At 39.1% G+C, this 115,343-nt stretch carries 122 protein-coding genes and 1 tRNA gene (2 of these 123 cut by a window edge); 112 read left to right on the top strand and 11 right to left on the bottom strand.

Annotated features, from left to right (window positions below):
• From fliY to BLP54_RS04540, 3 genes are all read left to right on the top strand, one after another.
• Positions 1–224: the 3' end of a flagellar motor switch phosphatase FliY gene (gene fliY / locus BLP54_RS04530; RefSeq protein WP_090167225.1), read on the top strand. The gene continues 388 nt to the left of window position 1, outside the view; 224 of the gene's 612 nt are visible here — the last part of the coding sequence; its start codon lies beyond the left edge, outside the window; its stop codon occupies positions 222–224.
• A gap of 9 nt (positions 225–233) precedes the next feature.
• Entirely contained in the window at positions 234–1,691 is a 1,458-nt protein-coding gene (locus BLP54_RS04535; RefSeq protein WP_090167227.1) for a hypothetical protein, read from the top strand.
• A 216-nt stretch (positions 1,692–1,907) separates the two neighbouring features.
• Positions 1,908–1,980 (top strand) — tRNA-Lys (locus tag BLP54_RS04540).
• 153 nt (positions 1,981–2,133) lie between these two features.
• Here BLP54_RS04540 and trmB read toward each other — a convergent pair.
• Positions 2,134–2,778 carry a tRNA (guanosine(46)-N7)-methyltransferase TrmB gene (gene trmB / locus BLP54_RS04545; protein ID WP_090167229.1) on the bottom strand — a complete coding sequence of 215 codons (645 nt, stop codon included), beginning with the start codon at positions 2,776–2,778 and terminating at the stop codon, positions 2,134–2,136.
• A 155-nt stretch (positions 2,779–2,933) separates the two neighbouring features.
• Here trmB and BLP54_RS04550 point away from each other — a divergent pair, with 155 nt between their 5' ends.
• Positions 2,934–4,325, top strand: coding sequence for a D-alanyl-D-alanine carboxypeptidase family protein (locus BLP54_RS04550; protein ID WP_090167231.1), 1,392 nt, complete (start codon positions 2,934–2,936; stop codon positions 4,323–4,325).
• A gap of 128 nt (positions 4,326–4,453) precedes the next feature.
• Here BLP54_RS04550 and BLP54_RS04555 read toward each other — a convergent pair whose 3' ends face one another.
• Entirely contained in the window at positions 4,454–4,966 is a 513-nt protein-coding gene (locus BLP54_RS04555; protein WP_090167233.1) for a hypothetical protein, read from the bottom strand.
• A 194-nt stretch (positions 4,967–5,160) separates the two neighbouring features.
• On the opposite strand from BLP54_RS04555, the gene BLP54_RS04560 reads away from it, so the two are divergent.
• Positions 5,161–5,793 (top strand): type IV toxin-antitoxin system AbiEi family antitoxin domain-containing protein, encoded by a 633-nt coding sequence (locus BLP54_RS04560; RefSeq protein ID WP_090167235.1) that lies wholly within the window; start codon positions 5,161–5,163, stop codon positions 5,791–5,793.
• Positions 5,793–6,647: a hypothetical protein gene (locus BLP54_RS04565; protein ID WP_090167237.1), complete on the top strand. Its 855-nt coding sequence runs from the start codon at positions 5,793–5,795 to the stop codon at positions 6,645–6,647. Before BLP54_RS04560 ends, BLP54_RS04565 begins: the two co-directional genes overlap by 1 nt.
• 17 nt (positions 6,648–6,664) lie before the next feature.
• On the opposite strand, the gene mobA is transcribed toward BLP54_RS04565, so the two are convergent.
• On the bottom strand, positions 6,665–7,282 hold the full coding sequence (gene mobA / locus BLP54_RS04570; RefSeq protein WP_090167239.1) for a molybdenum cofactor guanylyltransferase: 618 nt from the start codon (positions 7,280–7,282) through the stop codon (positions 6,665–6,667).
• Between the two features lie 99 nt (positions 7,283–7,381).
• On the opposite strand from mobA, the gene BLP54_RS04575 reads away from it, so the two are divergent.
• The 20 genes from BLP54_RS04575 (at position 7,382) to sfsA (ending at position 21,175) form a co-directional block, all read left to right on the top strand.
• Positions 7,382–8,749: an aminotransferase class I/II-fold pyridoxal phosphate-dependent enzyme gene (locus BLP54_RS04575; protein ID WP_090167241.1), complete on the top strand. Its 1,368-nt coding sequence runs from the start codon at positions 7,382–7,384 to the stop codon at positions 8,747–8,749.
• Between the two features lie 45 nt (positions 8,750–8,794).
• Positions 8,795–9,379 carry a nucleoside/nucleotide kinase family protein gene (locus BLP54_RS04580; protein WP_090167243.1) on the top strand — a complete coding sequence of 195 codons (585 nt, stop codon included), beginning with the start codon at positions 8,795–8,797 and terminating at the stop codon, positions 9,377–9,379.
• 8 nt (positions 9,380–9,387) lie between these two features.
• The gene (locus BLP54_RS04585; protein ID WP_090167245.1) at positions 9,388–9,828 is read left to right on the top strand and encodes a YaaR family protein; all 441 of its coding nucleotides are present in this window, start codon (positions 9,388–9,390) and stop codon (positions 9,826–9,828) included.
• Between the two features lie 32 nt (positions 9,829–9,860).
• Positions 9,861–10,898, top strand: a complete 1,038-nt coding sequence (locus BLP54_RS04590; protein WP_090167247.1) for a DNA polymerase III subunit — start codon at positions 9,861–9,863, stop codon at positions 10,896–10,898.
• Positions 10,895–11,773 carry a PSP1 domain-containing protein gene (locus tag BLP54_RS04595; protein ID WP_028247178.1) on the top strand — a complete coding sequence of 293 codons (879 nt, stop codon included), beginning with the start codon at positions 10,895–10,897 and terminating at the stop codon, positions 11,771–11,773. Before BLP54_RS04590 ends, BLP54_RS04595 begins: the two co-directional genes overlap by 4 nt.
• A complete protein-coding gene (locus BLP54_RS04600; protein ID WP_090167249.1) occupies positions 11,773–12,522 on the top strand; it encodes a tRNA1(Val) (adenine(37)-N6)-methyltransferase in 750 nt (249 codons plus the stop codon). The genes BLP54_RS04595 and BLP54_RS04600 overlap by 1 nt, the downstream gene beginning before the upstream one ends.
• Positions 12,523–13,365, top strand: a complete 843-nt coding sequence (rsmI, locus tag BLP54_RS04605) for a 16S rRNA (cytidine(1402)-2'-O)-methyltransferase (RefSeq protein WP_090167251.1) — start codon at positions 12,523–12,525, stop codon at positions 13,363–13,365.
• A gap of 14 nt (positions 13,366–13,379) precedes the next feature.
• Positions 13,380–13,838 carry a divergent PAP2 family protein gene (locus BLP54_RS04610; protein ID WP_090167252.1) on the top strand — a complete coding sequence of 153 codons (459 nt, stop codon included), beginning with the start codon at positions 13,380–13,382 and terminating at the stop codon, positions 13,836–13,838.
• A 45-nt stretch (positions 13,839–13,883) separates the two neighbouring features.
• On the top strand, positions 13,884–14,642 hold the full coding sequence (locus tag BLP54_RS04615; RefSeq protein ID WP_090167488.1) for an NAD-dependent protein deacylase: 759 nt from the start codon (positions 13,884–13,886) through the stop codon (positions 14,640–14,642).
• Positions 14,643–14,788: 146 nt separating this feature from the next.
• Positions 14,789–15,079 (top strand): 30S ribosomal protein S6, encoded by a 291-nt coding sequence (gene rpsF / locus BLP54_RS04620; RefSeq protein ID WP_028247183.1) that lies wholly within the window; start codon positions 14,789–14,791, stop codon positions 15,077–15,079.
• 24 nt (positions 15,080–15,103) lie between these two features.
• Complete coding sequence (locus BLP54_RS04625) at positions 15,104–15,541, top strand: single-stranded DNA-binding protein (RefSeq protein WP_090167254.1); 438 nt, start codon at positions 15,104–15,106, stop codon at positions 15,539–15,541.
• Between the two features lie 46 nt (positions 15,542–15,587).
• Positions 15,588–15,842, top strand: coding sequence for a 30S ribosomal protein S18 (gene rpsR, locus BLP54_RS04630; protein ID WP_015550621.1), 255 nt, complete (start codon positions 15,588–15,590; stop codon positions 15,840–15,842).
• A 240-nt stretch (positions 15,843–16,082) separates the two neighbouring features.
• Positions 16,083–16,628 carry a replication initiator protein A gene (locus BLP54_RS16270; RefSeq protein WP_330386129.1) on the top strand — a complete coding sequence of 182 codons (546 nt, stop codon included), beginning with the start codon at positions 16,083–16,085 and terminating at the stop codon, positions 16,626–16,628.
• Positions 16,629–16,643: 15 nt separating this feature from the next.
• Positions 16,644–16,952 (top strand): DUF6017 domain-containing protein, encoded by a 309-nt coding sequence (locus BLP54_RS16275; protein WP_330386130.1) that lies wholly within the window; start codon positions 16,644–16,646, stop codon positions 16,950–16,952.
• A gap of 18 nt (positions 16,953–16,970) precedes the next feature.
• Positions 16,971–18,137 (top strand): relaxase/mobilization nuclease domain-containing protein, encoded by a 1,167-nt coding sequence (locus BLP54_RS04640; RefSeq protein WP_090167256.1) that lies wholly within the window; start codon positions 16,971–16,973, stop codon positions 18,135–18,137.
• 5 nt (positions 18,138–18,142) lie between these two features.
• Positions 18,143–19,174 (top strand): PDDEXK nuclease domain-containing protein, encoded by a 1,032-nt coding sequence (locus tag BLP54_RS04645; RefSeq protein WP_090167258.1) that lies wholly within the window; start codon positions 18,143–18,145, stop codon positions 19,172–19,174.
• 215 nt (positions 19,175–19,389) lie between these two features.
• Positions 19,390–19,554 carry a hypothetical protein gene (locus BLP54_RS15780; RefSeq protein ID WP_176754469.1) on the top strand — a complete coding sequence of 55 codons (165 nt, stop codon included), beginning with the start codon at positions 19,390–19,392 and terminating at the stop codon, positions 19,552–19,554.
• A gap of 143 nt (positions 19,555–19,697) precedes the next feature.
• The gene (locus BLP54_RS04650; RefSeq protein WP_242870627.1) at positions 19,698–19,967 is read left to right on the top strand and encodes a DUF1294 domain-containing protein; all 270 of its coding nucleotides are present in this window, start codon (positions 19,698–19,700) and stop codon (positions 19,965–19,967) included.
• A gap of 71 nt (positions 19,968–20,038) precedes the next feature.
• Positions 20,039–20,524, top strand: a complete 486-nt coding sequence (locus BLP54_RS04655; protein ID WP_090167262.1) for a hypothetical protein — start codon at positions 20,039–20,041, stop codon at positions 20,522–20,524.
• Positions 20,525–21,175 (top strand): DNA/RNA nuclease SfsA, encoded by a 651-nt coding sequence (sfsA, locus tag BLP54_RS04660; protein ID WP_330386131.1) that lies wholly within the window; start codon positions 20,525–20,527, stop codon positions 21,173–21,175.
• 119 nt (positions 21,176–21,294) lie between these two features.
• Here the strand turns inward: sfsA and BLP54_RS04665 are convergent, their stop codons facing one another.
• Positions 21,295–21,804: a helix-turn-helix domain-containing protein gene (locus BLP54_RS04665; protein WP_090167264.1), complete on the bottom strand. Its 510-nt coding sequence runs from the start codon at positions 21,802–21,804 to the stop codon at positions 21,295–21,297.
• Between the two features lie 190 nt (positions 21,805–21,994).
• On the opposite strand from BLP54_RS04665, the gene BLP54_RS04670 reads away from it, so the two are divergent.
• The 23 genes from BLP54_RS04670 to BLP54_RS04780 all read left to right on the top strand — a co-directional run bounded on the left by BLP54_RS04670 (position 21,995) and on the right by BLP54_RS04780 (position 47,535).
• Positions 21,995–22,207 (top strand): hypothetical protein, encoded by a 213-nt coding sequence (locus BLP54_RS04670; protein ID WP_090167266.1) that lies wholly within the window; start codon positions 21,995–21,997, stop codon positions 22,205–22,207.
• A 23-nt stretch (positions 22,208–22,230) separates the two neighbouring features.
• A complete protein-coding gene (locus tag BLP54_RS04675) occupies positions 22,231–23,610 on the top strand; it encodes an aldehyde dehydrogenase (protein ID WP_090167268.1) in 1,380 nt (459 codons plus the stop codon).
• Positions 23,611–23,707: 97 nt separating this feature from the next.
• The gene (locus BLP54_RS04680) at positions 23,708–24,211 is read left to right on the top strand and encodes a 5' nucleotidase, NT5C type (protein ID WP_090167270.1); all 504 of its coding nucleotides are present in this window, start codon (positions 23,708–23,710) and stop codon (positions 24,209–24,211) included.
• Between the two features lie 80 nt (positions 24,212–24,291).
• Positions 24,292–24,834, top strand: a complete 543-nt coding sequence (rbr, locus tag BLP54_RS04685) for a rubrerythrin (RefSeq protein WP_090167272.1) — start codon at positions 24,292–24,294, stop codon at positions 24,832–24,834.
• Between the two features lie 168 nt (positions 24,835–25,002).
• On the top strand, positions 25,003–26,457 hold the full coding sequence (locus BLP54_RS04690) for an aminotransferase class I/II-fold pyridoxal phosphate-dependent enzyme (protein WP_090167274.1): 1,455 nt from the start codon (positions 25,003–25,005) through the stop codon (positions 26,455–26,457).
• A complete protein-coding gene (gene speE, locus BLP54_RS04695) occupies positions 26,457–27,344 on the top strand; it encodes a polyamine aminopropyltransferase (protein WP_090167276.1) in 888 nt (295 codons plus the stop codon). Before BLP54_RS04690 ends, speE begins: the two co-directional genes overlap by 1 nt.
• Before the next feature lie 16 nt (positions 27,345–27,360).
• Positions 27,361–28,620 (top strand): saccharopine dehydrogenase family protein, encoded by a 1,260-nt coding sequence (locus tag BLP54_RS04700; protein WP_090167278.1) that lies wholly within the window; start codon positions 27,361–27,363, stop codon positions 28,618–28,620.
• Between the two features lie 18 nt (positions 28,621–28,638).
• Positions 28,639–29,784, top strand: a complete 1,146-nt coding sequence (gene nspC / locus BLP54_RS04705; RefSeq protein WP_090167280.1) for a carboxynorspermidine decarboxylase — start codon at positions 28,639–28,641, stop codon at positions 29,782–29,784.
• A 9-nt stretch (positions 29,785–29,793) separates the two neighbouring features.
• The gene (gene aguA / locus BLP54_RS04710) at positions 29,794–30,888 is read left to right on the top strand and encodes an agmatine deiminase (protein ID WP_090167282.1); all 1,095 of its coding nucleotides are present in this window, start codon (positions 29,794–29,796) and stop codon (positions 30,886–30,888) included.
• 2 nt (positions 30,889–30,890) lie between these two features.
• Positions 30,891–31,766 (top strand): N-carbamoylputrescine amidase, encoded by an 876-nt coding sequence (aguB, locus tag BLP54_RS04715; protein WP_090167284.1) that lies wholly within the window; start codon positions 30,891–30,893, stop codon positions 31,764–31,766.
• A gap of 15 nt (positions 31,767–31,781) precedes the next feature.
• The gene (locus BLP54_RS04720) at positions 31,782–32,714 is read left to right on the top strand and encodes a D-2-hydroxyacid dehydrogenase (RefSeq protein WP_090167286.1); all 933 of its coding nucleotides are present in this window, start codon (positions 31,782–31,784) and stop codon (positions 32,712–32,714) included.
• Between the two features lie 76 nt (positions 32,715–32,790).
• Positions 32,791–32,973, top strand: a complete 183-nt coding sequence (locus BLP54_RS04725) for a hypothetical protein (protein WP_090167288.1) — start codon at positions 32,791–32,793, stop codon at positions 32,971–32,973.
• A 156-nt stretch (positions 32,974–33,129) separates the two neighbouring features.
• Positions 33,130–34,830, top strand: coding sequence for a methyl-accepting chemotaxis protein (locus BLP54_RS04730; RefSeq protein WP_090167290.1), 1,701 nt, complete (start codon positions 33,130–33,132; stop codon positions 34,828–34,830).
• Positions 34,831–34,838: 8 nt separating this feature from the next.
• Positions 34,839–35,657: a nickel pincer cofactor biosynthesis protein LarC gene (locus tag BLP54_RS04735; protein WP_090167292.1), complete on the top strand. Its 819-nt coding sequence runs from the start codon at positions 34,839–34,841 to the stop codon at positions 35,655–35,657.
• 84 nt (positions 35,658–35,741) lie between these two features.
• Positions 35,742–37,127, top strand: coding sequence for a sensor domain-containing diguanylate cyclase (locus BLP54_RS04740; RefSeq protein ID WP_090167294.1), 1,386 nt, complete (start codon positions 35,742–35,744; stop codon positions 37,125–37,127).
• A gap of 98 nt (positions 37,128–37,225) precedes the next feature.
• Positions 37,226–38,431 (top strand): pyridoxal phosphate-dependent aminotransferase, encoded by a 1,206-nt coding sequence (locus tag BLP54_RS04745; protein WP_090167296.1) that lies wholly within the window; start codon positions 37,226–37,228, stop codon positions 38,429–38,431.
• A complete protein-coding gene (locus BLP54_RS04750; protein WP_090167298.1) occupies positions 38,406–39,341 on the top strand; it encodes a helix-turn-helix domain-containing protein in 936 nt (311 codons plus the stop codon). Before BLP54_RS04745 ends, BLP54_RS04750 begins: the two co-directional genes overlap by 26 nt.
• A gap of 234 nt (positions 39,342–39,575) precedes the next feature.
• Positions 39,576–40,934 carry an ABC transporter substrate-binding protein gene (locus tag BLP54_RS04755; protein WP_090167300.1) on the top strand — a complete coding sequence of 453 codons (1,359 nt, stop codon included), beginning with the start codon at positions 39,576–39,578 and terminating at the stop codon, positions 40,932–40,934.
• 90 nt (positions 40,935–41,024) lie between these two features.
• On the top strand, positions 41,025–41,906 hold the full coding sequence (locus BLP54_RS04760; protein WP_176754478.1) for a carbohydrate ABC transporter permease: 882 nt from the start codon (positions 41,025–41,027) through the stop codon (positions 41,904–41,906).
• A gap of 16 nt (positions 41,907–41,922) precedes the next feature.
• Positions 41,923–42,735, top strand: a complete 813-nt coding sequence (locus BLP54_RS04765; protein ID WP_090167492.1) for a carbohydrate ABC transporter permease — start codon at positions 41,923–41,925, stop codon at positions 42,733–42,735.
• An 11-nt stretch (positions 42,736–42,746) separates the two neighbouring features.
• On the top strand, positions 42,747–45,764 hold the full coding sequence (locus BLP54_RS04770) for a beta-galactosidase, LacZ type (protein WP_090167304.1): 3,018 nt from the start codon (positions 42,747–42,749) through the stop codon (positions 45,762–45,764).
• A 68-nt stretch (positions 45,765–45,832) separates the two neighbouring features.
• Positions 45,833–46,363, top strand: a complete 531-nt coding sequence (locus BLP54_RS04775; protein ID WP_090167306.1) for a DUF6106 family protein — start codon at positions 45,833–45,835, stop codon at positions 46,361–46,363.
• A 2-nt stretch (positions 46,364–46,365) separates the two neighbouring features.
• A complete protein-coding gene (locus BLP54_RS04780) occupies positions 46,366–47,535 on the top strand; it encodes a galactokinase (protein ID WP_090167308.1) in 1,170 nt (389 codons plus the stop codon).
• A gap of 30 nt (positions 47,536–47,565) precedes the next feature.
• Here BLP54_RS04780 and BLP54_RS04785 read toward each other — a convergent pair whose 3' ends face one another.
• Positions 47,566–48,459 carry a PucR family transcriptional regulator gene (locus BLP54_RS04785; RefSeq protein ID WP_143001992.1) on the bottom strand — a complete coding sequence of 298 codons (894 nt, stop codon included), beginning with the start codon at positions 48,457–48,459 and terminating at the stop codon, positions 47,566–47,568.
• Positions 48,460–48,526: 67 nt separating this feature from the next.
• Positions 48,527–49,633 carry an ABC transporter ATP-binding protein gene (locus tag BLP54_RS04790; protein ID WP_090167312.1) on the bottom strand — a complete coding sequence of 369 codons (1,107 nt, stop codon included), beginning with the start codon at positions 49,631–49,633 and terminating at the stop codon, positions 48,527–48,529.
• Positions 49,634–49,941: 308 nt separating this feature from the next.
• Here BLP54_RS04790 and BLP54_RS04795 point away from each other — a divergent pair, with 308 nt between their 5' ends.
• Genes BLP54_RS04795 through dnaB form a run of 3 tightly spaced genes read left to right on the top strand, consistent with a single transcriptional unit; the run spans position 49,942 to position 53,815 of the window.
• Positions 49,942–51,999: a GGDEF domain-containing protein gene (locus BLP54_RS04795; RefSeq protein ID WP_090167314.1), complete on the top strand. Its 2,058-nt coding sequence runs from the start codon at positions 49,942–49,944 to the stop codon at positions 51,997–51,999.
• A complete protein-coding gene (rplI, locus tag BLP54_RS04800) occupies positions 51,996–52,445 on the top strand; it encodes a 50S ribosomal protein L9 (protein ID WP_090167316.1) in 450 nt (149 codons plus the stop codon). The genes BLP54_RS04795 and rplI overlap by 4 nt, the downstream gene beginning before the upstream one ends.
• A 20-nt stretch (positions 52,446–52,465) precedes the next feature.
• Positions 52,466–53,815 (top strand): replicative DNA helicase, encoded by a 1,350-nt coding sequence (gene dnaB / locus BLP54_RS04805; RefSeq protein WP_090167318.1) that lies wholly within the window; start codon positions 52,466–52,468, stop codon positions 53,813–53,815.
• 59 nt (positions 53,816–53,874) lie between these two features.
• Here the strand turns inward: dnaB and BLP54_RS04810 are convergent, their stop codons facing one another.
• On the bottom strand, positions 53,875–54,081 hold the full coding sequence (locus tag BLP54_RS04810; RefSeq protein ID WP_015550586.1) for a DUF1858 domain-containing protein: 207 nt from the start codon (positions 54,079–54,081) through the stop codon (positions 53,875–53,877).
• 280 nt (positions 54,082–54,361) lie between these two features.
• Here BLP54_RS04810 and BLP54_RS04815 point away from each other — a divergent pair, with 280 nt between their 5' ends.
• Positions 54,362–54,532, top strand: coding sequence for a DUF362 domain-containing protein (locus BLP54_RS04815; RefSeq protein WP_072917003.1), 171 nt, complete (start codon positions 54,362–54,364; stop codon positions 54,530–54,532).
• Between the two features lie 153 nt (positions 54,533–54,685).
• Here BLP54_RS04815 and BLP54_RS04820 read toward each other — a convergent pair whose 3' ends face one another.
• Entirely contained in the window at positions 54,686–55,435 is a 750-nt protein-coding gene (locus BLP54_RS04820) for an adaptor protein MecA (protein WP_090167320.1), read from the bottom strand.
• 238 nt (positions 55,436–55,673) lie between these two features.
• Between BLP54_RS04820 and BLP54_RS04825 the strand changes: the two genes are divergently transcribed.
• From BLP54_RS04825 to BLP54_RS04910, 18 genes are all read left to right on the top strand, one after another.
• The gene (locus BLP54_RS04825) at positions 55,674–56,978 is read left to right on the top strand and encodes a serine/threonine protein kinase (RefSeq protein ID WP_090167322.1); all 1,305 of its coding nucleotides are present in this window, start codon (positions 55,674–55,676) and stop codon (positions 56,976–56,978) included.
• Positions 56,947–57,579 carry a hypothetical protein gene (locus tag BLP54_RS04830; RefSeq protein WP_143001993.1) on the top strand — a complete coding sequence of 211 codons (633 nt, stop codon included), beginning with the start codon at positions 56,947–56,949 and terminating at the stop codon, positions 57,577–57,579. The genes BLP54_RS04825 and BLP54_RS04830 overlap by 32 nt, the downstream gene beginning before the upstream one ends.
• 289 nt (positions 57,580–57,868) lie before the next feature.
• Positions 57,869–59,599: a glycosyl hydrolase family 18 protein gene (locus BLP54_RS04835; protein ID WP_090167326.1), complete on the top strand. Its 1,731-nt coding sequence runs from the start codon at positions 57,869–57,871 to the stop codon at positions 59,597–59,599.
• A 105-nt stretch (positions 59,600–59,704) separates the two neighbouring features.
• Positions 59,705–60,766 (top strand): L-threonylcarbamoyladenylate synthase, encoded by a 1,062-nt coding sequence (locus tag BLP54_RS04840; RefSeq protein WP_090167328.1) that lies wholly within the window; start codon positions 59,705–59,707, stop codon positions 60,764–60,766.
• A 27-nt stretch (positions 60,767–60,793) separates the two neighbouring features.
• Positions 60,794–61,246 carry an arsenate reductase/protein-tyrosine-phosphatase family protein gene (locus tag BLP54_RS04845; RefSeq protein ID WP_028247231.1) on the top strand — a complete coding sequence of 151 codons (453 nt, stop codon included), beginning with the start codon at positions 60,794–60,796 and terminating at the stop codon, positions 61,244–61,246.
• A gap of 26 nt (positions 61,247–61,272) precedes the next feature.
• Complete coding sequence (locus BLP54_RS04850; protein ID WP_072916977.1) at positions 61,273–61,758, top strand: deoxycytidylate deaminase; 486 nt, start codon at positions 61,273–61,275, stop codon at positions 61,756–61,758.
• Between the two features lie 20 nt (positions 61,759–61,778).
• Positions 61,779–62,081 (top strand): AtpZ/AtpI family protein, encoded by a 303-nt coding sequence (locus tag BLP54_RS04855; RefSeq protein WP_090167330.1) that lies wholly within the window; start codon positions 61,779–61,781, stop codon positions 62,079–62,081.
• 17 nt (positions 62,082–62,098) lie between these two features.
• Positions 62,099–62,497, top strand: a complete 399-nt coding sequence (locus BLP54_RS04860) for a hypothetical protein (protein ID WP_090167332.1) — start codon at positions 62,099–62,101, stop codon at positions 62,495–62,497.
• A gap of 38 nt (positions 62,498–62,535) precedes the next feature.
• The gene (atpB, locus tag BLP54_RS04865) at positions 62,536–63,264 is read left to right on the top strand and encodes a F0F1 ATP synthase subunit A (RefSeq protein ID WP_176754470.1); all 729 of its coding nucleotides are present in this window, start codon (positions 62,536–62,538) and stop codon (positions 63,262–63,264) included.
• Between the two features lie 34 nt (positions 63,265–63,298).
• Positions 63,299–63,556 carry an ATP synthase F0 subunit C gene (gene atpE / locus BLP54_RS04870; RefSeq protein WP_090167334.1) on the top strand — a complete coding sequence of 86 codons (258 nt, stop codon included), beginning with the start codon at positions 63,299–63,301 and terminating at the stop codon, positions 63,554–63,556.
• Between the two features lie 43 nt (positions 63,557–63,599).
• A complete protein-coding gene (atpF, locus tag BLP54_RS04875; RefSeq protein WP_090167336.1) occupies positions 63,600–64,115 on the top strand; it encodes a F0F1 ATP synthase subunit B in 516 nt (171 codons plus the stop codon).
• Positions 64,103–64,669 carry an ATP synthase F1 subunit delta gene (gene atpH / locus BLP54_RS04880; protein ID WP_090167337.1) on the top strand — a complete coding sequence of 189 codons (567 nt, stop codon included), beginning with the start codon at positions 64,103–64,105 and terminating at the stop codon, positions 64,667–64,669. Before atpF ends, atpH begins: the two co-directional genes overlap by 13 nt.
• Complete coding sequence (gene atpA / locus BLP54_RS04885; RefSeq protein WP_072916959.1) at positions 64,666–66,171, top strand: F0F1 ATP synthase subunit alpha; 1,506 nt, start codon at positions 64,666–64,668, stop codon at positions 66,169–66,171. Before atpH ends, atpA begins: the two co-directional genes overlap by 4 nt.
• 15 nt (positions 66,172–66,186) lie before the next feature.
• Positions 66,187–67,053 (top strand): ATP synthase F1 subunit gamma, encoded by an 867-nt coding sequence (atpG, locus tag BLP54_RS04890; RefSeq protein WP_090167339.1) that lies wholly within the window; start codon positions 66,187–66,189, stop codon positions 67,051–67,053.
• A gap of 19 nt (positions 67,054–67,072) precedes the next feature.
• Positions 67,073–68,467, top strand: a complete 1,395-nt coding sequence (gene atpD / locus BLP54_RS04895) for a F0F1 ATP synthase subunit beta (protein ID WP_090167341.1) — start codon at positions 67,073–67,075, stop codon at positions 68,465–68,467.
• 10 nt (positions 68,468–68,477) lie between these two features.
• Positions 68,478–68,879, top strand: coding sequence for an ATP synthase F1 subunit epsilon (atpC, locus tag BLP54_RS04900; RefSeq protein ID WP_090167343.1), 402 nt, complete (start codon positions 68,478–68,480; stop codon positions 68,877–68,879).
• 37 nt (positions 68,880–68,916) lie between these two features.
• Entirely contained in the window at positions 68,917–69,147 is a 231-nt protein-coding gene (locus tag BLP54_RS04905; protein WP_090167345.1) for a hypothetical protein, read from the top strand.
• Positions 69,148–69,392: 245 nt separating this feature from the next.
• Entirely contained in the window at positions 69,393–70,151 is a 759-nt protein-coding gene (locus BLP54_RS04910; protein WP_176754471.1) for a CPBP family intramembrane glutamic endopeptidase, read from the top strand.
• A 56-nt stretch (positions 70,152–70,207) separates the two neighbouring features.
• On the opposite strand, the gene BLP54_RS04915 is transcribed toward BLP54_RS04910, so the two are convergent.
• On the bottom strand, positions 70,208–70,711 hold the full coding sequence (locus BLP54_RS04915) for a GreA/GreB family elongation factor (RefSeq protein WP_090167350.1): 504 nt from the start codon (positions 70,709–70,711) through the stop codon (positions 70,208–70,210).
• 147 nt (positions 70,712–70,858) lie between these two features.
• On the opposite strand from BLP54_RS04915, the gene BLP54_RS04920 reads away from it, so the two are divergent.
• From BLP54_RS04920 to BLP54_RS05080, 33 genes are all read left to right on the top strand, one after another.
• Entirely contained in the window at positions 70,859–71,890 is a 1,032-nt protein-coding gene (locus BLP54_RS04920) for a lysylphosphatidylglycerol synthase transmembrane domain-containing protein (protein ID WP_090167353.1), read from the top strand.
• Complete coding sequence (locus tag BLP54_RS04925) at positions 71,890–72,582, top strand: CDP-alcohol phosphatidyltransferase family protein (RefSeq protein WP_090167355.1); 693 nt, start codon at positions 71,890–71,892, stop codon at positions 72,580–72,582. The genes BLP54_RS04920 and BLP54_RS04925 overlap by 1 nt, the downstream gene beginning before the upstream one ends.
• Positions 72,583–72,585: 3 nt before the next feature.
• Positions 72,586–73,398 (top strand): phosphatidylserine decarboxylase, encoded by an 813-nt coding sequence (locus tag BLP54_RS04930; protein WP_090167357.1) that lies wholly within the window; start codon positions 72,586–72,588, stop codon positions 73,396–73,398.
• 63 nt (positions 73,399–73,461) lie between these two features.
• Entirely contained in the window at positions 73,462–74,724 is a 1,263-nt protein-coding gene (locus tag BLP54_RS04935) for a hypothetical protein (protein ID WP_176754472.1), read from the top strand.
• Between the two features lie 23 nt (positions 74,725–74,747).
• Positions 74,748–76,184, top strand: a complete 1,437-nt coding sequence (locus BLP54_RS04940; RefSeq protein ID WP_090167359.1) for an aminoacyl-histidine dipeptidase — start codon at positions 74,748–74,750, stop codon at positions 76,182–76,184.
• A 48-nt stretch (positions 76,185–76,232) separates the two neighbouring features.
• Positions 76,233–77,306 (top strand): 6-phosphofructokinase, encoded by a 1,074-nt coding sequence (locus tag BLP54_RS04945; protein ID WP_072916915.1) that lies wholly within the window; start codon positions 76,233–76,235, stop codon positions 77,304–77,306.
• Between the two features lie 25 nt (positions 77,307–77,331).
• On the top strand, positions 77,332–78,933 hold the full coding sequence (gene dnaX, locus BLP54_RS04950; RefSeq protein ID WP_090167361.1) for a DNA polymerase III subunit gamma/tau: 1,602 nt from the start codon (positions 77,332–77,334) through the stop codon (positions 78,931–78,933).
• A gap of 14 nt (positions 78,934–78,947) precedes the next feature.
• Entirely contained in the window at positions 78,948–79,286 is a 339-nt protein-coding gene (locus BLP54_RS04955; protein ID WP_072916907.1) for a YbaB/EbfC family nucleoid-associated protein, read from the top strand.
• 3 nt (positions 79,287–79,289) lie between these two features.
• The gene (recR, locus tag BLP54_RS04960) at positions 79,290–79,889 is read left to right on the top strand and encodes a recombination mediator RecR (protein WP_090167363.1); all 600 of its coding nucleotides are present in this window, start codon (positions 79,290–79,292) and stop codon (positions 79,887–79,889) included.
• Between the two features lie 85 nt (positions 79,890–79,974).
• On the top strand, positions 79,975–82,899 hold the full coding sequence (locus BLP54_RS04965; RefSeq protein WP_090167365.1) for a DUF6240 domain-containing protein: 2,925 nt from the start codon (positions 79,975–79,977) through the stop codon (positions 82,897–82,899).
• A gap of 125 nt (positions 82,900–83,024) precedes the next feature.
• Positions 83,025–84,707, top strand: coding sequence for a flagellin N-terminal helical domain-containing protein (locus BLP54_RS04970; protein ID WP_090167367.1), 1,683 nt, complete (start codon positions 83,025–83,027; stop codon positions 84,705–84,707).
• A 72-nt stretch (positions 84,708–84,779) separates the two neighbouring features.
• A complete protein-coding gene (locus BLP54_RS04975; RefSeq protein WP_090167369.1) occupies positions 84,780–85,256 on the top strand; it encodes a flagellar protein FliS in 477 nt (158 codons plus the stop codon).
• Positions 85,257–85,507: 251 nt separating this feature from the next.
• The gene (locus BLP54_RS04980) at positions 85,508–85,918 is read left to right on the top strand and encodes a prepilin peptidase (RefSeq protein WP_176754473.1); all 411 of its coding nucleotides are present in this window, start codon (positions 85,508–85,510) and stop codon (positions 85,916–85,918) included.
• A 20-nt stretch (positions 85,919–85,938) separates the two neighbouring features.
• Positions 85,939–86,940, top strand: a complete 1,002-nt coding sequence (locus BLP54_RS04985; RefSeq protein ID WP_090167373.1) for a hypothetical protein — start codon at positions 85,939–85,941, stop codon at positions 86,938–86,940.
• Complete coding sequence (locus BLP54_RS04990; RefSeq protein WP_242870628.1) at positions 86,933–88,141, top strand: CpaF family protein; 1,209 nt, start codon at positions 86,933–86,935, stop codon at positions 88,139–88,141. Before BLP54_RS04985 ends, BLP54_RS04990 begins: the two co-directional genes overlap by 8 nt.
• Positions 88,138–88,836, top strand: a complete 699-nt coding sequence (locus tag BLP54_RS04995) for a type II secretion system F family protein (RefSeq protein ID WP_090167375.1) — start codon at positions 88,138–88,140, stop codon at positions 88,834–88,836. Before BLP54_RS04990 ends, BLP54_RS04995 begins: the two co-directional genes overlap by 4 nt.
• A gap of 28 nt (positions 88,837–88,864) precedes the next feature.
• Positions 88,865–90,091: a type II secretion system F family protein gene (locus BLP54_RS05000; protein WP_090167377.1), complete on the top strand. Its 1,227-nt coding sequence runs from the start codon at positions 88,865–88,867 to the stop codon at positions 90,089–90,091.
• Positions 90,092–90,112: 21 nt separating this feature from the next.
• Positions 90,113–90,304, top strand: coding sequence for a Flp1 family type IVb pilin (locus BLP54_RS05005; protein WP_090167379.1), 192 nt, complete (start codon positions 90,113–90,115; stop codon positions 90,302–90,304).
• A 68-nt stretch (positions 90,305–90,372) separates the two neighbouring features.
• Positions 90,373–91,803 (top strand): DUF5702 domain-containing protein, encoded by a 1,431-nt coding sequence (locus tag BLP54_RS05010; RefSeq protein WP_143001994.1) that lies wholly within the window; start codon positions 90,373–90,375, stop codon positions 91,801–91,803.
• A 110-nt stretch (positions 91,804–91,913) separates the two neighbouring features.
• Positions 91,914–92,768 (top strand): TadE/TadG family type IV pilus assembly protein, encoded by an 855-nt coding sequence (locus BLP54_RS05015; protein ID WP_090167383.1) that lies wholly within the window; start codon positions 91,914–91,916, stop codon positions 92,766–92,768.
• A 7-nt stretch (positions 92,769–92,775) separates the two neighbouring features.
• On the top strand, positions 92,776–93,222 hold the full coding sequence (locus tag BLP54_RS05020; protein WP_090167385.1) for a prepilin peptidase: 447 nt from the start codon (positions 92,776–92,778) through the stop codon (positions 93,220–93,222).
• Positions 93,213–93,425: a hypothetical protein gene (locus tag BLP54_RS05025; protein ID WP_090167387.1), complete on the top strand. Its 213-nt coding sequence runs from the start codon at positions 93,213–93,215 to the stop codon at positions 93,423–93,425. The genes BLP54_RS05020 and BLP54_RS05025 overlap by 10 nt, the downstream gene beginning before the upstream one ends.
• A gap of 21 nt (positions 93,426–93,446) precedes the next feature.
• Complete coding sequence (locus BLP54_RS05030; protein ID WP_176754474.1) at positions 93,447–94,556, top strand: DUF6382 domain-containing protein; 1,110 nt, start codon at positions 93,447–93,449, stop codon at positions 94,554–94,556.
• A gap of 106 nt (positions 94,557–94,662) precedes the next feature.
• A complete protein-coding gene (gene secA / locus BLP54_RS05035; protein WP_090167391.1) occupies positions 94,663–97,230 on the top strand; it encodes a preprotein translocase subunit SecA in 2,568 nt (855 codons plus the stop codon).
• A 159-nt stretch (positions 97,231–97,389) separates the two neighbouring features.
• The gene (locus tag BLP54_RS05040) at positions 97,390–98,184 is read left to right on the top strand and encodes a class I SAM-dependent methyltransferase (protein ID WP_090167392.1); all 795 of its coding nucleotides are present in this window, start codon (positions 97,390–97,392) and stop codon (positions 98,182–98,184) included.
• 497 nt (positions 98,185–98,681) lie between these two features.
• Positions 98,682–99,491, top strand: coding sequence for a hypothetical protein (locus BLP54_RS05045; RefSeq protein WP_090167394.1), 810 nt, complete (start codon positions 98,682–98,684; stop codon positions 99,489–99,491).
• Positions 99,492–100,050: 559 nt separating this feature from the next.
• A complete protein-coding gene (locus tag BLP54_RS05050; protein ID WP_176754475.1) occupies positions 100,051–101,328 on the top strand; it encodes an MFS transporter in 1,278 nt (425 codons plus the stop codon).
• Between the two features lie 27 nt (positions 101,329–101,355).
• On the top strand, positions 101,356–103,155 hold the full coding sequence (gene pepF, locus BLP54_RS05055) for an oligoendopeptidase F (protein ID WP_090167398.1): 1,800 nt from the start codon (positions 101,356–101,358) through the stop codon (positions 103,153–103,155).
• A gap of 4 nt (positions 103,156–103,159) precedes the next feature.
• On the top strand, positions 103,160–103,672 hold the full coding sequence (locus BLP54_RS05060) for a QueT transporter family protein (RefSeq protein ID WP_255405305.1): 513 nt from the start codon (positions 103,160–103,162) through the stop codon (positions 103,670–103,672).
• A gap of 132 nt (positions 103,673–103,804) precedes the next feature.
• Positions 103,805–104,296: an RNA polymerase sigma factor gene (locus BLP54_RS05065; protein WP_090167400.1), complete on the top strand. Its 492-nt coding sequence runs from the start codon at positions 103,805–103,807 to the stop codon at positions 104,294–104,296.
• On the top strand, positions 104,289–104,585 hold the full coding sequence (locus BLP54_RS05070) for a zf-HC2 domain-containing protein (protein WP_090167402.1): 297 nt from the start codon (positions 104,289–104,291) through the stop codon (positions 104,583–104,585). The genes BLP54_RS05065 and BLP54_RS05070 overlap by 8 nt, the downstream gene beginning before the upstream one ends.
• Positions 104,585–104,902 carry a zf-HC2 domain-containing protein gene (locus tag BLP54_RS05075; protein ID WP_090167405.1) on the top strand — a complete coding sequence of 106 codons (318 nt, stop codon included), beginning with the start codon at positions 104,585–104,587 and terminating at the stop codon, positions 104,900–104,902. Before BLP54_RS05070 ends, BLP54_RS05075 begins: the two co-directional genes overlap by 1 nt.
• A 12-nt stretch (positions 104,903–104,914) precedes the next feature.
• Positions 104,915–106,054, top strand: coding sequence for a hypothetical protein (locus BLP54_RS05080; RefSeq protein WP_090167406.1), 1,140 nt, complete (start codon positions 104,915–104,917; stop codon positions 106,052–106,054).
• Here the strand turns inward: BLP54_RS05080 and BLP54_RS05085 are convergent.
• Positions 106,051–106,854 carry an AraC family transcriptional regulator gene (locus BLP54_RS05085; RefSeq protein WP_242870629.1) on the bottom strand — a complete coding sequence of 268 codons (804 nt, stop codon included), beginning with the start codon at positions 106,852–106,854 and terminating at the stop codon, positions 106,051–106,053. The two genes, BLP54_RS05080 and BLP54_RS05085, sit on opposite strands and share 4 nt — an antisense overlap.
• A gap of 223 nt (positions 106,855–107,077) precedes the next feature.
• Between BLP54_RS05085 and dapF the strand changes: the two genes are divergently transcribed.
• Genes dapF through BLP54_RS05115 form a run of 6 tightly spaced genes read left to right on the top strand, consistent with a single transcriptional unit; the run spans position 107,078 to position 112,389 of the window.
• Positions 107,078–107,911, top strand: a complete 834-nt coding sequence (dapF, locus tag BLP54_RS05090) for a diaminopimelate epimerase (RefSeq protein ID WP_090167410.1) — start codon at positions 107,078–107,080, stop codon at positions 107,909–107,911.
• Between the two features lie 2 nt (positions 107,912–107,913).
• Positions 107,914–109,386 carry a UDP-N-acetylmuramoyl-L-alanyl-D-glutamate--2,6-diaminopimelate ligase gene (locus BLP54_RS05095; RefSeq protein ID WP_090167412.1) on the top strand — a complete coding sequence of 491 codons (1,473 nt, stop codon included), beginning with the start codon at positions 107,914–107,916 and terminating at the stop codon, positions 109,384–109,386.
• The gene (gene dapA, locus BLP54_RS05100) at positions 109,373–110,266 is read left to right on the top strand and encodes a 4-hydroxy-tetrahydrodipicolinate synthase (protein ID WP_090167415.1); all 894 of its coding nucleotides are present in this window, start codon (positions 109,373–109,375) and stop codon (positions 110,264–110,266) included. Before BLP54_RS05095 ends, dapA begins: the two co-directional genes overlap by 14 nt.
• Before the next feature lies 1 nt (position 110,267).
• Positions 110,268–110,933: a rhomboid family intramembrane serine protease gene (locus tag BLP54_RS05105; protein ID WP_242870630.1), complete on the top strand. Its 666-nt coding sequence runs from the start codon at positions 110,268–110,270 to the stop codon at positions 110,931–110,933.
• Positions 110,934–110,966: 33 nt separating this feature from the next.
• Positions 110,967–111,959 carry an SCP-2 sterol transfer family protein gene (locus BLP54_RS05110; RefSeq protein WP_090167417.1) on the top strand — a complete coding sequence of 331 codons (993 nt, stop codon included), beginning with the start codon at positions 110,967–110,969 and terminating at the stop codon, positions 111,957–111,959.
• A 19-nt stretch (positions 111,960–111,978) separates the two neighbouring features.
• Positions 111,979–112,389, top strand: a complete 411-nt coding sequence (locus BLP54_RS05115; RefSeq protein ID WP_072919117.1) for an HIT family protein — start codon at positions 111,979–111,981, stop codon at positions 112,387–112,389.
• On the opposite strand, the gene BLP54_RS05120 is transcribed toward BLP54_RS05115, so the two are convergent.
• Positions 112,370–113,434 (bottom strand): undecaprenyldiphospho-muramoylpentapeptide beta-N-acetylglucosaminyltransferase, encoded by a 1,065-nt coding sequence (locus BLP54_RS05120; RefSeq protein WP_090167419.1) that lies wholly within the window; start codon positions 113,432–113,434, stop codon positions 112,370–112,372. The two genes, BLP54_RS05115 and BLP54_RS05120, sit on opposite strands and share 20 nt — an antisense overlap.
• 194 nt (positions 113,435–113,628) lie before the next feature.
• On the opposite strand from BLP54_RS05120, the gene BLP54_RS05125 reads away from it, so the two are divergent.
• Positions 113,629–114,855 (top strand): cell wall hydrolase, encoded by a 1,227-nt coding sequence (locus BLP54_RS05125; protein ID WP_090167421.1) that lies wholly within the window; start codon positions 113,629–113,631, stop codon positions 114,853–114,855.
• 118 nt (positions 114,856–114,973) lie between these two features.
• A protein-coding gene (gene argF / locus BLP54_RS05130; RefSeq protein ID WP_090167423.1) for an ornithine carbamoyltransferase crosses the window boundary here: on the top strand, positions 114,974–115,343 show its 5' portion. The gene runs 626 nt beyond the window's last position; only the first 370 of its 996 coding nucleotides appear in the window; the start codon lies at positions 114,974–114,976; its stop codon lies off the right edge, out of view.

The following is a 115,343-nucleotide window of genomic DNA, read 5'->3' on the forward strand; positions in this document are numbered from 1 at the left end:
TTCTGAATAGAATGGTAGATATTTCGCCACCAAAGACAGATAACATCGATGTAGAAAGTGTAAAGATATTTGAAAGGTTATTTGAGTCACCAGAAATAGATTTTGTAAAGATAACATTTAATTTGAAAATCGGCACAATAATAGATTCAGTTATGGTACAGCTGTATCCTATTTCTTTTGCATTGGACATGGTACATCTATTTGATAAAAAAGATGAGGCCTAGGGAGGAGCAATGGACGAGAATACTAAGAAAATTCAGAGAGAAATAGCTAAGGACAAAATTCAAGTTATTCTTTCCGGAATAGCGGTGGCAGTACTGATAGTCATGGAGCTGTACATCATGATTAATTTTGCCAGTAACTTTATGTTGATGGCCGTTGGTGTACTGCTGATGATTGTTGCGCTTTTTTTCCTGATAAGTGCAATTTTGGACATGTCTTTAAAATCAAAAGACATGGAAGCACAGAAATATGATGAAATCTATAATGCACAAAAAGCTTCGTATCTCGTAATAAAGAAAAGCTTCGATGAAATGGAGCAGCGTCTTAGAAATATTGAAGAGAGTAGCTCGTTACCAGCAGAAGATATTATTAATGCTCAAAAAGCCGTTGCAAAGGTTACAATTTCAAGAAATAAAGAGAATACAGATGCATTGATGAATTCAAATGATGAACTTATTAATCAGCTGTTTTCTATTAAAGAAAAGATTGAAGCAAATAATAGCCAGATTCTTGAGAAGCAACAAGCCTTGCTGAAGGAAAGTAATTTTGATATTCAGCAGAAAATAAATGATTTAAATTCAAAGATTTCTAGCATAGAAGGTAAAATCCAAAATGGAATTCCAGTAATGGCTCAGCCAGTACAGATGGCAGCACCAGTTATGCCGGCAATGCCTGCTATGGAAACACCTATAGCAGAAGCTCCTGCAATGGAGACACCAGCTATGGAAATTCCAATACCAGAAGCAATGCCAGAGGAATCAGTAATGGAAGAACCTCCATTAGAGGAACCTGTATTAGAAGAACCAATTGCAGAGGAGCCTGTAGAAGATTTAGGACTGGATTTAGATATGCCAGTCGAAGAGGAGCCATTACCAGAGGAAGCTCCAGCCGAAGAGGCAGTGGAGGATCTTGGAATAGATTTGGATATGCCAGTTGAGGAGGAACCATTACCAGAGGAGGCTCCAGCTGAAGAGGTAGTGGAAGATTTAGGACTGGATTTAGATATGCCAGTTGAGGAAGAACCATTACCAGAAGAGGCACCAGTAGAAGATGAGATTTCATTGGAGCCACCTGTTGAAGAAGCTCCAACCGAGGAAGTTCCAACTGAAGAGATAAGCTTAGAAGAGCCAGTAGCAGAGGAAGCTCCAGTTGAAGAAGAAATACCTGCAGAGCCTGAGCCAGTGGCAGAAGAACCATCAGAAGAACCAGCAGAAGAAATTGTTCTTGAAGCCACACCGGCTGAAGAGATTATTCTTACAGAGGAACCAGCAGCAGGTGTTGATTTGGATGCATTACTTGAAGAGGTTGGAGGGGCAGTAGAAGAAGAACCAGCTCCAGAACCTGAACCAGAGCCACCTGCTGAGGAGAAAACAGATGAAGTAGTAATACCTGATGTAGGAGTAGATCTAACTGATCCTAACAGAGTAATGAGTGCTGAAGAAATCGAAAAGCTTTTCGCAAATATATAAAGAATAAAAATGGTACCTGTCTCAAAATGAGGCAGGTATCTTTATATTAACTAAGAAAATATAAGAGAGTGATTAATGTTATAGTAAATTCAGATTTCTTTGTAAAAAGTCGAAACGGAAAAAGAAAAAAAATCGAAAAAAATTATAAAAAGGACTTGCAAAAAAGAAGAAAAGGCTATATACTTATCTTCGTTGCTGAGACAATGAACAAAATATGCGCGACTAGCTCAGCTGGCAGAGCACCTGACTCTTAATCAGGGTGTCCAGGGTTCGAACCCCTGGTCGCGCACTTTAAACGACATCGATTTTCGATGTCGTTTTTTTAATCATTATAATGAATGAAAAAGAACCAGTAGCTAACAATCTCTAAATGTTTCTCAAGGAGAGCTTTCTTCAGCTCGACGGAGAAATATTTAGGATTGTAAGCGTAACTGGTTCTTTCTTATCGGCTAGCCACTAATTTGAAGATTGGGTTGCCCTGACTAGAAAATTTTTCTTCATATTCAGTCATTACATTTCCCTGATTCATTGTGGCATCATTATGCAAATCATAAGTAATCTCAGTTATCTTCCATAGAGGATGATTCTCAATTTCTTCAACGGAGAAATCAAATAATCCTCTATTATCAGTTTTAAATTCAATACGTCCATCCTTGGCAAGAATAGTATTGTATCTATTTAAAAAATTAGAAGAAGTGAGGCGACGCTTGCTATGTCTGTCCTTTGGCCATGGATCGCTGAAATTCAAGTATATTCTATCTACTTCGTAGCAGCTGAAGATATCGAGTATTTCGGTTGCATCAAAGCATATAAAACGAAGATTTGGAATATCCTCTTCTTCAACCTTCTGAATAGCTCTGAGAAGAACACTGGTGTAACGTTCGATGCCTATATAATTAATATCAGGATTTTCCTTGGCAAGAGTAGTAATAAACTGTCCTTTGCCCATTCCAATCTCGATATGAATAGGATTATCATTTTTGAATATTTCTTTTTTATATAAACCCTTAAATTGAGCAGGATTGTTAATGCAATATGGACTGTTAGTAACAACCTCATCTGCTCCAGGAATATTTCTTAATCTCATATTTACCTCCGAATTCATAAAATCTAAAAAATTATATCATAAAAAAGCTAGATAAATGCCACAAGTTTGAGATAAAAAAGTAGCTAAAGCAAGGTAATTTAATTATAATCTATGTTATGAATATAAAAGAATAAGAGGCATTGAAATCATAAGTTATGAGATTTAAAAGAATTTTTAGCAAAGTATTAGCATGCGTATTATTAACAAACGCATTTGCAATAGGCAATTATAAAGAAGTAAAAGCAGCTGATTATTGGCCTAGCAGTGTTGATGTTACCGCTGAATCAGCAATTATCATGGAGCAGGAAACAGGAACCATTCTTTATTCAAAGAACATTGATGAGGTTCATTTTCCAGCTAGTATTACCAAGATTATGACAGCTCTTATAGTCCTAGAAAATTGTGATTTGGACGAGACAGTTAAGTTTTCTGCTGATGCGGTATATGGAACAGAGCTTGGATCATCAAGCATCGCAAGAGATGTTGATGAGGAAATGACCGTAGAACAGACACTATATGGAATGATGATAGAATCTGCAAATGAGTGTGCATATGCTTTGGGAGAGCATGTTGCAGGAGATATTCCATCATTTGTTAAGATGATGAATGCAAAGGCTAAAGAGCTTGGATGTACAAATACTCATTTCAATAATACAAACGGTCTTCCAGATGATGAGCATTATACTTCAGCTCACGATATGGCCCTTATTTCAAGAGCAGCATATTCAATACCAAAGTTTGTGGAGATTGTTGGAACAAAAAATTACACTATACCACCTACTAATAAGCATCCAGATCCTACACCTCTTAACAATCATCATCAGATGCTTCATTTTTACAAGTCGAATAAGTACCTTTATGAGTATTGTCTTGGTGGTAAGACAGGATATACAGCAGTAGCGGGAGCAACACTTGTTACATACGCAAAGAAGGATGGAATGACATTAATTTGCGTAGTAATGAGGGATAGTGTTACAGATCAGTACACTGATACTACAAACCTTTTTGAATATTGTTTTGATAATTTTAGCACATACAATGTAGCTGATTTTGCCTCTATTTCAGAGGATGATGTTAATATTACAGGTCGCCTAAGTGAAAACAGCGAGCTAATTAAAATCGATAAGAATGGATTAATCGTGATACCAAAGACAGCTAGTGTGCTGGATGTAACATCAGAGGTGGTTCCTTATAGTGATAAAAATGATAAATCCATTGTAGGACAGCTTAAATACACATATGCAGATAGAAGCGTGGGTCAGGCTAATCTGATATTCACAAATGCAGAGGTAGAAAGTTATCCTTTTGACAACATTCCAGTAGAAAAAGGCGGAAGTGGAAAAGAATATATTCAGATTGATTATCCTAAAATTGGTCTGATGATTCTTGGGGTTATTGCTTTAATTGCTTTAGCAGCATACATAAAGAGTAAATCTAGCGACATACTATTATTTAGACACAGATATAAAAGCAGACATACAAAGCGCAAGAAAACAAATATGACTATAATCAGAGATAACAGTAAGAATCGCAGAAAACGAAGATAAACGACATAACTTGTCTTAATAGAATACAATAACGACAATAATAAAATAAAACGACAGTCAAAAATCGTATGACTGTCGTTTTTCTATTTTATAGACTTAAATAAAATTTTTTATATTAGACAAACAATCTATCTATTTATCAGACTATTTATCAAGATTTCTAGTTGATGTGCATTTGTAGTATACAATAATATGCCGTTTGAAGAGTTTATCATAGTGACAACTTTATCTTCAAAAGTGGCAGACTCTGAAAGAAGCTGGTACAGATAATCTTTATATTTACCGTCAGCTTTAAGGAATAAAGTCTCATATTCAGGAAGAGGAACAAGCTCAGCTTTTGTTTTCTTTAGGAGAAAAGCAATCTCTTTATCCTGATTAAGCTGATCCTCTGTTTTATTAATAATAAAGTAGCCGCGCTCATCCTTTGGCATACCAAGAGATTTTACCGCACGCTGCACCTGTTTGGTAAGACTTGCACTGGCAGGATAGAGGGATTGGAAATAGCTCATAAAATCAGCAGCAGTTTTAAAGTGCTCATTTGTACCACGCTCTAAAACCTCAGTCATAAGTATCTTTTTAATTACCTTCTCGCATTCTTTACGGGAAGGATTTTTTCTTAAAGTAATTGTTTCCTCAGACATATTAACCCCCTAAACGACAACTATATTAGTACTAACTCTATTATAGGACTAATAATAATGAAATATACGACAATAATTGACCTTATGTATTGTTAAATACGCTGAATCCCTTGAAGTTAAAGGGTTTGACAGGATTTTTTAAGAATGGGATAATTATAAATAATTACCTCGCAAAGAAGAGAGGAGTGGAAAAAATGGAAATGCTGTTATCACGTGATGAAAAGAGACAATACCAGCTTGAACAGATTAATGATCTAGTAGAAGAAAATGGCGGCCTTGTTAAAACCAGCGATATAGAAGCGCTTGGAGTGGATTATCGCAGAGTACTTGCTTTTGTTGAGGAAGGGTATCTCATAAGAGTAAAAAATGGCTACTACACCACCAAGTATTTTGAATGCACTGAAGATCAGTGGATTTACAAGCTCTTTGGCGAGGACGGAATACTTACAATGGAATCTGCTCTGTATGTATATGGCTATCTTCAGGACAGACCATATAAATGGAGCATTGCCATAAATAAAAATACCAGCAAGTCACGTTTTAACATCGATTATCCAATAATAGAACCATATTACACTGAGCCAGAAGTTATGGAGCTTGGTGTTACTGAGGCAGATTTTGCGGGAGCAAAAATGAAAATCTATACAAAGGAACGTCTTATTTGTGATTTCCTTAAGTATCAGGAAAAGGTAGACAGAGAAGATTTTAAAAATGGCGTATGGGCTTACATTATGGATGAAGATAAGGATGTAGCAAAGCTTATGGAATACGCCAAGGAACGTAAAGTGCTGAAGAAGGTTCAGTCCATGATAGGTGTGTGGCTCTAATGATTAAAAGATTACAGATAAAAGAAAAATCAGAGCAACTGAATATTCCTTTTAAAAATCTCCTGAGTGCAGCTGTAGCAGAGATTATTATCGAGCTTTTATCAGAAGGGCAGTATTGTAATGAGCTATATCTCTGCAACGGTAACGAGTTTAGTCCGGAGGTATACAAGGATTTTTGTATTTCCAACATTTACTATGAGTATGTGAAGGACATAGACGATAAGATGGCTGTTCTATACATGAGGGATATATTAAAGGAGATTATGGCCAAGGCAGCGCTAGAGGCATTTATTGTAAATGGAGCTGTCGATGAAACCGGTATTAAATTAAAGATAACAGTGGATGAGATGTACATTCCACTGAACATATATTTTAGAAAACATAGAGCAGCTAATGAACCAGAAATAATTAAGCTTAAGCTGACAGCTTATGAAAATAGAGTGGTAGATGTTTTGACTAACCCAAAGGAAGAAGAGTTGGTAAAGCATATGGCTGAGATTATTGAGAAGCTCGAGCTGATTAATGATATGGATCATTATTATATAGCGTATGAAATCCTGACAACCTGTCCAGTGAATGGACGAAAGGTTAAGGATAGTCTTGTTAAGCTTTTAGATGAAAAGAAGATCGTCATAGATCATAGCAGGATAGATATGTTAAAAAGCTATGGTGATTATACGTATATGAAAAAAAAGTGGAAAGTGGAATTACGACAAAAAAAGAAGTCCGAACCTCAATGGTCGGACGTAAATATTTGTCTTATGAACTTTTTAGTACCTATTTGGGAAGCTATGGAAGCTAATCTTGTTTTCCTTGGAGACTGGATGCCACAGCTTAAACGCTTCTTAGATTAGTGATATTTATATGGTTTTTAACAGACAAAGTTATGCTTCAAAATTGAGAAAACAGCATAGTAATATGACTGTCTGTCGTTAACCTTGAAAAACTGTTGCTCAGTTGAAACAGGAGAAAGATTAGCTATCTCCTCAAGGTTAATAAGATTAGTATAGCATCGATCCTGAATATAGCTCATTGTAGACTTATTAAAGTAAAAGCTTTTAAAAAGAGTACCAATGCAGCGTTTATTAAATACACCACAAATAGTATCAAGATTATTATCGGAAAACTTAAAAGTAGTTATATCGTAGTTGTAAGACTGTTCATAAAGATAAACAGCAATACGAGGATCCATGAAAGGTGTATCAACAGACATGAAAAATGCCCTGTCACCTGAAAGCATGGTAAGGCATGAAAGGATAGCACCATAAGGGCCAGCATTTCTTGAAATATCAGGAATCTCCTGAGCATCAAGACCTAGATGAGACAGGTCGCCTCTTTCATTTACAGAAAGATAAACTTTATCGAAAAAAGGGCTGAATTTATCGTAGATATATTCAACCATAGTCTTATCCTCAAATGGTAAAAGAGCTTTTTTTGTACCCATGCGGGAGCTATCGCCACCACAAAGAATAACTAAAGTTCTGTTCATGTTGTCCTCCGCTGTCATACTAATTATGTAAAAGTAGGATATAACTTTAATATATATAATATAGATTTTCAAAGGAAAATTAAAGTTACAAAGAGAATTATGAGTTTAAATAAAACATTAGAAGCCTATTCAAAATCAAATATGTATCCGTTTCACATGCCAGGTCATAAAAGACAGCTGGAGGGTGTCAGTAAAATTGACATGACAGAGGTTGAAGGTGTTGATGATTTGCATGATGCAAGTGGTGTAATTGCCGAAGAACAAGGACGAATGGCAAAGCTTTTTGGAGCAGATGAGAGCAGAATTCTTGTAGGTGGTTCAACGGTAGGAAACCTGTCCAGTGTTTATGCATGCTGTAATGAAGGAGATAGTATCATAATTCAGAGGAATTCCCACAAAAGCGTATATAACGCAGTAATGCTTAGACATTTAAAATGTAGTTATGTAGAGCCAGATATTACTGATGACGGAATATTCAACGCAGTTACATTAGAACAGATTAAAACAGCCGTAGAGAAGAATAAGGATTGTCCTAAGGCCGTTGTAATTACTAGTCCAACCTACGAAGGATTTCATGCTCCAATAAAAGAGATAGCAAAGTATTGTCATGATAAAGGAATAATCTTGATTGTGGATCAGGCTCATGGAGCACATTTAGGATTTCATCCTGAGTTTAAAGGTTCGTCAGTAGAAGACGCTGATATCACGATTCAGAGTCTGCATAAAACTTTACCAGCTCTTACTCAGACAGCAGCTATGCATATTTCTGGAAGTCGAGTTGATTTAAACAGGGTTTCAGAGGCATTGGATATATTTGAAACAAGTTCACCCTCATATGTGCTTATGAATTCAATAAGTCAGTGTCTGGATATATTGGAAAACAGTGGGGATTTGTTCAGGGATTATGTGGATAACCTTCATGATTTTTACAGCATCAGTGGAGAACTAAAGCATCTTCAGTTAATATGCGGTGAGACTGACAAAAAAGACCCAGGAAAGCTTATTATATCAACAAAAAATACAAATATAACTGGTGTGGAGCTTGCTAAGATTCTTAGAGAAAAGTATGAGCTGGAGACGGAGCTTTCAAGTTTTTCATATGTACTTGCAATGACAAGTATTATGGACACAAAAGAAGGCTTTGAAAGATTGAAAAATGCTTTAAAGGAAATTGATGCGACTTTAACCGATGGACACATCGAAGTCCCAGATCTTAATATAAAATATAAGAAAGTAATGGAGACTTATCAGGCAAAAGCCGGACGTGAAGACATAATATCCTTGAGCAAAGCTTTGGGAAAAATTTCGGCTGCAATGGTTTGTCTTTATCCACCTGGTGCACCAGTTATAGTGCCAGGAGAAGAAATTAGCGAAGAAGCTATAAAGGTAATAGTCGAGGCAAAGGTAAAAGGACTTCATGTAACAGGCATGGATATTGAAAGAGAAGCTATCGCCGTTGTCAATTAGATTGGGTTAAATTATACTTTATATATAAAAAGACAAGAGGACAGTATGGGTAAGATATTTTGCATAATGGGCAAGAGCTCAACAGGAAAAGACACAATATTTAAAATTTTGCTCCAGAGAAAAGATATAAATGTAAGACGAATTGTTTCGTATACAACAAGACCTCAGCGAAGCCATGAAAAGCCAGGGGAGGAATATAACTTTGTTACCCTTGAAGAAAAGGACAAGCTTGTAGCAGACGGCAAAGTCATCGAAATTCGAAAATACGATACAGTTCATGGTCCATGGTTTTATTTTACGGTAGATGATGGAAATGTAGATTTGGATAATGAAGATTATCTTATGATTGGCACAGTGGAAAGCTTTATGAAAATCCGTGATTACTACGGAGAAGACAAGGTATTGCCGATATATATAGAAGTAGATGATGGAGTAAGACTTAGCCGAGCCCTTGAGCGCGAGCGCATTCAGGAGCATCCAAAGTATGAGGAGATGTGCAGACGTTTCCTTGCTGACCAGCAGGATTTTTCAGAAGAAAATCTTTCAAAGGCTGGCATCACAAATAGATTTAATAATAACGAGGACAGCGCAATTACCAGCGATAACATAGCAGCATTCATAAACAGGTAGGTGTTTTTATGGATATTAGAGTAAGCGATGTAAGTCAGGTGCAACAAACAGAATCAGCCAAATCAACAGCCCCAGTGGATGACACATTTAAGTTCACTCTAGCTTCAGCCATTGATGATGCTGAGCTTCAGGAGAAGCTGACAAATCTCATGAATGATATATCCACTCAGGGAAAACTATTGTCTGAGCATATGGATATCAGAGATATGAAGCGTTACAGGGGATTGGTAAAGGATTTTCTTAACGAGGTTGTAAATCGCTCTCATAAGTTTTCCAGAGAAAATTTCCTTGATCGCCGCGGTCGTCACAGAGTTTATGGAATGATAAAGCTGGTGGATGAAAAGATGGATGAGCTAGCGACAGCCCTTGTTCAGGATGAAAAAGATCACCTAGATATTTTAAACAGAGTAGATGAAATCAGAGGACTTCTTCTAGATATCATCACCTAAGAATTAGCGATAAATTGGGAGAATAACTATTAATGAGTTTCAGTGAAATTATAGGTCAGGAGGATGCTAAGAGCCTCCTTAAAAATGCAGTTAAAACAGGAAATCATAGCCACGCCTATATTTTCAGTGGAGAAAAGGGCTCAGGCAAGATGATGCTTGCAGAAGCATTTGCGACAATGCTTCAATGTGAGAATCCTGCAGATGATGCCTGTGGAGAGTGTCATTCCTGCAAACAGGCCATCAGCCATAACAATCCAGATATTATCTATGTCCACAGAGAAGAGGGCAAAGCAAATATAAGCGTAGATACGGTAAGAGAGCAGATTGTTAATGATGTAGACATCAAGCCTTACAGTAACAAATATAAAATCTATATTGTTGAAGAAGCAGAGAGAATGAATCCTCAGGCGCAAAATGCGATTCTTAAAACAATCGAGGAGCCACCTGAGTATGCAATTATTATTCTGCTGACAGCAAATCACAATGCATTTCTTCAGACCATTCTATCAAGATGCGTGCTGATTCAGATGAAATCCATTGATACAGAAAGTATAAAAAGGATATTACAATCAAAATATGAGATTGTAGATTACCAGTCTGAAATGGTGGCTACCTTTGCTCAGGGAAATGTTGGAAAGGCTATAGCCCTGGCAACAGACTCCAGCTTTAACGAGGTTAAAGACCAGGTAGTTTCCCTCTGTAAAAGAGCAGCAAGAATGGAAGAAAACCAGATATCAGATGAGGTAAAAGCCATCAAAGAAGCCAATGACAGCGATAAAAAAGCTGGTGATGATGAGAAAAAATATCAGGGCTTTGTAGAACAAATGCTAGATTTAATCACCCTTTGGTATAGAGATGTGCTATTATATAAAGCGACATTGAATGATAATCTCCTGCTTTTTAAGGAGAATTCATATGATATACAGGAGCAGGCACAGCGCTGCTCATACTATGGCTTAAACAATATTGTTGATGCGATAGCAGAAGCAAGAGCCAGACTAAATGCTAATGTCAATTTCGAATTGACCATTACGCTTCTTATAGAATCAATCAAGGAGAACAGTAAATGATAAAGGTTATCGGCGTACGCTTTAGAGGCGGCGGAAAAGTATATTACTTTGATCCAGACGGAGTAGAGCTCAAGAGAGAGGATCAGGTTATTGTAGAGACAGTTCGTGGCGTTGAAATCGGAACAGTCCTTTTAGTAGACAAGGAGATTTCAGATGACGAGGTTCCAGGCCCAATCAAGAAAATAATGAGAAAGGCCACAGAGGAAGACAAGAAAAAAGCAGTTAAGAATATCGAGAAGGAAAAGGAAGCACTTAAGATTTGCGAGGAGAAAATCGCAAAGCGTGAGCTTGAGATGAAGCTTGTTGGTGCTGAGTATACCTTCGACAATAATAAGCTTATTTTCTATTTCACAGCTGATGGACGTATTGATTTCCGTGAGCTTGTAAAGGATCTTGCTGCAGTATTCCACACACGCATCGAGCTCAGACAGATTGGTGTCAGAGATGAGACAAAGCTTATGGGTGGAATTGGTATCTGCGGAAGAGAGCTTTGCTGTAAGAGCTATCTTGCAGATTTCGTACCAGTTTCAATTAAGATGGCAAAGGAGCAGAATCTTTCTCTTAATCCTACAAAGATTTCAGGACTTTGCGGAAGACTTATGTGCTGCCTTAAGAATGAGCAGGAGACTTATGAGTACCTTAACAGTCGTCTTCCTGGCATTAATGATACAGTCACAACACCTGATGGTTTCAAGGGTACAGTTCAGTCAGTAAACGTTCTTCGCCAGACAGTCCGTGTACTTTTCGAGGATGGAGATCTTAAGGAGGTAAAGGATTATCCTACAGACCAGCTTAAGTTCAAGCCTAGAAAGCGCAAGGTACAGGTATCTAAGGAAGAGGCCAAGGAGCTTGCCGACTTGGAGGATAAGAATTAATGGAAAATCTTGTTCGCGACGATGAGCGAGTAGATGATCTTCAAATAAACGGATATAAAATCATTCAGCATCCTGACAAATTCTGTTTTGGCATGGATGCTGTCTTGCTATCATCGTTTGCAAAAGTTAAAGAAGGCGAAAAAGCTTTGGACCTTGGTACAGGCACTGGAATTCTTCCTATTCTTTTAGAGGCAAAGACCGATGGAGAGCATTTCACTGGTCTGGAAATCCAGCCAGAAAGTGCCGAAATGGCAAATCGTTCCGTTTTATTGAACGGATTAAGTGATAAAATAGATATAATTGAGGGTGACATTAAGGAGACTTCTAACATTTTTGGAAAGAGCACTATGAACGTTGTGACAAGCAATCCTCCTTATATGACAAATCACCATGGCTTAAAAAATCCAAATGACGCCAAAGCTATTGCAAGACACGAACTATTATGCTCACTGGAGGACGTAATCAGCCAGACCTCAGCAGTTCTTAAGCAAATGGGAAGATGTTATTTTGTTCATCGACCATTTAGACTTGTGGAAATCATCACGTTGATGCGTCAGTACAAGCTGGAGCCAAAGAGGATGAGACTCGTATATCCGTTTGTAGATAAGGAACCCAATATGGTTCTCATCGAAGGCGTTAAAGGAGGCGGTCCACAGCTTACAGTGGAGTCACCACTTATTGTGTACGATGCACCAGGCCAGTACACTAAAGAAATATATGATATTTATGGAATGATAATGGAGAAATAAATGAGCGGAATACTTTACCTTGTTGCAACCCCAATCGGAAATCTTGAGGATATGACATTTCGCGCAGTGCGAATCCTAAAGGAAGCAGATTTAATTGCAGCAGAGGATACCAGAAATTCAATAAAGTTGTTAAACCATTTTGAGATAGATACTCCAATGACAAGCTATCACGAGTTCAACAAGGTGGAAAAAGCCCACACATTGATAGCAAAGTTGAAGGAGGGGCAGAATATTGCAGTTGTAACAGACGCTGGAACACCTGGTATTTCAGATCCAGGCGAGGAGCTTGTAGCAATGTGTTACGAGGAAGGCATCGAAGTTACATCAGTACCAGGTCCTGCCGCATGTATCACAGCTGTGACAATGTCAGGGCAGGCGTGCAGAAGATTTGCATTTGAGGCATTCCTTCCAAAAGATAAGAAGGAGCGCCGTAGAATATTAGAAGAATTAAAAAGTGAAACAAGAACTATAATCATATATGAGGCACCACATCATCTGATAGCCACTTTAAAGGAGCTGACAGAAACACTTGGTGAAGACAGAGGCATTACTCTTTGCCGAGAGCTCACAAAAAAGCACGAGGAAAAGGAAAAGACCACACTTGGAGGAGCGCTTAAGTCTTACGAGACTAAGGATCCAAGAGGTGAGTATGTATTAGTAATTGCTGGAAAGTCTAAGACAGAAGTGATTGAAGAGGCAAGAGCTGCATTCGAGGAGATGACTATTCAGGAACATATGGATATGTATCTGAACCAGGGAATGGATAAGAAAGAAGCCATGAAGGCCGTTGCCAAAGATAGAGGAGTTAGTAAACGAGACATTTACAATGCATTGCTTGATTAGCAAGGGAGATTGAAATGTATATTTTGACTGATTTATTCTTAAATAAAATCTTTATCGCACCAGCAGCAGCCTGGCTTATTGCACAGGCACTGAAAATCATCATTGACTGCTATATTTGCGGTTTCAATAGGGAACGCCTTGTTGAAAGTGGTGGAATGCCAAGTTCACATGCAGCAACAGTAGTTGCATTAGTAGGAATTACAGGTGCATGTATAGGCACAGGTTCTTTTGAATTTGCGTTAGCTTTCTTCTTTGGATTTATAACCTTATATGATGCCAGAGGAGTTCGCTTTGAGACACAGAGACAGGGAAAGGCCTTAAACAACCTCAATGATGAGCGCGAAGAAGAAGGAAAGCAGCCACTTGATATCAAGAGGTTTAAAGAAAAAATGGGTCATACCATGCCAGAATTATTAGCTGGCGGAGTTATAGGAATAATTTGTGCTGTAATAGTTTATTATCTGCCATTCTAGGGCAGTTGAATATTAATATGGAGAGGGGGAATTGTATTGGTAAACATGGATAATATCCAAAGACTCAAAGAAATGATTGATGATAGTTCAAGAATCGTTTTCTTTGGAGGCGCAGGGGTTAGTACAGAAAGCGGTATTCCAGATTTCCGTAGTAAAGACGGTCTGTATAATCAGCACGATGTAAGATTTGATAAGTATCAGCCGGAATATCTTTTGAGTCATAGCTGTCTGATTCATGAGCCAAAGGTATATTTTGAGTTCCATAGACAGAAGATGGACACAAGAAATATCGAGCCAAACAATGCACACAAATATCTTGCAAAGCTGGAGCAGATGGGCAAGCTTAACGGTATTGTTACACAGAACATTGATGGACTTCATCAGAAAGCCGGAAGCAAAGCTGTTTATGAGATTCATGGCAGCGCACTGAGAAATTATTGTATGAAGTGTGGAACCACTTATCCAGTGGATTATATTTTTGATTCTGAAGAGCCTATACCAACCTGTGATTACTGTGGAGGTGTAGTACGTGCAGACATTACATTATATGAAGAAGGACTTCCAGAGGATCAGGTAAATGGGGCAGTGAGAGCCATTGGCTCTGCAGATATGATGATTATTGGAGGAACATCATTAACGGTTTATCCGGCAGCATCCTTTGTAAACTACTTCAATGGAAAGTACATTGTAATAATCAACCAGAGTGAGCTGGCATTTAGAGAGTCAGAAAACACCCTGATTATAAAGGACAGAATAGGCGAGGTTTTCACAGAACTTGCCAAGTTACAAGGGATTACCTTATAAATACGTAAAAATACAAATAAAAATGTGAAAAGCCTTGAAAAATACCTTCTTACATGTTAAAATCTCATTTCGTGGTATAAGATATTATATCCTTGCTAAGCTATGCATTGTAGCTTGGCCTATAGACCAAAAGGAGGTAGAAAAGCATGAACAAGTATGAATTAGCACTCGTTGTTAATGCGAAGATCGAAGACGATGCAAGAACTGCCACAGTTGAAAAGGCAAAGGAGTACATCACTCGCTTTGGTGGACAGATCTCAGACGTCGATGATTGGGGCAAGAAGAGACTTGCTTACGAAATTCAGAAGATGAATGAAGGTTACTATTACTTCATCCACTTTGATGCTGAGGCAGGCGTACCTGCACAGATCGAAGAGAATATTCGCATCATGGACAACGTACTTCGATTCTTATGCGTTAGAGCTGACGAGGCTTAATAGTATAAGACAAGGAGATTAATTATGAATAAAGTTATTCTTATGGGACGTCTCACAAGAGACCCAGAAGTTCGTTACGGTGGAGCAAACAACAGCGCTGTTGCAAGATTCTCTCTTGCAGTTGATCGTAGATTTAAGAGAGACGGCGATGAGCAGACAGCAGATTTTATTAACTGCGTTGCTTTCGGAAAGACAGCAGAGTTCCTTGAGAAGTATGCTCGTAAGGGCACAAAGTTTGTTGTAGAAGGTCGTATTCAGACTGGTTCTTACACAAACAAGGAAGGACAGAAGGTTTACACTACCGATGTAGTTTGCGAGAATGTTGAGTTCGCAGAGAGCAAAAACTCTCAGGGTGGCGGAAGCAGCTTCGACGGTGGCAGCAATTTCGCACCAAGCTCAGACGCAGGCGACGGCTTCATGAATATCCCTGATGGAATTGACGAGGAATTACCGTTCAACTAAGTCAAGGTAACGAAAGCCTTGGCTAACATCAATAGGAGGTTAAATCATGGCTTTTAATAAGACAGGCGATGGTCAGCAGAGAAGAAGACCAATGCATAGAAGAAAGAAAGTCTGTGTTTTCTGTGGTAAGGATAACGTTATCGACTACAAGGATACAGCAAAGCTTAAGAAGTATATTTCTGAGCGTGGAAAGATTCTTCCACGTCGTATCACAGGCACATGTGCAAAGCACCAGAGAGCTCTTACAGTAGCTATCAAGCGTGCTCGTCACGTTGCACTTATGCCATACGTAGCTGAGTAAATCTTGATACTATGAGTATTAGAACGATTTTGATTCAGTTTTGACACCAAATTGACTCCAAAATCATTTGGTAAAATACAGAATGATACGTAATAATACTTAGGTCAGGAGAAATACTTGAACAAATAAGACACTATTTGGATTCAAATCCGAATGGTGTCTTTTTTATTTGTCATTTAAAGATTCTACTAAACCTTTGTCGCAGTTATACCAGCAGACTACAGGAGGGAGATAGCGGATATGAGCGATATTCAGTTCAAGTATTTTTATGGAAATGAATCAGAGTTATTTACATTTTATAGAATTCCAAAGGAATTAATAACGAATCCACGTTTTAAGAATCTGAGTAATGATGCAAAGTTACTTTATGGATTAATGCTAGATAGAATGGCATTATCAGCGAAAAACCACTGGTTTGATAAAAATAATCGTGTTTATATTTATTTTTCAGTAGTGGATGTAATGGAACAATTAAATATTGGGAGAAATAAGGCAATCAAGCTCTTTAAGGAATTAGATAATGAATCTGGAATTGGGTTGATTGAGAAGAAACAGCAAGGTCAAGGTAAGCCAGCGATGATTCATGTAAAGAGCTTTGTAATTGAGGAAGATAAAGAATTTTCCAAGGAGTTTGAAAAACAAACTTCTAAAAGTTTAGAACACAAACCTCAAGAAGTATCGGAAGCAAACCCTAATAATACTAAAGAGAATAATACTAATGGAGTTATTAAATCTAATCATATCGATGTAGATACGATGGATATGGAAAATACAATACGCAATTAGTTAGGAATAGACACATTGATAAATGATGATTCTGAGGATAGTGAGTTGTATGAGGGAATCTATGAATTGGTGGTTGAAACTATGTCTAGGAATGACAAAACCATCGTTATAGCAAGTTGCAGATATCCAATTGAATTAGTAAAAAGAAAACTGCAAAAGCTAAATATGTTTCATGTTCAGTATGTTGTTGAATGCATGTCAAAAAACAGCACAAAAGTAAGGAATATTAAAAAATATATGTTGGCTAGTTTGTTTAATGCTCCAACAACAATAAAAAGCTATTATCAGTCGCAAGTGAATCATGATATGGTTGCAGGAATATAAGGAAAAGAGGGGGAGACTATGGCAACTACTAGATTAATTCCATTGCATTTGAATAAGGGCAAAACAATGGCCCAATGTCTGGAAGATAGATTAGCGTATGCCTTAAATGGGGAGAAAAATGAACAGGGTAAGTATGTGTCTTGTTATGAATGTGATGAGAAAAATGCGGATGTTGAATTTTTACTTCAAAAGAAGATGTATCACAATCAGGTGGCTGAGATACGAGGAAATGAAGTAATTGCATATCAAATCCGACAGTCATTCAAGCCAGGAGAGATTACTCCAGAAAAAGCAAATGAATTAGGTTATGAACTAGCAATGAACTTCACGAAGGGAAACTATTCTTTTGTTGTTTCAACCCATACAGACAAAGCGCATATCCATAACCATATCATATTTAATTCCGTTTCAATTGATGGAAAGAGAAAATTTAAGAATTTTTATTTGTCATCAATGGTGTTACGAAAAATCTCAGATTGCCTTTGTCTGGAAAATGGTCTGTCTGTTATAAAAAAGCCAATGACCCATTCTGAACGAAAGGCAAAAGGAGCATATCCTAGAAAGACTAATTTTAAAGATAAACGCATTGAGTTTCTTAAAGATATTCAAAATAAAACTTTTAAAGGAAAAGGTAAAGGTTACATTACTTGGGCTAAGCGATTTAATGCAAAACAAATGGCAAAGACCATTTTATTTCTTCAAGAAAGAGAAATTTCATCTTATGAAGAACTTTGTAAAATAACAGATGAACGAACAGAACAGATTGATAAATTAAGAAATTCAATGAAGGAGCATGAAGCTCGGCTTGAGAAAAATAAAAAGATGCAGAATGCAATTATCAATTACTCCAAGAATAAGAATTGCTTTGATGCTTACAAGGCAAGTGGCTACAGTAAAAAGTACTATTCAGAACATGAAGCAGAGATTATTAGATTTGAAGCTGCGAGAGAAATATACAAAGAAGTGGGTAACAAAGATTTATTTAATCTAAAGAATCTGCGTGAAGAATATGGAACCATTCTTGAAATAAAGAAATCTGAGTATCGTGAATATAAGAAACTGAGAAAAGACATATATGATTATTACGTAGCACGAAAAAATCTGGAAATGCTCTATATGGATGAAAAGAGAAGAACTGAGAACGAGCGAAAGCGAGAAAACTCACATTTGGAAAATGTGTTGTAGGGCCGATGGCAGAGATAATTCCAAATGAAGATAAAGAATATAGCGTGCTATTAGATAAAATTGGTCAAAGAATTGATCAAGGTAAACAAGAAGTGGCAAGAGCTTTAATAAAAAGTATGCTGGGAACATATTGGGATATGGGTCAGTATATTGTTGAATATGAGCAAGATGGAAAGCCACATGCTATATATGGGCAACAACTATTTAAGCGATTATCAAAAGACCTTACACTTAGATATGGTAAAGGCTATAGTGTACCGAACTTATATAACATGAGACAATTTTATCAGGTTTATAAAGATGGTTATGAAGAATTATTATCTTTGACTTGGTCACATGTTTGTATATTGATGAGAATCGAGAATCCCGTTGAGAGAGAATTTTATCAGCGTCAATGCATTGATGAAAAGTGGGATGTTACATCATTAAATAGACAAAAGAAGAGTGCTTTATTTTTAAGACTAGCCGATAATAAAGATAAAAATGAAATTATAAAGCTTGCCAGGGAAGGAATAGTTATAGAAAAACCTGAGGATGTCGTAAAGGATGTTTATACATTAGACTTTATGAACTTGCCATCAAATATAGTAATAGATGAAACGGAATTAGAAGGAAGGCTGATGAAGCAGCTGGGATTTTTCTTCTTGGAATTGGGCAAAGGTTTTACTTTTGTAGGTGAACAATATCCAATGAGAATTAATAATAAAACATTTAAATGTGATTTGGTTTTTTATCACAGAATATTAAAATGCTTTTTCTTGGTAGATTTGAAGATTGATGAAGTTGAGCATAAAGATATTGGTCAAATGAACATGTATATGGGATATTTTGCTGAAGAAGTAAACGAGCCGGATGATAAACCTCCAGTTGGATTAATATTAGCGCGAGAAAAAGATGAATTGATGGTTAAATATGCTACTTATGGTATGGATACAAATTTGTTCGTATCGAAGTATGAATTGTATTTACCAGATGAAAATGAGTTGAGGAAACTAGTAGAAAAAGCCTTAAACGATGATACAGAAATAGAAAATTAGAAATCAATTCTAGAGTTTCTAAAGATGTTCTAGAAAGTCATTCTAGAATTTTAAATGGGAAAAAGCCCTTGAAATAGGGATTTTTAGCATGGAAATATAATATCATTCTAGAATTTTTAAAACATAAAGATGAGATATTTCTAGAATATTGATTAAGAAAACATTTAAATAGAATGACAGATAAAAAAAGAAATATGAAGAAATAACAGGAACTAATGAGAGCAGAAAAAAATGTAACAGCGGAAGTAAATGATGAGGCTGCAACAGAAGCAATACTTAATACAATAGGTGTTGCTGATAAACAGCTACGTGATGCGGAAAAGAAGCAAGTTAGAATCAGTGTTTTGATTATTGCACTTATGCCATACGTAGCTGAGTAATCAGTTGATATGACATTTCAGAGTCAGGTTCGAAAGAGCCTGGCTCTTTTTTGTATTTATAGAAAATCTGAGTTAGATTGATAGGATTTAATACCCAAAAATGATATATTTTAGATAGTATTTTTTATGGGAGAATAATGAACATGATTATCAATTATTTAGTTATTATGAATGCCTTGGGACTGGCAGCTATGGGGCTCGATAAGAAGAAGGCTATTAGAAATGAGTGGAGGATTCCAGAGAAGACACTTTTCTTAATTAGTGCTATTGGAGGAAGCATAGGAACATTTTTAGGAATGCACCTTTTCCGTCATAAAACAAAGCACTGGTATTTTGTAGTGGGAATGCCTGCTATTTTAATGGTTCATGTAGTAATAGGATGGATTATTTACAGTAAAATGTATCTGGGATAGGAAGTGTTGTACGACACTCAAATATAAGACAGAAAAACTGTTGAACAATACTTACAAAGGGGGAGTTTACAATGCCAAGAGTTAATCTATCTATTAATCAGGAGATGTATGACAAGATAAAGCATCAGGCTGAGATACAGGGGATTTCGGTCAACAACATGATTTATAGTCAGCTGCAGAAGCAGTATGGGGATGACGAGTTTGATTACATTGTTGCACTTGATTGTTTAAAACAGGAGGCCTCAGAACAGAGTGGATATTTTAGCTTATGGGAGCTTCCAACATTTCAAGAGATAAGCAACCAGGGAAAGAAAGAATCACCTGAGCAAATCAGAGCTCGACTTGGTAAAATGTTCCACGATTCAGTTAAGAATGGACAGGTGTGGGACGTAATGATTCATAAAGGAAAGATTGACGTGCCACAACATAAGTCAAAAAGACCAGGAAGAGCCGTGATATACGCAAAAAAGAGCGAACAGAGAGAACTGTTGTACAACACCCCAGATGGCATGTTTAATATTGTTGAACAACACTTACAAGAGGCTATAAATCAATAAATGATGAAGTACTCAAATATAGTAAAAGCAAAGTTCATATCCAGACCAAACAGGTTCATAGCACAGGTAGATTTGGAAGGAAAAGAGATTACAGTACATGTAAAGAATACCGGTAGATGTAAGGAATTATTGCTACCAGGAAGAACGGTGTATCTTGAGAAGGCAAGTAATCCAGATCGTAAGACACCCTATGACTTGGTGGCAGTGGACACGCCAATAGGTATAATCAATATCGATTCGCAGGCGCCAAATGCTGTTGTAAAAGAGTGGCTTTTAAAACAGGACTATACAGTAGTGCAGCCTGAGTATAAGTACGGAGATTCCAGAATAGATTTCTATATGGAAAAAGGAGAGGAAAAATATCTTCTTGAAGTTAAGGGATGCACTCTTATAAAAGATGGCATAGGATATTTTCCAGATGCACCTACCGAAAGAGGAGTAAAGCATCTGCGAGAACTTGCAAAAGCGATTGATAAGGGTTTCAAAGCAATGGTGGCTTTTGTAATTCAGGTAGAGGAAGTGACAGAAGTAAGACCTAATATTGATACCCACCCAGAATTTGCGGTAGCTTTACAGGAAGCAAAAGAAGCAGGCGTAGAAGTATTATGTTTGCCTTGTAATGTATGGGAGGATGGATTAGAGATTATATGATACAGGAAAAACGAAAGTGTTGTACAACAGTATTGATATGGCTGTTGTAAATATAGAACAAGACTTACAAAGCTAGAAAAGAGGAGCATTTCTGCTCCTCTTTAAATATATGCAAGCCATTATTTTTCAGAATACTCTTTTAATCTATCAGCATTGATGTTTCCGGAATTAATGGTGTTCGCTACCCACAGTTTAAGTGCCTCAACAGTATGGTCGATTTGGTCAAGCTGTTTTTGGATATGAACGAAATCTGGAATTTCATCATCTGAGACAATACCGTCGGCGGTAATCTCAATGAGTCGATCCTTTTGCTTATCCAGTGAGTTAAGAGCTGAAAGCATTCCAAGAACAATCTCAGAAAGAGAGGAAACCTTTACTTCAGGAACAGACTCTTTTCCAATGCGACATTCATGTGTGCAATAGTAATTGCAAAGTTCAGGTTTCTTATATGCACTAGCCATATCAACAACATCTTCAGGATATATGGCCGCTTTACCAGTCTCTAATTTTTCCAGACGGCTTTCACTGATTGTGCCAATGAGCTCACTGGCTTGTGCACGTGTAAGACCAGCTGCCTCTCTACTTTCAAAAAATATATTCTTATCGTCTCTAATTGACTTTCTGCCCATTTAAACCTCCGTGAGTACATTAAAAATTTAGGTATATTATATCTATTTTTTCTATTCAGCGAAATAGAATATGAGTATTTACTGTAATAAAGATATAATATTATTACATATGGGATTAGAATATAATCAATAAAAGAAAAACCTGAACAGGTAGAAATGATGAACGGTTTTAAGATAAGGAGTGAAAGATATGTTTACATTTTTATTCTTTGTATTATTTTTTATGGTATTTGGAAAGATGATTGGAGTTGCTTTTAGAGCAACATGGGGATTGATGAAAGTTTTGCTTTACATTGTATTCCTTCCATTAATTCTTGTGGGTTTAGTTTTTGGTGGTTTACTTTACATTGCTTTTCCTGTATTACTTGTAGTAGGAGTAGTAAGTTTAATTGCAAATGCGTAATTTAATCAGAGGGGTTTTTGCAGATGAAGGAGCGAAGCATAAAAGAAATAGTCCAGTTACAGACTAAGTTCTTTAGAAGTGGAAGCACCAGAGATATTGAATATCGTAAGCAGATGTTGACTAAACTTGAAGAAGGGATTCGTGCTCACGAGGATGATTTATATGAAGCTTTTCAGGAAGATTTAGGAAAATCCAAAGCGGAAAGCTATATGGCAGAAATTGCTCAGGTTTTAGGCGAGCTTGGTTACATAAGAAAACATCTGGGAAAATGGTCAAAGCCAAAGAAAGCAAAAACAACCTCTGGCACATTTCCGGGAAAGAGCAGGATATATATGGAGCCATACGGAGTAGTTCTCGTATTGGCGCCATGGAATTATCCTGTCTTTCTTGCGTTTTCCCCAGTAATAGGAGCAATAGCAGCAGGAAACACAGTTGTCCTAAAGTGCTCAAAGAGTAGTCCAAACTGTGCAAGAGTGATACGTGAGATTATAAACGAGTCTTTACCAGAAGAGCTTTGTTATTCCGCTAAGGCTGAAATCGATTATGACGAAGTATTAGATCAGGATTATCAATATATCTTTTTCACGGGAAGTCCACGTGTAGGAAAACAGATAATGGAAACTGCATCGAAAAGATTGATACCTGTCTCGTTGGAGCTGGGTGGAAAGAGTCCATGTATAGTGACTGATTCAGCAAATATAAAACTTGCAGCTAAAAGAATAATTTGGGGAAAGCTTTTGAATGCTGGACAGACATGTATTTCTATTGACTATATTTTAGTTGATAGAAAAGTGAAGGAAGCCCTGGTGTCTGAGCTTAAGGATGAAGTAGATAGAACTTATGGAAAGCCATTGTTAAATAAAGACTATCCAAAGATTGTATCTAATCATCATTTCAACAGGCTTATGAAGCTTATTGAGGAAGAGCGTAAGCTTGGAAAGGTAATTGATGGTGAGGGAGATGCCCAGTCTCGAAAAATATCACCAGCTATTATAACTGACGCGGATTTCACCCATCCAACAATGGAAGAAGAGATATTTGGACCAATCCTACCTGTGATAAACTACGATAATATTGATGAGGCAGTGGAACAAATAAATGATAGACCACATCCTCTTGCAACGTATATATTTACCGAAGATGCAGCGTTGGCGAAAAGCCTGATAAACAAATTACCATTTGGAGGAGGCTGCATAAACGATACAATCCTTCATATTGCAAACCATCACATGCCTTTTGGCGGAGTTGGAAACAGTGGTATGGGAAATTATCATGGATTTTATAGCTTCAGGACATTTACCCATGAAAAGAGTGTTTACTGGGGCTCTACAAAAATCGATATACCTATACGTTATGGTCCGTTAGATGATAAAAAATGGCAGCTTTTAAAGAAATTCATATGATTTTTTGAACAGGCCAGGAGGGTGCCCATATTTATGGGCACCCAATTTTTTTAAAATTATAGCTGAATAAAACAGAGGGCGAAGAAAGGAGACTTTTATGGATAAAAATATAAAGCTATATATAGATATGGATGGTTGCATTGCTAAATGGAATGTTGATGCATCAATTGAAGAGACTTTTGAGCCGGGATATTTTGCGAGTCTGGAACCAGAAGAAAATCTGATTACGGCAGTTAAGCTATTATCAGAGGAATATGATGTTTCTATTCTTTCAGCGGTTTATCAGGATAATCATTCTATTGGGGATAAGCTGACGTGGCTCAAAAATAATGGTTTGGGTTATTTGGAAATCATATTTGTGCCATATGGAGAGTCCAAGCAGAAATACATAGATCATGAATATACTTCTATTCTTATCGATGATTACTCTAAGAATTTGGAAGAGTGGGTTATGTCAAAAAACTGCTTTGGTATTAAATACCTTAACGGTATTAATGCTACTAAGGGACAATGGACTGGATTTATGGTTTCTGGAAAGATGAATTCACAGGCATTATTTAAAACTATCAATGGAATTGTAAAAGAGATTGCCGCAGCATAATATTGACATTACACAATTAAATTAAGTAAGATAGGACTTGAAAGGTCATAATTATTTGACAGTAAAAGGAGGATTTTAAAATGGCAGAGAATAAGTACACAGGCACAAAAACAGAAAAGAATCTTTGGGAGGCTTTTGCTGGAGAGTCAATGGCTAGAAATAAGTATACATACTTCGCTTCAGTAGCTAAGAAAGCAGGTTATGAGCAGATTGCAGCTTTATTCTTAAAGACAGCTGACAACGAGAAGGAGCATGCTAAGCTTTGGTTCAAGGCATTAGGTGGGGTTGGTACTACACCTGAGAATCTTCTTCATGCAGCTGAGGGTGAGAATGCTGAGTGGACAGATATGTACGACAGAATGGCTAAGGAAGCAGAAGAGGAAGGCTTTCCTGAGCTCGCAGCCCAGTTCAGAGGTGTAGCAGCTATCGAGAAAGAGCATGAGGATCGTTATCGTAAGCTTTTCCATAATGTTGATGCCATGGAAGTATTCAAGAAGAGCGGTGTTACAATGTGGGAGTGCCGTAACTGTGGCCATATCGTTGTTGGAACAGAGGCTCCAGAGGTATGTCCGGTATGTAAGCATCCAAAGGCTTACTTCGAGGTTAGAGAGCAGAACTATTAAGATAGATTTTTAAAGTCAAAATTGCTTTAAAAAACTGTCGAAAACAGTAACACTTAGAGACAAAGTAATATATAATGGGCGAGTGGTGACTTTTTCATCCCTCGCCTTATTTTTAGCGGGGATGCGAGGATGAAGAGCATCAACAGCTTAAGGGAAAAGGTAATGTAAATGAAGAAATACGAGCAGAAATCAGCTCCTATTTGTGAGGCATTGGAGCGATTTAGACGAAGGAGAGTAGTTCCCTTCGATGTTCCCGGACACAAGCGTGGAAGAGGTAATCCCGAGCTTGTAGATTTGTTGGGAAAGCAGTGTGTTGGATTGGATGTAAATTCCATGAAGCCGCTGGATAATTTGGGACATCCCATTTCTGTTATTAAAGAGGCGGAGGAGCTTACAGCGGATGCTTTTGGGGCGGCTCATGCCTTTCTTATGGTTAATGGTACTACCAGCTCAGTTCAGACTATGATTTTATCAGTTTGTAAAGCTGGAGATAAAATTCTTATTCCGAGAAATGTCCATAAGAGTGTTATTAATGCCATGGTGCTTTGTGGCGCCGTGCCTGTTTACGTGGAAGTAAAGGTCAATCCAGAGATAGGTATTGCCCTTGGTGTTGAGGTAGAAGAAGTTAGACGTGCAATGGATGCAAATCCAGATGCAAAAGCTATCCTTATAAATAATCCTACCTACTATGGCATTTGTTCAAATTTGAAAGAAATAGTAAAGATTGCCCATGAGCATGGAATGAAAGTCCTTGCAGACGAGGCTCACGGAACACATCTTTATTTTAATGATAATTTACCAATATCGGGAATGGCTGCAGGAGCGGATATGGCAGCTGTTTCTATGCATAAATCTGGCGGAAGCCTTACTCAAAGTTCTATTCTTCTTTGCGGAGAAAATATGGATGCAGAGTATGTGCGTCAGATTATAAATCTTACACAGACTACCAGTGCATCTTATTTGCTGCTGTCCAGTCTGGATTTATCTAGAAGAAATCTCGCTTTAAGAGGTGAGGAATCTTTTGAAAAAGTAGCTCGCATGGCAGAGTATGCCCGTAGCGAGATTAATGAAATCGGTGGCTTCTACGCTTATGGCAAGGAGCTCATTGATGGAGACAGTGTTTACGATTTCGATGTTACTAAGCTTTCTATATATACTCAGGGAATTGGTCTTACAGGAATTGAGGTATATGACCTTTTAAGAGATGAGTATGATATTCAGATTGAGTTTGGTGATATCGGAAATATTTTGGCGTACATTTCCATTGGAGATAGAATTCAGGATATTGAGCGATTAGTTGGAGCTTTAGAGGATATTAAGCGTCTCTATGAAAAGGACTCCAGCGACCTTTACTGCGGAGAGTTCATTCAGCCTGAAAACGTTATGACTCCACAGCAGGCTTTTTACGCTGACAAGGTGCAGTTGCCATTACACGACACAGATGGCAAGATTTGCGCCGAGCTTGTAATGTGTTATCCACCTGGTATTCCTATTTTGACACCTGGAGAGAGGATTACAAAAGAAATCATTGAGTATATCGATTTCGCCAAGGAAAAAGGTTGTAGTCTTCAGGGTACTAAGGACCCAGAGGTTGAGCTTATTAGCGTAATTAAGGAGAAATAATGGATTTTTGGTTTTCACAGATGGAAACGGAGCACGTTAAGACGAGCATCCGTGTAAATAAACAGTTGTACAGCGGTCAGAGCGAGTACCAGCGAATCGATGTTTTCGAGACACAGGAGCTGGGAAAGATGATTGTATTAGATGGTGAGATTATCTTCTCAGAGGCAGATGAATTCATCTACAACGAGATGGTAGTTCACGTGCCGATGGCAGTGCATCCTTGCGTAAAGCAGGTGCTTATCATTGGTGGAGGAGATGGCGGCGTAGCCCGCGTACTCACACAGTATCCTGAAATCGAGCACATTGATGTGGTTGAGCAAGATGAAAAGTTCGTAGAAATCAGCAAGGAGTTTTTCCCTGAGACAGCAAAGGGATTTGATGATGAGCGAGTTACAGTCACAAATATGGACGGACTTAGATTCCTTCGCCGTTGCAGAGATAAATATGATTTGATTATTAATGATACAACAGACCCATTCGGATATGCAGAAGGTCTTTTCACAAGAGAGTTTTATGGCAGTTGCTATAGAGCACTTAAGGAAGATGGAATCATGGTTTATCAGCATGGTAGTCCTTTCTACGATGAAGATGAGGAAGCCTTTAGAGCCATGCATCGAAAGGCCTACAAGAGCTTCCTTATCAACAGGGTTTATCAGGCAAACATTCCTACATGTCCGTCAGGATATTGGATGTTTGGATTTGCTTCAAAGAAATATCATCCACTGAAGGATTTGGATACCAAGCGCTGGAAGGCAAGAAACATACAGACCTGGTATTACACAACAAATCTTCACAAGGGAGCCTTCATGTTACCTAGATATGTAGAGGATTTATTGGTCGAAGAAGAGAAGGCTGCTAAAAAAGAATCAAAGGAAAATATTGAATAAATAGGAGAGTAATAAAATGGCAAGATTATTAATTATTGGATGTGGTGGAGTAGCACAGGTTGCAATTTCAAAGTGCTGCCAGAATAGTGATGTTTTCGAGGAGATTATGATTGCAAGCCGCACAGTTTCAAAGTGCGAGGCAATGAAAGAAAAGCTTCAGGACAAGACAAAGACAGTTATCAAGACTGCTCAGATAGATGCAGATGATGTAGAGGCACTTACAAAGCTTATTAAGGACTATGCTCCAGATGCAGTTCTTAACGTAGCACTTCCTTATCAGGATCTTACAATTATGGATGCATGTCTTGCAGCAGGTGTAGATTATATTGATACAGCAAATTATGAGCCAGAGGATACAGATGATCCTAAGTGGAGAGCAATCTACGAGAAGAGATGCAAGGAGCTTGGTTTCTCAGCATACTTTGATTACAGCTGGCAGTGGGCTTACGAAGATAAGTTTAAGAATGCTGGTCTTACAGCACTTCTTGGAACAGGATTTGATCCAGGTGTAACAAGCGTATTTGCAGCTTATGCAAAGAAGCATTACTTTGATGAGATTCATACAATCGATATCCTTGATTGCAATGGTGGAGATCATGGCTATCCATTTGCAACAAACTTCAATCCAGAGATTAACCTTCGTGAGGTTTCAGCACCAGGTTCATATATGGAAAACGGAAAGTGGATTGAGATTCCAGCTATGAGCATCAAGAGAGAGTACGACTTTGATGGTGTTGGTGTGAAGGACATGTACCTTCTTCACCATGAGGAAATTGAGGCTCTTGGAAGAAATATGCCAGAGGTTAAGCGAATTCGTTTCTTCATGACATTTGGTCAGAGCTACCTTACACACATGAACTGCCTTGAAAATGTAGGAATGCTTAGCACTACACCTATTAACTTCAATGGACAGGAAATTGTTCCAATTCAGTTCCTTAAGGCTCTTCTTCCAGACCCAGCATCACTTGGTCCAAGAACAGTTGGTAAGACAAATATCGGATGTATCTTTACAGGTATCAAGGATGGTAAGGAGCGCTCTATCTATATTTATAATGTATGTGACCATCAGGAGTGCTACAAGGAGGTTGGTTCACAGGCAATTTCATACACAACTGGTGTACCAGCAATGATTGGTGCTATGATGGTTGTAACAGGACAGTGGAAGAACCCAGGTGTATTCACAACAGATGAGTTCGATCCAGATCCATACATGGAAGCTCTTAATAAGTGGGGCTTACCTTGGCAGGTAGTAGAGAATCCAGTTCTCGTAGATTAATCGATAGCGGGGGAATAAATGATATTATCGCAGGTGGAAACACCCTCATACGTAATCGATGAGGGTAAATTGATAGAGAATCTTAAGGTTTTAGAAAGGGTGCAGCAGGAGGCAGGTTGTAAAATTCTGCTGGCCCAGAAGGCCTTTTCAAACTTTTGTGTTTATCCATTAATAGGTAAGTATCTTGCAGGTACTACAGCAAGCGGTCTATATGAGGCTCGCCTTGGTAAGGAGGAAATGGGCAAGGAGAATCATGTATTTGCACCGGCCTACAAGGAAGCTGATATGGATGAATTGGTAAAGCTTTGCGACCATATTATTTTTAACTCAGTTGCACAGCTGATGAAGTACAAGGATAAATGTCTAGATGCAGGAGTTTCTATCGGGCTTAGGATTAATCCTGAGTGTTCTACACAGGGGGACCAGGCAATTTATGACCCATGTTCAAAAGGGTCGAGACTTGGCGTTACTCTTACAAATTTACAGCAGGCTATAGATAATAATCCTGATGTATTAAAGGGTGTTGATGGTCTTCATTTTCATACGCTATGTGAGCAGAATAGTGATGATTTAGAGACTACAATTGAAGTCGTAAAAGATAAGTTTGGACAGTATCTAGACAAAATGAGCTGGATAAATATGGGTGGAGGACATCATATTAGTCGTGAAGATTATGATATAAATCGCCTTGTTCGTATCATAAAAGACGTGAAAGAAACCTATAATCTAGAGGTATATCTAGAGCCAGGAGAAGCAATTGCTTTGAACGCAGGATACCTTGTGACAGAGGTTTTGGATATTGTTGATAATGGGATAAAGACATTAATTTTAGATGCATCTGCAGCATGTCATATGCCAGATGTTTTAGAAATGCCATACCGTCCACCTCTTAAGGATTCAGGAGAGTGGGGACAGAAGCCTTATGAATACAGGCTTAGTTCTTATACCTGTCTCGCAGGAGATATCATCGGAGATTATTCCTTCGATAATGAGATTATGGTTGGAGATCGCCTTGTATTTGAGGATATGGCTATATATTCAATGGTTAAGAATAATACGTTTAATGGCATCCCACTTCCTAGCATTTATTTACAGAAGCAGGATGGGGATTGTCAGTTAGTTAAGAAATTTGGATATGAGGATTTCAAGAATCGTCTGTCCTAGTGGGGTTTTATGATTAGTACACCTAAAGCAGATAAATTTTATATGCCAGCAGAGTATGCTTCCCACCGTGGATGCGTGATGATATGGCCGGTAAGACCAGGTTCGTGGCCATATGGTGGATTGCAGGCAAAGGCAGTTTTTTCTCAGATAGCAATAGCAATTTCAGAGAGCGAAGAGGTATGGATGCTGGCTGATGAAGCCCACCTTCACGAAGTAGAGGAGACCTTTGAAAAATGGCCTAGTATACATCCACTTCAGATAGAGACAAACGATGCATGGGCCAGAGATGTAGGGCCTACCTGTGTTGTAAACGGCGTAGAAGTGAGAGGAATTGACTGGGAGTTTAACGCCTGGGGCGGAGAATATGATGGTCTTTATGCCCACTGGGAAAAGGACGATGCAGCAGCATCTCAGATATGTAAAGCTCTCGGAATGGAATGCTACGATGCACATCCATTTGTATTGGAGGGCGGTAGCATACACTCAGATGGCGAGGGTACTGTAATTGTCACAGAAGCCTGCTTACTTAGCAAAGGACGTAATCCAAAGATGTCCAAGAATCAGATTGAAAATAAGCTGAAGGAATATCTTGGAGCTGAAAAGATAATCTGGCTTCCATCAGGAATATATAATGATGAGACTAATGAACACGTGGATAATGTGTGTGCTTTTACGGGCCCTGCAACAGTAGTATTGGCATGGACTGATGATAAGGACGATCCACAGTATAATATGAGTAAAGCCTGCCTAGACGTTCTTGAAAAGGAAACAGATGCAAAAGGAAGAAACTTTATAGTTCACAAGCTTCCTATCCCAAAGAAACCTGTTTGTATCACTGAAGAAGAGCTTAAGGGCTACGAATTTGAAGAAGGCGAAGATGTTCGTGAGGTTGGCGAAAGGTTAGCAGCCAGCTATGTAAACTTTTATATATCAAACGGGGGAATTATCTTGCCTCAGTTTAATGATGAGAATGATAAAGTGGCGGTGGAAATTCTTGGAAAACTATTTCCAGAAAGAAAGATTTATCCAGTATATGCCAGAGCAATAATAGTAGGTGGTGGAAATATTCATTGCATCACCCAACAAATTCCAGCAGGAGAATAACTATGAGAAAAGTAACAGTGGCGGCTATTCAAATGAGCTGCACTACAGTAGTTTTGGAAAATATAAAAAAAGCGGACAAAATGGTTCGCGAAGCAGCAGCTTCAGGCGCACAGATTATACTTATCCCAGAGCTTTTTGAGCGACAGTATTTCTGTCAGGAGCGTCAGTATGAATACTATTATTTTGCAAAATCCGTAGAGGAAAATGATGCTGTATGCCATTTTAAGAAGGTGGCTAAGGAGCTCTCAGTAGTTATTCCTGTCAGCTTTTATGAAAAGGATGGAAATGTACTTTATAATTCTGTGGCAATAATTGATGCAGATGGAGAAGTACTTGGAGTTTATAGAAAGACTCATATTCCTGACGACCATTTTTATCAGGAGAAATTCTACTTCACACCAGGTAACACAGGCTTTAAGGTTTGGGATACAAAGTATGCTAAGATTGGAGTAGGAATCTGTTGGGATCAGTGGTTCCCTGAGACAGCAAGAGCAATGGCAGTACAGGGTGCGGAGCTTCTTTTCTACCCAACGGCTATTGGTAGTGAGCCTATTCTTGAAAGTGATAGCATGCCACATTGGAGACGTTGTATGCAGGGACATGCAGGCAGTAACCTTATGCCAGTTATAGCTGCCAACAGAATTGGGCTTGAAGAGGTTAAGCCATGCAAGGAAAATGGTGGACAGGAATCCAGCCTTAATTTCTATGGAAGCTCATTTATGACGGATGAAACAGGAGCAATCCTTGAAGATGCTTCGAGAGATAAAGAACAGGTGCTTATTCACACCTATGATTTAGAGGAAATAGCAGAGAATCGCCTTAGCTGGGGAATCTTCAGAGACAGAAGACCAGACTGTTATGGTGACATTTGTAAATAACTAAGGAGGTAGATTATGAAGATTGTATTTTTGGACAGAAAGACAATTGGAGAAGATATTGATTTATCAGGATTTGAGAGATTTGGAGAAGTAGTAATCTATGATTACTCAGCTGCTGATGAGGTGCCAGCCAGGGTAGAGGATGCTGATATTATCGTTCTTAACAAGGTGCCTGTAAACGAGGCTACCATCAGCACAGCAAAGAATCTTAAGCTTGTTTGCGTTACAGCTACAGGTACAAATAATCTTGATAAGGATTACCTTGCAGGCCGTGGAATCGAGTGGAGAAATGTAGCGGGATATTCAACAGAGGCAGTTGCTCAGCATACTTTCTCATTAGCATTCTATCTCTTAGAGCATCTTAGTTATTATGATGAGTATGTTAAGAGCGAGAAGTATGTAAACGATAGAATGTTTACTCACTTTGAAAAGCATTTCCATGAAATTGCAGGAAAGACCTGGGGTATCATAGGACTTGGTGCAATCGGTAGCCGAGTAGCAGAAATTGCAAAGCTTTTTGGAGCCAATGTAATCTACTATTCTACCAGTGGACGTAATCATTCAGATATCTACAAAGAGGTGGATTTTGAAACACTGTTATCCACATCAGATGTTGTTTCTATCCACGCACCACTAGATGAAAATACAATGCACCTTATCGACAAAGCAGCTCTTTCAAAGATGAAGAAGAACGCTATCCTCATCAATGTTGGAAGAGGTCCAATCATTGTGGAAAAAGACCTTGCAGATGCACTTGAATGTGGACAAATTGCAGCAGCAGGTTTGGACGTTCTTGATGTGGAGCCAATGTCTCCTGAGAATCCACTTGTAAGAATCAAGGACAGTACAAAGCTTCTTATCACACCTCATATTGCATGGGCAGCAGTAGAAGCTCGCCAGCGTCTTATGAAGATTATCGAGGGACAGATTGAGGATTTCCTTAAATAATATAGATTAAGACATCATTTCTTCAAACTAATTTGCTAGACTAGGTTCACTGGGAGAGCTGATAAGGATTCAAAATATGAATTGGAAGTTTGAAGATGAAAACAAACCATATAGCTCTGATGATGCCTACGATGATTTAGAAGCGGTTAAGGAAATGCTTAGAGAAGCACAGCGTAAGATTACCCGCGATAAATTAGAAGATAGTGGCATCGATTTTAGTGTAAATATAGAAATAGAAAAAAATAATAATAATGATTAAAAAGGCAACTGTTCACAATGTTACAACAGTTGCCGTTTTTTACACTTTTTTCACAGTATGTACGTAATTATAGGCTATAATCCAAATAGTCGGTTTTCTAGCTTTGTGGAGTAATACTGTTCAATCGGCCAGGGAGATGATAAACGGAGGTCGAATATGGAGAGCAAGGAAAATGTTGGCACAATGGATAAGTTAGCCCAAATGGTAAAGATTTCTTCACTGAGAACAGCTATTTTGGGATTGCTAATCATATCGTTGGTGTGTGTAGGTGTGGCTGCAACAATTGTAGGAACCACCAATATGCGCCGAGGAATGGAATACGAGGTTGAAACAGGTGTAATGGCAACTTGTGCATCATACGCTCAGGTTTTGGATTATATTGAGAAAAGTATGACTGCCGAGGAAATAGCGAATCTTACACTGGAGCAGGAAATGCACGAAGAGACAGGTTATGATTATACCTTCTTTAGAGGAGATACTCGTGAGCGTTCAAGTATCGAAGGAGCAGTTGGAACGAAAGCCGGAGATGCTGTTATTGCGGAAGTATTAAATGGAGGCAATAGATATTCAGCAGAAAACGTAATGATAAATGGTCAGCCATTTTACGTAGCATACATTCCTTTAAAAGATGAAACCGGTGCAATTTATGGTATGGCCTTTGTTGGTTTGGAAAAAATAGCAGTAACAGAGTATATAAGTAAAAAAGTAGCTTGGACTGTTACTCTTTCCTTCGCAATCATAATTATTTTTGCTATAATCGCAGTTCTTTATATCGTACAGATTATAAAGTCAATTGATGAAAACGTTAGAGCTGTTCGCCAGATGGCAACAGGTGATTTGGAAATTCATCTTAGTGATAAGGTTAAGAATAGAAGAGATGAGCTTGGTGAAATGTCAAATGCCTTGTTTGACATGGCTGAGAAAATCAGAGATGTTATTGGTAATGCCAGAGTGTCGTCTAACGAAGTGGATGATTCAGCGGCGTATCTGTATGACACAATAGAGACAATTACGGAAACAGCAGATAATGTAACTACAGCAGTTTCTCAGGTAGCAACAGGTGCATCCTCACAGGCTGAATCCTTACAGGAAGCTGTTGAAAGCGTAAATGATATCAACGAAGCAATTCAGCTTATTATTGGAAATACAGATGAGATGCATAATATTGCAGATCTTATGCAGGATAATTCGAAGGCCAGTCAGGATAAGCTGACAGAGCTTAGAATGTCTACAAGAGAAAGTATTGCTGCTATCGATGGAATCGTAGAGTTGATTGGAAATACAAACACAGCCGTAACAACAATTAGTGAGGCTGTACAGATAATTGATGCTATTGCTGCACAGACAAATCTGTTATCATTAAATGCAAGTATAGAAGCTGCTAGAGCAGGTGAAGCAGGTAAGGGATTTGCTGTTGTTGCTGATGAGATCCGTCAGTTGGCAGACCAGTCCGCAGCAGCTGCTCAGAATATTCAGGAAGCAATGAAGGGACTTGCAGCTGATTCTAATAAGACAATGGAAGAAGCCGGCAGCGTGCAAGAAGCCATCAGTAAGCAGCGTAGTACTATTCACAGAACCATTGAGCAGGTTGATCTCCTTATTGAGGATATTAACAAGTCAGTAACTCTTACAAAAGAAATTGTTGAAAACGTTGATAAATCAGAGAAGGCTAGTACAGTTATATCAGAGACCATCAATAATCTTTCAGCTATTTCACAACAGAACGCAGCTAGCTCAGAAGAAACAAGAGCTTCTATGCAAGATCTTTCTGACACAATGGAAATTCTTTCAGAAAAGGCAAATGGTCTTACCAAAATTGCCAAGGTGCTTGATGAGGAAATGGCTTTCTTCCAGTAGAGGATTTGATGGACAGAAAATTATATCTAGAATGTAATTCAGGAATTAGTGGGGACATGACAGTTGGCGCTCTTTTAGATTTGGGCGCCGACAGCCATGTCCTTTTAGATGCTTTAAAAAGCATAAAAGCGGATGGATTTGATATCGTTATAAAGCGGTTAAAAAAGAGAGATATTGAATGCACCGATTTTGATGTGGTGCTGGATAAGGAGCATGACGGACACGACCACGATATGGAGTATCTCTATGGTCATCTTCATGGAGAGTCACATGGTGATCATGAACATGGTCACGAGCATCATCATGGACATCATCACCGTGGGATTAAAGAGATTTACGAGATTATCGATAGCACCGAAATGACTGATGGGGCGAGAAAGATTGCAAAGGACATATTTGAAGTTCTTGCAAAGGCGGAGTCCAAAGCACATGAGGTGCCTTTGGAGGAAGTACATTTTCATGAGGTGGGAGCTATAGACTCTATAGTAGACATTATTGCAATCGCAGTATGTCTTGATAATCTGGAAATTACAGATGTGATTGTCCAAAAGCTATATGATGGTAAGGGCACAGTAAGATGCCAGCATGGTATCCTGCCAGTACCTGTTCCAGCAGTAAAAAATATTGTAAATGATAACGATATTGAGCTAGAGATTATCGATGTTTTAGGAGAGCTTGTAACTCCTACGGGAGCTGCAACGGTAGCAGCTATTCGAACAACCAATAATCTTCCAAGAGAGTATAAAATTGAAAAAACTGGCTATGGAAATGGAAAAAGAGATTATGGTTTAGATGGCGTGTTAAAAGCTATGATAATTCAGGAATAAATAGATAAACAAATTGTTTTTGGACACAATATTTAATATAGTATATTAAAAGGGTGAAACACAGCTGGTTTGGGGGAGGCTAGAATGTCAAACAAGGAAAACGATATTTTATCAAATATTGATTATTCAGCGCAGGATATTTTGTACATGCTAAGAGACCTGCCTGATGCGTGCTGTATTTTTCAAGTTCTCACGGATCCGTTTGGAACTGTACAGGATATGCAGTTCTTATTCGCCAATGAAAAATATGCCAGTCTTGTTGGAAAATCTACCAGCGAGCTTATTGGATCAACCTATTACAATACTGTAAATAACAGGGATGAGGATTGGATTCGCCTGAGCTATCAGGCAGCAATCATGCGCCAATCTGTAATCAACAGCACTTATAATACACAGTTTAATAGATGGTTTGAATTTTGGGCTGTACCAGTTTATAAGAAGGGCTTCTGTGCTTTTATTATTCATGATGTAACAGCAGAAAAGCGCAAGGAGGTAAATCGCGTTATTACCACCAAGTCCAATAATTTCATTTTGGAATGCGCTAAGTATCTCTCGGCAAACGATTTCAAAAAGGGAATAAAGTACACGCTTAAAGCCCTTGGAAATATTTTAAAGGCAGACAGAGCCGCTATTTTAGAAACATATCAGGGCGAGTGCGGAGAGGTGTTGGCCTGGGCTGATAAAATTGGAGGTACTGGTCTTCCCGGTAAAGAAATTCTGGAGCAATATGATTTTTACACCCTTTGGCAAAAGCAAATGGGAGATAATAATGTGTATATCTGTGATGATGTGGCTATGGTAAACGCTCAAAATAGTGAAGTTTACAAGGCTGTATTGCATGGAACCATTTCACGATACATAGTCGCTGCATTAAAGGACAGGGGAAATATCATAGGATATTTGCTGATAGATAATTATTCTCTTGATTTAGATATTAATGTTAAAGAGGTTGTAGAATCAATCAGTATTTTCATATCAGAGGAGCTTCGAAATTACGTAATTACCAATGAATTGATGTATAGAAATACCCATGATGAGCTTACAGATCTTGGTAATCGTAGATCATACAATGAAACAATTAGCATGCTGGAAGGCATGGATGTATCAGTAGGAGTATGTTTTATTGATATAAATGGATTAAAGAATATCAATGATAGTTATGGCCATGATGAAGGCGATGAGTTAATTAAGGAGACTGCAGGTGTTGTTGCCAGTGTCTTTAAGAAAAAGTATTGCTATAGGATAGGCGGAGATGAATTCATTGTCATTATCCCTAATATAACAAGGGACCATTTTGAAGAAGAAGTGTCGAAGCTTAGAAAGAAAGCGAAAACTATTTCAATTGCTGCAGGTGCAATTTGGAGCGATAATGCTAGGGATATGGAGAATTTGATTGATCAGGCCGATAAATTGATGTATGTGGATAAAGAAGCTTATTTTGGAGAACACGAACGTAGACACAAAATATAATGTTAAAAAGGCTGTTGTGCATATTGTACAACAGCTTTTTTGTGGTAAAATTTAGACTAATAACTTGGAAACTGGCTTAGTCAAATGGGAGATATGTGATGATTAACAAGTCTTATAAGAAAATGCTAGAGGGGAAATCAATTATCAGAGAGCTGAGTGAATATGCTACAGCAAGGGGAAAGGAAATCGGATACGAGAATGTATTTGATTATAGTCTTGGAAACCCAAGTGTGCCATGTCCTACAGGCTATACAGATGCTGTTGTGAAGATGTATCAGGATAAGGATCCTATGGCGATTCACGGTTATAGCCCATCCCTTGGAATTGAGGATGTGAGAGCAGCAGTGGCTGAATCTATCAGCAAGAGATTTGGAGTACCATACGAAGCAAAGCATATTTTTATGGCAATCGGTGCAGCGGGAGCTCTTGCCCATGCATTTAGACTTGTTACAGAGCCTGGTGATGAAATAATTGTTTTTGCACCTTTTTTCCCTGAATACACTGAATATATTGGCAGAACTGGTGCCATCATGAAGGTTGTCCCTCCAAGAACAGAGGACTTCCAGATAAATTTTGAAGAATTTAAACGTGTAATAAACGAAAAGACTATGGCAGTGCTTATAAACACTCCAAACAATCCTTCGGGTATTGTTTATAGTGAAGAGACTATTAAACGACTTGCTGATATTTTATATTCTAAGCAGGAGGAATATGGTCATGATATATTTCTTATCAGCGATGAGCCATATAGAGAAATAGTTTTTGATGGGAAGCAGTGTCCTTACCCTGCGAAACACTACGATAATACTTTGACATGCTACTCATTTTCAAAGAGTCTATCCCTTCCGGGAGAGCGTATTGGCTATGTAGCAGTTAATCCTAAGGCAACAGATGCGGATATCCTTGCGGTAATTATGGGACAGATAAGCCGAGGAATAGGCCACAATTGTCCAGCATCCACATCACAGCTTGCAGTAAGTCAGGTTCTTGATGAAACAAGTGATTTAAGCGTTTATGAGACTAATATGAACATCATATACGATGCTCTTGTTGAAATGGGATTTGAAGTGGTTCGCCCAGGTGGGACATTCTATATTTTTCCTAAGGCATTGGAAGATGATGCAAATGCCTTTTGCATGAAGGCTAAGAAATATGATTTAATATTAGTTCCAGCAGATAATTTTGGTTGCCCGGGATATTTTAGAATGGCGTATTGTATTGATACTGAAAAGGTGGAGAGATCCATCGAAGTATTCAAACGTTTTGTGAGAGAAGAGTATGGCAAAGCAGAAGAAACAAATTGAGTATAGATATTATGAGATTCCAGATGGTCATTATGTGATGGCACTTTTAGGTGACACCTGGGTACGTAGCTATGGAGCAGAGCAGGAGAATCTTCTTCATTTCCACAATTATATGGAGATAGGATACTGCTATTGGGGTAATGGACACCTGACAATCGAAGAATCAAAGGTACCTTACAAGGGCGGAATAATTACTATTATTCCAGAGAATATTCCACATGAGACTAAAAGCTTTAATCAGGGCGTGTGTAAATGGGAGTACATTTACATTGACTTAGACAGCTTCATCAGAAATGAGATGTCCTTCAAGAGAATGCTTCCTGAGGAGGTAATTAAGCGAATTAATAATCAAGGCTATGTAGTGCAGTGGAACCAGAATAAGGCACTGACCAATGTAGTGCGAAATATTATTGAAGAATATCGCGAGAAGAAGCCTTATTACAAGGATGCAGTAAAGGGCTATTTAAGAGCCTTTGTTGTAGAGCTCCTCAGAATAAATGAGGATATGAGCTCCAGCCTTACACTAGAGGAGAAAAGATTAAATTCTTATATCGAAAAGAGCGTAAGCTACATTGCTGAGCATTATGCTGAGGATTTAAAGATGTCCGATGTAGCCCATGAATGCGGACTTTCCGAGAGTCATTTCAGACGAATATTCGAGGAGAGTATGAGCATGAAGCCATTGGATTATCTGAACATGATTAGAATCGATAAGGCATGTGAGATTATCCAAAATAAGGATTACGCCATGGAAGAGGTTGGATTCAGAGTTGGTTATCAGACTCCATCTACCTTCAACCGTAACTTTAAAAAGCTTACTGGCAAGACTCCATATCAGTGGAAGAAGGATGAGAATCATTTAGGATTAACAAAAAAGAATTATAAGATTAGCGCTAAAAAGGGATGGTAAAAGCAATTTTGCCATCCCATTTTTTGTACATAATTAAACCACAATTTAAGCCAAAAACACTTATAGACAGTTGGGTAAATAGTCGAATCTGCAATTTTTTAGCGCAATTCTATGAAACACTAAATTGGGCTTTACTAGTATTATGACCATATGAGGAGCGAGTATTGGGAAAGAATTTGTGCACAGTGCACAAATGGCCGCTCTAGTTTTTAAACAATAAGGAGAATGGAAAGAATGAAGAAGAAATTACTTTCACTCATGCTTGTTGGTGCTATGGCAGCTTCTATGGTAGCTTGCGGTGGCTCAGACACAGCAGCAGACACAACAACAGATGCAGCTACAGAGGACGGAGCTGCAGCAGCAGACGTACAGTCAGCAGATGAGAACACATTAACAGTTTACGCTTGGGACGAGAACTTCAACATCCCAGCACTTAAGGCAGCTGAGAAGGATTATCAGGAGGTTAATCCAGATTTCAAGCTCGAGGTTATTACACAGTCACAGTCTTCAGATGTAGAGCAGGCAGTTACACTTGCAGCAGAAGCTGGTGACTACAGCACATTACCAGATATCGTACTTTTCCAGGATCACTACATTCAGCAGTACGTAACAAACTATCCAGATGCTTGGCAGGATGTTGATGATGCAGATTGCGATTGGTCAGGACTTGGAGCTGAGAAGCTTTCATATTCTACAATCGATGGAAAGCACTACGGATTCCCTGTAGATGCTGGTACAGCAATCTTCGCATACAGAACAGACCTTCTTGAGCAGGCTGGTTATTCAATTGATGATGTTACAGGCATCACATGGGAGAAGTTCGATGAAATCGGACAGAAGGTTTATGACGCTACAGGAAAGCACCTTCTTTGCATGGATGGCAGCGGAAATGACTTATTCTACATGATGCTTCAGGAGGAAGGCGTTTCACAGTTTAAGGATGGCGAGCCATATATCAAGGACAACAAGGCTCTTGTAGAGGTATTTGAAATCATCGCTAAGATGGCACAGGACAATGTACTTTATCTTGCAAATGACTGGTCAGATTACACAGATCAGGCAATCCAGGGCGACATGGTTGCTGGTGTATTCAATGGTAACTGGATTATCCCAACAATGAAGCAGGTTTCAGAGAACTCTGGTAAGTGGGAAATCGTTCCAGCTCCATCACTTACAGGTAAGCCAGGATATGCTTCAAACGGTGGATCTTCACTTTATATCACAGGTAACTGCAAGAAGACAGATCTTGCTAAGGATTTCTTAGCTTACACATTTGGTGGTCGTTCAGCTGAGGATGGACAGTCTATCACATATGATGAGGCACTTCTTAACGGTGGTGTTATCGGAACATGTGCAGCAGCTGCTGAGTCAGATGTTTACCAGCAGGGTGTTGATTTCTTCAATGGTCAGGCAATCTATGCTGACATCGTTGAATACACACAGAATGTTCCAACAGTAGAGCAGTCTGATTATCACTACTCAGCAAGAACAGCTCTTGGCACAGCTCTTCAGAACGTAATCGAGAATGGTTACACAACAGAGCAGGCTCTTGAAGAGGCTGAGACAAACCTTAGATTTGAGATGGGTCTTTAATTAAAAGATATTGTATTGTATGGGAAGTGGTTAGCCCACTTCCCTTTTTTAAAGAAGGGGGATGCCAAAGTGGATAAGAAAAAACATGGAATGACGCTTGCAAATAAACAATTGGCAGCCGGCTGGTTGTTCCTTACTCCAGCAACAATTCTCATTTTTATAATGAGTTTTTATCCAATCGTACAGGCTTTAATTACATCATTTAAAACAGGAAAGGGCGTAAACATCAAGTTTGCAGACCCACTAACATATAATTATTCTCGAATGCTACAGGATGTAATTTTCAAAACATCAATGAAAAATACATTCCTTTATTTAATAATAGAGGTTCCAGTAATGTTGGTGCTTGCTATTCTTTTAGCACAGCTTCTTAACAACAAGGACCTTAAATTCAAGGGATTTTTTAGAACATGTATCTTCTTACCATGTGCCACATCCCTTGTATCATATTCTTTGATTTTCAAATCAATGTTTGCAACACAGGGTCTTATCAATACCATTCTTCAAGGCATTGGTATTACCCATGAAAACATCAATTTCCTAGGAACAGCAGGTACAGCCAGAGCGGTAATTATTATCGCGTTAATTTGGAGATGGACAGGCTACAATATGGTGTTTTACCTTGCTGGCTTGCAGAATATTGAGTATTCAGTATACGAGGCAGCAAAGATTGATGGTGCAAATGGCTGGAAGACATTCTGGAACATTACAGTGCCACTTCTTAAGCCAACAATTGTAATGACAGCGATTATGTCAATCAATGGTACATTACAGCTCTTTGATGAGTCAGTTAACCTTACAAGCGGTGGTCCTGCAAACTCAACAATTACAATGTCACATTACATCTACAATCAGGCATTTGGACAGGGTGTTGGCAACTTTGGATACACATCAGCTATGTCCTTTGTAGTATTTGTAATGGTTGCTATCTTAGCATTCATCAATTTGAAAGTAGGTGATACACGTGACTAAGAAAAAGAATAGATCAATGGTACAACGTAGGCTAATTCCTACATACATATTTTTGATTATCTGCTCGTTTATTTCAGTATTTCCACTTTATTGGATGATTGCAGCAGCCACAAATGAATCTATAAACGTGGCAAGAGGCTCAATTGTATTTGGAAATCAGCTTTTAGTAAATTTTGAGCATTTAAAGAATGCAGTGCAGGGCACACTTTGGAGTAGTATGGGAAACTCATTCCTTTACTCAATAGTACAGACTGTATTTACACTTTTTGTTTGTTCAATAGCAGGCTACGGTTTTGAGCTTTACCATGACAAGGGAAAGGATAGACTTTTTGGAGTACTTCTTCTTGCTATGATGGTTCCAGCTGTTGCAACAATGGTTCCTTTATATGGACTTGTATCAAAGGCAAAGCTTTTAAATTCCGTATGGGCTTTCATTTTACCTGGTATTTCAACACCATTCATGATTATGATGTTCAGACAGAATTCTCGTAATTTTCCACCTGACATCATGGAAGCAGCTCGTATTGATGGACTTTCAGAATGGAAGATTTTCTTTAAGATGTATGTTCCAGTTCAGAAGTCAATCTATGCAGCAGCTGCGGTTATTACATTTATGAATGCATGGAATGCATATATGTGGCCAAAGGTAGTAATGAGCGACAACAGAGCGCAGACAATGCCTATGTTCATCGCAAATATCTCAAGCGGTTACACAGTAGACTACGGTATGACAATGCTTGGAGTATTATTCTGCTCACTTCCAACAATGGTAGTATTCTTTGTACTTCAGAAGCAGTTTGCAGAAGGTATCACAGGTAGTGTTAAATAAGGGGAAAAACTATGGCTGAATTCAATTATTTAATTGTTAAAGACCCTAGAATTTTTCAAGAAAATCGCTTAGCTCCACACTCAGACCACGAGTATTACGACAATGAGAATTTTGCTTATGGTGAGAAATCCAATTTTAAGCATTCTCTGAATGGAATGTGGAAGTTTGAATTTGCTAAAAACTACGAGTGCTGTGACAAGACTTTTTATGAAGAGGATAGAGATTGCAAGTGCTGGGACGATATAAAAGTCCCTGCACACATCCAAATGGAGGGTTATGACAAGATTATGTACGTCAACACCCAATATCCATGGGATGGACACGAGTCTCTTGTACCGGGGGAAATTCCTACAGAGGAGAATCCAGTAGGAAATTATGTTAAATACTTTACTGTTCCAGATTATATGAAGGGACAGCCTGTATATATATCATTTCAGGGCGTGGAAAGCGGATTTGCACTCTGGCTCAATGGAAAATATGTAGGTTATAGTGAAGATTCCTTCACTCCGTCTGAGTTTGATTTAACACCATTTATAAAAGATGGTGAAAACAAGCTGGCAGTACAGGTATTCAAATGGACAGCTGGTAGCTGGTGTGAGGATCAGGATTTCTTTAGATTCTCAGGAATCTTTAGAGAGGTATATTTATATACCGTTCCTGCTACACATATCAGAGATATCAGAATCCAGACACTCCTTGATGATGACTACAAGGATGCTACTCTTGTGCTCGATATGGAATCAACAGGCGATGGACTTATCCAGATGACTTTATCAGATGATGAAGTAGAGATTTTAAACAAGATTACCATAACAGAAGGTAGCAACCATTTCGAACTTCACGTTAGAGAGCCAAAGCTTTGGAGCGCTGAGCATCCATTTCTTTTCGACTTACAGCTTAACGTTTTCGGTGAGACAGGTCGTCTTGCTGAGGTTTTGAAGGAAAAAGTAGGTTTTAGAAGATTCGAGATGAAGGACGGCATGATGCACATTAACGGAAAGCGCATCGTGTTTAAGGGCGTCAATCGTCACGAATTTTCTTCATCAACAGGACGTGTTCTTTCAGAGGGAGAAATTCTTCAGGATATTATTACTATCAAGAAGAATAATATAAATGCTATTCGTACAAGCCATTATCCAAATCAGACAATCTTCTACAGGTTGTGCGATATCTTTGGATTGTACGTAATAGACGAGACAAACCTTGAAACACATGGAACATGGCAGACACCTATTCAGATTCTTAAGGTAAGAGATGACAGCTATGCTGTTCCTGGTGACAGACCAGAGTTTACCGATAATGTTCTCGATAGAGCTAACAATATGTTCCAGAGAGACAAGAATCATCCATGTATTTTGATATGGTCATTAGGAAATGAGTCCTACGGCGGCACGAACTTACGCAAGATGCAAGATATGTTGCATAATCTCGATAGAGGTAGACTTGTCCATTATGAAGGTGTGTTTAATGACAGACGTGTAGATTTATCAGATATGGAATCTACAATGTATGTTTATGTAAAGAACATCAAAAAATGGCTTCAGGAACACAAGGATAAGCCTTATATCAATTGCGAGTATATGCATGCAATGGGTAATTCCTGCGGAGCCATGTCAAAGTATACTGAGCTTGCTTATGAAGAACCTCGTTTCCAGGGTGGATTTATCTGGGATTACATTGATCAGGCTATCACAAAAAAGGACTGCTACGGCGTAGAGTTTGAGGGCTACGGCGGAGATTTCGACGATAGACCTAATGATGGCAGCTTCTCAGGCGATGGTATCTGCTATAGCAAGGGTAGACATCCTAGCCCTAAAATGCAGGAAGTTAAGTATGATTACCAGAATATAAAGATTACTATAGAAGATGGTAAGGCTCACATTGAGAACAGAAATCTGTTTACAAATACAAATGAGTTCACGGCAATTCTCACAGTAGAGAAGATTGGAGAGCTTATTGCAGAAGAAGAGCTTACCATTGACTGTCCACCACTTCAGTCAATAGATTATGGCTTAGAGCTTGATTTACCAAGGGATAATGAGTACGTGGTAACACTTTCCTTTGTGCTTTCAGAGGATACTCTTTGGGCTAGAAAGGGCCATGAGGTGGCGTATGGACAGGCTACAGTTGGCAGATTCATCTATGAGAGAGGTGAGAAGAAGTCTCTTGAGGTTACACAGGGCTTCCACAATCTTGGCGTAAAGGGCGAGGATTTTGAAGTATTATTTGTTGGACAGAGAGGTTTAAGCTCATACAAGTATCATGGAAAAGAGCTGCTGAAGAGATTTGTTCTTCCAAACTTCTGGAGACCAATGACAGAGAATGATTTAGCTAATCAGCTACCATTTAGAGCAGGTCAGTGGAAGCTTGCAAGCAAATATCTTGCAACAAATATCATGGACGAGGGAGTTAATGAAGCACCTGTTGTAGAGGCTTCTGAAGATAGGGTAAAGGTGGTTTACACATATCACCTTCCAACCAAGCCAGCAGGAACCTGTAAGGTGGAGTATGTCGTTAATTCTGACGGAATGGTTGACTGTACTTTAAAACTTCCTAAGTCTGCGGACATTGGTGAGCTCCCAGAGCTTTCAATGGCGTTTGCTTTTGATAAGGAGCTTTCAAACCTTGAATGGTATGGAAAGGGACCGCAGGAGACATATAACGATAGAAATCATGCCAAAGTAGGTGTATTTTCTAATAAGGTAGAGGATAACATGGCTAAATACCTTGTTCCTCAGGAGTGTGGAAATCATCAGGAGGTAAGATATGCCAAGCTTACAGATGATAAGGGGGATGGAATTTTATTCCTTACAGAAAATTTCGGATTTTCAGCCCTTCCATATACTGTGCACGAAATAGATGAGGCACAGCATCCAACAGAGCTTCCAAATCCACATTTTACACATGTAAGAGTGGGTACACAGATGGGCGTAGCAGGAGATGATACATGGGGTGCTAAAACCCATCCAGAATTTATGCTCGATAATAGCAAAGAAATGCAGATTTCCTTTAGTTTTAGGGGGATTTAAGCTATAATAATTGTCGACTGCTGTTTAGAGATGGCGGTCGACAATTGTTTATTATGGAGGGACGAATTATGTTTGAATCAAATGACACTTTTGTAGAAGACTCGGTAAAGGTTCTTGAAACATCTCAGGATAAGACAAGAAAGCTTGGATTAATGGCAATGTGTCTGGTTACCTTAGGTGGATTTACTGTAATGGATAACCATCTTAAGTACATATTCCTTATAGCTTTTGTTGTTATGATGCTAATTGATTTGTTTTTAATTATGAATAACAAAAATGTAGAGTATGAATATGATTATACAAATGGAAGCCTTTCAATTGCAAAGATAATTGATAATTCAAAAAGGAAAGAGCTTTTAACAGTCGAATCTGCACAATTAAAGATGGTTGCTGCAATGGGAACAAATGAATCTTTAAAGTATGATCATGTTAAGTTAAAAACATACGACTGTAGTGCCCACAATGAAGAGTTAAAAGATTACATCTTAGTGGCTCACAGCGAGGCAAAAGGCAACGATTTCAAAGTATTATTCACACCTTCTGATAAGTTGCTTAGTGCAATGGAGAAATATAATAAGAGAGATATTTACAGGGGATAATCATGAACGAAAAAGAATTAAAAGTTATCTTTGAAGAAAAGTTCGGAGAGGGTGGAGATATCCGCACATACTTCGCACCAGGCCGTGTAAACCTTATTGGCGAACATACTGATTACAACGGCGGACACGTATTTCCATGCGCTCTTACAATTGGTACATATGCAGTAGCAAGAAAGCGTGATGATAAGGTAATTAAGCTTTATTCAGCAAACATCGAAAGAGTAGGAGTGATCGAAAGCTCACTTGATGAACTTACAAACAAGGATGAATACAACTGGGCAAACTATCCACTTGGTGTTGTTTGGGCTCTTAAAGAGAAGGGCGCAGAAATTAAATCAGGATTTGAAATGGTGGTTTGGGGCAATATTCCTAACGGTTCAGGCCTTTCATCATCTGCCTCTTTAGAGGTACTTACAGGCACAATGCTTAACGATATGTTTGACTTAGACAAGTCAATGATTGATTTAGCCCTTATCGGACAGTATTCAGAGAACAATTTCAATGGATGTAATTGCGGTATAATGGACCAGTTTGCGGTTGCAATGGGACAAAAAGACCACGCCATTTTCCTTGACTGTGCAGATTTATCATATAAGTATGCATCAGTTATGCTTCCAAATGCTAAGATTGTTATCACAAATTCAAAGGTTAAGCATTCACTTGTAGACAGCGCATATAACGACAGAAGAAATGAGAGTTCACAGGCTCTTAAGGATCTTCAAACAGTATGCGGTATCAAGGAGCTTGGTGAGCTTACAAACGAAGAGTTTGAGAAGTACGGAAGCGCTATTAAGGATGAGGTTTGCTACAGAAGAGCTAAGCATGCTGTAGCTGAGAATCAGCGTACAATCACAGCTGTAGAGGCTCTCAACAACAACGATATCAAGAAGTTTGGTGAGCTTATGAATGCCAGCCACGTATCACTTCGTGATGATTACGAGGTTTCTTGCGAGGAGGTTGATTTCCTTGTAGAGACAGAGTGGAGTGTGCCAGGAGTTATTGGTGCACGTATTACAGGCGGCGGTTTCGGAGGTTGTACAGTAGCAATCGTAGAGAACGATGCTGTAGAGAACTTCAAAGAGGTTGTAGGCAAGGCTTACAAAGAGAAATACAACTTAGACGCTGAATTCTACGTAGTAGACATTGGCGATGGTGCTAGAAGAATAGCATAGATATAAAAAATGCGGCCATAGGCCGCATTTTTATTGTGCTTTTATATAGTTAAATAACATCAATGAAATCTTAACAGTGATGGCATCTCTAAACTTTCTAACATCATATCCAGTCAAATCCGCAAACTTATCAAGTCTGTAAATCAAAGTATTTCTATGAATGAAGGTCTGTCTGGCTGTCTCAGCAAGTGACAAATCATTCTCGAAGAAAGCATTTATAAGAGATAAGGTTTCCTCATCAATCTGTGATAAAACATCGACATTTATATGCTTATTTAAATAAGCTTTAATTTCTGATGGTGGGACATTATAAAGTAATCGTCCTAAACCTAAATCCTCATAGCAGTATATTCTTCCGTGGCTATTGAAGGTGTTTCCGATCTCCATAGCAGTAATAGCATCGTTATAAGCGTTAGGAAGCTCCTTAAAGGACAGGACAGCATTGCTATAGCTAAGCTTAAAGGCTGTGAAGGCTTCGGTCTCCAGCATATCAAGATAAGAACTTGCAGTTTGAAAAATCTCTTCTGAAGATGGCGCTGTATCAAAATTAATAATTAAAGCTAAGTGCTTAGAATCTAACTCAAGTACAACATCCTTTGAATCTGGAAGTAAGCTTTTAAGTAAAGAAACGGTTTCTTTGTTATATTCATTAGGACTCTCTAAATAGAATATCTGGCGAAGGTGTTCCTCATCAATATGAAACCTGCTTAAAGAGGAAAGAGCATCAGAATAAGCTAATTCCTTTGATAGAAAGAGCCTGTACAAACCTGTTTTAGAATCTATAACATTAAAGTGTACAACTAATTCTTTAAGCTTATTTAATATCTCGTCTTCAGACAAAGAAGAGTCAGTAATATCAAAATTAATGCCAGTAGCCTTATTAAGTTGATCTAATAGTTTGTTTTTCTTATCTTCAAAATCCATAAAAAAAGAGGTACCTTTCAAAAAGATACCTCTAATTATAGTCTATTAAGCTTTTATTCGCTATAGATTAGTTAGCAATTGTAAGCTCTGTATCCTTATCGAAGAAGTGAGCCTTCTCCATATCAAGAGCAAACTTAACTGTGTCGCCACCTCTAGCTGTTGTACGTGGGTCAACTCTTGCTGTAACCTGAGTTCCAGCATAATCGAAGTATAAGTAAACCTCAGCACCAAGAAGCTCGTATACAGAGATCTTAGCTTCGATAACTGATGAAGCCTGTGTATCAACGAAGATCTGTGAATCGTGGATATCCTCTGGACGAATACCAAGGATAACTACCTTACCACCATAGTTCTTCTCCTTAAGAGCCTTTGACTTTGCTGGTGGAATCTGAAGGCTAGCGCCGTTAACCTGGATAGTTGTGCAATCAGCGCTTACTGTTCCCTCAAGGAAGTTCATCTGAGGTGATCCAATGAATCCAGCAACGAAGAGGTTGCATGGCTTCTGATAAAGGTTAGCTGGTGTATCAATCTGCTGAACAACACCGTCCTTCATAACTACGATTCTTGTACCAAGTGTCATAGCCTCTGTCTGATCGTGTGTAACGTAGATCATTGTTGCTCCAAGTGAATCATGAAGCTTAGAAATCTCAGTTCTCATCTGAACACGAAGCTTTGCATCAAGGTTTGAAAGAGGCTCATCCATAAGGAATACCTTAGGATTACGAACGATTGCACGACCCATAGCAACACGCTGTCTCTGACCACCTGAAAGAGCCTTTGGCTTTCTGTCAAGAAGCTTCTCAAGGTCAAGGATTCTAGCTGCCTCACGTACCTTCTTATCGATTTCGTCCTTTGGTACCTTGCGGAGCTTAAGGCCGAATGCCATGTTATCATAAACAGTCATATGTGGATAAAGAGCGTAGTTCTGGAATACCATTGCGATATCTCTGTCCTTTGGCTCTACGTCGTTCATAAGCTTTCCATCAATGAGAAGCTCACCTGAAGAAATCTCCTCAAGACCAGCGATCATACGAAGTGTTGTAGACTTACCACAACCTGAAGGACCTACGAAGATGATGAATTCCTGATCCTTAATGTCAAGATTGAAATCCTTTACAGCGTGGAAGCCGTTTGGGTATTTCTTATTAATGTTTTTTAATTGAATGTCTGCCATAATAAAAATCCTCTCTTTTTGAATTACTTTAAATTTGGGTTACCCCCATCAACTAATAAGAATTATAAAAAATGAAGGAATTGTGAACAATGTTAGAATAACCAAAAAATACAAAAACCTTTCGGTATTTTAACAACCCTATGTAAAAGGTGCACAAATAGCCAAAAAGGTTTTTGGATAATTATTCTATACTTAGATTAATAATTGATTAAAATAAGAAATTATATGTTATAATACTAGATAATTATGGAGAATAGTCACGTTTGAATTATGCTTATATCAAGCGTTTATTTTGGGAGAATTAACAAATGGAAGCGTTAAAGTATAGGAATCGATTAAAGCGTTATCTAAGATTTCCTCTGTACATGCTTATTATTTTCATAATAGGCTGTATCATAGTGAGCTTTGTAAACACTCGCGCAGCGGTGTTTATGACTATTTTTGTGCTGATTTATGCAATAGTCGCCTTTGCGTATTACAAAGCCAATCTTAAAGCATTCAAAAACACGATAATTGAATATGCAGTACATTATGGTACTGTTCAGAAGGAGCTACTTAAAAACTTCGGACTTCCTTATGTGCTTTTGGATTCTACTGGAAAAGTAATGTGGATGAATGAAGAGTTTCGTGCCTTAGCTGACAAAAACAAAACTTACAATAAATCAATTACCACAATATTCCCAGAGATTACTCGCGAAGGCATCGAGCATGCAAAGGATGATACCTTTGATATGCATATTGAATACAATGAGAGAAAATATCTTGCAAGCCTTCAACGCCTTGATATGACAGAGCCATTATCTGGAAGTGGAATATTGGCAAATATAGATGGTAGCGAAGATGGTCTTGTAGCAATAGTTCTTTTTGATGAGACGGATGTTCAGGAAACAAAGGCAAAGATTAACGACCAGGCAATGGTCATGGCACTCCTTTACATCGATAACTATGACGAAGTTTTTGATCAGGTAGAAAATGCAAAGCGCTCAATGCTTCTTGCATTATTAGATAGAAAGATTAACAAATACTTTGGCGAGGGCGATGCTATTGTACGTCGTCTTGAAAAGGATAAGTATTTAATTACCTTCCAGCGCAAGTATTTGGAAGCTTTTGAAGAGGATAAGTTCTCACTTGTGGAAGATATTACTTCTATAAAAATGGGAAATGACAGAGACATCACCGTCAGCATTGGTGTTGGTCTTGGCAGTGACAGTTATACACAGAATGCTCAGTATGCACACATGGCTATCGACTTGGCATTGGGACGTGGTGGTTGTCAGGTTGTTATTAAAAATGGTCAGAACGTTTCTTACTACGGAACACACGGTAAGGAAGTAGAGCGAACCACTCGTGTTAAAGCCCGTGTAAAGGCACAGGCGCTTCGCGAAATCATGGAGACCCGTGATAGAATCATCGTTATGGGCCACAATCTTTCCGATGCAGACTGTCTTGGTGCATCCGTTGGTGTTTATTGTGCAGGTCGTGAAATCGGAAAGCCAGTAAACATTGTTATTGATACAATTACAAGTTCGATGAGACCTGTAGTTGAAAGCTTCACTGAGAAGGAAGAATATCCAAATGATATGTTCATTACCAGTGAGCAGGCTATCAATCTTTGCAATGACAATACTCTTATAATGGTAGTTGATACCAACAGACCAAGCATTGTAGAGTGCCCAGCACTTCTATATAAGAACAAAAATATCGTAGTAATTGATCATCATAGACAGGTGGAGGAAACCATTGAAAATCCAATTCTTTCCTACATCGAGCCATACGCTTCATCAGCCAGCGAGATGATTGCTGAGGTTCTTCAGTACTTCGCAGAGAAGATTACTTTGAACCCTACAGAGGCTGATTGTATTTACGCTGGTATCCTTATCGATACCAACAACTTTATGACAAAGACTGGTGTTAGAACCTTTGAAGCAGCCGCTTTCCTTAGGAGAAACGGTGCAGAGGTTACACGAGTTCGTAAGATGCTCAGAGAGGATATGGAGACCTATAAGGCCAGAGCTGAGGTTGTCCGTCATGCATCTACCTTCAGAGGTGCATTTGCTATTTCGGAGTGTGAGCCAGATGGTCAGATTGAATCACCAACTGTTATTGCAGCACAAGCAGCTAATGAGCTTCTTAATATCGTAGGAATAAAGGCTTCTTTTGTTCTTACAAAATTTATGGATAAGATTTATATCAGCTCACGTTCAATCGATGAGATTGACGTTCAGAGCATCATGGCACGCCTGGGTGGCGGTGGTCATGTAAATATTGCAGGCGCACAGATCCAGAACCGTACCTTAGAAGAGGTTCGCAAGGATTTGGAAGAGACTATTGATAAAATGCTAGAAGAAGGAGAAATCAAACTATGAAGGTAATATTACTTCAGGACGTTAAGTCACTTGGAAAGAAGGGCGAGGTTGTCGAAGTAAGCGAAGGCTATGCTCGCAACATGCTTTTCAAAAAAAAGCTCGGTATTGAGGCTACAAATGCTGCACTTAACGACTTAAAGCTTCAGAATAAACATGATGAAAAGGTTGCTCAGGAGAATCTTGAAGCAGCACAGGCTTTCGCAAAGGAAATGGAAGACTGGAAGGTTGAGACTACCATCAAGACCGGAGAAGGCGGAAGAACCTTCGGTTCTGTTTCTACAAAGGAAATTGCAGAAGCAACAAAGAAGCAGTACGGTAAGGAAATCGACAAGAAGAAAATTGTTCTTGAAGATCCAATCAGAGCACTTGGAACCTATGAAGTAAAGGTTAAGCTTCATCCACAGGTTACAGCAACTCTTAGAGTTCACGTTTCAGAGGGTAAATAATTAGGGGAAAATTAATTGTTATGGATGATGTAATTCGCAGACAAATGCCGAACTCATTGGAGGCTGAGCAGTCTGTTATCGGTTCAATGATTGTTGACCGAGACGTGATTGTGGAGTGTTCTGAAATCCTTCTAAAAGACGATTTCTATCACCAGCAGTATGGCATTTTATTTGAGGCAATTGTAGAGCTTTATAATGCAGGCGAGCCGGTAGACGAGGTTACCTTGCAGAATAAGCTCAAGGAAAAGGGCGTTTCACCTGAGATAGCATCTCTTGAATATATTCAGGAGCTGGTACTTGGAGTTCCTACTACTGTTAATGCAAAAAGCTATGCCAATATCGTAAAAGATAAGGCGTTGCTTAGAAACATTATCAAGGTTAATCAGAATATTGAAAACATGTGCTTTGAAGGTACAGAAGAGGTTGATACTATCCTGAATCAGACAGAAAAGGATATCTTTTCACTTGTTCAAAATCGTGGTGAGACTGACTACGTACCAATTAAGCAGGTTGTTATGAACGCAATCGCTAAGATTGATCAGGCGTCAAAGCAGAAGGGTGCTGTTACTGGTATTCCTACAGGATTCATTGACTTGGACCGTCAGACAGCAGGCTTGCAGCCATCAGATCTTATTCTTATTGCGGCGCGTCCTTCAATGGGTAAGACAGCCTTCGTACTTAACCTTGCACAGCACATTACCCTTCGAGAGAATCTTTGCGCAGCCATATTCTCTTTGGAAATGTCAAAGGAGCAGCTGGTAAATCGTATGTTTGCTCTTGAATCAAGAGTAGACGCCCAAAAGCTCCGTACCGGTAATCTCCAGGAAGCAGATTGGGAGAACCTTATCGAGGGTGCCGGAAAAATCGGTAATTCTAAGCTTATTATTGATGATACCCCTGGTATTTCTATTAGCCAGATGCGTAGTAAATGTCGTAAGTATAAGATGGAATTTGGGCTTTCCATTATCATCATCGACTACTTACAGTTGATGTCTGGTTCTGGAAAGTCAGAGAGTAGACAGCAGGAAATTTCAGATATCTCTCGTTCTCTTAAGGCATTAGCCCGTGAGCTTAACGTACCTGTTATTGCGCTTTCACAGCTTTCCCGTGCCGTTGAGCAGAGACCTGATCACAGACCTATGCTTTCGGATCTTCGTGAATCCGGAGCTATTGAGCAGGATGCGGACGTGGTTATGTTCATCTACCGTGATGATTACTATAACCACGACTCAGAGATGAAGGGTGTTTCGGAAATCATCGTTGCTAAACAGCGTAACGGTCCTATCGGAACTATAGAGCTTACATGGCTCCCAGAATACACTCGTTTCGCAAATCGAGATAGAAGTCAGTATCATAATAGAGAAGAATAAAATGAATATAAGCAAACAAAAAAGAGCTAGTGAAATACTAGCTCTTTTTTATATGCGTATTATGCCTTGCTATCAAGGAATGTGTTGATCTCTTCTACAAGATCATCAGCATCGATACCGTGTACCATAGCTGCCTCCTCGATTGTTTCCATCTGAGATGATGGGCATCCGAGACAGTGCATGCCGATATTAAGTAAAATAGGAGCTACATCAGCATCAATCTGAAGAAGCTCGCCAATCATAGTTGCCTTAGAAACTCTTGCCATTTTATAATCCTTCCTTTCGTAAAAAATTCTAACAAATGATACCATGCTTCAATCAATTGTGCAACATCAATTACCACCAAGTTGTGTACACAATTATCAAAGTTGTTCGCTACAATCAACGCTGGTTAGTTGAACTGAACAACGGTAAGCCTTGATTTTATAGGTATTTCTAAAAATACAATTCTGTTCTTGATTTAGACACAATTTAGATGTATGATGTATTCATCAGTTGACTAATTGATAAAATTTATTGATTAGATTTTTAAGGAGGATTTTAATTATGGCATACGTTATTTCTGATTCATGCGTATCATGCGGTACATGCGAGCCTGAGTGTCCAGTAGGAGCAATCTCACAGGGCGATTCACAGTTCCAGATCGATGAGGGAGCTTGTGTAGAGTGCGGTACATGCGCTGGTGTTTGCCCAACAGGTGCTATTTCACAGGGCTAATCAAATACGATTAAAGAAAGTGTCGCTGCGGCGGCACTTTTTTTTATAATAAAAAAATCCTGTAATTAACAAGCTATAATATTTCTTAAGCGAAGCTTTCTATGCTGAGCGCAGAAATCATTATGCTTGTTAATGTAACAGGATTTTTAGATGTTAAATTAATGCCAGCGACTGAATTGCATTTCCTTTGACCATTGTCTCATAGTGCTCTGACATATATGCGTCTGTACCAACTACGAAGTTTTGCTGGTCGCTGTATTCAGATAAAATGTTGCATACTTTATTGTAGTTTTCTGCAGTATCATCTGATTTGCTAACTACAAGATAGTATCTGTTATCAAATGGACTCTTATAAAGAGAATTCTTTCCTTTGTAGAAAGTAGCAAGTACACCGGAAAGCTTAAGCACATCTTCAAGATTATCAAAAACGAACATCTTTGTAATGTCTACTGGCAAGCCCTTGGCTGCAGCTTTCTCTGGTGAAGCTTTTATTGCTTCCTGTGCCTTTTCGATTAAGCTGTTGAAGATATTAAGAATATCGTCGGCAGCTGCCTCGTTAAATGGCTTAATAGGAGCATCTGTAGCATCCACATCATCGTCATCGTAATCATCGTCACATTCTGAGAAACGAGAGAAACGAGTATCAAGCTCGTCTGGACTCTCAACTTTTGTAACTAAAAGTACAATGGATTCTGATGAAAGCGGTATTGCCTCTATCATAAGTGGAATGTCTTCCGCTTCGAAACCGTACTGGTATGAAGCCTGCTCCATAAGCTCTCTGAAAAGCTCACGTGCCTTGGTTGAGCCATAGGCAAGCTCTGATAGCTTAATGTGGCGGCTAATTAAATCTTCTCTAGAAAGAGTGCATCTGATTTGGTTCTCGTTGATTTTTTCAATCTTCATAAAATCACCTCCCGAATCGAAAAAGATGCTGGAACATTTCTTGTTCGACTATTATATATATATTATATCGGAAAGTAAAGGAAACTATCCATAAAAATAGTGAGAAAAATCTAAAAATTTTATAAAGAGAACATTATTGAAAAATTAATATTTTCAAATTAGGGGTTGCAATATAATTTTATCTGTGATATAAAATTATCCGCGAGATGCTTTTTCCGAAAGGAAGGAGCGCAAGTTTATGATACCAAAAGGTATTGAAGACAAGTACGAAGTAATTCGAATACTGCAACAGACAGCAGCTACCGCAGTTTTACTTGTCCGTTATAAACCGATAGGAGCATTGAGGATTCTCAAGGCTATTCACAAGGCTCATCCCGATGCATACAGCATCCTATCCGAATCAAATCTTTTACAAGGGATAAAATCATCCCAAATACCCACAATTTTTGAAGTAGAAGATACAGAAGAAATTATATATTTGGTTGAAGAATATGTAGAGGGAATTTCTCTACGGGAGTATTTGTTAGAAACCAAATTAACAACTGAAAAGCTTATATACATAGCAGTAGAGCTTTGTAAAATTGTAGAAACCTTACATACGGCAGGGAGTGAGCCTGTGCTATACAGGGATATGAAGCCTGAACACGTTTTTATGGAAGGGGATGCAATTAGGCTGATAGATTTTGGCATATCTGTAAGAAAGTCTGAAGCCAATAACGCAAAGCCGCTAGGTACTAAAGGCTGGGCAGCGCCTGAACAATTGGAAGGTGAATATCTTGATGAGCGTTGTGATGTTTATGGTGTTGGTAAGGTTATTGGTTTCATGCAAATTAATAGTTATGCAAACGATGATTTTAAAATAAAACAGATTGTAGACTGTGCTACAGAAGCAGATATTAATAAAAGAATTGGCTCAATCACAGAACTGAAAGAACTGCTAGAGCGTCTACAGAAAAATCGAGTTAATGATAAAGTCGGAGAGAAGCATCTCGAAAAGAGAATCGCAGTAATTGGCGGAAGTCCTGCCATAGGTACGACACGTATAGCCATATCCTTATGCCAGTTTTTCAATAAAAGGAAAATTGACTGCTATTACAGGGATAACGAAAAAGACACAGTACGAAGACTTTGGATGAATCTAAAGAATACCAAGCTACAGCAGGGGATCTTATACCACGATAACTTCAAGGGCCTGTTCGAGTATGGAGAGGCAGTAGAAGATCAAAATCCTCCAAAGGGTTTATATGTAATTGACTGCGGGACAAATAAAAACATTCCGATGGGAACGGATATTGTGATTTATGTTACCGGAGGAGCACCGTGGCAACAGGAAGATGATATGCCTGAGTGGATAAAAAACGACAGTGTTTATGTCGTAACTAATTTCACAGACAAAATCAGCAGTATCTTGTTGGCAAAGACCCTAAAAAAGAAGGTCTACAGGTATCCTATAGTCAAAAGTTTAGATATTTCAAAGGATGAGGAAAATGTTTTTTCAGCGATTTTTAAAAATGAAAAAGATTCTATTACTACGCAACAATAACAAAATAAAAAATCGATTCGAAAACAAAAAGCTTTGTGTAGTCGGTGTTTCAGCTAATGTTGGTGTCACCCACCTGTGTTTGTCACTTGCAAATTTTCTTCACTCAGTGCTTGGTCAGAAAGTGATTTATATTGAGTTAAGTAAACACAGCCAATTATTAAGTATGGTGGGAGTAAAGCAGATTTTGATAGGTGATTTATTAGCTTATGAATATAAAGGCGTTAAGTATATCCTTAGTGAGGATATTAATGCTATCAGTAGTCTGATGAATACTGAGAAAGCCTGGTTTGTTATAGACATGGAAGAATTAAACTATGAAACAGAGACTATATTTAATAATTGTAATAATAGAATCATAATAGGGTCAATGAGCCCATGGTGTCAGCGAGAATACTATGAATATGTAGATAATCATAATTTGAAAAAATATGACACGAGTCAAATGACTTATGTTGTCAACAATATAATCGAAAAAAACGCAAAAAGTCTCAAATATTTATGTGACTATGTTGATAGTAGCATCAAAAGATTACCATTAATCAGCGACCCTTTTTCATTAAAAGAAGATAATTTTAAAGAACTGATGGAATTTATCAGGTAGCTGCAGGAAGGAGTTGTGGAGATAGAAAATGAATATCAACCACATGGGGAGTGTCAGTATCACAGATGCTTCTATAGCATAATGAAAAGAGACAAATAATCCCTCTAAGTCTAGTGAGGTAAAAAGGAATAGGGGATTATGTAAAGATGTATGCAAAGTGGTTAATTTAGAGCGGTTATACCGCTCTTTTTTTATTTGTAAATACTACCCAACAGGTCGTAGAAAGTGGAATTTAATGACCTATTTTGTTATACTTTACAGGAAATATTAGTTAAAAGAGGGGGAAGCTATGAGCTACCGAAAGAGAAAAAGAAGAAGAGGAATACCCAGAGGGTATGTTTATATTGCTATAGCAGTTTTGGCTACAGTTTTATTGGTTGGTGGAATCGCCTATGTAAAAAAATATGCTCCTACAAAGGAACATATGGATTTAGCTGAATATTTTAGTGTTAATCATGATAATGAAGCGGCGGTTGTTCTGAATGGAGAATTTCAAAAGCTAGAGGAAGATAGTCCTTACGGATACGCTATAGTAAAGGATGGCCAGCCATATCTTGAAATTGGATTTCTTAAAGATCATTTAGATGATGGTTTTGTATATGACAGCACAGAGGTGACCCTGAGATACGCTACTGATATTGAGGTGTATACAGCCACAGTTGGCAGTAGTGACTATTTCATAGATAAGAGTAACAATTCTCTTGGCCATCCAGCAGTTGTAGCCCAGGATGGAACTGCCTATGTTGCTGTAGATTATATTAATCTTCTTATCGGAGAGGGCAATATAGACTATTTTGATAATCCAGATAGAATTTTTGTAAATACCTATGGAACGAAATATGACATCGGAATAGTATCCCGTAAGTCTCAGATTAGAAAGCTAAATGGTCCAAAGAGTCCAGTATTAGAGGATGTTAAAAAGGGCGACCAGATATATGTTCTCCGTGACACAGGAAAGTGGAGTTATGTTTTCTCTGATAATGGAGTATGCGGATACATTAAGAACAGAGCCTTTGAAATATCGGGAAATGTAGATTACAACGTAGGCGATGAAAGAGAATACAAGCATATCTCTATTGGAAATGATATCTCCTTACTTTGGCATCAGGTGACATCACAGGCGGCAAATGGAGATATTGCTAATGTTCTTGCAAATTCAGGAAACATAAAAGTAATTTCTCCAACCTGGTTCCATCTTAGTGATAACAAGGGTGGAATAGCTTCCATTGCCAGCAGTAATTATGTGAGTATTTGTCACGCCAATAATGTGCAGGTTTGGGGTCTTGTTAGCAACCTTGAGGATGCAAGTGTAGATACTACGACCGTCCTCAACACAACTTCAGCAAGAGATAATCTTGTAAACAATCTTATAGCCCAGGCTATTACACATGGTCTTGATGGTATTAATGTAGATATAGAGCAGCTTGCAGCAGAGGCTGGAGATGGTTACATCCAGTTTATAAAAGAGCTTTCTATCAAGTGTGAGAAGAATGATATTATCCTTTCTGTTGATAATTATGTACCGACCGCTTCATCTGGTGTTTATAACAGAAGCGAGCAGGCTAAATATGCAGATTATGTGATAATTATGGGATATGATGAGCATTATTCAGGAAGCGAAGAGGCTGGTTCAGTTGCTTCTCTTGGTTGGGTAGATGAAGGTGTAAAGGCTACTCTTGATGAGGTTCCAGCTGAGCAGGTAATTCTTGGAATGCCATTCTACTGTAGAGTATGGGAAGTGAAGTCAGATGGAAGCGTAAGTAGTACAGCCTATGGCATGAATGCTATACAGAGTTACTTGAAGACAAACGGTATCTCAACAACCTGGGATGACAGTATGGGTCAGTACTATGGTGAGAGTACTAAGAATGATGTGACATATAAAATTTGGGTAGAAGATGAAACTTCTATCGAAGAAAAGCTTAAAGTTATGGACAAATATAATCTTGCAGGAGGAGCTTTCTGGAAGAAAGGCTTTGACAGTACAGGTGTATGGAACATAATTGCAAAATACCTTTAAAGACGCACAAAAAACACAAAAAAATCATAATTTTCCCCGTGATTACGGGACTTTCACAGAGCTAAAAAGATTGTGTTCTAAGGGAAAAGTGTTATAATTTTGAGTATGATTACTAGGATTATGGATGTTTCTGAGGAGCCAATCAATATAGAACATATCAGAGAGGCTTCTGAGATTTTGAAAAATGGTGGGTTGGTAGCATTTCCAACCGAAACAGTATACGGATTAGGCGGAGACGCTACCGATAAAGAAGCCTCGAGAAAGATATATCAGGCAAAGGGTCGTCCATCGGATAACCCTTTAATTGTACATATAGCTAAGTTTGAACAGTTAGAGCAGATTACAAAGGATTTACCTGAGACAGCTAAGAAGCTGGCAGATGCCTTTTGGCCAGGTCCACTTACAATGGTCTGCAACAAAAACGAAGTAATACCTTATGAGACCACTGGTGGTCTTGATACAGTAGCAGTCAGAATGCCAAACAATCCAGTGGCACTTGCTCTTATTGAGGAGAGTGGTTGCATGATAGCAGCGCCAAGTGCTAACACCTCAGGCAGACCAAGCCCTACAAAGGCAAGTCATGTGTATGAGGATTTATCTGGAAAAATAGAAGCAATACTAGATGGTGGAACAGTAGATATAGGATTGGAATCCACTATCGTTGATTTAACAGAGGATGTAGTGACTATCCTTCGACCAGGCTATATCAATATGGATATGCTAAAAGAGGTTGTTGGAGAGGTTAGAATGGATCCAGGCATTGTCTACAACGACAAGGGCACCACGGGAGGTGCAAAGCCTAAGGCTCCAGGAATGAGATATAAGCACTACGCACCAAAGGGCGATTTAACAATCGTTTCAGGTGAAGAAGACAGAGTTATATCCACTATCAATGAACTTACAGCTAAGGCTGAAGAGGATGGAAAGAAGGTTGGTATCATTGCCACATCTGCAACTGCGGGCAGATATGGAAGGGGTCAGGTACTAATCATCGGAGACAGAGAGGAAGAGCAGAGTATCGCTCATAATCTCTACGATATCCTTAGACAGTTTGATGAGTTGGATGTAGATATAATTTATTCAGAAAGCTTTGCAACACCAAAGATGGGGCAGGCAATTATGAACAGGTTGCTTAAAGCAGCAGGCCAGAAGACTATAGAGGTCTAAGGCAGGCGGGATTTTGGGAGAATAAAAATGAATAATATTAACAGAGTGATTTTCGCGTCAGGTAGCGGGACGTCAAGGTCGCCTATGGCGACGGCGATTTTCCACAGCTTCCCGCATAGCCGACCGATTATATGCGAGTCCAGGGGGCTTATTGTTCAGTTTCCGGAGCCGCTAAATCAAAAGGCGGAAGCCGTACTTATCAGTAATGGTATAGAGCTTAAGGATTACTCCTCGAAGCAGTTGCAGGAATCGGATTTTTCCGAGAATACGCTGGTTATTACGATGGAGGAGACCCAAAGGCAGAAGATATTAAGTGAATATACAAATGCCACCGAGGAAAACACCAGACTTCTCAATGAGCTTGTGGGGGATGAGCTTGAAGTTATGGACCCTTATGGTGGTTCAGTGCAAACCTACGGTTTGTGTTATGAAGTTTTGAAGGTATCGATTGAGAAATTAATAAAGTTACTAGAAACATAAGACACAAATGTATTGGAGGAGAGACCATGAGTGACAAGAGACTAGATTATATTAGCTGGGATGAATACTTTATGGGCGTTGCAGTATTATCGGGTATGAGATCGAAAGACCCAAACACACAAGTTGGAGCGTGTATTGTAAGCCAGGATAACAAGATTCTTTCTATGGGCTACAATGGGTTTCCAAATGGTTGTTCAGATGACGAGTTCCCTTGGGCTAGAGTAGGGGACCCTCTGGAAAATAAATATTTCTATACAACACACAGCGAGCTTAATGCGATTTTGAACTACAGAGGTGGTTCACTTGAGGGCTCAAAGCTGTATGTGTCACTTTTCCCATGTAATGAATGTGCCAAGGCTATCATTCAGTCAGGCATCAAAACTATCATCTACGATAGTGATAAATATGAAAATACACCATCAGTAATTGCATCAAAGAGAATGCTTCGTGCTGCAGGTGTAGAGTTCCGTCAATATGAGCACACCGGTAGAGAGATTTCTATGACGCTCTAATGCCGGAATAAGGAGCATCAATGAGGGACAGAAGAAAAACAAATAATGAAGTGGCCAATTCTTTGGTAATGGTCCTTCAATTTGGAATAAACGTAATAGTGCCAATCTTGCTTTGTACGGTAATTGGAACCTTTATCTCAACAAAAACAGAAGTAAAGGGTTTTTCTATAGCAGGAATTTTAATTGGTATATTAGCAGCTTTTAATGGAGCTTACCGGTCGGTAAAGGGGTACCTGAAAAACGAGGAATCTCCAGGACAGCGGGCGAGACGACTGGAGGAGGAAGCTCTTAAGGAGAAGAAAAGCGAAAGCTCAGGGGAATAATTGAATAAGGATATGACATGATTAAATGGATGAAGCGACTAAATCAGGCCCTGCCGGGTTTGGTTTTAGGAATACTTGCATACGGACTACTTGTTGAGCTGATTGGAGTTTGGTTTGTCAGCGATAAAATCAGATATACAACTGGTCTTTTAATTGGAATTGGGTGCGCAGTAGGTATGGCCATTCACATTTCAATGATTATTGAGGAATCAGTACGAATTGGCGAGGGACACGAAAAATATCTGTCCTTCAAGTCAGTTATGCGTTATCTGGTTTTATGTGCAATTATGTTTACGATGGCGTTTTTTAAGCTTGGAAATATGTTTACGGCGCTTATCGGTGTACTTGGGCTCAAGGTTAGTGCATACGCACAGCCTTTGCTAATAAAGATTTATCTAGGCATCAAGCATAGATAGAGGATGAATAAGAAAAATTTTATAAAGGAGGTGAAAGTGTGACAGAAGGAATTTTGCTGGCCTCAAGCGATACTGTGGACATGATAAAAGGCTTGTTCAAGTATGAAGTATTTGGACAGGAGGTTTGGATTACAACCTCTCATGTTTGCATTTTAATCGTATGGCTTTCATTGGTGCTTTTTTCTATCATTGCCAATCGTAAGCTAAAGCACGCCACTGAAGTTCCTGATACCTTCCAAAGCATCCTGGAGCTCATAGTCGGGTTACTGGATTCTGTAGTGGAAGGAAGTATGGGTAAGCACGCACCAGTGTTTGCAAACTGGATTTGTACCATTTTCTGTTTTATTTTGGTATCTAATTTATCTGGTTTAGTTGGCCTAAGACCACCAACAGCCGATTACGGTACAACACTGGCACTTGCATTAATTACCTTTGTTTGCATCCATGTAGTAAAGGTAAGGCATCAGAGTGCAAAGGACATTTGGATCGACAAATGTTCACCACTGCCACCATGGCTGCCTATCTGGCTGCCAATCAACGTGATTTCTGATATAGCAGTACCTATATCAATGTCACTGCGTTTGTTTGCAAACGTTCTTTCAGGAACTATCATTATGGGTCTTGTTTATGGATTGCTAGGAAAATTCGCACTAGTATGGCCTGCAGCATTGCATGTTTACTTTGATATTTTCTCAGGTGCAATTCAGACCTACGTATTTTGTATGTTAACAATGACATACATAACCCAGTCTTATGGGGATTCTTAAAATTTAAAATCTATATTTTAGGAGGAAAACATTTATGAACATTACAGGTACAGACTTAATTAAAGCTTGTTCAGCAATCGGTGCTGGTCTCGCAGTTATCGCTGGTATTGGTCCTGGTATCGGACAAGGTATCGCAGCTGGTCACGGTGCATCAGCCGTTGGACGTAACCCAGGAGCACAGGGACAGATTATGTCTACTATGTTACTTGGTCAGGCCGTTGCCGAGACAACAGGTCTTTACGGTTTGGTTATCGCCCTTCTGTTACTCTTTGTACAGCCATTAGTTGGTTAATTTACACTAGGAAGAAATATTATAAAAAGGAGGGCTAAAAGTTTTGGAAAGACTATTTGACTTGGACTTTCAATTGCTTAATGATGCTGCGCTTTTAGCCATTGCAGTATTCTTCCTATTCCTTATAATGTCAAACCTCTTGTTCAATCCAGCAAGAAAGCTGTTAAAGGACAGAAAGGATGGCATTGCAAAGGATATTGCAGATGCAAAGAAAGATAAGGAAGAGGCAGAAAAGCTAAAGGCGGAATATGAAGCAAAGCTTAGAGATATCGGAAAAGAAAAGGATGAAATCTTAAGCGAAGCAAGAGCAAAGGCCTTGAAGAATGAAACCAAGATTGTTAACGAAGCCAAGGAAGAAGCAGCAGCAATCGTAGCAAGAGCTAACGAGGAAGCTGAGCTTGAGAAGAAGAAGGTTGCTGATGATGTTAAGCAGGAGATGATTTCTGTAGCCGCTCTTATGGCACAGAAGGTTGTAGCTGAAAACATCGATACAACTATCCAAAACACCTTGGTTGAGCAAACTCTTAAGGAAATGGGTGAAAACACATGGCTAAATTAGTCTCAAACGTATATGGTGATGCGTTGTTTGAGCTAGCCGTGGAAACAGGAAAGGTCGACGACTTCTTAAATGAAGCCCAAGGGGTTATAGAGGTTGTTAAATCAAATGACGGCTTTTCTCAAATGATGAATCATCCAAAGATCAATAAAGAAGAAAAGCTTCAGATAATCGACGACGTTTTCAAAGGCAGAGTAAGTAATGAGATGGTTGGACTTCTTCGCATGCTTGAGGAGAAGGACCACATCAAGGATATAGTTGAAGTACTTAACTACTTCATCGACAGGGTTTTCGATTTCAAGAAAATCGGACGTGCCTTTGTATCAACTCCATTTGAGCTTACTGATGCACAGAAATCAGATGTCGAGAAGCGTTTACTCCAAACTACTGAGTACAGTTCATTTGTAATGGACTATACAGTAGACCCTGATTTAATCGGGGGTATGGTAATTCGCATTAAAGATAGAGTTATTGACAGTTCTGTCAAAACTCAGATTAGTAAATTGTCACACGAGTTATCAAATATTCAATTGAAAGTAGGTGAATGCGCTCCATGAATTTAAAACCAGAAGAGATTAGCTCGGTTATTAAAGAGCAAATGAAACGCTATGCAGCGCAGCTTGACGTGGCAGACGTAGGAACTGTTATTCAGGTTGCCGATGGAATTGCACGTATTCACGGATTACAGAACGCTATGCAGGGCGAACTTTTAGAGTTCCCTGGCGAAGTTTATGGCATGGTCTTAAACCTTGAGGAAGACAATGTTGGTTGTGTTCTCTTAGGAAACGATAAGAACATCAACGAAGGTGATCAGGTAAAGACAACTGGTCGTGTAGTTGAGGTTCCTGTTGGTGACGCAATGCTTGGACGTGTAGTTAATGCACTTGGACAGCCTATCGATGGAAAGGGACCTATTGAGACAACAAAGTTCCGTCCAATCGAGCGTGTTGCTTCCGGCGTTATCTCTCGTAAATCCGTAGATACTCCGCTGCAGACAGGTATTAAAGCTATCGATTCCATGATTCCTATTGGACGTGGACAGCGTGAGCTTATTATCGGTGATAGACAGACTGGTAAGACTGCTATCGCAATCGATACAATCATCAATCAGAAGGGACAGGGCGTAAAGTGTATTTACGTCGCAATTGGCCAGAAGGCTTCAACAGTTGCAGCCCTTGTTAAAACATTAGAAGAATATGGTGCTATGAGCTGGACAACAGTAGTTGCCGCTACAGCATCAGAGCTTGCTCCTTTACAGTATATCGCTCCTTATTCAGGATGTGCTATCGGTGAGGAGTGGATGGAGAATGGACAGGACGTACTTATCATCTATGATGATTTAAGTAAGCATGCTACTGCATACCGTACACTGTCATTACTTCTTCGTCGTCCACCAGGACGTGAGGCTTACCCAGGTGATGTATTCTACTTACACTCAAGACTTCTTGAGCGTGCAGCTAGACTTTCTGATAAGTTGGGCGGTGGCTCACTTACAGCATTACCTATCATTGAGACACAGGCAGGCGATGTATCTGCATACATCCCTACAAACGTTATCTCAATTACTGATGGTCAGATTTATCTTGAGACAGAAGCTTTCAACGCAGGTTTCAGACCAGCCGTTAACGCAGGTCTTTCTGTATCCCGTGTAGGTGGTTCTGCTCAGATTAAGGCTATGAAGAAAATCGCAGCTCCTATCCGTGTAGAGCTGGCTCAGTATCGTGAGCTTGCAGCTTTCGCACAGTTTGGTTCAGAGCTTGATGCCGATACAGCTGAGAAGCTGGCACAAGGTGAAAGAATCAAGGAGATGTTAAAGCAGCCACAGTATGCTCCAATGCCAGTAGAGTATCAGATTATGATTATCTATGCTGCTACTAAGAAGTATCTGCTTGACATTCCAACAGCAGATATTCAGGCTTTCGAGAAGGCATTGTTTGATCTTGTTGATACCAAGTATCCTGAGATTCCAGAGTCAATTAAGACTACAAAGGTTCTTGAGGATGACATGGAACAGAAGCTAATCAAGGCTATCGAGGAGTGTAAGAAGACTTACAAGTAAGGAGGGTGATCTGTTATGGCCTCAATGAGAGACATAAAAAGAAGAAAACAGAGTGTATCAAGCACTCAGCAGATCACTAAGGCCATGAAGCTTGTATCTACAGTAAAGCTCCAGAAGGCACGTTCTAAGGCAGAGCAGACTACACCGTATTTCAACGCTATGTATAATACGATTTGCAGTATGCTTGCCAAGGCAGGAACAGTTAACAATAAATACCTTAGAGACAATGGTTCTGATAAGATTGGCGTAATTGTCATCACATCTAACCGTGGTCTGGCAGGTGGTTACAATTCTAATATTGTAAAGATGATAACTGGTTCTGAGATGAAGCCTGAGGATGTGAAGCTTTACGTAATAGGACATAAGGGTGGTGACAGCCTTGCCCACAAGGGTTACACCGTGGAGAAGGATTACTCTCCAGTTATGGAGGCTCCTACCTATGCAGATGCGATGGCTATTTGCAAGGATGTCCTTGAAGCATATTCAAGCGGGGAAATCGGACAGATTTACCTTGTTTATACACACTTCAAAAATACAGTTAGCCAGATTCCAAAGCTTATGAAGCTGCTTCCTGCTGAAATCGCAGAAGAGGATGTTGAGGCAGCAAAGACTTCCGGCGCAGAGGCTCTTATGAATTTCGAGCCAAACGAAGAGGAAGCTTTAGACCTCATTGTTCCAAAGTATGTGACTTCACTTGTATATGGTGCTTTAGTTGAAGCTGTTGCTTCAGAAAATGGTGCCAGAATGCAGGCTATGGATTCAGCAACAAATAATGCTGAGGAAATCATTAGTGATCTATCATTAAAATACAATCGTGCCCGCCAGGGATCAATTACTCAGGAATTGACCGAGATTATCGCTGGTGCAGAGGCACTATCTTAAAGAAGATAGGAGTGAAAAAATGGCAAATAATATTGGTAAAGTCACTCAGATCATCGGTGCCGTACTTGACGTAAAGTTCGCTGAAGGCGAACTTCCAGAAATCAACGATGCTCTTGAAATCACAAGAGATAACGGTGAGAGACTGGTTGTGGAAGTAGCACAGCATTTGGGTGATGATACAGTTCGTTGTATTGCCATGGGTCCTACAGACGGTTTAGTACGTGGAATGGATGTAGTTGCTACAGGAGCTCCAATTTCAGTTCCTGTTGGTGAGGCTACACTTGGACGAATTTTCAACGTACTTGGTGAAGCTATTGATGAACAGCCAGCACCTACGGGTGTTGATAAAATGCCAATTCATAGAAAAGCTCCAGCGTTTGAGGAACAGGCAACTTCAACAGAAATGCTTGAAACAGGTATTAAGGTCGTTGACCTTCTTTGCCCTTACCAGAAGGGTGGTAAGATTGGATTGTTCGGTGGTGCCGGCGTAGGTAAAACCGTACTTATTCAGGAGCTTATCCATAACATCGCTACAGAGCACGGTGGATACTCAGTATTCACAGGTGTAGGTGAGCGTACTCGTGAGGGTAATGACCTTTACTATGAAATGAAGGAGTCAGGCGTTATCGACAAGACCTGCATGGTTTTCGGTCAGATGAACGAGCCACCAGGAGCTAGAATGAGAGTAGGTCTTACTGGACTTACAATGGCTGAGTACTTCAGAGATAAGGGTGGAAAGGACGTGCTTCTTTTCATCGATAATATCTTCCGTTTTACTCAGGCTGGTTCAGAGGTTTCAGCCCTCCTTGGTCGTATGCCTTCAGCCGTTGGTTATCAGCCAACACTTCAGACAGAGATGGGTGCTCTTCAGGAGCGTATCACATCTACAAAGAACGGATCTATCACATCGGTTCAGGCCGTATACGTTCCTGCCGATGACTTAACAGATCCAGCTCCTGCTACAACTTTCGCGCACTTGGATGCTACCACAGTTCTTGAGCGTTCTATCGCCGAGCTTGGTATTTATCCAGCGGTAGATCCACTTGGTTCTACATCTCGTATCCTTGACCCACGTATCGTAGGTCAGGAGCACTTTACAGTTGCACGTGGTGTTCAGGAGATTCTTCAGAAGTATAAAGAATTACAGGATATCATCGCTATCCTTGGTATGGATGAGCTTTCAGAAGAGGATAAGCTTGTAGTTAACCGTGCTCGTAAGATTCAGAGATTCTTGTCACAGCCATTCTTCGTAGCTGGTCAGTTTACTGGTCTCGAAGGAAAGTATGTGCCAATCGCTGAGACAGTACGTGGCTTCAAGGAGATTCTTGAAGGTAAGCATGATGATATTCCAGAGAGTTACTTCCTCAATGCAGGTACAATCGACGAGGTTCGTGCCAAGATGAACGCTAAGTAGGAGGTGGCTTATGGCAGATAACACCTTTAAAGTATCAATCATTACGCCTGAGCGGACCTTTTATGAAGGGGAGGCTACAATGGTTGAATTTAATACAGTCGAGGGACAGATTGGTGTGCTTCCAAAGCACATTCCTTTGACTACTGTTATTGCGCCGGGCATTTGTACAATCCATGAGGCAGAGTCTGAGAAGAAGGCCGCAGTGCACGCAGGTCTTGCTGAGGTCCTGCCTGATAAGGTAACTTTACTTGCTGAAATAGCTGAGTGGCCAGAAGAGATTGACTTAGAGAGAGCCCGCAGCGCAGAAGACAGAGCTAGAGAGCGCTTGGCAAACAAGGACGACGGAATAGATGTGCTGAGAGCTGAGATAGCATTAAAGAAGGCTTTGGTACGCCAGGACTTAAAAGCCTAATCGAGATATTACATGTAATAAGGGGAGGTAGGACACCATGTTAGATGCTGATACAAGGCGAGATATTGAATCTCTAAAAAGAGAGTTAAAGATCTTTGAAGATGAAGAGGCTCAATTATTAAAGGAACTTGATGTTTGTCGGGCACGAAAAGCAGACATAAAGGATAAACTCAGGAAACTAAGCGATGACGATAAGTACCAGTCTGACATGCTGGCTATGGTCTATCAGCAGAGGCATGGAAAGCCTGCAGCCAAACCGGAAGAATAATTATTCTAAATGAATGTGGCGCCGCATTTCGCGGCGCCATTTTTGACTTTTTGTGGCAAAACAGATAAAATAGTTAAAAGTTTTTAATTATTATAATGGAGGATAATGTATATGGAAAAGAAATCAGGCAAGGTTAAGGCGATACTGTTTTCGATACTTGTAATGATTGTTTTTTTGTAGTTTTAACTATCGGGCAGTATATAGTTTTATTTCCAGAAATGATGAAGGCAGTTACAGAGGAAGGTATGACTAATACAACAGATATACTTACTTTGCTGACAGAAAAAGAAGGTCTGATGGCAAATGCACAGTTTGTTGGAGAGATAGTAGTTATTGCTGTTATGGCAATCTGGTATTACTTTGGAATTGTAAAAAAGGAAAAGCTTGAGGGTACTTATGAGCCTGTAAGCAAGAAATTTGAAAATAAGTATAACCTCTTATTTGTTGCAATATTGATTCTTACTGGTTCCTTTGCATTATTTACTACATATACACTTGTAAATTTGGCAATCCCTGAGGTGGTTGAAGAATTTACACAGGTAATGGGTGGACTTACAGATAACGCATTGGGGCTTATCGCTATAATCGTAGGTGCACCATTATCTGAAGAGATGGCAGTACGAGGAATTATCATGAAAAGAACCAAGAAGTCTTATGGACTTATTGGATGCATGATAATTAGTGGAATATGCTTTGGAATAATGCATGCAAACATCGTTCAGGGAATATATGCTATTCCACTTGGAATGGTATATGGTTATATAGCATATAAGTTTAACTCTATAATTCCAACAATCATAGGACATGCATTCCACAATGGATTGGGCGGATATATCTTAGAGGTTGTTGGTGGTCCTGGAGCTGTAATAGGACTTGTGCTTTGCTTGATAGCGCTTTACTTTGTATCAAAGAAGGTTGATATTCCTGAATCAAAGACAGAGGAAGTATTAAGTTCTGTAGAAGAGAATCGTGAAGCAACTGAAGAAATGTTTGTAGAAGAATAGAAAGCTTCAAAAACTAAAGGCACCGGTTAATTCCGGTGCCTTTTAAAATGTCGATATTAATAGCGCTTTATCTGATCGTCCTCATCGGTAGTAGAATTATCAATTTTACGTATTTCTACTTCATAAGAGTAATCGTCATTTACTTTTACCATGGCTCTGTCACCTACGTGCTTTCCACGGATGGCAGCACCTAGAGGTGATTCAATAGAAATAAGTCCCTTAAGGGAATTACCTCGGATTGATGTAACAAGCTTGTAGGTTTCCTCACAGTCATCCTCTGGGATATAGATAGTAACAGTGTTGTTAATGCCAACTTCATCATCAGCACTACTATCATCAACAACCTCGGCAAATTTAAGCATCTTCTCTAAGTAGCGAATACGGCTGTCATTCATATTTTTAGCACGCTTCGCCTCATGATATTCAAAGTTCTCAGAAAGATCGCCCTGTGCACGGGTCTCCTTTACTTCCTCTAAAAGCTTTGGACGGATAACAAGCTTTCGCTCGTCAATCTCAGCCTGGATTTTATCAATATCCCCCTGGGTAAGTCTTTCGCCCATAGTATTTCCTCCATTCATCAAGATAATTTAATAATAAATAAATAAAAGTTTAAATGCAAATCTAAAGAATCATTAAATGTGTAGTATAATATTGTATAAAAAAGAATGCATATCTATAATTTATAGAAAACGAATCAGGAAATTACAATGAATAAAAACGTGGTGAAAAAATTGTTTTGGATGTGCTTCACCCTTGGTTTATCAGTGCTGACGGTATGGGCCCTGTTAAAGCAAAACGAAAGCATGTCCTTTGCACAATTAATGGAATTGATATTGGGCGCTGACAAAAAATGGATGATAGCAGCGATTATCTCTGCATTCAGTTATGTAATTTTTGAAGCAATAGCCCTTTGCTCGATATTAAATTCTATATCTCATGAAAGAAGCTTTAAAAGAGGATTGTTGTACAGTACCTCAGATGTATATTTTTCTGCAATCACGCCATCTGCAACTGGTGGCCAGCCTGCCAGTGCATTTTTTATGATTAGAGATGGCATACCAGGAGGAGTTACATCAGCGGCACTTGTACTAAATCTTATGATGTATAATGCTGCAATAGTGTTCTTAGGAATAATAGCAATAGTGATTTCACCAAGAGCATTTTTTGCTTTTAAATTATCTTCAAAAATCTTTATTGGATTGGGTTTTGTTGGATTAAGTATTTTATCTTTGATATTCTTGTCTATGCTTAGAGGTGGAGAAAGGATATTTAGGGTAATTAGAAGATTTCTTCATTTCCTACATTCTAAAAAGGTATTTCACCGACTGGAGCCAAAGCTGGAAAAGCTTGAAAAAATAGAAAAAGATTATGAAAACTGCTCAGTAATGATAGCTGGAAAAAGAGGAATTATGATAAAGGCATTTTTCTGGAACGTTATTCAAAGAGCATCTCAGATTATTGTTCCAGCTCTTGTATTTATTGCTACAGGAGGAGATGCTAAACTGTCGCCAGTACTGTTTGCTAAGCAATGCCTGATTACTATCGGATATAATTATGTTCCGATTCCAGGGGCACTTGGCATTGCAGATTATTTGATGATTGATGGATTTTCTAGTATCATGTCAAAGGACATGGCCTTTAATCTTGATATGATTAGCCGTGGACTTACATTTTATATTTGCGTCACCTTGAGTGGTGTAATTACTTTAATAGGATATTTGAAAGGAAGAAATAAATAATGATAGGCGTTTACGATTATACTGTTATTTTGACATATTTATCGACCATATCAGGAGTAGTAGGAATCATTGTTACTATGACAGGTATTGGACATCCTTATTGTGGAACATTATTTTTGATGCTCTCAGGATTACTGGATGGTTTTGATGGAAAGGTTGCCCGTACAAAAAAGGACAGAACAGAGATGGAGAAGGAATTTGGTATTCAGATTGATTCTCTTTCAGATTTGATTTGCTTTGGTGTGCTTCCAGCTTCTATCGGTGTGGCGCAGCTTAGAGTTAGTGGTATTCTTACAGATTTGGGAAGAAATGCTGAAAGACCAGAACATTATTCATTGGTTCTTCTTTTAATATCAATTGCAGCCTTTTACGTACTTGCAGCTCTTATTCGTTTGGCATATTTCAATGCTACAACAGATGAGCGTGCTGAAGAGGCCAAGATTAAAGGTAAAGCATATTTCACAGGCCTTCCTGTTACAACAGCAGCTTTAATTTTCCCTCTTACACTTGTTATTCACTGGTTTACAAGAGCAGATTTAACAATCTTCTATTTCTGGCTTATGTTTATCGTGGCCATCTTGTTTGTAGGTAACTTCAAGGTTCCAAAGCCTAATAAGAGACAGTTTGCAGTTATAATAGTTATTGGATTTATAGAACTTATTGGAACATTATTAATTTTATTTTACGAGTAAAATATGAGTGGATTAAATTTTTTATATAATACAAAGTTGGGGCGAATAATACTTCGCCCTTTATTATTAAAACCAGTATCTGATTTTTCGGGATGGCTTTTGGATTCAAAGGTTTCTAAGTGCATAATTAAGGGCTTTGCAAAATCAAACGAAATCCAGCTTGAGGATTATATACTGGACGATATCAATTGCTTTAATGACTTCTTTTGTCGAAGAATAAAGCCAGAGCAGAGACCTCTCGATATGGATGAGAAGCATCTGATGGCGCCATGTGACGGATTATTAAAGGTATATCCTATATCAGATGACTTGGTTTTACCTGTTAAGCAGAGCAAATTTACAATTTCTGATTTATTAAGAGATAAAGAGCTTGCTAAAGAATATAATGGAGGATATTGTCTGGTCTACAGACTCTGTGTAAATCATTATCACAGATATGCATACTTTGAATCAGGAGAGAAATCTGCCGATGTGATAATCCCAGGCCTTTATCACACGGTACAGCCGATAGCCCTAGAAGCAGGGCCAGTTTTTGTAGAAAATAGCCGCCAGTACACAGTATTAAGCACCAAAAATTTCGGGAAATGTGTACAAATGGAAGTAGGGGCTATGTTAGTTGGTAGAATAGTCAACAACCAACCCGAGGCAGGCGATGTTACCCGTGGAGAAGAAAAAGGCCACTTTGAATATGGTGGTTCTACCATTATCGTGTTAATTCCACCTAAAAAGGTAAATATATATCGAGAAATATTATTTGCTTCTGAAAATGGCGAGGAGACCCCTGTGGTTATGGGGCAGGATATAGGAGAAATATAGAATTTACCTATCGAAAATGCTATAGTAATTAAAGGGTATTATGTAGAAAATGGGGTTAATAGCATGGTTAAAGAAAAGCTTAGTCAGTTAGAAGAAACAGTACTCGAAAAAATCGACGGTCTGGATGTCAGGGAGAAGCTCTTCGAGCGTAGTTTTAATCACTCGGATATAGAGCGTAATCGCTTTATGCTTAAGGGAGCGTTGGCGTCAGAGGGCTATGACTGGTGGTGGCACAGCTTTACAGGTCATAATAAAAAGACTGGAGAAGAAAAAGCTTTCTTTATCGAGTTTTTTACAATCAATCCTGAGTTCGGAGGAGATGAGCCAGTATTTGGTCAGCTGTCAGCTAATAAGAAAAACGGCGTTAAGCCTTCTTATGTTATGATTAAAGCAGGCTGCTGGGGCGAAGATGCCCGACAGCTTCACAGATTTTTTGGTTGGAAGCAGGTCAGCATCAAGGAGGATGCTCCTTTCCAAATCAGTGCAGATAATTGTTTCCTTTCAGAAAGCCGTACCCTTGGTATGGTGGAGGTTTCGACAGAGGATGCAGCAGCTCATCCAGAGTGGATGTGTGATGCAGGAAAGATGGTTTGGGACCTCAACATAGAAAAGAATCTGGCCTTTAATGTAGGCTATGGTGCAAGCTGGGCTTCAAGAGAGCTGGATGCTTTCGAGATGTTCTGGCACGCAGAGGGCATGAAGACCTTCTACAATGGTTCAGTTATCTTAGATGGCGAGGAATATATAGTAGATAAGGATTCCTGCTACGGATATGCTGATAAGAACTGGGGCAAGGATTATACTTCCCCATGGGTGTGGCTTGCCAGCTCACATCTTAAGAGTAAGATATCAGGCCAGTGGCTAGAAAACACAGCTTTTGATATTGGTGGAGGCCGTCCAAAAATTAGAACCGGACAAACCTTTGATAATGTTATCCTAGGTGCCATGTGGTATGAAGGAGAGCCTTATGAGTTCAATTTCTCTAGATTCTGGACTCTTACCAAGACAAAGTTTTATTGCCATGAGGGAGATGAAGAAATTACCTGGCAGGTTGAGCAGGAGACACCTCTGGCAAAGATAATAGCGGAGATTTCATGTCAGAAAAAGGACATGTTGCTCATAAATTATGAAGCGCCTAGCGGCGAAAAGCTTCACAATCACCTCTGGAACGGAGGTAATGGAAAGGGCGAGATAAAGCTCTATAAAAAAATATTAAAGACCAACGCTAATGACTCAGAGAAAAAGGCTGAGTTTAAATGGGAATTGGTTGATGATATGGAAGCGTACAACATCGGATGTGAGTACGGTGAGTACGACAAGAAATAAAGAATAGTTAGGAGATTTTTAAAATGGCAGTATTAAGCAATTGCAAGCCAGAGAGAGTATTTCATTATTTCGAGGAGATTTGTAACATCCCTCACCCAAGTTATCACGAGGAAAAGATTAGTGCATACCTTGTAAACTTTGCAAAAGAGCACAATCTTGAATATTACACAGACGACCTTTACAACGTAATCATGATTAAGGAAGCATCTGAGGGTATGGAGAACGTTGCTCCAATCATCCTTCAGGGACACATGGACATGGTTGCAGAGCAGGATCCTGATTGCACGAAGGACATGCTTACAGAGGGTCTTGATCTTGAGGTTGTTGATGGCTATGTTACAGCAAAGGGTACAACACTTGGTGGAGACGATGGTATCGCTGTTGCTATGTCACTTGCTCTTTTAGAGGATGAGACACTTAAGCACCCACGTCTTGAGGTTATTATCACAGTTTCTGAGGAAGTTGGTATGGAAGGTGCAGCAGGCATCGATGTATCAATGATTCAGGGACGTAAGCTTCTTAATCTCGACTCAGAGGAGGAAGGACATTTCCTTTGTGGTTGTGCTGGCGGATGTAGAATGGAACTTGAGTATCCAGCAAAGAAGGAACAGGCTAATGGCACAATTGTTTCTGTAGAGGTTAACGATTGCAAGGGTGGCCATTCTGGTACAGAAATCAACAAGGGCCGCGCAAATGCATCATATATGGTAAATAGAATTCTTGCAGAAGCACTTGAGGTTTCAGAGCTTAATCTTGTTGAATTTATCGGTGGAACAAAGGATAATGCAATCCCACGTGCTACATCAGCAAAGGTTATTGCTTCAGCTGATGCAGTTAAGGCTATGGAGACTGAGGCAGCAGCTATTAAGAACGAGTATGCTGTTACAGATCCAGATATGAAGATTAATATTAAGACTGAAGGCGAAGCATCTGTAGAGGCAGTAAATGCTACAGATACAAAGAGAATGATTCAGCTTCTTTCATGCATGCCAGACGGTGTACAGGCTATGAGCCATGATATTGAGGGTCTCGTTGAGACATCACTCAACCTTGGTATCCTTAAGCTCACAGATGATGGACTTAACTTCTCATGTGCACTTAGAAGCTCAGTAGACAGCGCTAAGGCTGCACTTATGAGAAAGGTTTCTATGGTAGGAAATGCCTTTGGTTGCAAGATTTCTACTCACGGTGAGTACCCAGCTTGGGAGTACAAGAGAGAGTCAAGCTTCAGAGATGAGCTTGTTGCACTTTACGAGGAGATGACAGGTGATAAGGCATTAGTAGAGACTCTTCACGCAGGTGTTGAGTGTGGTCTTCTTGCTTCAAAGCTTCCAGGACTTGATGCAGTTTCAATTGGACCAGAGATGCATGATATTCATACTCCAAAGGAGCGTCTTGACATTGCTTCTACAGAGAGAATTTACAACTACGTAAGAAGAGTTATAGAGACAAGTAAGTAATAGAAATTAAACTATAAGGGTTTTTCTTTAGGGAAGGAGAAGATTTCTATGATGAGAATCGGATTGCTTACAAGTGGTGGAGATTGTCAGGCGCTTAATGCTGCAATGCGTGGCGTTGTTAAGGGTTTGGCTGCAAACGTAAAGGACTTGGAGGTATACGGCTACTTCAATGGTTATAAGGGTCTTATCTATGGAGATTACAGACTTCTTACCAGTCAGGATTTTTCTGGAATCCTTACACGAGGTGGTACAATCCTGGGCTCCAGCCGTCAACCTTTCAAGCTTATGCGTGAGCCAGACGAGAATGGACTTGATAAGGTAGAGGCTATGAAGTCCAACTACTATAAGCTTAATCTAAACTGCCTTGTTATCCTTGGTGGTAACGGTACTCAAAAGACTGCAAATCTTCTTCGAGAGGAAGGCCTTAACATAATTCATCTTCCAAAGACTATCGACAATGATATCTATGGAACAGATTTGACCTTTGGTTTCCAAAGTGCCATTGATATTGCTTGTAACACTATTGATTGTATTCACACTACTGCTTCATCACATAGTCGTGTATTTATAGTAGAGGTTATGGGGCACAAGGTAGGATGGCTTACGCTTTATGCTGGCGTGGCATCAGGTGCTGATATTATCCTTCTTCCAGAGATTCCATACGATATAAAGAAGGTTGTTAAAGCTATCAATAAGCGTGCCGAGGAAGGCAAGGGCTTTACAATCCTTGCAGTAGCTGAGGGTGCTATTTCAAAGGAAGATGCAAAGCTTTCAAAGAAGGAATACAAGAAAAAGCTCGAAGAATCAAAGTATCCTTCAGTATCCTATGAGATCGCAGATAGAATCCAGAAGGAGACCGGCATAGAAGTTCGAGTTACTGTTCCTGGTCATATGCAGCGAGGAGGTAGCCCAGACCCATTTGATAGAGTTCTTTGTACTCGTCTTGGTTCGGCAGCAGCTCAGGCTATTATGGATGGAGATTTTGGAAATATGATTGCCATGGTAAATGGCAAAACAAAGCGAATTCCGCTTGAAGATGTAGCTGGCAAGTTGAAGACGGTAGAGCCTGATTGTCAGATGATAGAAGAGGCTAAGCGAATAGGTATTAGCTTCGGTGATTAAGATAAAATAAGGGTAGGTAATTGTTATGTCCTATATGGCATTATATCGAAAGTTCAGACCGCAGACCTTTGAGGATGTAAAGGGTCAGGACCATATCGTTACAACACTTCAAAATCAAATAAAAAGCGACCGTATAGGACATGCGTATTTGTTTACAGGTACCAGAGGAACTGGTAAGACTACTATTGCAAAGATTCTTGCCCGTACTATCAACTGCGAGAATCCGGTAAATGGTTGTCCATGTATGGAATGCCAGACTTGCAAGTCTATTACAGCAGGCAATTCCATGAACGTAATTGAAATGGATGCTGCATCAAACAATGGTGTAGATAGCATCAGACAGATTGTAGAGGAGGTGGCATATCCTCCTACAGAGGGCAAATATAAGGTTTATATCATCGATGAGGTTCACATGCTTTCTACTGGTGCCTTCAATGCCCTGCTTAAAACCTTGGAGGAGCCACCTTCTTATGTTGTGTTTATTTTGGCTACTACTGAGGTTCACAAGATTCCAATCACAATTCTCAGCCGTTGCCAGAGATATGATTTTCACCGTATTTCCATCGACACTATTGCAGCCCGTCTGCAGGAGCTGATGGATAAGGAAGGTGTGCAGGTAGAAGAGAAAGCGATTCGCTATATCGCAAAGGCAGCAGATGGTTCTATGCGTGATGGATTAAGTCTTTTGGATCAGTGTATTGCCTTTTACATTGGTCAGACACTTACCTATGACAATGTACTTAAAGTTCTTGGGGCTATCGACACGGAGGTGTTCTCAAGACTTCTTAGAAATATCATCGATGGAAACGTAACATCAGCAATAAGAATCCTTGAGGAGATAATTACTCAGGGACGAGATTTGAATCAGTTTGTTGTGGATTTCACTTGGTATCTCCGTAATCTCATGCTTATCAAGAGCTCAGAGGACATGGAGGAAGCACTTGAAATGTCATCAGATAATCTTGCACTTCTCAAGGAAGAGGCAGGAATGGTTGACACAGAAGTGTTAATGCGATACATTCAAGTACTGTCTGCGCTTTCAAATGATATTAAGTATGCAAGCCAGAAGAGAGTATTAATTGAGATTGCATTAATCAAGCTTTGCAAGCCTCAGATGGAGCCAGATATATCAGCGTTAAATAACAGAATGGCTAATCTGGAAAAGAAGGTAGAAGAGGGTGTGCCAGTAGTTATGGCAGCTCCACAAGCACCTGTCGGTGGAAATGGCGCTACACCCAGCGCAGCTCCTGTAAAAAAGGAGCCACTACCAGCAGCAGTTCCAGAAGAGGTTAAGAAGATTGCCCAAAGCTGGGGTTCAGTAATGGGAAAGCTTCCAGTGAATATAAAGATGTACCTGAAGGAGGTATCCACAGTTACCACCAATGAATCAGGAGATTTGGTGTTGATTTTCGACCAGCCTGAGGGTTCAGGACGAATGGGTGGAGATTTTGTTAATCGCCCAGAAGTATTAGCAGATATTTCAGCTGTCATCGAGCAAATGCTTCAGAAGACAGTGAATATAAAAGTAGAAATTAATTCCAGTGGAGTAAGTTCACAGAACACAAAGACCGATGTAAGAGACTTCTTCGCAAATGTTGGAATTGAGTTAGAACAAGACGAAGATTAGGAGGATTAGAAGATATGGGTAAAGGAAGAGGCGGATTTCCAGGAGGCGGAATGCCAGGTAACATGAGCCAGCTTATGAAGCAGGCTCAGCGTATGCAGCGTCAGATGGAGGAAGCTCAGGCTCAGCTTGAGGAGACAGAGATGACAGGTACTGCAGGTGGCGGTGTTGTTGAGGTTACAGTTTCTGGTAAGAAGGAAATCACAAAGATTAAGATTGATCCAGAGGCAGTAGATCCAGAGGATGTAGAGATGCTTGAGGATCTCGTTATGGCAGCAGCAAACGAGGCCCTTCGTAAGGTTGATGAAGTAAGTGCTGCATCTATGTCTAAATTTACAGGTGGATTAGGACTTTAATTAATGGAATATTACAGCAAAGAAATTAGCAACTTAATAGCGGAGCTAAGTGATTTGCCTAGCATTGGAAGTAAGTCAGCCCAGCGGCTGGCTTTCCATATATTAGGAATGGATGAAGAGAAGGTAAATGACCTGGCTAATGCCATTATTCAGGCTAGAAAAAATGTCCGTTACTGCAAGGAGTGTTTTACTCTTACAGACGATGAGCTCTGCCCAATCTGCTCTAATCCAAAGCGTAATAAGAATATTATTATGGTTGTGGAGGACACCAGAGACTTGGCAGCCTATGAAAAGACTGGAAAGTTTGAAGGTGTTTATCACGTATTACACGGAGCTATTTCACCAATGGCAGGCATCGGACCTGGTGATATTAAGCTTAAAGAGCTTATGGTTCGATTGCAGCAGAATGATGTAGAAGAGGTTATCGTAGCCACCAATTCATCCCTTGAAGGCGAGACTACAGCGGCTTATATCAGCAAGCTGATTAAGCCTACAGGAATCAAGGTGAGTCGCATTGCATCAGGAGTTCCCGTAGGAGGAAATCTCGAATATATCGATGAAGTAACGTTACTTCGCGCGTTAGACGGACGCACAGAGTTGTAAAAATTAGCTGTCAGATGACAGCTAATTTTTTTTTGTCTTCATCCGAAATATATGATGTAAGTACAACATACCCTGGAGGAACTATATGCAAATAGAAGGACTCAAGGTAACGGATTACATCAAAACAGAAGGTGCAAGCGACCAGCTTATGGGCGTAGGAACCAGCGGTATCAAGGACGATAAAAAAACAAATACTAATAAAGAGCTTAAGGCATTGTCGGTGGATAATGCATACTATAACAATAAGGGAGTCATGACTGATGAAGATTTCACTAAGGAAGTGAAGGAGGCATCAGCTCTTGGTATGTCTACCGTTGATAAAATCAAAAACGTGGAGAGAGCCTGGGGTGAAGAAGCTACTGAAAAAACACGTGAAGATGGCCATGATCCTATGGATATGGAGGCAGAGACTCTTATTACAGTTGTAGACGAAATTAAAATGAATTTGGCAAAGGCTGGAGCAGACATCTCAAAAATGGGAGGTCTTTCTGATGCTGAGATAGAGGCAATGTCCGGTTCGATTGCTCAGGCAGTTGCTATGACAAAAGGCCTCTCGGATACTCTTCCAGTGGAAGCTCAGGCCTATCTTGTAAAAAATGATTTGGAGCCTACAATTACTAACATTTACAACGCACAGTATTCTGCGCCAGTAAAGGCTCCAGAGGAGACAAGTGATGAGGATATCATTAGTCTCATTGAATTAGTTGAGGGTAAGGTAAATTCACTTATAGAGCAAATTGAAAGTGAAGACGTTAAGTTTGCGCGAAACCCTGTGCCGCCGGTTGAACTTAAGAACATGGTGGCGACCATGTTAAAGCAAGATGTTCCTGTAACTAAGGAACATCTTGAATACATGGTGCAATTAGACCAGTATGAAAAACCATCAGAAGAAATTATTGTAAGTGCAATATCAGATATTTTAGCTGAAGGAAAAGACCCATCAGAAGCATATTTAATCGAAGGTTATTCTCTTATGGATCAGGCAAAGAAGACCTTTGAGGAAGTGATGGGAATGGATGTTAATGATTTAGCATCTGTTACTGCTCAGCGTCAGCTCACAGAAATTCAGCTAACAATGACAGTCGAGGCCACCTTCACAATGATGAAGAATGGCATTGACGTAAATACAAATGATCTCTCAGATTTGTTGGACAAGCTTAAGCTTCAGGAGACAAATCTTCTTAAGATATTAATGAAGGCTGAAACAGGAGAGAAGACCGATTCCAATGTAAATCTTTTCAAGGAAGTTATGAACGAGATGGCGGAGATTCAGTCTGCGCCAGTAGCTGCCTTTGGAAGATTTTCAAATATTGGAATGGAAACCTTCTCCTATGTTCATGAAGTCAGCGTATCAGTTACTGCTGAATATTCCCGTATGGAAATGACCTATGAGGCCGTTGGAACAGAGGTAAGAAAAGATCTTGGCGACAGCCTTAATAAGGCATTCCAAAATGTGGATGATATTTTGGCAGATCTTGATATCGAAGCAACGGAAGCAAGCCAGAAGGCAGTTCGTATTCTCGCGTATAATCAGATGGAAATCACAGCTGAATCAGTGACTAATATGAAGGCTCAGACAGAACTTGTAGGACGCACCTTCAAGAGTATGACTCCTGCAGTTGTTTCCGAGATGATTAAGCGAGGAAATAATCCACTTGATATGACCATGAATGACCTTAAGAACATGGCAGAAAATATCAAGGCAGAGATGGGAAGTACCTCAGATGAGGAAAGCTATGCAAAGTTCCTTTGGAAGGCTGAACATAATTCAGAAATCAGTGCGGAAGAGCGTGAGGCTTATGTTGGTGTGTACAGACTTCTTCATCAAGTGGAAAAGTCTGATGGCGCAGCCATAGGTGCGTTGATAAGTCAGGGCATGGATGTGACTCTTCGTAATCTTATGACTGCAGTCCGTTCAAGTAAGCACACAGGTAAGGACTACGAAATCAATGATAAGTTTGGTGCATTAGATGAAATGGTAGTGAGAGATTTATCTATCACCGAGCAGATTGAAAAGGTATTCCTTACAAATAGATGTCGTGACGCCAAGGAAGCTATGACTCCAGCCAAAATGCATATTCTGGGTGAGGATATTATTTTAAATATGAATCCAGATGAATTTGCACAGGCAATGGAAGCTGGTACAACAACTTCTGAGCAGTTAGAGGAAAAGGCATACAACCAGTATGTGACAGCACAGCTTAAGGAAGCTTTTGAATCAAGTGAAGAGGTTGAATCCGTATTGCAGCAGTATAATCTTCCAACCACAGCAAATATGATTACAGCAGTTCAGGCATTGATGCAGAAGGGTTCTAGTCTGTCAAAGGATTTATATGGCAGAGCTGCAAAGCTTCAGGAAAATCAGGATATGGATATTGAGGATTTGATTAATCTGGCATATCAGCGATTCGATGAAGCCTGTCACAGCCCCGAGGCAATGAAAGAAGCGGAAGAGGTACTTGGAGATTTAGCTGAAAGGGTTATGAAATCAATGGAGGAAATGGAAGATATTAAATCCATTGATTTAGATAATATGAAACTGATTATCCAGCAGACAAAGGCTATCCAGCAGATGGCAGACACTGGAGAGACATATCGCATTCCTATAGCAATTGATGGGGAAGTTGGTGATATGAATCTTCGCATCGTTCGCGGTCAGCAGGAGACAGGTCTTGTGAAGATGGCAGTTTATCTGCAACAGACCAGCACTGTATCTACTACCTTCAGATATGAAGCAGGCAAGGTAAAGGCAAGTGTTGAGTGTGCAACCGCAGAGACCAGAGAGCGACTGGCCAGCCAGGCTGACAAGCTTTCAGAGTACATGCAGGAACAGACTGGATTTAGCTTTACCTTCTCCTTTACACGAGAAGCAGGAATTAGCGTCAATGATATTTATAATTGGCAGCTGGGCAACTTCCAGGAAGTAGAAAATCGAGATAATGAAATTCAAACAGAGGCTCTATATAGCATAGCCAGAAGCTATTTAAATGTTATAGGAGAAATGTTCTGATAAATGTTCGATTAATTATTAACGGAAAGAACCGATAATAAAATTGTAAGGACAGGGATGATCTTTATCAATTAAAAATACACCGCACGGATGCTAGACTTTTGTTACGGCTTTAGGAGGCGACTATGAGAATTAACAATAACATGTCAGCGGTGATTACAAACAACAAACTTCTTGGTACCGAAGGTTCCCTTTCAGATGTAATGGAAAAGCTTAGCTCTGGCTTTAGCATTAATCATGCATCAGACAATCCTTCTGGAATTGCCATTGCAGGTAAAATGCAGGCTCAGATTGATGGACTGGACAAGGCATCTACAAATGGTTCCGACGGTATTTCTGTTTTACAGACAGCTGAAGGTGCTCTGAACGAAGTAACAGATATGATTCAGAGAATGAGAGAGCTTTCAGTTCAGGCTGCAAATGGAACAAACTCTGATGAAGAGCGAGAAGCAATTCAGAAGGAGATAGAATCACTCTTATCAGAAATTGACAGAATATCACAATCAACAGAATTTAATAAGATTAATCTTTTAGATGGTACATTGGATTGTAGAACCTACGCTAATAATGTAACTAGAATTGCCACATCTAATAACGTACCAGCAGGTATTTATCAGCTTAGAGTTACTCATGCATCAAAGAGAGCTGAAGGTGTAGCAGCACAAACTGGTAGTTATCCTGTAACAGAAAACTTTGATAATACCTATTCAAAAGTTGAGACTACGACAAACGTTACAACAGGATCAGCTACAGACTCGAATGGAAAATATAACTATAAAAACTTTATAGATACATCTGAATGGACAAAGACCATTAGAGATTATTCAGATGTAGAGAATACAGTTATTACAACAACAGAAGGTAGTGGACTTGGAATAGCAGGTTCCATTTCAATAAATGGATATCCAATGACCTTCAACCAAGGTGAATCTGGTGAAAGCGTATACGGAAAGCTTCGTATGGCCTGTGAAAAAGGCGGAGCTGTTATTACTGATTTTGATGCAGCAGAAGGACTAAAGATTTCGTCTTATAAATATGGAGCAGAGGCGGAATTAGAGATAGAGTTCTCTAGTATAGAGTTTGCCAGAGCTTTAGGATTTAATGGTGATGGTACAACCGAAGTACTGGATAAGGATGATTCGCAAACTGTAATTCCTAAGATTACTAAAGTGGGCGAGGATGCAGAGCTTATCCTTTTCAAAAACAATAAGGATGATGCAGAGCCTGCTAATACAGTAGATTCATTATTTGGACAGCAGGCTACTTATAAAACAGATGGAAGAAGAGTAATTATTTCTGATACAAAGGGTTTTGAAATGTCCTTCCTTTTGGATGATGGATTTGCATCAGATGCAAAAGATGAAAATGGAGATCCTTTGTATGACGGACTAGTTGTTTTTAACGTAACGGATATTGGCTCAATGGCTTTACAGGTAGGTGCCAATGAAGGTCAGCAAATGAAGGTAAGAATCGCATCAGTAAGTACAGAGTACATGTACATCGATGATGTTGATGTTACCAGAGCTGATGGACCAGAGGACGCAATGGATGCCCTCGGTGAAGCATTAAGTTATGTTACATCAGTTCGTTCACAGCTTGGTGCTTATGAAAACAGATTAGAGCACACCACAAAGTCTTTGGATGCAACCGAAGAAAATATGACATCTGCCATTTCTCGAATCGAGGATGCCGACATGGCAACAACAATGGTTGAATATACAAAGTTTAACGTGTTGGAACAGGCAGGTGTATCAGCACTGGCACAGGCTAACGAGTTACCTCAGTTGGCACTCCAGTTACTACAGTAGTAAGGTATATCATCCTTAGCCAAAATTTCATTTTCTAACCCTTGGATATGCACTTAATAGGAGAAATAGTAAATGAACAAAGATAAGATTTCAGCTTTTACCTTAAAAATAGCTTCCAGCAATGGCAGTGGATTAATATCTATTCTTTATGACATCTATCGTGAATATGAAACTGAAGCACTGGATCAATTTTCAGCTGGCCAAGTGGATGCAGCGATTGTTGCACTGAAGAAGTGTGCAGACGTGGTCAATCACCTCCAGAGAGATTTAAATTTTGAGTATAAGGTAAGTTCAAATCTGTACGCGCTATACGATTATGTACAGCGAAATGTATCCAAATCCATATATAAGGCAAATCCAGAAGGAATATTAGAGGCTAAAAGAGTCATGGATGAATTAGGTATTGCGTTTGACCAAGTGGCTAAGAGAGATTCTTCCGCGCCTATAATGCGGAATACACAGTATGTTAGAGCTGGTGCTACCTATGGAAGGGGGGCTCTTAATGAAAGCCTAATGGGTAGTCAAATCAGCAGAGGTTTTTGGGCATAATTTTAATATTGAATTATAGAAAAAGAGATTTCCGTAACAGGGAATCTCTTTTTTAATGTTTAGTTATAAAAAGTATCGTGAGAAATATACAACAGAGTAGGGGATAAACCACGATAGGGTATTTATCTCTAACAAAAAATCAAAAAGTGAATCTTCACAAAAAATAATATAGCGTGAAATGCTATGTATCTTCCTGGCACCAGATCCTATAATTCCAACTCGAAACGGAGGTGAAGAAAACGAAGACGTTTTTGACATGGAGTATTTTGACCGTTGCGAATCTTTTTGATGCGAGGGATTACAAAATACCAAATGAGCTGATCATTCTGGGATATGCTGCAGGACTTTTCCTGAATATACAGAACTTCCAGTGGATCGGAATTATCCTTTTCATAATAAAAGCTGTCATGCCTATTCTTGCATTATATCTGCTGTATAGAAGTAAGAATCTAGGCTCTGGTGATATCAAATTGTTTTCTGTTATGAGTACTCTAGTGGGTATTGAACTTACAACAGAAGTGATGATTACCTCAGTGATGCTTGCTGGTATCGCTGTGCTGGGCATTTTCTTGTATGAGAAGGGAATCAATATAAAAAGAAAATTACACTATTCCTTTTATATTACGGCTGCGTTTTTCTATTGCCTTATATCTAGTAAGTAAAAAGAATGGAGTAATTATCGATGAAAAATTTGGAAATCGCATTATGCGACCTTGATTCAAATTATGTTTTAAAATTCGCCAGTCATTTAATGAGAAAGGCCAATGTGGGAGTTCATATTTTCACAGCTCCCGAGACATTTTATTCTGACGAGTCAGATTTTGATGTAGCCATTATGACGGAGGAGTTTGATGAAATATCGGGATTCCGTCCAAAGGGAATGATTGGGCACAAATATCTTCTTACAGAGGAACCTGGAATTATTTCAGAGAATGTCATCTATAAATATCAGGCTGTAAATATGATTTTTGATGACATTACTGAATTAAAGGGTTCAATGAACGCTGTTAGTAAAAGAGATTCTAATGAAAAATCTAAGTTAATAGGGGTGTATTCTCCTATAAATCATGAATTACAGTTGCCATTTTCTATGGCGCTGGGTCAGGCATACAGAACAGGTGGAAAGGTTCTGTTCGTAGATCTGGAGGAGATTTCTATAATGCCAAATCTTATTGGCAGAAATTGTGAAAGAAATCTCATGGATCTTCTTTATATCTTAAACACTAACTCTGATGATATGGAAAAGAGTTTGTCCGAGTACGTGCGAAGCTTTATGGGATTCGATTATATCGAACCCTTTTGGAATCCAAACGAAATCGGTGAAATCGACGAAGACACTTGGGATAGGTTCTTCGAGATGCTTGTGAAGACTGATTATGACGTGGTGGTAGTTCTTTTTGGAAGAGCTATCAATGGATTTTCCAGATATCTTGAAAGATTAAATAAGCTCTTTGTATTAGGACGACCTGGAGATTACTTCAAGAAGGGACAAGAGAACTTTTTGGATTATCTTGAGAGAATTCAGGCGAACTTATCTGTGGAAAATGTAATTCTTCCTATGTCAGCAGGAAATCTTTCTGATGGTACATATCAGGTGGAAGAATTGCTTCAGGGAAATCTAGGAGTATTTGTAAAGAAATTAGTAAATATAAGTGGGAGAAATGGGTTAGAAATTTATGGATAGCATAGAAGAGCAGGTACGCTCAGAGGTAATGAATGAAATAGATTTATCCTATGACGTTACCGATGAAGAAATACTTCAGCTAATAAAAAATAAAATCATGGAAAAATCTAAATTAGTACCAGTCTCTCTGGTCCAGCGTCAGACGATAGAAAATCATGTTTTCAATTCTCTTCGAAAGTTGGATGTGCTGGAAGATTTATTAGCTGATGAAGATATTACAGAAATAATGATTAATGGGCCAGATAATATTTTCATTGAAAAGAATGGACAGATTATTCATTCCAAGGAAAGATTTTCATCGGAGGAAAAGCTGAATGACATTATTCAGAGTATTGTGGCCGAAAGTAACAAGATCGTAAATGAATCAAATCCGATTGTTGATACAAGACTGGAGGATGGTAGTCGTGTAAATATCGTACTAAAACCTGCAGCAGTAGATTACAGCATTCTTTCCATAAGAAAGTTCCCAAAGGAGCAAATGACTATGGAGCGTTTGAAAGGATTTGATTCTATCGACGATGAGCAAATTGAGTTTTTGAAAAAGCTTGTAGAAAGCGGATACAACATATTTGTATCTGGCGGTACAGGAAGCGGCAAGACATCGTTTCTAAATGCATTAGGAGAATTTATCCCTAAGGACGAGCGAGTAATAACTATAGAAGATTCTGCAGAGCTTCAGCTTAAGAACATTGAAAATCTGGTTCGTCTTGAGGCCAGAAACGCAAATCTTGAGGGCAAAAATGAAATCAGCATAAGGGATTTGCTAAAGTCATCTCTTCGAATGAGACCAGATCGAATTGTGGTTGGAGAATGTCGAGGAGCGGAAGCCTTGGAGATGCTGCAGGCATTTAACACTGGACATGATGGGAGCCTTTCCACAGGACATAGTAATTCCTGCAAAGATATGCTCTCAAGACTTGAAACAATGGTGCTTATGGGCGCGGAAATACCGCTTCCTGCTATAAGACAGCAAATTGCATCAGGCATAGATATTATTGTGCAGCTTGGAAGACTTAGAGACAAGAGCAGAAAGCTCATAGAAATATCAGAAGTAGAGGGCGTTGAAGCAGGAGAGATAAAGTTAAATCCTTTGTATAAGTTTAAGGAAATAGATGAAGAAAATGGAAGGATAGTTGGCCAATGGGAAAAGGTAGGCAGTTTAATTCATACAGAGAAATTAGTGGCAAGTGGAAAAGCATGATGACCTTGGCGCAAGGGATAGGAATAACCTTTGTGGTTGCTTTCCTGTTTTACAAATCAATTGCAGGATTATTAGCAGGGATACTGATAATTCCTTTTTGGCTAAGGCTAAAAAAAGAAGAAAAAAGGGTTCAATACCAAGCTCAGATGGAAAGTGAGTATAAGGAATATATGATGTTAATTGTAGCTAGCTTGCAGACTGGATATTCACTTGAAAGAGCTTTAAATCAAGCAGAAGCTGAGCTGAAAAAATTATATCCTCAAGGTTCAATTCTGTTGGCGTCTGTCCACATTATGAATCAGAAAATTACTATGAATGTTCAGGTAGAAAAGGCCTTTGATGAATTTGCTAAGACAACCGGTCTAGAAGAGGCAGCAAGTCTGTCTGAAATTATTTCCTTTGCAAAAAGATGTGGCGGTGATTATGGTCGTCACATCAGAGAAACAGCGATGAAGATAGAAGATAACATTTCTGTGAAGCAGGAAATAGAGACAATCACCACTGAGAAAAGGCTTGAGCTTAAGGTAATGTGTGTGATGCCAATGCTAATTCTGGCATATATTTCACTGACATCAGCAAGTTTTATAGCACCACTTTATGGAAATATAGTGGGAGTTGGATTGATGAGCGGGTGTCTTATTTTATATGGAATCTTGATTGTAATTGGAAGAAAAATAATAGATATAAAGGTCTGAAGTAATTGATTATGGGAGGCGGGATGCTTTGCTAAAAAGTCATGATTTAACGAAGAAAAATTTAATGGAGATAGTCTTGGTCACAACTATATTGGGACTGGGAATACTTGTATATGACTTCGTAAATACGAATATTAATTTTAACGGAGTTATAAAAAGAAATGAAGCAGGCGCAGGGAGTATTTCAGAGAATTTAGAGTTGGAGTTTTCAGACCATAGGCAGGAATATGAAGTAGAGGTGTCTGAACAGAAGCTATCTGAAAAGGAGATAGAAAAGAACTTTGATAGGGCTATAAGAGAAATCGAGGACTCCTATCTTGGAGAAAATAGATCTGCCAATAATGTCACATACGATTTGATTCTTGAAACAGCATATGTGGATGGTTTGATTGAGGCCAGCTGGAAAACATCACCCTATGGAATTATTTCGAGGGATGGAAAGTTAAGAGCAGAAAACATTCCTGAAGACGGTGAAATAGTTGACCTGCAATGCACACTCTATTATGAGGATTGTGAGCGATACTATAGTTTTTCTGTAGTGGTCAATTGCAAGAGTATGGATACAGTTGAAGGAAAGCTTGAGGCGATTAATAGAAGAGTAAAAGAAATCGACGAAAGTACCCGAGAGAGTGAAATCTATAAGCTGCCAGGAGAAATAGCTGGAGAAAAGCTTGAGTGGAAGAAAAAGATGAATTATAGGGGATTACAGATAATTCTCCTAGGTTTGATTACGGTAGCTGTTTTGATTATTGGAAAAAAGCATGATGAGAAGAAGGCTAAAGCACTGCGCATAGAGGAATTGGAAAGAGATTACCCTCAGATTGTCAGTCAGTTGTCGATACTTATGGGTGCCGGAATGAGTTTTAGAAAAGCACTTGAGAGAATCACCAAAAAGTATATGCAGGACATTAATGACGGAGCGTCACAAAAAGCGGGTTACGAGGAAATCTTGAAAACATGTAGAAAAATAAGCGATGGCAAAGGTGAAATACAGGCTCTTGAGGAGCTTGGAAAAACCTGTGAGTGTAAAGAATATAGAAAGCTATCTATGTTGCTTGTTCAAAACCTGAGAAAAGGATCACGGGATTTGTTGGATACTCTGGAAAAAGAGGAAAAATATGCTTTTGAAATGAGAAAACAACGAGCTGTAAGAGCCGGTGAAGTAGCATCTACAAAGCTGTTACTACCTATGGCAGGAATGCTTTTTATAGTGATAGTTATCCTGGTTGTGCCAGCGATAATGCAAATTAATTAGTAAAACGAAAAGAGGAAGAAAATGAAGAATTTAATGATAAACGCAAAAAATAGAATACAGGAATTTTGGAAGGAAGAGGATGGAATCGGAACAGTGGAGATGATTCTGATTCTGGTTGTATTAATTGGTATCGTCCTTATCTTTAAAGACAATTTAAATGATTTAGTAGAGAGCCTGTTTAAGACAATTAATTCACAGGCGAAAAGAGTATAGTGGCTAAAGGCTCAGTGTCTGTGTTTTTCACGTTCATACTGGTTTCTGTTATGTGTCTGATTTTTACCATGAGTGAATGCATAAGATTTTATGAGATGCAAAGCTTTGCGCAGGAATACACAGATATAGCAGTTGAAAGTACATTTTCAGAATATAATGCCTATCTTTGGACAAATTATAAGATTTTGGCAGTGGATTTAGGCTATGGTTCTTCTTTGAAAGGTCCTGAGAATATGGAAGAAAAAACACTGGATTATTGTAAGTATAATGCAGATGTTTCTGATGGATTCAATTATGCAAGATTATTTGCAGAAAGCTGCACAGTAAATAAGTATGCGTTTCTTACTGATAAGAATGGTGAAGGAGTTATCGGTCTTGGTGTACAGGCTGCAAAGGATGGCATGGCTGGTCAAGTTGTAGATGGAATTCAAAATCATATTGATACCGTAAATGGTATTGAAAAAATACCAGTAGAAGAAAAGGTTAAAAGCGGAAAGAGTTCTTTAGACAATGCAAAAGCAGAGTTGGCAGAAAAGAGACGTGCAGCAGCAGAGGATGATAACCCGGACACGAACCCAGATGATTACCCAGAGCCCGAAGAAGTGGAAGACAATCCGCTAGAAGCCTTTGATATTTTGAAGGAATCATTTTCAAAGGGAGTTTTGGCTACAGTAACAAATGCGGAAAAACTATCTGACGTAAGTGTGAGTCTTGAAAAAATGCCTTCTCATCGACAGTTGTCTAAAGGGAATTTGGATTTTGAAGAAGGTGTGAGTTTAGTGGATAAGGCGCTGTTTCTTGATTATCTGATAACAAATTACAGCTATTTTGGTCATGATCTAGAGCACGATGGTTTGAATTACGAGGTTGAATATCTTCTTTCGGGTAAAGAGACTGACCCGCAGTGTTTGGCTTCTGTTGTGGAGCAGCTTCTTCTTGTGAGAGAAGGGGCAAACTTTATAACTATCCAAACAACTCGTGAGTTAAATACACAGGCGCTATCAATGGCCGAGGCATTGGCAGGTTTTACAGGAAATCCAGTTATTATTGAGGCTGTTTACAATGCAGTGATTGGTGCATGGGCATATGCAGAAGCTACACTTGATGTTCGACTGCTTTTGAATGGTGGAAAAATAGCACCTATAAAAAATCTTACTCAGTGGACAACAGACCTTTGGCATTTATCAAATGTTTGTAATATCAATTTTAAAGCCCGTGATTGTGGAGAAGGAACAGGATATAAGGAGTATCTTATAGGATTTCTCGCACTTAGGACCAACGAAAAACTGGCAACTAGAGCGCTGGATATAATGGAGAACGCGCTAAATTCAACTGATGATTACAAGGATGTAAAAGTAGACAATATGGTTTGGGCGGCAGATATAGAAATGACATATTCAGCCAAAGAAATGTTTTTGTCGTTATTTGAAAGAGAAAGTGAAAGTAAAGGCGAAATAGGTCAGTACTATTTTGCTAGAAACAAATTTATTTCCTACTAGGACATATAGGAAGGAGGTGTAAATAGGTGTCTCTATGTAACTATCAACCCTTCTTGGATAATGAACCCAATATTCAAGGTCAACCTATTTCCCATGAGAAAAATAGCGCTATGCACCAGCGTACAAAAAAAGAGATGCCTTTTTATGCCTCCTTTTATAAGGCGAGCTATACCATTGAGGCGGCGGTGATTTTACCGTTGTTTATTACATTGATGGTTTTTGGAATGTTTATTTTCAGAATGCTACAGGTTCAGTCAGGAGTGCAGCAGTCTATTGATGCAGCTAGCAGAAGGATGGCTGTGACTCTGGGAAATATGGCAAATAATGGCGAATCAGATAAGGATGTGGATGCATCCTCGGAGGAGCCAACTCTTACAGGTGAATTGTCAGAGGCAGGGTTGTTGATAGCAACCATATCTTTAGCGGGAGTTGAGATTGCGGAGCACAAAGTTCCCATTGAATATATTGATGGTGGAGTGGCTGGCTTTGATTTTTTAGAATCATCAGTAGAGGGAAATTATATAGATCTTAAGGTGAATTATGATATGACATTTCCTATAGGACTTTTGGGTAATTACACTTATGAGGTAACCCAGCGTGCAAGGTGTAGGAAATGGGTTGGATATGATAAAGCAGAGAATACTATCGATGCCCAGTATGTGTATATCACTGAAAAAGGAGAGGCTTATCACAGGAATTATATGTGCACATATTTAAATCCGAAAGTCAGGCGTTTACCAGCCGAGGATTTAGATTCTGCAAGAAATAAAAGTGGTGGAATTTATTATCAGTGTCATAAATGTAAAGGTACAAAAGCTGGTGGTTTTTTGTATGTAACAGAGTATGGAACTGCATGGCATACAGATGTTAATTGTAAAGAAATAAAACATAACATTAGAAAAGTCTTATACGAAGAAGTTAAGAATACAATGAGGCCTTGTAGTAAATGTACAGGTGAGCATTAGAGGAAAAATGATGGAAGCATTTGGATTAGTGTGTTTGTATACTCTTACGGCCTATGATGATTTAAGGGAAAGACAGGTAAGGGTAATTGAGATAATAATATTTGGAATAATAGGAATCCTTATAAATATGTTTTGTAAAAGTCACTCCCTATCAAGTGTTTTTGGTGGAGTCGCGATTGGATGTCTAGTGTTGATATTCAGTTATTTGTCAAAAGAAAAAATAGGTAAGGGTGATGCATTATTAATAATTATTACTGGCATATATCTAGGATTCAGGGGAACGCTAACACTTTTATGGATTAGCTCAATTCTCGCAGCTGTTGTAGGGACAATATTGGTTAAAAAGTATCAGGCAAAAAAGGATATGGAGTTACCCTTTGTACCATTTTTATTGATGGGTTATCTACTGATCATTTCGCTGGAAAAACTTGGAGGTATAGCAGTATGTGGTTAAAGCTAAAAGGTAGTTATACCGTTGAAGCAGCGTATATTTTCAGTTTTTGTATTTTGATAGTAGGTATGGCAATCGGCATTGCTTTTGACTTATTTTATGAAGCCCTTGAATATGTCAGGTATGAGCCAGATGGTTTTGACGCTGTGAGCCTGTTTAGAACGAAGGAAGGAGTTGTTGGCGTGATTCATGCCATATTTGATTAGTGAATTATGGAAATTAATTATATGCGACAGCATGATAAAAGTTTCATGGTACTGGAAGTGGCAGAAGCTTCTTCTGGATATGAAGAAAGAATGATAGAGGAAAATAATATTTCAGCACTTCTGAAATTTTCAAAAGTAAAGGTGAATGGAGTGCAGCAGTATAACTATTGCATCAGCAGAATGGAAAATTTAGAGGATTTTCTTGAGGCTAGAGATCTCACCTTGGATGTATTTAGAAGACTGATTCTAAATATCAAGCTGGCTTATGAAGAAATTAGTAAATATCTAATAGAGGAAAGTCATATTTTTCTTAGCAAGGAGACAGTTTTTCTGGAAAAATCAAACGACAGTTTTAAGGTTAGCCTTTGTTACTATCCTTGTGATATAGGAGGTGTACAGCAGCAGTTTCGTGCACTTATGGAATACTTTTTAAAGCTTGTACCAAGTGATAATCGAGAGCTTGCAGAGTACATATACAATGCATATGACTTATGCTTGAAGAATGATTTCACCTTTGAAGAAATATTAGATAGCCTTCAGGAGAAAGAGCCTGAAAGTGAGATACATCTTGAAAGGATTGATCCATATGCTTTTGATGATAATCAAGAGGATGAATTTTTACAGGAAGAGTTTGTTACGCAGGGAGAAAATTTATCAGAATTATTTGATATAGATAATAGGGAGAAATCTAATAGATTTACAGGGCTTTTTGACTCTGTAAAAAGCTTTTTAAGTACAAGAATTCAGTTCAAAGATGAATATGAAAGTGTTGGGGAGGATTTCATAATTGATCCTGATTATGAGCTGGAGGAACGAACAGTTTTATTATCTGATGTAAAGCCTACTGGGAAGCTTGTATACGACGGGCAGAACCAGGAGGATGATTTTCTCGTGAATAAAGATGTATTTAGAATTGGCAGTGGTAAAAATAATGATGCGGTTTTACGTGAGCGAACTGTTAGCAGTAATCATGCCAAAATTATTAGGGAGGGGGATGATTTTTACCTATCAGATTTGAATTCCACTAATCAGACCTACCTGAATAATGAGCCATTAGTTTATAAAATCCCTAGAAAACTGAAGATAATGGATAAAATAAGCTTTGCAAATGTTAATTATATTTTTCAGTAAAGCGATGTTCATCAAATCATTGAGAAACTAGCCTTTTTCTGTTAAAATAGATGCAGTTTGTGGGATTTTATAACCTTAAATCCCTTAGGTTAGGAGATTAGATGTAATGAACATTATTGACAAGGTATTTGGAACACATTCGGAGCGAGAGCTTAAGAGAATTAAGCCTATCGTTGATAAGATAGAATCGTATAAGGATGCTATGGGGGCTCTTACAGATGAGGAGCTTCGTGGAAAGACAGTTGAATTTAAAGAGAGACTTGCAAAGGGAGAGACATTAGACGACATCCTTCCAGAGGCATACGCTACAGTTCGTGAGGCAGGTAAGCGTGCCCTTGGCATGGAGCACTTTAGAGTTCAGCTTATTGGTGGTATTATCCTCCATCAGGGTCGTATCGCAGAGATGCGTACTGGTGAAGGTAAGACTCTTGTATCTACACTTCCAGCATATTTAAATGCTTTGGAGGGCAAGGGTGTTCACATCGTTACTGTAAATGATTACTTGGCAAAGCGTGATGCTGAGTGGATGGGTGAGGTTCACCGTTTCCTTGGTCTTACAGTTGGTGTGGTTTTAAATGACATGACTAAGGAGGAGCGTCAGGAAGCTTACAATTGTGATATCACATACATCACGAACAACGAGCTTGGTTTCGATTACCTCCGTGACAATATGTGTGTATATGAGAAGGACTTGGTTCAGAGAGGACTTCATTACTGTATCATCGATGAGGTGGATTCAGTTCTTATCGATGAGGCACGTACACCTCTTATTATTTCTGGACAGTCAGGAAAGTCTACAAAGCTTTATGAGCTTTGCGACGTTTTGGCTCGTCAGCTTAAGCGTGGTGAGGATCTTCCAGAATTCTCTAAGATGGACGCTATCATGGGCGTTGAGAGAAACGAGACTGGAGATTTCATCGTAGACGAGAAGGATAAGGTAGTTAACCTTACAGCAGAGGGTGTTGCAAAGGTTGAGCAGTTCTTCCACATTGAGAACCTTGCAGATCCTGAGAATCTTGAGATTCAGCACAACATCATCCTTGCACTTCGTGCTCACAACCTTATGTTTAAGGATCAGGATTATGTTGTTTCAGATGGTCAGGTTATGATTGTTGATTCATTCACTGGCCGTATTATGCCAGGTCGTCGTTATTCTGATGGACTTCATCAGGCTATCGAGGCTAAGGAGCATGTTGAGGTTAAGCGCGAGTCTATGACTCTTGCAAGCATCACATTCCAGAACTTCTTCAACAAGTACGACAAGAAGGCTGGTATGACAGGTACAGCTCTTACAGAGGAACAGGAGTTCCGTGATATCTACGGAATGGACGTTGTTGAGGTTCCTACAAACCGTCCTATCCAGCGTATCGATCATGATGATGCTGTCTATAAGACAAAGAACGAGAAGTACAAAGCAGTTGTAGAAGAGGTTAAGAAGGCTCATGAAAAGGGTCAGCCTGTTCTTGTTGGTACTATCGATATTGATATTTCAGAGCACGTTTCAAAGCTTCTTCGTAGAGAAGGAATCGAGCACAACGTATTAAATGCTAAGTTCCATGAGAAGGAAGCTGAAATCGTTGCTGAGGCTGGAAAGCACGGTGCCGTTACCATCGCTACTAACATGGCAGGTCGTGGTACTGATATTAAGCTTGATGAGGATGCTCGTGCAGCAGGTGGTCTTAAGATTATCGGTACAGAGCGTCATGAATCACGTCGTATTGACAATCAGCTCCGTGGACGTTCAGGTCGTCAGGGAGATGTTGGTGAGTCACAGTTCTTCATTTCACTTGAAGATGACCTTATGAGACTCTTCGGTTCAGAGAGACTTATCAGCATGTTCAACGCTCTTGGTGTTCCAGAGGGTGAGCAGATTAAGCATAAGATGCTTTCAGATGCTATCGAGAAAGCACAGAAGAAGATTGAGGAAAATAACTTCTCAGCTCGTAAGAACCTTCTTGATTATGATCAGGTTATGAATGAGCAGAGAGAGCTTATTTATGCACAGCGTCATAGAGTACTTATGGGCGAGGATATGCATGACCAGATTCTTGGCATGATTCGCGATAAGGTAGACGAGTGTATTGAAAAGACTATTCCAGATGATGTTGAGAAGGAACTTTGGGAGCTTCAGGAGCTTAACCATCTCCTTTGCCCGGTTATTCCAGTTCCTGTTATGACACAGCTTTCTATCCAGAACATCAAGAACAAGAAAGAGTTGAAGAACACTCTTACAGATATTGCTCTTAAGATGTATGATGCTAAGGAAAAGGAATTCGAGCAGCCAGAGCAGTTTAGAGAGGTTGAGCGAGTTATCTTACTCCGTGTTATCGACCGCAAGTGGATGGAGGAGATCGATGATATGGAGCAGCTTCGTCAGGGTATCCGTCTTCAGGCTTATGGTAACCGTAACCCAGTTGATGAGTACAAGGCAGCAAGCTACGATATGCTTGATGCAATGAATGCAGCTATCATCAATGATACACTTACAATGCTTTACAGAATCCGCATCGAGAAGAAGGTAGAGCGTGAGGAAGTAGCTAAGGTTACTGGAACAAACAAGGATGACACAGCAACACGTGCACCAAAGAAGCGCGAGGAGAAGAAAGTCTTCCCTAACGATCCATGTCCATGTGGAAGTGGTCTTAAGTACAAACAGTGCTGCGGTAGGCATTAATAAAATCAAAACTTGATTTTGATTTTTTAATGCTACGACGCAGCCCATCGCCGAAGGCGATATAAAATGGCTGCGTCTTCCCGCTAGCAAGCCAAAAACTAAATTACTAATTATTAGAGACCTCATACAACGTATGAGGTCCTTTTTTAAGGAGAGCCAATGACTAACTTAGAAGAATACTACAACAAATTCAACGAAGACAAACGCTTAAACAGTCGCCATGGAATCATGGAATATACTGTGACCATGAAATATGTCCACAAGTACTTAGATATACTTGCCGAGGAAACTGGCAAGTCTAAGTCTGAAATCCAGATTCTCGATATTGGTGCTGCCACAGGAGGTTATAGTATTCCTCTCTGGGAAGAAGGCTATGATGTTACAGCAGTAGAACTTGTAAAACACAACCTTGGTATGCTCAAGGCAAAGGGCACAGGTGTAAAAGCTTTTCAGGGAAATGCAGTGAAGCTTAAAAGATTTGAAGAAAACAGTTTTGACTTCACATTACTTTTTGGACCTATGTATCACCTCAAGACCCGCGAAGAGCAGCTGAAAGCTTTATCAGAAGCAAAAAGAGTTACCCGTCCAGGTGGATATATTTTAGTCGCATATGTCATGAATGAATACGCATTCCTTACATACGGAATTAAGGAAGGTCATGTCTTAGAAAACATTGCAGATGGAAAGCTTGATGAAACCTTTCATGTGCGCCCCGCTGAAGATGACCTTTACATGTTTATGAGAACAGAAGATATAGAGAGTCTTAATGCAGAAGCAGGCTTGGAGCGCATGCAGATTATCTCCCCAGATGGCCCAGCAAATCACATGCGCCGCGAAGTCAACGCCCTTACAGAAGAACAGTTCCAACAGTTCATTAATTACCAGATGTCAGTCTGTGAAAGAGCTGATTTACTAGGAGCTTCTGCACATACTGTAGATATATTAAAAAAGTAAAGTAGGTTGCAAAAGGCAGTGCTATTTACGCATAACAAAATGGCACTGCTCATTTTGTTGGTCTATATGATGTTTGAGTAGTATATATAACTCGAAAGTAGTCCAAGTACTGCTCAGAAATTGTTTATTTAATCGTGCTTGGCAGTTTAAGAATATAAATAATTCATAAGCACTGCTGTTTTGGCAGTGCAATGTTGGGAATGTATAAAAGTACTGCTTTTGAAGCAGTATTATAAAGGTGCTGTAGTAATTCTACTGCCTACATGGCAGTATGAGATAAGGATAGGTTAAAAAAGTACTGCTTGTTTGTAAATTAGAAAAAAGGAATTGGCTCAAAATACTGTTTTGAGGGCAGTGCAGAAAGATGAGAGTATGCATTACACTGCTATATTGGCAGTGAAAAAAATAGAAAGAATTATAGCACTGCTTTTTTAAGAGAAATTGAGAAGAAAAGTATAATGGAGGGGATAAATTAAGGTGACAAGAGAGGAGGAATAATGATACAGGATTCGAGAGCAATAATAGAGAATCTGTCATATATAAATGAGTTAGTAGAGAAATCCAACATAAACCTGAGAAAATATAAGGGATTGGAAAATATACATGTGCAATCATGTTATAGCAATGGACGTGAGCAGTTATATAAATATGATTCTGACACAGGGAAAAAGAAGTATATTAAAAGAGATGAGATATCTGGTTATGCAAATATAATACAGCGAGATTATGAAGCTGTTGTAAATAAAAAGCTTATTTCTATGCAAAAAATACTTTCCAGAGTTATCAAGGAGCTTCCAAAAACAGAACTTATAGAAATAATGTCTATTTATGATAAACAACCTGCGAGTAAAAGAAACCTGATTGTTCCAATGATTGAGAGTAATGAAGAATATATAGCAAGGTGGCTAGAGGAACATAGCGGAGGGAAGAATTCATATCCTATAGATAATGGAGTTTATACTGCGAAAGGTGAGTACGTAAGGTCAAAATCAGAAAAGATTCTTGCAGATTTGTTCGAAAAATATAGCATTCCATATTGCTATGAGCCAAGTTTTCGACTCAATAATGGAAATGTAGTATATCCAGATTTTGTTATATTAAATGTTAGGTTGCGAAAGACTATATATTGGGAACATTTGGGATTAATAGATAGAGAAGATTATGCAAATAGAAATTTCAAGAAGCTGGATGACTATGATATGAGCGGATTGGAATTGGGTGATAATCTCATAATAACAATGGAATCAGATGCTAGAGGATTTGATTCCAGAAGATTTGAAAGAAAAATAAAAAAGTATTGTTTATAAGTGGTGAAAAATTTGAATGCAATATTAAAATTGCAATCTTTAGGCAAGATGTACAAAAACTAAACGCCGAAATTGTATAATTTATACACTAAGTCAGTAGAATTATCTGAAAATCGTGCTATCCTATAGGCAGATAAGAAAAGAGTTTATAGGAGGTTTTTATTATGAACATTTTCAGAGAGTTATTTGATAGCGAAAACGGAACAGTGATGACATTCATTGATTATTTAAAGAGCGGTTACATCGACTAAGTCGAGTAACCGTTTTTTATTACACTAAAGTAAAATCTACAATTATTTTATGTTGACGCATAAAAATCAGTATGCTATTATTTTACGCAGATTAAATAAAAAGAAAGGAGGACGCACTAATGAGCATTTTAAATTTTGGAAATGCAAAAAAATTGAACACTTGTTACTTTAAGATTGGTGCGCTCTCTTTGTGTGAATAGAAGCGTATAGCATTATCGTATTTACGAATCCAACCCCTTGAAGTAATTATTCTTCAAGGGGATTTTTTTGTTTACACAAAGGGACGCATGGCTTACGTAGGAGGACTTATGACGGATTGTACTATTACAAATCAAATTGGTGAGAATAATAAATTGTGGACCAGAGATTTTACAATCATAACAATTGGTAGTGTGGTTTCAATGTTAGGGAATGCTTTGGTTGGATTTGCAATGAGTCTAATGGTACTGGACTACACAAATTCACCGATGCTCTATGCAATATATATCTTTTTATATACATTGCCACAGCTTGTTATGCCGATTGTTTCGGGTGCGATTTTAGATAGATTCTCGCGAAAGAAAATGATATATATGTTGGATTTTCTCAGCGCAACTATATATTTGTTAATGGGAATTCTTATCGGAATGGGAATGTTTAATTTCGTAGTATTTGCGGGAGTAACATTTTTGCTTGGTTCTATAGAAAGCTCTTATATGGTTGCATATGATAGCTTTTATCCGCTTCTTATTAGTGAGGGATGTTATCAGAAGGCTTATTCAATATCAAGTATGCTTGAGACCATGGCAATGTTTATGGTTCCGGTGGCAACATTTGTCTATAACCTGATTGGAATAGCCCCTCTTATGATGTTAAACGCAGCTACATTCTTTGTAGCAGCTGTTTTTGAAACTCAGATAAGCCACAAGGAAGAATACATTGATAAGCAAAAAGAAAGTATAAAGGGTGAAGACATATCACATACGAAGCGAATGCTTATGGATGTTAGGGAAGGCTTCCAGTATCTTCATGAAGAAAAAGGATTACGAGCAGTTGCTCTATATTTCTTCTTTAGCTGTTTGGCAGGAGGTGCAATGACTGTTATGTGCTTGCCATATTATAAGGGTAACTTCGAAAATGGAGAATACATATACATAATGGTTATCGGAATGAGTTTTGTTGGTAGAGCAATAGGTGGAGGTCTTCATTATAGATTTAAGCTTCCAACAAAATATAAATATGTTATAGCACTTTGTGTATACTTATTTATAGGACTTGCTGAAGGAACATTTATGTTTTTACCTATAAATTTAGCAATGTTTTTCAGCTTCTTCACAGGAATTGGAGGAGTTACAAGTTACACTATTAGAATATCATCCACACAGAATTATGTACCAGATGAGAAGAAGGGCCGATTTAATGGCGCATTACTGTTGTTGATGACATCGGGTTCTTTGATTGCACAGTTGCTATCAGGAATAATGTCAAAATGGGTTGAAGCTAGAATAGTGGTATTAATCTTCAACTTAATAGCAGTTGCAGCAGCGATTATTATCATAGGCGGAAACAGAAAAGCGGTAGCAGAAATTTACAATACAGACAACTAAAATATATAGAGAATAAGGAGAAGAAAAATGGCAGAGACATTAAAGAAAAGAAGCGAAGTTCCAGTTGAATTAACATGGGATACATCAAGGCTATTTAAGTCATCAGAGGAGCTTATGTCAGGGCTTGAGGATTTCAAGAAACTCACAGCTGACATGGTATCAAATTACAAAGGTAAGCTTACAGATGCAAAGGCAATCAATGAATGTCTGGATAAGCTCAATCAGTGGAATGTTATGGCAGACCACTTATATAACTATGTAGAGTTAAATGTATCTGTAGACTACACAAACGCAGAAGCTCAGAAGGAGCAGGCAATTGTTATGAGCGAGTTTTCAAAGGCTCTTAGCACAGTATCTTTTGTAGATAGTGAGCTGGCAGAGGCTCCAAAGGAGTTAATTGAGGAGGCTATCAAAACAGCCACAGTTGGAAAGCATTATTTAGAGGATGTTGAGCGTCAGCGTCCACATCGTCTTACACCTGAAACAGAGGCAGCACTTGCTGCACTTCGTGAGACAGTGCAGGCTCCATACACAATCTACGAGACAAGCAAGCTTGCAGACATCCAGTTCCCTGATTTTGAGGTGAATGGTGAAAAGCATCCACTTGGATATTCATTATTCGAGGATAACTACGAGTATGAAAGAAATACAGAGGTTCGTAGAGCAGCCTTCGATGCATTCTCAAAGAAGATTCGCGAGTACATGTACACAACTGCAACAGTATACGGCAGCCATGTTCGTACAGAGAAGACTATTTCTGAATTACGTAGATACGATAGTGTTTTAGATTATCTTCTTTTTGAGCAGAAGGTAACACGAGAAATGTATGACCGTCAGATTGACCTTATCATGGAGAAGCTTGCACCTCACATGAGAAAATATGCAAGACTTTTAAAAGAGGCTAATGGTCTTGATAAGATGACATATGCTGATTTAAAGATTGCTTTAGATCCTGATTATGACCCACAGGTTACTATCGAGAAGTCAAAGGAATACATCATAGATGGTCTTTCAATCATGGGTCCTGAGTATAAGGAAATGCTTGAGACAGCATATAAGGAGAGATGGGTTGACTTTGCCCAGAACATCGGTAAATCAACAGGTGGTTTCTGCGCAAGCCCATATCAAAAGGGTTCATACATCCTTCTTTCTTGGAACGACAGAATGAGTGATGTATTCACACTTGCTCATGAGCTTGGTCATGCAGGACATTTTGCAGCCTGCGGCAAGGCCCAGAGTGCACTTGATGTAGAGGTTTCAAACTATGTTGTTGAGGCGCCTTCTACTATCAATGAGCTCCTTATGGCAGAGTACCTTAAGGAAAAGAGTGGCGATGACAAGCGCTTCCGCAGATGGGTTCTTTCAGCTCAGATTTCAAATACTTACTATCACAACTTTGTTACTCATCTTCTTGAGGCTGCTTATCAGCGTGAGGTTTATAAGCTGGTTGATAAGGGTGAAGCAGTGCCAGCTGAGACATTAAATGAAATCTATAAAAACGTCCTTAAAAAGTTCTGGGGCGACGAAGTAGAGCTCACTGAGGGCTGTGAGCTTACATGGATGAGACAGCCACATTATTATATGGGCTTGTATTCTTACAGCTATAGTGCTAGTCTTACTATCGCGACACAGGTTATGAAGAGAATCCGCAAGGAGGGTCAGCCTGCAGTCGAAGATTGGAAGAAGACACTTGCAGCAGGAGGCACAGTTACACCAGTAGAGTTTGCAAAGATGGCTGGTGTTGACGTGACAACAGATGCAGCGCTTCTTGATACAATCGATTACATCGGAAGTATTATCGATGAAATTGAACAGATAGGAGTATAAGAAATTGAATAGTAACGAGAACAAAAGTAGAAATAAGATTTTGTTAATTACACAGGGTGCTATGATTGCAGCACTTTATGTGGTACTTACATGGGTTGCAAACGTACTTGGTCTTGCAAATGGTGCCATTCAGGTTAGATTTTCAGAGGCACTTTGCATTTTGCCTATCTTCACACCAGCAGCAATCCCAGGATTGTTTGTAGGATGTCTTATTTCAAATATTATAAATGGTTGTGTAATTTGGGATATTATTTTCGGAAGCTTGGCAACACTTATCGGAGCTTTTGGAACATATTTCCTTAGAAAGACAAAGTTTATTTTTACATTGCCACCAGTAATAGCGAACATGGCTATTGTACCATTTGTTCTTCGTTATGCTTATATGGTTGAGGATGCATACTGGTTCCTCGTAGTTACAGTTGGTATTGGCGAAGTTATCAGCGTGTGTATACTTGGTTTTATCCTAAAAAAAGCATTGGACAAAAATAAGAAAGCAATTTTTGAACAGGAAAAATAGAGATTACCAGGATGTGAAATTTGAGGTCAGAAATGGCCTCAAATTTTTTTTGCAAAAAATGTAACGAATACAGAAAAAAGGGGACTAATATAGTAGAATCGAAAAAGTGAGTAAGAAAGGAGGAGCCACAGCTTGAATATAAAGAAAATATGTGAAGATTATTATCCGCTCGTGTTAGGCTACCTTCTTACACTGACAAATGGTAACAAAGATTTAGCCGAGGATTTGACTCAGGATACCTTTTATAGAGCAATCAAAAATATAGAAAGTTTTCGAGGTGACTGCAAGGTTTCCACCTGGCTTTGTCAGATTGCAAAGTACACATTTTGGCAGTATCTAGATAAATCAAATAAATATAAGCAGGTTCCGCTTGACGAGGTTATGAATATTTCAGCAGGTGAACTGGTGGAAGAAATGTACATCAGGGAAGAGACCAACAGAGCCATGTATGAAAGTATTGAAAAGCTTGATAGCCAGACAAAGGATGTAATGTTATTTAGATTGACCGGTGAGATGTCATTCAAAGAAATAGGAGAGCTTTTGGATAAAACAGAAAACTGGGCTCGTGTTACTTTTTATCGAGGAAAGGCAAAACTAGGAAAGGAGATGAATAGCTATGAGTAAATTTGAATGTGAATTAGTTAATGATCTTCTTCCAAGTTATATTGAAAAGAAAACATCAAGCCAGACCAATCAATTTATAGAAGAGCATTTTAGAAGCTGTGATGAATGCAGAGAGCTGTACGAGGCAATGATTGAAGAGGTGAGTATTAAAAATCAGCCTATGCCTTACAAGAAAAAATTCAGAATTAACAGCATAGGAAAAATGATATTAATAGTTTTAGGATATTTAGCTGTTGTGATAATTGGATTAGTAGTGTTCACTTACATTATGACAAACGGGGTAATTTGATGGAAAAGAATAATATACCATGCAAAATAATAGAGGATTTGCTGCCTTCATATATGGATGAAATATTGTCTGAAGATGTTAATGAGGCGGTGCAGATTCATTTGGAAAGCTGTGAATCTTGTAGAAAAAGGCTTAGTGAATTGAAACTAGAGAATGTTGAAGAAAAAGCCCAGATAGAGAAAAATGAAGCTGCTTTTGTAAAGGGAATAAAGAGATATAAACATTATGTAATTGGTATGGCCATAGGTGCAGGAATTCCAATAATGGCTTTTTTGCTGTTTATCCTGTGGGTATTTGTTATATCAATGAGCAGTTAAAAGGAGAATGAAATGTTACAGAAGAAAGGTACAAAAATTGCAATAGGTATTATAGGTGGATTAGTTATTGGCATTATCACAGTACTAGCTGTTATCTTTATATTTATCTTATTGTTCTTTTTTGGAGGTCCACCAAAGGTAACTAAGGACGTTGAAAAATATGAGCAGACAATGGAAGAGAATCTAACTCGTGAATATGGAAAGGCCAGGACAGAATTCATAACATTTCCTAAAGAAATTCCTACCAGTGCATTTGAGCAGGATACTAAGCCAGAATTTTATAATTCTTTTCAGGACACATGGGATGATCCTACCTATGAAGTGTATTTAAAATGTCAGTATAGTGATGAGGACTATGAAAGCGAAATAACTAGGCTTAACACATTGAAAAGGACATACACTCAGTATGATGATAGGAATAAGACACTTAAAAAGGAAAATACAGACAGATTTAACTATCCTCCCTATATAGCAATTGATCATAATGACTATTCTTATGAGTATGCGCTGGATTTAGGTGATGACAGTATTGCTTATATTTATGTTGCTTATAAGAGTTCTGTGAAAAGTCTAAAAAAGATTCCTAAGGAGTATTTACCTACAGATTACGAGGAAAGCTTGACACTAGAAAATGGTAGCTATTTTAATACAACATATGAAAACAGCACTGCTTATAACATATATGAAGTGCCATTGCATAAAGGAAATAGCGCTGTTCATGGATTGAGCGCATACAATTTAGTGGAATTGCAAAATGCGTGTGATGGTATTTCTGGACTAGCGATTTTCCCAAATGATATAAGTAATCTAAAAGATGGTTCATTTGTATATAGAAGTGATGACGAAAAAGTACTTGTAGTTTTAGAAGCAGTATACTCTGAGGGCGATTATAAGACAGAAGAAGACAGATTAAAAGATGAGGAGTATATGTGTGCTACATATGATGACTCAAGCTATAATTATCCTGCCTATGTTTTACGTGCAGGGGCAATAACGGGTCTTCCGGAAGATATTATGGATGAAAATGATAAAGCAGATATTCATGAATATGCCCTAATGGATAAGCCTAATAATAAAATAATATATGTTCTAATAGCATATCCTAAAGAGCAGAATTTGAGCCTGTACGAAGACTATATAGCGATAAATTAAAATGACAGCGAGGCCTGTGACTCAGCCTTTTTACGAGGGCTGGTGCCATAGGTCTTTTTGTATGCCCTAAGGAAGGTGGAGTATGTTCCAAAGCCAGCCTGTTCACTGGCATCGACGATAGAGGTGCCGGCATCAATTAGAGCCTGGGCAGCGGAAAGACGCTTCATGGTTATGTAGTTTCCAATCGTGTAGCCAGTCTCATCCTTGAAGGTGTGCATAAGATAGTAGCGGGAAAGATAAAACTGGGTGGCGATAGTTTCGACAGACAAATCACCCGTAAGATTTTCATTGATATATTGAATAATTGAATTAATCTTTGTACCAGAGTAACTTGTGGAGATATATTCTACCTCGTCGCTGATGGCTGCACGATTTAGTTGAACCATAAACTCTAAGAAAAGAACTTGCATGAAAAACTCATTAGCATAAGCATCCTTACCAAGATTATTAATCAAAGCATTTACAGCAGAAGCTACAGGTGAATTTTTAAAAGATCTCAAACGCAAAACATGAGAGTTATTTTCCATTGCATTTCTAAAGCAATAAGACAAATCATTTTCCTCTTTACTATATTCATCCAAAAATTCCTTAGATATATAGATGATGATTCGCTCATAGGTGGAGTTGTCATGAAAAATAGGACGGTGAACTTCGCCTGCGTTTACAAAGACTATATCGTTAACCTGCAAATCGAAATTCTGACCTTCTATGGAATAGGAAGTATTTCCAGATAAATGAATTAAAACCTTATGGAAATCATGATAATGGAAATCTATTTCACCTAGGTTCGAATCTGACAAATGAAAAATTTTAAAGTTGGAATATAGGTAACCTTTTTTGCTATATTCGGTCATAGTGTTCACCTTTCCATAACAAGTTCATAGTATTATCCTAGCTTGAGTATAAATCTCAAGAGCACTATTTGCAATATTTTAAACACTAACTGACATTATCTCATTAGAAAGTGCGGTGTATACTCAAATTATAGTAAAAGAACTATCGACTGGATTCGAAAGGACAGATATGAAATTTACAAAAATGCACGGCTGTGGTAATGACTACGTATATGTAAATCTCTTTGAAGAGAAGGTTGAAAACCCAGCAGAAGTTTCTATTAAAGTTAGTGACAGACATTTCGGAATTGGTTCAGATGGACTTATCACGATTGGACCTTCTGATATAGCAGATTTCAGAATGAGAATATACAACGCAGACGGCTCAGAGGCTGAGATGTGCGGAAACGGCATCCGCTGCGTAGCAAAATATGTTTACGACCACAAGCTTACAGACAAGACTGAGATTTCAGTGGAGTCAGGCGCTGGCATCAAATATCTCACATTATATGTAGAGAATGGTAAGGTGCAGCAGGTTCGTGTAGATATGGGCGAACCAATTCTTGAACCATCACAGATTCCAGTAGTCTACGATGGAGATAAGGTTATCGATGCTCCAATCGAGGTTGGTGGAAAGACATGGAATATGACCTGCGTTTCTATGGGAAACCCACATGCAGTTGTGTTTGTAGATGATACAGAGAGCTTTGAGCTTGAAAAGTATGGTCCACAGTTTGAGAATCACGAAAGATTCCCAAAGAGAACCAACACTGAGTTTGTTCAGGTGCTTTCAAGAACAGAAGCAAATATGCGAGTGTGGGAGCGAGGCAGTGCCGAGACCTGGGCATGCGGCACAGGTACTTGCGCCACTGTTATGGCTTGTATCTTAAATGGAAAGACTGAGGACAAGGTCCTTGTGCATCTTAGAGGTGGAGATTTAACTATCGAATACGACCGCGCGACAAATCACGTATTCATGACAGGTCCAGCAACTGAGGTATTTAACGGAGAAATCGAGGTTTAATAATGAAATTAGTAGATTTATTAGATAGATTAGATTATGAGCTTTATGCAGGTGAGCTTGATCGTGAAATCAGCACACTTACATATGATTCAAGAAAAGTAGAGAAGGATAGCGTATTCGTTTGTATCTCAGGTACAGTTAGAGACGCACACGATTTCATCCCAGATGTAATCGACAAGGGTGCCAGCGTTATCATCATCGAAAAGGACGTAGAGCCAGTTGATGGCGTTACATATATTAAGGTAAAGAACAGCCGCCAGGCACTTGCTTTCACATCAGCAGCATACTTTGGTCATCCAGCTGAAAAGCTTAAGACAATTGGTATCACAGGTACAAAGGGAAAGACTACAACTACATACATGGTAAAGTCTATCCTTGAAAAAGCTGGTATTAAGACAGGCCTTATCGGCACAATCGAGTCAATCGTTGGTGAGGAGCGCATTCCAGCTGTGAACACTACACCAGAGTCTTACCGTGTACAGGAGCTTTTTGCTCAGATGGTAGAGGCTGGACTTGATGCAGTTGTTATGGAAGTAAGCTCACAGGCTCTTATGCTTCATAGAGTATCAGGATTTACATTTGATATTGGTGTATTTACAAACCTTGAGCCAGATCACATCGGTGATAACGAGCACAAGGATTTCGAGGATTATATGCACTGCAAGAGTCTTCTTTTCCAACAGTGTAAGACAGGTATCTTCAATGGCGATAGCGAGCATATCGAAGGTATCTTAAAGGGTCACACTTGTGAGGTTATTAAGTATGGCTACGGCAAGGAAAACGACCTTATTGCTGAGAATGTTGAGCTTCTTAATGAGCACGGTGCTCTTGGAGTTCGCTACCACATCACAGGTAAGGAAGATATGACAGTAGAGGTAAATGTACCAGGTACATTCTCTGTTTATAATTCACTTACTGCAGTAGCCATTTGCAAGCAGTTTGGTGTAACTGAGGACAAGATTAAGGCAGCTCTTAAGGACGTACATGTAAAGGGACGTATCGAGCTTGTACCAGTATCAAAGAAGTTTACAGTTATGATTGATTATGCTCACAATGCGATGGCGCTTGAGAGCCTTCTTACAACTCTTAAGGCTTATGAGCCAGGCAGACTTGTGTGCATGTTTGGTTGCGGTGGAAACCGCGCTAAGAGCCGTCGTTTTGAGATGGGTGAGGTAAGCTCAAAGCTTGCTGATCTTACAGTTATCACTTCAGACAACCCTCGTAATGAGGAGCCTATGGATATCATCAATGACATCCTTACAGGTGTTAAGAAGGCTGACGGCGATTATGTTACAATCCCAGACCGCAAGGAGGCTATTCGTTATTGCCTCGTAAATGCAAAAGAGGGAGATATTGTAGTTCTTGCAGGTAAGGGCCACGAGGACTATCAGGAAATCAAGGGTGTAAAGCACCATATGGATGAGAGAGAGCTTATTGCAGAGGTTATTAAGGAGGACGGCAATGACATTATTTAAGGGCGCAGGAGTAGCATTAATCACTCCATTCAATGAAGATGAGACCGTAAATTATGACATGCTTGGAACTCTTATTGATAGACAGATTGAAGGCGGCACAGATGCAATTATTGTATGCGGCACTACAGGTGAAGCTGCTACCATGAGCGAAGAGGAGAAGCTTTCAGTAGTGGAATATACTGTAAAGCGCGTAAATCATCGCGTTCCTGTAATTGCAGGTTCTGGTGCTAACAGCACACGTCTTGTTATCGATTTATCTAAGAAGATTGAAGCACTCGGTGCTGATGGACTTCTTATAGTTACACCTTTCTATAACAAGGCTACACAGGAGGGCTTATACCAGCATTACTCTACAATCGCTAAGGAAATTGACCTTCCTATCATTATGTACAACGTACCTAGCCGTACAGGATGTAATATCCTTCCAGAGACAGCCTTAAAGCTTGCTCTTGAGTTTAGAAACATCGTAGGTATTAAGGAGGCAAGTGGAAACATTTCACAGATTACAAAGCTTGCCAGCCTTTGTCGTGGATGTCTTGATATTTACGCAGGAAATGACGACCAGATTGTACCAATCCTTTCACTTGGCGGTGTTGGTGTTATTTCAGTATTATCAAACGTTGCACCAAAGGGCACACATGACATGGTTATGTCTTACTTAGAGGGCAATGAAGATAAGGCTCGCAGACTTCAGCTTGATTACCTCGAGCTTGTAGATGCGCTTTTCTGCGAGGTAAATCCTATCCCTGTTAAATCCACTATGAATATGTTAGGATTTAATGTAGGTAGTCTTAGACTTCCACTTACAGAGATGGAGGATAAGCATAAGGTGGCTATGAGCCAGTTGCTCAGCAGAATGCCACAGGAAATGCTTGCGTAGTGTGAAAAGTAATAAAGAAGATTTTATAAATCCAAAAAACGGTCCAGTTACATTTTTATTAGTGGCAATTAATATAATTGTCTTTCTTGTGCTGGAATTAATGGGAGATACAGAGGACGGCACCTTTATGCTTCTAAATGGTGCCATGAATCCGTATCTCGTTTTATATAATCATGAGTGGTATCGCCTGTTTACGGCTACATTTATGCACTTTGGAATAGATCATTTGGCTAACAACATGCTTCTTCTATTCCTTTTGGGGCAGATTTTTGAACGTGCAGTAGGTACCACAAGATATGTGGGAATCTACTTAGGCTCCGGTCTGGCAGGTTCCTTTTTGTCGTTCTTCTATATGTGCCTGGTGGGAAAGAATGATATCGTCGCAGGAGCTTCCGGAGCGATATTTGGCATAGTTGGTGGAATGATAATCGTTGTAATTGTAAATAAGGGAAAATACAGTGGAATCAGCACAAAAAGAATGATTTTTATGGCGCTGCTTACGTTATATTTTGGATTTGCTACAGCTGGCACGGATAATGTGGGGCATCTTGGAGGGTTGCTAGCAGGTATTGTTTTTACATTCATCAGTTACGGAATCCCTACTCTCATTAGAAATTTAAGAAATAAGGGTTCCGTTGATTTTGAAGAGGAAAATCCCTATACTTAAAATTAAGGGAGAGAAGGTTCGCGGGGGGCGATTATGAAGGTAAACATTTACTATGGCGGTAGAGGTCTACTTGAGGACCCTACACTTTATGTAATCAACAAGATGGAGCAGGTGCTTACCGAGCTTCAGGTAGAGGTTCATCTTTACAAAATCTACGAGCAGAAAAATACAATCTCCATGCTTCCACAGACTATGAAGGATGCAGATGGAATTATTCTTGCCACCACAGTAGAATGGTTGGGAATTGGCGGATACATGAATCAGTTTTTGGATGCGTGCTGGCTCTATGCTGATAAAACCGCTCTTGCCACCACATACATGCAGCCAGTGGTTATGTCCACCACATATGGTGAACGTGAAGCCATGGTTACACTTGAGAATGCATGGGAGATTCTTGGCGGATTACCATGCTCAGGTTTTTGCGGGTATGTGGAGGATGTAAAGGAGTTTAGAGAGAATTCCGAGTATGCCCACATTATAGAAAAGAAAGTGGAGACCCTTTACAGGACTATTTCCCAGCATACAAAGGGATTGCCTACCAGTAATCAGGCAGTTACCAGAAGTATATTACGCACGCAGCAGCTGGAGCTTTCTCCACAGGAGACGGAGCAGCTTTCAAAATTTGTTTCTGATGATGAATATGTTCAGACTCAGAAGGCAGATATTGCAGATCTTACCAGCATGTTCAGGGATATGATGGGCAAAAAGCAGGAAGATGGCACAAACGAATATATAAACGATTTTGAGATTCACTTTAAGGGAAATCCAGAATTTGCTGCAAAGTATCTCTTTATGATTGACGGCAAAGATAAACCACTTTTCCTTGGAGTTTCAGGAGACCAGATGGATTGTCACTATGGTAAAGAAGACAACATCGATGTCTATATGAAGCTCAATGGCAATATAATGGATAACATAGTGGCCGGAAGAGAGACCTTCCAAAGAGCTTTCTCAGTTGGAGATATGACGGCTAAGGGTAATTTTAGAACCCTTAGAACCCTTGATGAGATATTTACATTCAATTAAATAAATGGAGGATAATGTAATGAAGGACAACAATTGTATTTTCTGTAAGCTTGCGAATGGAGATATTCCAACAAACTCTATTTACGAGGATGATGATTTCAAGGTGATTCTTGATGCATCCCCTGCTACAAAGGGACATGCACTTATTTTACCTAAGAATCATTTTGCTAATATCTTTGAGATTGATGATGAGGTGGCTGCAAAGGTACTTCCTCTTGCAAAGAAGATTGCAAATAAGATGATGAAGGAATTGGGCTGTGATGGCATTAACATCTTACAAAATAATGGTGAAGCTGCCGGACAGACAGTTCACCATTATCATGTACATGTTATTCCTAGAACTGCTGGTGATGGAGCCATCAAAGAATGGGATCACCTGACAGTTAGCGATGCTGAAACAGCAGAAATAGTTAAGAAGCTGAGCTTTTAATTAAATCCATAATAACTTTATTGGCGTCCAGTAATTTGCTGGATGCCATTTTTTCTTTTATTTCGTCGCGACGAGCATATACATCCTGTACGCTTGAAATAAGTAAATTCGATGTAAGAGTTTCCTCTTGAAGTACAGTTGAAAATCCCTGCTTCTCATAGCTTTCTGCGTTAAGAATCTGATCGCCACGGCTTGCCTTGGCAGAAAGTGGAATCAGGATGTTAGGAATCTTAAGTGCAAGAATCTCGCTGATTGAATTAGCACCTGCGCGGCTAATCATAATATCTGTCATAGCAAAAATGTCGTTAAGCTGTTCACTAATAAATTCATACTGTTGATAACCAGCTTTACCAATGAGCTCATTGTTGATATTTCCTTTACCCACAAGGTGCACAATCTGGAACTTCTCAAGAAGAGTATCAAGTGATTCCCAAACTGCATTATTAATGAAGCGAGAGCCAATGCTTCCACCCATAATGAGAAGAACAGGCTTTTCATTATTAAAACCGCAGAATGAAAGTCCGGCTTCCTTATTACCAGTGAAAAGCTCCTGACGAATAGGAGAACCAGTGTGTACAGCTTTTCCATCAGGAAGATACTTCATTGTCTCAGGGAAATTGCAGCAAACCTTGGTAGCAAAAGGGATAGCAAGCTTGTTTGCAAGACCTGGAGTCATATCTGATTCATGGATGATGGCTGGGATGTGCTGACGACCGGCAGCCATAACAACAGGGACAGAAACGAAACCACCCTTTGAAAATACCACATCAGGCTTAAGATGCTTGAGAAGCTGATTGGCCTCTGAAAATCCCTTAATAACACGAAATGGATCAGTAAAATTCTTCCAATCGTGATAGCGACGAAGTTTTCCGGAAGAAATACCATAATAGGTAATACCGGCGTTTTCAACCATCTTTTTTTCGATTCCATTATAGGAACCAATGTAGAATATCTCGTAACCTTCTTGTTTTAAATAAGGAACAAGAGCTAAATTTGGTGTGACATGACCAGCTGTACCGCCACCTGTCATTACTATTGTTTTCATATGTAAATCCTCGATATTTTTTTAATGTGCAAGCCATGGTGAAAATGGCTACAAACACTATAATATCAAGACTTCTTCAAATGTCAAATTGACGAAATTTGACTTTTTTATGTAAGAATGTTATATTATCAAACGTAACAAGTTTGTAATATTTTGTATTTTTTGTAAAAGCTATATTAAATCAGCGGAGGATTATGATTAGAAAAAGCAATACCATTTCTTCATTCTATACAAAGAACAAGAAATATTTAAACAAGCAAACCGTGCAGTCAGCAGCTCTATCGATGGCCATGGTACTTTTAATCTCAGGAGCTGTAGTTTGTGCCCCTTCAGAAAGAAAGGTTACAACAGATGTTGATATTCAGCCAGCTAGTACAGCAGGTGTATTTTCTGCGGTTTCAGCAATGGAGCTCTCAGCTGGTGGTTCTGATTTGAACTATGCGTCTGCAGATGTTTCTGTAGTTGCAGCTACTTCAGATCAGGTTAAATTTGATGATGATATTTATGATGAGTGGTCAGATAAGGTAATGGCAAAGGATATTAATGATTACCTTTCTATCCGCAAGGATGCTGATCAGGAGTCGGAGGTTATAGGCAAGCTTCGTCCAACAGACATTGCTACATTAATAGATGTATTTGATGGTTGGTACGAAATCGAGTCTGGAAATGCTCACGGTTTTGTTTCAGCAGATTATTGTATTACAGGCATTGATGCATATGAGTATGCTTTAGATGTATGTGACACATATGCTACAACAGATGTTAATGGTCTTCGTATGAGAAGCGAGGCTTCAGAGGACTCAAAGATTGTCACAGTTGTTTCTAAGGGAACAAAGCTTGAAGTAAATGATGATGCAGAAGAAGTTGACGGCTGGGTAGCTGTTACTTCAGGAAATAAGACAGGATATGTCAAAGCTGATTATGTAGATGTCGATATGGCTACTAGCGAAGCTATCACTCTTGAGGAAGAGGCGGCAGCTAAGAAAGCAGCTGAGGAAGCTGCAGCAAAGAAGGCCGCTGAGCAGGCTGCTATGGCAGAGCAGGCAAAGATTGCAGCAGCAGAAGCAGCTGCAGCAAAGCAGGCTATTATTACATCGGCTGATGATGTTACTCTTCTTGCAGCAATCATTCAGATTGAATCAGGTAGTGAGTGCTACGAAGGTCAGGTAGCAGTAGGAGCTGTTGTTATGAACCGTGTTCTTAGTGGTTCATATGCTAATAATGTAGAGGGCGTTATCTTCCAGAAGGGCCAGTTTGCCACATCACGTATGTCTTCAGTTATTTCAAAGGGACCAAAGGCATCTTGCATTCAGGCTGCACAGGAAGCTATGGCAGGTTCAGATCCTACAGGTGGTCTTACACACTTTAGACGTGCTGGTTCAAAGGATGGACTTATCATTGGAAACCACGTATTCTACTAAAAATTTAAATAATGTATAAAAATTTTGCTCTTGGGCTTTACCCAAGAGCTTTTTTAATATATACTGTATAAAAATCCATAGTGAATGAATATTTATACATGAACAAAGGAGGTACGTTATGGACTTAAAGGGAAAGAACTTTTTAAAGATGTTGGACTTCACACCTGAGGAAATCAATGGTTTGATTGATTTGTCTTTACAGCTTAAGGCAGAGAAGAAACAGGGAAAGTCACAGAAGAACTATATGGCTGGAAAAAATATTGCATTAATATTTGAAAAGACATCTACACGTACCCGTTGTTCTTTTGAAGTGGCAGCTTATGATATGGGCGCAAATGTTACTTATCTAGATCCATCTGGCTCACAGATTGGAAAGAAGGAGTCAATTGCCGATACAGCACGTGTACTTGGTCGCATGTACGACGGTATTGAATATCGTGGTTTTGAACAGACCATCGTAGAGGATTTGGCTAAATATGCAGGAGTGC

Source organism: Pseudobutyrivibrio sp. 49 (assembly GCF_900100545.1).
Classification (GTDB): Bacteria; Bacillota; Clostridia; order Lachnospirales; family Lachnospiraceae; genus Pseudobutyrivibrio.

Bases quoted from the DNA above. Each gene is read 5' to 3' on its own strand.
- BLP54_RS04535 (WP_090167227.1), top strand. From the start codon at position 234: ATGGACGAGAATACTAAGAAAATTCAGAGAGAAATAGCTAAGGACAAA.
- trmB (WP_090167229.1), bottom strand. From the start codon at position 2,778: ATGAGATTAAGAAATATTCCTGGAGCAGATGAGGTTGTTACTAACAGT.
- BLP54_RS04550 (WP_090167231.1), top strand. From the start codon at position 2,934: ATGAGATTTAAAAGAATTTTTAGCAAAGTATTAGCATGCGTATTATTA.
- BLP54_RS04555 (WP_090167233.1), bottom strand. From the start codon at position 4,966: ATGTCTGAGGAAACAATTACTTTAAGAAAAAATCCTTCCCGTAAAGAA.
- BLP54_RS04560 (WP_090167235.1), top strand. From the start codon at position 5,161: ATGGAAATGCTGTTATCACGTGATGAAAAGAGACAATACCAGCTTGAA.
- BLP54_RS04565 (WP_090167237.1), top strand. From the start codon at position 5,793: ATGATTAAAAGATTACAGATAAAAGAAAAATCAGAGCAACTGAATATT.
- mobA (WP_090167239.1), bottom strand. From the start codon at position 7,282: ATGAACAGAACTTTAGTTATTCTTTGTGGTGGCGATAGCTCCCGCATG.
- BLP54_RS04575 (WP_090167241.1), top strand. From the start codon at position 7,382: ATGAGTTTAAATAAAACATTAGAAGCCTATTCAAAATCAAATATGTAT.
- BLP54_RS04580 (WP_090167243.1), top strand. From the start codon at position 8,795: ATGGGTAAGATATTTTGCATAATGGGCAAGAGCTCAACAGGAAAAGAC.
- BLP54_RS04585 (WP_090167245.1), top strand. From the start codon at position 9,388: ATGGATATTAGAGTAAGCGATGTAAGTCAGGTGCAACAAACAGAATCA.
- BLP54_RS04590 (WP_090167247.1), top strand. From the start codon at position 9,861: ATGAGTTTCAGTGAAATTATAGGTCAGGAGGATGCTAAGAGCCTCCTT.
- BLP54_RS04595 (WP_028247178.1), top strand. From the start codon at position 10,895: ATGATAAAGGTTATCGGCGTACGCTTTAGAGGCGGCGGAAAAGTATAT.
- BLP54_RS04600 (WP_090167249.1), top strand. From the start codon at position 11,773: ATGGAAAATCTTGTTCGCGACGATGAGCGAGTAGATGATCTTCAAATA.
- rsmI (WP_090167251.1), top strand. From the start codon at position 12,523: ATGAGCGGAATACTTTACCTTGTTGCAACCCCAATCGGAAATCTTGAG.
- BLP54_RS04610 (WP_090167252.1), top strand. From the start codon at position 13,380: ATGTATATTTTGACTGATTTATTCTTAAATAAAATCTTTATCGCACCA.
- BLP54_RS04615 (WP_090167488.1), top strand. From the start codon at position 13,884: ATGGATAATATCCAAAGACTCAAAGAAATGATTGATGATAGTTCAAGA.
- rpsF (WP_028247183.1), top strand. From the start codon at position 14,789: ATGAACAAGTATGAATTAGCACTCGTTGTTAATGCGAAGATCGAAGAC.
- BLP54_RS04625 (WP_090167254.1), top strand. From the start codon at position 15,104: ATGAATAAAGTTATTCTTATGGGACGTCTCACAAGAGACCCAGAAGTT.
- rpsR (WP_015550621.1), top strand. From the start codon at position 15,588: ATGGCTTTTAATAAGACAGGCGATGGTCAGCAGAGAAGAAGACCAATG.
- BLP54_RS16270 (WP_330386129.1), top strand. From the start codon at position 16,083: ATGAGCGATATTCAGTTCAAGTATTTTTATGGAAATGAATCAGAGTTA.
- BLP54_RS04640 (WP_090167256.1), top strand. From the start codon at position 16,971: ATGGCAACTACTAGATTAATTCCATTGCATTTGAATAAGGGCAAAACA.
- BLP54_RS04645 (WP_090167258.1), top strand. From the start codon at position 18,143: ATGGCAGAGATAATTCCAAATGAAGATAAAGAATATAGCGTGCTATTA.
- BLP54_RS15780 (WP_176754469.1), top strand. From the start codon at position 19,390: ATGAGAGCAGAAAAAAATGTAACAGCGGAAGTAAATGATGAGGCTGCA.
- BLP54_RS04650 (WP_242870627.1), top strand. From the start codon at position 19,698: ATGATTATCAATTATTTAGTTATTATGAATGCCTTGGGACTGGCAGCT.
- BLP54_RS04655 (WP_090167262.1), top strand. From the start codon at position 20,039: ATGCCAAGAGTTAATCTATCTATTAATCAGGAGATGTATGACAAGATA.
- sfsA (WP_330386131.1), top strand. From the start codon at position 20,525: ATGATGAAGTACTCAAATATAGTAAAAGCAAAGTTCATATCCAGACCA.
- BLP54_RS04665 (WP_090167264.1), bottom strand. From the start codon at position 21,804: ATGGGCAGAAAGTCAATTAGAGACGATAAGAATATATTTTTTGAAAGT.
- BLP54_RS04670 (WP_090167266.1), top strand. From the start codon at position 21,995: ATGTTTACATTTTTATTCTTTGTATTATTTTTTATGGTATTTGGAAAG.
- BLP54_RS04675 (WP_090167268.1), top strand. From the start codon at position 22,231: ATGAAGGAGCGAAGCATAAAAGAAATAGTCCAGTTACAGACTAAGTTC.
- BLP54_RS04680 (WP_090167270.1), top strand. From the start codon at position 23,708: ATGGATAAAAATATAAAGCTATATATAGATATGGATGGTTGCATTGCT.
- rbr (WP_090167272.1), top strand. From the start codon at position 24,292: ATGGCAGAGAATAAGTACACAGGCACAAAAACAGAAAAGAATCTTTGG.
- BLP54_RS04690 (WP_090167274.1), top strand. From the start codon at position 25,003: ATGAAGAAATACGAGCAGAAATCAGCTCCTATTTGTGAGGCATTGGAG.
- speE (WP_090167276.1), top strand. From the start codon at position 26,457: ATGGATTTTTGGTTTTCACAGATGGAAACGGAGCACGTTAAGACGAGC.
- BLP54_RS04700 (WP_090167278.1), top strand. From the start codon at position 27,361: ATGGCAAGATTATTAATTATTGGATGTGGTGGAGTAGCACAGGTTGCA.
- nspC (WP_090167280.1), top strand. From the start codon at position 28,639: ATGATATTATCGCAGGTGGAAACACCCTCATACGTAATCGATGAGGGT.
- aguA (WP_090167282.1), top strand. From the start codon at position 29,794: ATGATTAGTACACCTAAAGCAGATAAATTTTATATGCCAGCAGAGTAT.
- aguB (WP_090167284.1), top strand. From the start codon at position 30,891: ATGAGAAAAGTAACAGTGGCGGCTATTCAAATGAGCTGCACTACAGTA.
- BLP54_RS04720 (WP_090167286.1), top strand. From the start codon at position 31,782: ATGAAGATTGTATTTTTGGACAGAAAGACAATTGGAGAAGATATTGAT.
- BLP54_RS04725 (WP_090167288.1), top strand. From the start codon at position 32,791: ATGAATTGGAAGTTTGAAGATGAAAACAAACCATATAGCTCTGATGAT.
- BLP54_RS04730 (WP_090167290.1), top strand. From the start codon at position 33,130: ATGGAGAGCAAGGAAAATGTTGGCACAATGGATAAGTTAGCCCAAATG.
- BLP54_RS04735 (WP_090167292.1), top strand. From the start codon at position 34,839: ATGGACAGAAAATTATATCTAGAATGTAATTCAGGAATTAGTGGGGAC.
- BLP54_RS04740 (WP_090167294.1), top strand. From the start codon at position 35,742: ATGTCAAACAAGGAAAACGATATTTTATCAAATATTGATTATTCAGCG.
- BLP54_RS04745 (WP_090167296.1), top strand. From the start codon at position 37,226: ATGATTAACAAGTCTTATAAGAAAATGCTAGAGGGGAAATCAATTATC.
- BLP54_RS04750 (WP_090167298.1), top strand. From the start codon at position 38,406: ATGGCAAAGCAGAAGAAACAAATTGAGTATAGATATTATGAGATTCCA.
- BLP54_RS04755 (WP_090167300.1), top strand. From the start codon at position 39,576: ATGAAGAAGAAATTACTTTCACTCATGCTTGTTGGTGCTATGGCAGCT.
- BLP54_RS04760 (WP_176754478.1), top strand. From the start codon at position 41,025: ATGACGCTTGCAAATAAACAATTGGCAGCCGGCTGGTTGTTCCTTACT.
- BLP54_RS04765 (WP_090167492.1), top strand. From the start codon at position 41,923: ATGGTACAACGTAGGCTAATTCCTACATACATATTTTTGATTATCTGC.
- BLP54_RS04770 (WP_090167304.1), top strand. From the start codon at position 42,747: ATGGCTGAATTCAATTATTTAATTGTTAAAGACCCTAGAATTTTTCAA.
- BLP54_RS04775 (WP_090167306.1), top strand. From the start codon at position 45,833: ATGTTTGAATCAAATGACACTTTTGTAGAAGACTCGGTAAAGGTTCTT.
- BLP54_RS04780 (WP_090167308.1), top strand. From the start codon at position 46,366: ATGAACGAAAAAGAATTAAAAGTTATCTTTGAAGAAAAGTTCGGAGAG.
- BLP54_RS04785 (WP_143001992.1), bottom strand. From the start codon at position 48,459: ATGGATTTTGAAGATAAGAAAAACAAACTATTAGATCAACTTAATAAG.
- BLP54_RS04790 (WP_090167312.1), bottom strand. From the start codon at position 49,633: ATGGCAGACATTCAATTAAAAAACATTAATAAGAAATACCCAAACGGC.
- BLP54_RS04795 (WP_090167314.1), top strand. From the start codon at position 49,942: ATGGAAGCGTTAAAGTATAGGAATCGATTAAAGCGTTATCTAAGATTT.
- rplI (WP_090167316.1), top strand. From the start codon at position 51,996: ATGAAGGTAATATTACTTCAGGACGTTAAGTCACTTGGAAAGAAGGGC.
- dnaB (WP_090167318.1), top strand. From the start codon at position 52,466: ATGGATGATGTAATTCGCAGACAAATGCCGAACTCATTGGAGGCTGAG.
- BLP54_RS04810 (WP_015550586.1), bottom strand. From the start codon at position 54,081: ATGGCAAGAGTTTCTAAGGCAACTATGATTGGCGAGCTTCTTCAGATT.
- BLP54_RS04815 (WP_072917003.1), top strand. From the start codon at position 54,362: ATGGCATACGTTATTTCTGATTCATGCGTATCATGCGGTACATGCGAG.
- BLP54_RS04820 (WP_090167320.1), bottom strand. From the start codon at position 55,435: ATGAAGATTGAAAAAATCAACGAGAACCAAATCAGATGCACTCTTTCT.
- BLP54_RS04825 (WP_090167322.1), top strand. From the start codon at position 55,674: ATGATACCAAAAGGTATTGAAGACAAGTACGAAGTAATTCGAATACTG.
- BLP54_RS04830 (WP_143001993.1), top strand. From the start codon at position 56,947: ATGAAAAAGATTCTATTACTACGCAACAATAACAAAATAAAAAATCGA.
- BLP54_RS04835 (WP_090167326.1), top strand. From the start codon at position 57,869: ATGAGCTACCGAAAGAGAAAAAGAAGAAGAGGAATACCCAGAGGGTAT.
- BLP54_RS04840 (WP_090167328.1), top strand. From the start codon at position 59,705: ATGATTACTAGGATTATGGATGTTTCTGAGGAGCCAATCAATATAGAA.
- BLP54_RS04845 (WP_028247231.1), top strand. From the start codon at position 60,794: ATGAATAATATTAACAGAGTGATTTTCGCGTCAGGTAGCGGGACGTCA.
- BLP54_RS04850 (WP_072916977.1), top strand. From the start codon at position 61,273: ATGAGTGACAAGAGACTAGATTATATTAGCTGGGATGAATACTTTATG.
- BLP54_RS04855 (WP_090167330.1), top strand. From the start codon at position 61,779: ATGAGGGACAGAAGAAAAACAAATAATGAAGTGGCCAATTCTTTGGTA.
- BLP54_RS04860 (WP_090167332.1), top strand. From the start codon at position 62,099: ATGATTAAATGGATGAAGCGACTAAATCAGGCCCTGCCGGGTTTGGTT.
- atpE (WP_090167334.1), top strand. From the start codon at position 63,299: ATGAACATTACAGGTACAGACTTAATTAAAGCTTGTTCAGCAATCGGT.
- atpH (WP_090167337.1), top strand. From the start codon at position 64,103: ATGGCTAAATTAGTCTCAAACGTATATGGTGATGCGTTGTTTGAGCTA.
- atpA (WP_072916959.1), top strand. From the start codon at position 64,666: ATGAATTTAAAACCAGAAGAGATTAGCTCGGTTATTAAAGAGCAAATG.
- atpG (WP_090167339.1), top strand. From the start codon at position 66,187: ATGGCCTCAATGAGAGACATAAAAAGAAGAAAACAGAGTGTATCAAGC.
- atpD (WP_090167341.1), top strand. From the start codon at position 67,073: ATGGCAAATAATATTGGTAAAGTCACTCAGATCATCGGTGCCGTACTT.
- atpC (WP_090167343.1), top strand. From the start codon at position 68,478: ATGGCAGATAACACCTTTAAAGTATCAATCATTACGCCTGAGCGGACC.
- BLP54_RS04905 (WP_090167345.1), top strand. From the start codon at position 68,917: ATGTTAGATGCTGATACAAGGCGAGATATTGAATCTCTAAAAAGAGAG.
- BLP54_RS04910 (WP_176754471.1), top strand. From the start codon at position 69,393: ATGACTAATACAACAGATATACTTACTTTGCTGACAGAAAAAGAAGGT.
- BLP54_RS04915 (WP_090167350.1), bottom strand. From the start codon at position 70,711: ATGGGCGAAAGACTTACCCAGGGGGATATTGATAAAATCCAGGCTGAG.
- BLP54_RS04920 (WP_090167353.1), top strand. From the start codon at position 70,859: ATGAATAAAAACGTGGTGAAAAAATTGTTTTGGATGTGCTTCACCCTT.
- BLP54_RS04925 (WP_090167355.1), top strand. From the start codon at position 71,890: ATGATAGGCGTTTACGATTATACTGTTATTTTGACATATTTATCGACC.
- BLP54_RS04930 (WP_090167357.1), top strand. From the start codon at position 72,586: ATGAGTGGATTAAATTTTTTATATAATACAAAGTTGGGGCGAATAATA.
- BLP54_RS04935 (WP_176754472.1), top strand. From the start codon at position 73,462: ATGGTTAAAGAAAAGCTTAGTCAGTTAGAAGAAACAGTACTCGAAAAA.
- BLP54_RS04940 (WP_090167359.1), top strand. From the start codon at position 74,748: ATGGCAGTATTAAGCAATTGCAAGCCAGAGAGAGTATTTCATTATTTC.
- BLP54_RS04945 (WP_072916915.1), top strand. From the start codon at position 76,233: ATGATGAGAATCGGATTGCTTACAAGTGGTGGAGATTGTCAGGCGCTT.
- dnaX (WP_090167361.1), top strand. From the start codon at position 77,332: ATGTCCTATATGGCATTATATCGAAAGTTCAGACCGCAGACCTTTGAG.
- BLP54_RS04955 (WP_072916907.1), top strand. From the start codon at position 78,948: ATGGGTAAAGGAAGAGGCGGATTTCCAGGAGGCGGAATGCCAGGTAAC.
- recR (WP_090167363.1), top strand. From the start codon at position 79,290: ATGGAATATTACAGCAAAGAAATTAGCAACTTAATAGCGGAGCTAAGT.
- BLP54_RS04965 (WP_090167365.1), top strand. From the start codon at position 79,975: ATGCAAATAGAAGGACTCAAGGTAACGGATTACATCAAAACAGAAGGT.
- BLP54_RS04970 (WP_090167367.1), top strand. From the start codon at position 83,025: ATGAGAATTAACAATAACATGTCAGCGGTGATTACAAACAACAAACTT.
- BLP54_RS04975 (WP_090167369.1), top strand. From the start codon at position 84,780: ATGAACAAAGATAAGATTTCAGCTTTTACCTTAAAAATAGCTTCCAGC.
- BLP54_RS04985 (WP_090167373.1), top strand. From the start codon at position 85,939: ATGAAAAATTTGGAAATCGCATTATGCGACCTTGATTCAAATTATGTT.
- BLP54_RS04990 (WP_242870628.1), top strand. From the start codon at position 86,933: ATGGATAGCATAGAAGAGCAGGTACGCTCAGAGGTAATGAATGAAATA.
- BLP54_RS04995 (WP_090167375.1), top strand. From the start codon at position 88,138: ATGATGACCTTGGCGCAAGGGATAGGAATAACCTTTGTGGTTGCTTTC.
- BLP54_RS05005 (WP_090167379.1), top strand. From the start codon at position 90,113: ATGAAGAATTTAATGATAAACGCAAAAAATAGAATACAGGAATTTTGG.
- BLP54_RS05010 (WP_143001994.1), top strand. From the start codon at position 90,373: ATGAGTGAATGCATAAGATTTTATGAGATGCAAAGCTTTGCGCAGGAA.
- BLP54_RS05015 (WP_090167383.1), top strand. From the start codon at position 91,914: ATGCACCAGCGTACAAAAAAAGAGATGCCTTTTTATGCCTCCTTTTAT.
- BLP54_RS05020 (WP_090167385.1), top strand. From the start codon at position 92,776: ATGATGGAAGCATTTGGATTAGTGTGTTTGTATACTCTTACGGCCTAT.
- BLP54_RS05025 (WP_090167387.1), top strand. From the start codon at position 93,213: ATGTGGTTAAAGCTAAAAGGTAGTTATACCGTTGAAGCAGCGTATATT.
- BLP54_RS05030 (WP_176754474.1), top strand. From the start codon at position 93,447: ATGCGACAGCATGATAAAAGTTTCATGGTACTGGAAGTGGCAGAAGCT.
- secA (WP_090167391.1), top strand. From the start codon at position 94,663: ATGAACATTATTGACAAGGTATTTGGAACACATTCGGAGCGAGAGCTT.
- BLP54_RS05040 (WP_090167392.1), top strand. From the start codon at position 97,390: ATGACTAACTTAGAAGAATACTACAACAAATTCAACGAAGACAAACGC.
- BLP54_RS05045 (WP_090167394.1), top strand. From the start codon at position 98,682: ATGATACAGGATTCGAGAGCAATAATAGAGAATCTGTCATATATAAAT.
- BLP54_RS05050 (WP_176754475.1), top strand. From the start codon at position 100,051: ATGACGGATTGTACTATTACAAATCAAATTGGTGAGAATAATAAATTG.
- pepF (WP_090167398.1), top strand. From the start codon at position 101,356: ATGGCAGAGACATTAAAGAAAAGAAGCGAAGTTCCAGTTGAATTAACA.
- BLP54_RS05070 (WP_090167402.1), top strand. From the start codon at position 104,289: ATGAGTAAATTTGAATGTGAATTAGTTAATGATCTTCTTCCAAGTTAT.
- BLP54_RS05075 (WP_090167405.1), top strand. From the start codon at position 104,585: ATGGAAAAGAATAATATACCATGCAAAATAATAGAGGATTTGCTGCCT.
- BLP54_RS05080 (WP_090167406.1), top strand. From the start codon at position 104,915: ATGTTACAGAAGAAAGGTACAAAAATTGCAATAGGTATTATAGGTGGA.
- dapF (WP_090167410.1), top strand. From the start codon at position 107,078: ATGAAATTTACAAAAATGCACGGCTGTGGTAATGACTACGTATATGTA.
- BLP54_RS05095 (WP_090167412.1), top strand. From the start codon at position 107,914: ATGAAATTAGTAGATTTATTAGATAGATTAGATTATGAGCTTTATGCA.
- dapA (WP_090167415.1), top strand. From the start codon at position 109,373: ATGACATTATTTAAGGGCGCAGGAGTAGCATTAATCACTCCATTCAAT.
- BLP54_RS05110 (WP_090167417.1), top strand. From the start codon at position 110,967: ATGAAGGTAAACATTTACTATGGCGGTAGAGGTCTACTTGAGGACCCT.
- BLP54_RS05115 (WP_072919117.1), top strand. From the start codon at position 111,979: ATGAAGGACAACAATTGTATTTTCTGTAAGCTTGCGAATGGAGATATT.
- BLP54_RS05120 (WP_090167419.1), bottom strand. From the start codon at position 113,434: ATGAAAACAATAGTAATGACAGGTGGCGGTACAGCTGGTCATGTCACA.
- BLP54_RS05125 (WP_090167421.1), top strand. From the start codon at position 113,629: ATGATTAGAAAAAGCAATACCATTTCTTCATTCTATACAAAGAACAAG.